This window comes from Marisediminicola sp. LYQ85 (assembly GCF_046600695.1).
GTDB lineage: Bacteria > Actinomycetota > Actinomycetes > Actinomycetales > Microbacteriaceae > Marisediminicola.
Window position 1 is genome coordinate 1,026,274 of record NZ_JBKIWO010000001.1, and the last position, 115,343, is coordinate 1,141,616.

General features: G+C 68.6%; 101 protein-coding genes, 3 tRNA genes and 1 other RNA gene (2 of these 105 only partly in view). 36 read left to right on the plus strand and 69 right to left on the minus strand.

What is annotated here, in order from left to right; all coding sequences use genetic code 11:
• The 3 genes from ACLHG5_RS04795 to ACLHG5_RS04805 all read right to left on the minus strand — a co-directional run.
• A protein-coding gene (locus ACLHG5_RS04795) for an RNA polymerase sigma factor (protein ID WP_411317995.1) crosses the window boundary here: on the minus strand, positions 1-113 show its start. 1,291 nt of this gene lie to the left of the window's left edge; only the first 113 of its 1,404 coding nucleotides appear in the window; the start codon lies at positions 111-113; its stop codon lies beyond the left edge, outside the window.
• A 238-nt stretch (positions 114-351) separates the two neighbouring features.
• Positions 352-1,674 carry an MFS transporter gene (locus tag ACLHG5_RS04800; protein WP_411315341.1) on the minus strand — a complete coding sequence of 441 codons (1,323 nt, stop codon included), beginning with the start codon at positions 1,672-1,674 and terminating at the stop codon, positions 352-354.
• Positions 1,671-2,597, minus strand: coding sequence for a proteasome assembly chaperone family protein (locus ACLHG5_RS04805; RefSeq protein WP_411315340.1), 927 nt, complete (start codon positions 2,595-2,597; stop codon positions 1,671-1,673). The genes ACLHG5_RS04800 and ACLHG5_RS04805 overlap by 4 nt, the downstream gene beginning before the upstream one ends.
• A 117-nt stretch (positions 2,598-2,714) precedes the next feature.
• Between ACLHG5_RS04805 and ACLHG5_RS04810 the strand changes: the two genes are divergently transcribed.
• The 5 genes from ACLHG5_RS04810 to lipA all read left to right on the plus strand — a co-directional run bounded on the left by ACLHG5_RS04810 (position 2,715) and on the right by lipA (position 9,050).
• Positions 2,715-4,238, plus strand: coding sequence for a leucyl aminopeptidase (locus ACLHG5_RS04810; protein WP_411317996.1), 1,524 nt, complete (start codon positions 2,715-2,717; stop codon positions 4,236-4,238).
• 93 nt (positions 4,239-4,331) lie between these two features.
• Entirely contained in the window at positions 4,332-5,705 is a 1,374-nt protein-coding gene (gene lpdA, locus ACLHG5_RS04815) for a dihydrolipoyl dehydrogenase (RefSeq protein ID WP_411317997.1), read from the plus strand.
• A 58-nt stretch (positions 5,706-5,763) separates the two neighbouring features.
• Positions 5,764-7,332, plus strand: a complete 1,569-nt coding sequence (sucB, locus tag ACLHG5_RS04820) for a 2-oxoglutarate dehydrogenase, E2 component, dihydrolipoamide succinyltransferase (protein ID WP_411315337.1) — start codon at positions 5,764-5,766, stop codon at positions 7,330-7,332.
• A 108-nt stretch (positions 7,333-7,440) separates the two neighbouring features.
• On the plus strand, positions 7,441-8,067 hold the full coding sequence (gene lipB / locus ACLHG5_RS04825; protein WP_411317998.1) for a lipoyl(octanoyl) transferase LipB: 627 nt from the start codon (positions 7,441-7,443) through the stop codon (positions 8,065-8,067).
• Positions 8,064-9,050 carry a lipoyl synthase gene (gene lipA / locus ACLHG5_RS04830; RefSeq protein ID WP_411317999.1) on the plus strand — a complete coding sequence of 329 codons (987 nt, stop codon included), beginning with the start codon at positions 8,064-8,066 and terminating at the stop codon, positions 9,048-9,050. Before lipB ends, lipA begins: the two co-directional genes overlap by 4 nt.
• A gap of 29 nt (positions 9,051-9,079) precedes the next feature.
• Here the strand turns inward: lipA and ACLHG5_RS04835 are convergent, their stop codons facing one another.
• On the minus strand, positions 9,080-10,540 hold the full coding sequence (locus ACLHG5_RS04835; RefSeq protein WP_411318000.1) for a protein kinase domain-containing protein: 1,461 nt from the start codon (positions 10,538-10,540) through the stop codon (positions 9,080-9,082).
• Between the two features lie 135 nt (positions 10,541-10,675).
• On the opposite strand from ACLHG5_RS04835, the gene ACLHG5_RS04840 reads away from it, so the two are divergent.
• Positions 10,676-11,389 (plus strand): DUF4191 domain-containing protein, encoded by a 714-nt coding sequence (locus ACLHG5_RS04840; RefSeq protein ID WP_411315333.1) that lies wholly within the window; start codon positions 10,676-10,678, stop codon positions 11,387-11,389.
• Positions 11,390-11,412: 23 nt separating this feature from the next.
• Here the strand turns inward: ACLHG5_RS04840 and ACLHG5_RS04845 are convergent, their stop codons facing one another.
• Positions 11,413-11,853 (minus strand): RDD family protein, encoded by a 441-nt coding sequence (locus tag ACLHG5_RS04845; protein ID WP_411315332.1) that lies wholly within the window; start codon positions 11,851-11,853, stop codon positions 11,413-11,415.
• Between the two features lie 137 nt (positions 11,854-11,990).
• Here ACLHG5_RS04845 and glnA point away from each other — a divergent pair, with 137 nt between their 5' ends.
• The gene (gene glnA / locus ACLHG5_RS04850; protein ID WP_411315331.1) at positions 11,991-13,415 is read left to right on the plus strand and encodes a type I glutamate--ammonia ligase; all 1,425 of its coding nucleotides are present in this window, start codon (positions 11,991-11,993) and stop codon (positions 13,413-13,415) included.
• Between the two features lie 75 nt (positions 13,416-13,490).
• Here the strand turns inward: glnA and ACLHG5_RS04855 are convergent, their stop codons facing one another.
• The 5 genes from ACLHG5_RS04855 to ACLHG5_RS04875 form a co-directional block, all read right to left on the minus strand.
• On the minus strand, positions 13,491-14,930 hold the full coding sequence (locus tag ACLHG5_RS04855) for a UDP-glucose dehydrogenase family protein (protein ID WP_411318001.1): 1,440 nt from the start codon (positions 14,928-14,930) through the stop codon (positions 13,491-13,493).
• A gap of 28 nt (positions 14,931-14,958) precedes the next feature.
• On the minus strand, positions 14,959-16,458 hold the full coding sequence (locus ACLHG5_RS04860) for a glycosyl hydrolase (RefSeq protein ID WP_411318002.1): 1,500 nt from the start codon (positions 16,456-16,458) through the stop codon (positions 14,959-14,961).
• Positions 16,445-17,989 (minus strand): glycosyltransferase, encoded by a 1,545-nt coding sequence (locus ACLHG5_RS04865; RefSeq protein ID WP_411316302.1) that lies wholly within the window; start codon positions 17,987-17,989, stop codon positions 16,445-16,447. The genes ACLHG5_RS04860 and ACLHG5_RS04865 overlap by 14 nt, the downstream gene beginning before the upstream one ends.
• A gap of 516 nt (positions 17,990-18,505) precedes the next feature.
• Positions 18,506-21,445, minus strand: a complete 2,940-nt coding sequence (locus ACLHG5_RS04870; RefSeq protein WP_411318003.1) for a bifunctional [glutamine synthetase] adenylyltransferase/[glutamine synthetase]-adenylyl-L-tyrosine phosphorylase — start codon at positions 21,443-21,445, stop codon at positions 18,506-18,508.
• 18 nt (positions 21,446-21,463) lie between these two features.
• Complete coding sequence (locus ACLHG5_RS04875) at positions 21,464-22,801, minus strand: glutamine synthetase family protein (protein WP_411315327.1); 1,338 nt, start codon at positions 22,799-22,801, stop codon at positions 21,464-21,466.
• Positions 22,802-22,885: 84 nt separating this feature from the next.
• Here ACLHG5_RS04875 and panB point away from each other — a divergent pair, with 84 nt between their 5' ends.
• On the plus strand, positions 22,886-23,701 hold the full coding sequence (panB, locus tag ACLHG5_RS04880) for a 3-methyl-2-oxobutanoate hydroxymethyltransferase (protein ID WP_411318004.1): 816 nt from the start codon (positions 22,886-22,888) through the stop codon (positions 23,699-23,701).
• A 61-nt stretch (positions 23,702-23,762) separates the two neighbouring features.
• On the opposite strand, the gene ACLHG5_RS04885 is transcribed toward panB, so the two are convergent.
• Positions 23,763-23,936 (minus strand): methionine aminopeptidase, encoded by a 174-nt coding sequence (locus ACLHG5_RS04885; RefSeq protein ID WP_411315325.1) that lies wholly within the window; start codon positions 23,934-23,936, stop codon positions 23,763-23,765.
• Positions 23,937-23,970: 34 nt separating this feature from the next.
• On the opposite strand from ACLHG5_RS04885, the gene map reads away from it, so the two are divergent.
• Positions 23,971-24,840, plus strand: a complete 870-nt coding sequence (map, locus tag ACLHG5_RS04890) for a type I methionyl aminopeptidase (RefSeq protein WP_411315324.1) — start codon at positions 23,971-23,973, stop codon at positions 24,838-24,840.
• Between the two features lie 13 nt (positions 24,841-24,853).
• On the opposite strand, the gene ACLHG5_RS04895 is transcribed toward map, so the two are convergent.
• Both ACLHG5_RS04895 and ACLHG5_RS04900 read right to left on the minus strand, forming a co-directional pair.
• Positions 24,854-25,552: a potassium channel family protein gene (locus tag ACLHG5_RS04895; protein WP_411318005.1), complete on the minus strand. Its 699-nt coding sequence runs from the start codon at positions 25,550-25,552 to the stop codon at positions 24,854-24,856.
• The gene (locus ACLHG5_RS04900; protein ID WP_411318006.1) at positions 25,545-26,912 is read right to left on the minus strand and encodes a TrkH family potassium uptake protein; all 1,368 of its coding nucleotides are present in this window, start codon (positions 26,910-26,912) and stop codon (positions 25,545-25,547) included. Before ACLHG5_RS04900 ends, ACLHG5_RS04895 begins: the two co-directional genes overlap by 8 nt.
• A gap of 66 nt (positions 26,913-26,978) precedes the next feature.
• On the opposite strand from ACLHG5_RS04900, the gene ppgK reads away from it, so the two are divergent.
• The gene (ppgK, locus tag ACLHG5_RS04905; protein WP_411315321.1) at positions 26,979-27,728 is read left to right on the plus strand and encodes a polyphosphate--glucose phosphotransferase; all 750 of its coding nucleotides are present in this window, start codon (positions 26,979-26,981) and stop codon (positions 27,726-27,728) included.
• A gap of 49 nt (positions 27,729-27,777) precedes the next feature.
• Here the strand turns inward: ppgK and rnpB are convergent.
• The 6 genes from rnpB to ACLHG5_RS04935 all read right to left on the minus strand — a co-directional run bounded on the left by rnpB (position 27,778) and on the right by ACLHG5_RS04935 (position 31,874).
• Positions 27,778-28,169: RNase P RNA component class A (gene rnpB, locus ACLHG5_RS04910), an RNA gene on the minus strand.
• Between the two features lie 26 nt (positions 28,170-28,195).
• A complete protein-coding gene (locus tag ACLHG5_RS04915) occupies positions 28,196-28,936 on the minus strand; it encodes a zinc ribbon domain-containing protein (protein ID WP_411318007.1) in 741 nt (246 codons plus the stop codon).
• A gap of 55 nt (positions 28,937-28,991) precedes the next feature.
• Complete coding sequence (locus ACLHG5_RS04920) at positions 28,992-29,810, minus strand: Nif3-like dinuclear metal center hexameric protein (RefSeq protein WP_411318008.1); 819 nt, start codon at positions 29,808-29,810, stop codon at positions 28,992-28,994.
• Positions 29,811-29,819: 9 nt separating this feature from the next.
• Positions 29,820-30,245, minus strand: a complete 426-nt coding sequence (locus tag ACLHG5_RS04925) for a DUF3618 domain-containing protein (protein WP_411318009.1) — start codon at positions 30,243-30,245, stop codon at positions 29,820-29,822.
• A 51-nt stretch (positions 30,246-30,296) separates the two neighbouring features.
• Positions 30,297-30,995 carry an SOS response-associated peptidase gene (locus tag ACLHG5_RS04930; RefSeq protein WP_411318010.1) on the minus strand — a complete coding sequence of 233 codons (699 nt, stop codon included), beginning with the start codon at positions 30,993-30,995 and terminating at the stop codon, positions 30,297-30,299.
• Between the two features lie 6 nt (positions 30,996-31,001).
• A complete protein-coding gene (locus tag ACLHG5_RS04935; protein ID WP_411318011.1) occupies positions 31,002-31,874 on the minus strand; it encodes a universal stress protein in 873 nt (290 codons plus the stop codon).
• Between the two features lie 148 nt (positions 31,875-32,022).
• Here ACLHG5_RS04935 and ACLHG5_RS04940 point away from each other — a divergent pair, with 148 nt between their 5' ends.
• Complete coding sequence (locus ACLHG5_RS04940; RefSeq protein WP_411318012.1) at positions 32,023-33,309, plus strand: endo-1,4-beta-xylanase; 1,287 nt, start codon at positions 32,023-32,025, stop codon at positions 33,307-33,309.
• Between the two features lie 12 nt (positions 33,310-33,321).
• On the opposite strand, the gene ACLHG5_RS04945 is transcribed toward ACLHG5_RS04940, so the two are convergent.
• A tRNA-Val gene (locus ACLHG5_RS04945) sits at positions 33,322-33,394 on the minus strand.
• A gap of 214 nt (positions 33,395-33,608) precedes the next feature.
• Here ACLHG5_RS04945 and aceE point away from each other — a divergent pair.
• The 7 genes from aceE to ACLHG5_RS04980 all read left to right on the plus strand — a co-directional run bounded on the left by aceE (position 33,609) and on the right by ACLHG5_RS04980 (position 42,445).
• Complete coding sequence (gene aceE / locus ACLHG5_RS04950; RefSeq protein WP_411315314.1) at positions 33,609-36,335, plus strand: pyruvate dehydrogenase (acetyl-transferring), homodimeric type; 2,727 nt, start codon at positions 33,609-33,611, stop codon at positions 36,333-36,335.
• Between the two features lie 22 nt (positions 36,336-36,357).
• The gene (locus ACLHG5_RS04955) at positions 36,358-37,572 is read left to right on the plus strand and encodes a PucR family transcriptional regulator (RefSeq protein ID WP_411315313.1); all 1,215 of its coding nucleotides are present in this window, start codon (positions 36,358-36,360) and stop codon (positions 37,570-37,572) included.
• Between the two features lie 102 nt (positions 37,573-37,674).
• Positions 37,675-38,595, plus strand: a complete 921-nt coding sequence (locus ACLHG5_RS04960) for an ACP S-malonyltransferase (protein ID WP_411318013.1) — start codon at positions 37,675-37,677, stop codon at positions 38,593-38,595.
• Positions 38,596-38,597: 2 nt separating this feature from the next.
• Complete coding sequence (locus tag ACLHG5_RS04965) at positions 38,598-39,596, plus strand: beta-ketoacyl-ACP synthase III (RefSeq protein ID WP_411318014.1); 999 nt, start codon at positions 38,598-38,600, stop codon at positions 39,594-39,596.
• A gap of 43 nt (positions 39,597-39,639) precedes the next feature.
• Positions 39,640-39,888, plus strand: coding sequence for an acyl carrier protein (locus tag ACLHG5_RS04970; RefSeq protein WP_411315310.1), 249 nt, complete (start codon positions 39,640-39,642; stop codon positions 39,886-39,888).
• A 95-nt stretch (positions 39,889-39,983) separates the two neighbouring features.
• Complete coding sequence (locus ACLHG5_RS04975; protein WP_411318015.1) at positions 39,984-41,222, plus strand: beta-ketoacyl-[acyl-carrier-protein] synthase family protein; 1,239 nt, start codon at positions 39,984-39,986, stop codon at positions 41,220-41,222.
• 17 nt (positions 41,223-41,239) lie between these two features.
• A complete protein-coding gene (locus ACLHG5_RS04980; protein WP_411318016.1) occupies positions 41,240-42,445 on the plus strand; it encodes a glycosyltransferase family 4 protein in 1,206 nt (401 codons plus the stop codon).
• Between the two features lie 55 nt (positions 42,446-42,500).
• Here ACLHG5_RS04980 and ACLHG5_RS04985 read toward each other — a convergent pair whose 3' ends face one another.
• A complete protein-coding gene (locus ACLHG5_RS04985) occupies positions 42,501-43,004 on the minus strand; it encodes a DUF3145 domain-containing protein (protein WP_411315307.1) in 504 nt (167 codons plus the stop codon).
• Between the two features lie 199 nt (positions 43,005-43,203).
• On the opposite strand from ACLHG5_RS04985, the gene ACLHG5_RS04990 reads away from it, so the two are divergent.
• On the plus strand, positions 43,204-43,785 hold the full coding sequence (locus ACLHG5_RS04990) for a PadR family transcriptional regulator (RefSeq protein ID WP_411318017.1): 582 nt from the start codon (positions 43,204-43,206) through the stop codon (positions 43,783-43,785).
• Positions 43,786-43,791: 6 nt separating this feature from the next.
• On the opposite strand, the gene ACLHG5_RS04995 is transcribed toward ACLHG5_RS04990, so the two are convergent.
• Positions 43,792-45,462, minus strand: coding sequence for a bifunctional 3'-5' exonuclease/DNA polymerase (locus tag ACLHG5_RS04995; RefSeq protein ID WP_411318018.1), 1,671 nt, complete (start codon positions 45,460-45,462; stop codon positions 43,792-43,794).
• A gap of 86 nt (positions 45,463-45,548) precedes the next feature.
• Positions 45,549-46,370 carry a DUF1684 domain-containing protein gene (locus tag ACLHG5_RS05000; RefSeq protein ID WP_411318019.1) on the minus strand — a complete coding sequence of 274 codons (822 nt, stop codon included), beginning with the start codon at positions 46,368-46,370 and terminating at the stop codon, positions 45,549-45,551.
• 175 nt (positions 46,371-46,545) lie between these two features.
• Between ACLHG5_RS05000 and ACLHG5_RS05005 the strand changes: the two genes are divergently transcribed.
• The 4 genes from ACLHG5_RS05005 to ACLHG5_RS05020 all read left to right on the plus strand — a co-directional run bounded on the left by ACLHG5_RS05005 (position 46,546) and on the right by ACLHG5_RS05020 (position 53,117).
• Positions 46,546-47,856: a hypothetical protein gene (locus ACLHG5_RS05005; RefSeq protein WP_411318020.1), complete on the plus strand. Its 1,311-nt coding sequence runs from the start codon at positions 46,546-46,548 to the stop codon at positions 47,854-47,856.
• A gap of 89 nt (positions 47,857-47,945) precedes the next feature.
• Complete coding sequence (locus ACLHG5_RS05010; protein ID WP_411318021.1) at positions 47,946-49,241, plus strand: chaplin family protein; 1,296 nt, start codon at positions 47,946-47,948, stop codon at positions 49,239-49,241.
• 183 nt (positions 49,242-49,424) lie between these two features.
• Positions 49,425-50,600: an alcohol dehydrogenase catalytic domain-containing protein gene (locus ACLHG5_RS05015; protein WP_411315301.1), complete on the plus strand. Its 1,176-nt coding sequence runs from the start codon at positions 49,425-49,427 to the stop codon at positions 50,598-50,600.
• Positions 50,601-50,690: 90 nt separating this feature from the next.
• Positions 50,691-53,117, plus strand: coding sequence for an ABC transporter (locus ACLHG5_RS05020; protein ID WP_411318022.1), 2,427 nt, complete (start codon positions 50,691-50,693; stop codon positions 53,115-53,117).
• Positions 53,118-53,138: 21 nt separating this feature from the next.
• Here the strand turns inward: ACLHG5_RS05020 and ACLHG5_RS05025 are convergent, their stop codons facing one another.
• The 4 genes from ACLHG5_RS05025 to ACLHG5_RS05040 form a co-directional block, all read right to left on the minus strand.
• Positions 53,139-53,879 (minus strand): hypothetical protein, encoded by a 741-nt coding sequence (locus tag ACLHG5_RS05025; protein ID WP_411318023.1) that lies wholly within the window; start codon positions 53,877-53,879, stop codon positions 53,139-53,141.
• 33 nt (positions 53,880-53,912) lie between these two features.
• A tRNA-Ile gene (locus ACLHG5_RS05030) sits at positions 53,913-53,986 on the minus strand.
• 19 nt (positions 53,987-54,005) lie between these two features.
• The gene (locus ACLHG5_RS05035) at positions 54,006-55,244 is read right to left on the minus strand and encodes a glycosyltransferase (protein ID WP_411315298.1); all 1,239 of its coding nucleotides are present in this window, start codon (positions 55,242-55,244) and stop codon (positions 54,006-54,008) included.
• Between the two features lie 74 nt (positions 55,245-55,318).
• Positions 55,319-56,236, minus strand: coding sequence for a DMT family transporter (locus tag ACLHG5_RS05040; protein ID WP_411318024.1), 918 nt, complete (start codon positions 56,234-56,236; stop codon positions 55,319-55,321).
• A gap of 40 nt (positions 56,237-56,276) precedes the next feature.
• On the opposite strand from ACLHG5_RS05040, the gene def reads away from it, so the two are divergent.
• Complete coding sequence (gene def / locus ACLHG5_RS05045) at positions 56,277-56,843, plus strand: peptide deformylase (protein ID WP_411318025.1); 567 nt, start codon at positions 56,277-56,279, stop codon at positions 56,841-56,843.
• 8 nt (positions 56,844-56,851) lie between these two features.
• On the opposite strand, the gene ACLHG5_RS05050 is transcribed toward def, so the two are convergent.
• From ACLHG5_RS05050 to dusB, 7 genes are all read right to left on the minus strand, one after another.
• Positions 56,852-57,733: a sensor histidine kinase gene (locus ACLHG5_RS05050; protein WP_411318026.1), complete on the minus strand. Its 882-nt coding sequence runs from the start codon at positions 57,731-57,733 to the stop codon at positions 56,852-56,854.
• Positions 57,734-57,787: 54 nt separating this feature from the next.
• A tRNA-Asn gene (locus ACLHG5_RS05055) sits at positions 57,788-57,860 on the minus strand.
• Between the two features lie 103 nt (positions 57,861-57,963).
• Complete coding sequence (locus ACLHG5_RS05060) at positions 57,964-58,974, minus strand: D-isomer specific 2-hydroxyacid dehydrogenase family protein (RefSeq protein ID WP_411318027.1); 1,011 nt, start codon at positions 58,972-58,974, stop codon at positions 57,964-57,966.
• A complete protein-coding gene (locus tag ACLHG5_RS05065; RefSeq protein WP_411318028.1) occupies positions 58,971-59,834 on the minus strand; it encodes an ATP-binding cassette domain-containing protein in 864 nt (287 codons plus the stop codon). Before ACLHG5_RS05065 ends, ACLHG5_RS05060 begins: the two co-directional genes overlap by 4 nt.
• Positions 59,835-59,954: 120 nt before the next feature.
• The gene (dnaG, locus tag ACLHG5_RS05070) at positions 59,955-61,967 is read right to left on the minus strand and encodes a DNA primase (RefSeq protein ID WP_411318029.1); all 2,013 of its coding nucleotides are present in this window, start codon (positions 61,965-61,967) and stop codon (positions 59,955-59,957) included.
• Between the two features lie 9 nt (positions 61,968-61,976).
• Complete coding sequence (locus tag ACLHG5_RS05075) at positions 61,977-63,296, minus strand: deoxyguanosinetriphosphate triphosphohydrolase (RefSeq protein WP_411318415.1); 1,320 nt, start codon at positions 63,294-63,296, stop codon at positions 61,977-61,979.
• On the minus strand, positions 63,289-64,503 hold the full coding sequence (dusB, locus tag ACLHG5_RS05080) for a tRNA dihydrouridine synthase DusB (RefSeq protein WP_411315231.1): 1,215 nt from the start codon (positions 64,501-64,503) through the stop codon (positions 63,289-63,291). Before dusB ends, ACLHG5_RS05075 begins: the two co-directional genes overlap by 8 nt.
• 191 nt (positions 64,504-64,694) lie before the next feature.
• Between dusB and ACLHG5_RS05085 the strand changes: the two genes are divergently transcribed.
• Positions 64,695-65,192 carry an aminoacyl-tRNA deacylase gene (locus tag ACLHG5_RS05085; RefSeq protein WP_411318030.1) on the plus strand — a complete coding sequence of 166 codons (498 nt, stop codon included), beginning with the start codon at positions 64,695-64,697 and terminating at the stop codon, positions 65,190-65,192.
• Positions 65,193-65,526: 334 nt separating this feature from the next.
• Here the strand turns inward: ACLHG5_RS05085 and ACLHG5_RS05090 are convergent, their stop codons facing one another.
• The 6 genes from ACLHG5_RS05090 to recO all read right to left on the minus strand — a co-directional run bounded on the left by ACLHG5_RS05090 (position 65,527) and on the right by recO (position 72,291).
• Complete coding sequence (locus ACLHG5_RS05090; RefSeq protein WP_411318031.1) at positions 65,527-66,270, minus strand: DsbA family protein; 744 nt, start codon at positions 66,268-66,270, stop codon at positions 65,527-65,529.
• Positions 66,271-66,465: 195 nt separating this feature from the next.
• Positions 66,466-67,461, minus strand: coding sequence for a hypothetical protein (locus tag ACLHG5_RS05095; protein ID WP_411318032.1), 996 nt, complete (start codon positions 67,459-67,461; stop codon positions 66,466-66,468).
• Between the two features lie 371 nt (positions 67,462-67,832).
• Positions 67,833-69,218 (minus strand): glycine--tRNA ligase, encoded by a 1,386-nt coding sequence (locus ACLHG5_RS05100; protein ID WP_411315227.1) that lies wholly within the window; start codon positions 69,216-69,218, stop codon positions 67,833-67,835.
• Positions 69,219-69,381: 163 nt separating this feature from the next.
• Complete coding sequence (locus ACLHG5_RS05105; protein WP_411318033.1) at positions 69,382-70,551, minus strand: aminotransferase class V-fold PLP-dependent enzyme; 1,170 nt, start codon at positions 70,549-70,551, stop codon at positions 69,382-69,384.
• A 100-nt stretch (positions 70,552-70,651) separates the two neighbouring features.
• The gene (locus tag ACLHG5_RS05110; RefSeq protein WP_411318034.1) at positions 70,652-71,449 is read right to left on the minus strand and encodes an isoprenyl transferase; all 798 of its coding nucleotides are present in this window, start codon (positions 71,447-71,449) and stop codon (positions 70,652-70,654) included.
• Complete coding sequence (gene recO / locus ACLHG5_RS05115; protein ID WP_411315225.1) at positions 71,446-72,291, minus strand: DNA repair protein RecO; 846 nt, start codon at positions 72,289-72,291, stop codon at positions 71,446-71,448. Before recO ends, ACLHG5_RS05110 begins: the two co-directional genes overlap by 4 nt.
• Positions 72,292-72,447: 156 nt before the next feature.
• Between recO and ACLHG5_RS05120 the strand changes: the two genes are divergently transcribed.
• Positions 72,448-73,128 carry a trimeric intracellular cation channel family protein gene (locus tag ACLHG5_RS05120; protein ID WP_411315224.1) on the plus strand — a complete coding sequence of 227 codons (681 nt, stop codon included), beginning with the start codon at positions 72,448-72,450 and terminating at the stop codon, positions 73,126-73,128.
• 424 nt (positions 73,129-73,552) lie between these two features.
• Here ACLHG5_RS05120 and leuA read toward each other — a convergent pair whose 3' ends face one another.
• From leuA to hrcA, 13 genes are all read right to left on the minus strand, one after another.
• A complete protein-coding gene (gene leuA, locus ACLHG5_RS05125; protein ID WP_411318035.1) occupies positions 73,553-75,313 on the minus strand; it encodes a 2-isopropylmalate synthase in 1,761 nt (586 codons plus the stop codon).
• Positions 75,314-75,456: 143 nt separating this feature from the next.
• Positions 75,457-76,833, minus strand: coding sequence for an FtsX-like permease family protein (locus tag ACLHG5_RS05130; protein WP_411318036.1), 1,377 nt, complete (start codon positions 76,831-76,833; stop codon positions 75,457-75,459).
• A complete protein-coding gene (locus ACLHG5_RS05135) occupies positions 76,830-77,591 on the minus strand; it encodes an ABC transporter ATP-binding protein (protein ID WP_411318037.1) in 762 nt (253 codons plus the stop codon). The genes ACLHG5_RS05130 and ACLHG5_RS05135 overlap by 4 nt, the downstream gene beginning before the upstream one ends.
• Positions 77,592-77,683: 92 nt before the next feature.
• Positions 77,684-78,352 (minus strand): response regulator, encoded by a 669-nt coding sequence (locus tag ACLHG5_RS05140; RefSeq protein WP_411315220.1) that lies wholly within the window; start codon positions 78,350-78,352, stop codon positions 77,684-77,686.
• The gene (locus ACLHG5_RS05145; protein ID WP_411318038.1) at positions 78,349-79,602 is read right to left on the minus strand and encodes a sensor histidine kinase; all 1,254 of its coding nucleotides are present in this window, start codon (positions 79,600-79,602) and stop codon (positions 78,349-78,351) included. Before ACLHG5_RS05145 ends, ACLHG5_RS05140 begins: the two co-directional genes overlap by 4 nt.
• Before the next feature lie 123 nt (positions 79,603-79,725).
• The gene (gene era / locus ACLHG5_RS05150) at positions 79,726-80,622 is read right to left on the minus strand and encodes a GTPase Era (RefSeq protein WP_411315218.1); all 897 of its coding nucleotides are present in this window, start codon (positions 80,620-80,622) and stop codon (positions 79,726-79,728) included.
• Entirely contained in the window at positions 80,609-81,943 is a 1,335-nt protein-coding gene (locus ACLHG5_RS05155) for a hemolysin family protein (RefSeq protein WP_411315217.1), read from the minus strand. Before ACLHG5_RS05155 ends, era begins: the two co-directional genes overlap by 14 nt.
• A 2-nt stretch (positions 81,944-81,945) precedes the next feature.
• Positions 81,946-82,410 carry an rRNA maturation RNase YbeY gene (gene ybeY / locus ACLHG5_RS05160; RefSeq protein ID WP_411315216.1) on the minus strand — a complete coding sequence of 155 codons (465 nt, stop codon included), beginning with the start codon at positions 82,408-82,410 and terminating at the stop codon, positions 81,946-81,948.
• Positions 82,410-83,456 (minus strand): PhoH family protein, encoded by a 1,047-nt coding sequence (locus ACLHG5_RS05165; RefSeq protein WP_411316297.1) that lies wholly within the window; start codon positions 83,454-83,456, stop codon positions 82,410-82,412. The genes ybeY and ACLHG5_RS05165 overlap by 1 nt, the downstream gene beginning before the upstream one ends.
• 133 nt (positions 83,457-83,589) lie before the next feature.
• Positions 83,590-83,946: a histidine triad nucleotide-binding protein gene (locus tag ACLHG5_RS05170; RefSeq protein ID WP_411318039.1), complete on the minus strand. Its 357-nt coding sequence runs from the start codon at positions 83,944-83,946 to the stop codon at positions 83,590-83,592.
• Between the two features lie 110 nt (positions 83,947-84,056).
• Positions 84,057-84,785, minus strand: a complete 729-nt coding sequence (locus ACLHG5_RS05175; RefSeq protein ID WP_411318040.1) for a 16S rRNA (uracil(1498)-N(3))-methyltransferase — start codon at positions 84,783-84,785, stop codon at positions 84,057-84,059.
• Positions 84,786-85,212: 427 nt separating this feature from the next.
• A complete protein-coding gene (dnaJ, locus tag ACLHG5_RS05180) occupies positions 85,213-86,322 on the minus strand; it encodes a molecular chaperone DnaJ (protein ID WP_411318041.1) in 1,110 nt (369 codons plus the stop codon).
• Positions 86,323-86,392: 70 nt separating this feature from the next.
• Complete coding sequence (hrcA, locus tag ACLHG5_RS05185) at positions 86,393-87,430, minus strand: heat-inducible transcriptional repressor HrcA (RefSeq protein ID WP_411315212.1); 1,038 nt, start codon at positions 87,428-87,430, stop codon at positions 86,393-86,395.
• A 201-nt stretch (positions 87,431-87,631) separates the two neighbouring features.
• Between hrcA and ACLHG5_RS05190 the strand changes: the two genes are divergently transcribed.
• Entirely contained in the window at positions 87,632-87,991 is a 360-nt protein-coding gene (locus tag ACLHG5_RS05190; RefSeq protein ID WP_411318042.1) for a DUF4870 domain-containing protein, read from the plus strand.
• Positions 87,992-88,027: 36 nt separating this feature from the next.
• On the plus strand, positions 88,028-88,405 hold the full coding sequence (locus ACLHG5_RS05195) for a DUF4870 domain-containing protein (RefSeq protein WP_411315210.1): 378 nt from the start codon (positions 88,028-88,030) through the stop codon (positions 88,403-88,405).
• 70 nt (positions 88,406-88,475) lie between these two features.
• On the opposite strand, the gene hemW is transcribed toward ACLHG5_RS05195, so the two are convergent.
• The 4 genes from hemW to ACLHG5_RS05215 all read right to left on the minus strand — a co-directional run bounded on the left by hemW (position 88,476) and on the right by ACLHG5_RS05215 (position 93,517).
• The gene (hemW, locus tag ACLHG5_RS05200) at positions 88,476-89,702 is read right to left on the minus strand and encodes a radical SAM family heme chaperone HemW (protein ID WP_411318043.1); all 1,227 of its coding nucleotides are present in this window, start codon (positions 89,700-89,702) and stop codon (positions 88,476-88,478) included.
• A 5-nt stretch (positions 89,703-89,707) separates the two neighbouring features.
• Positions 89,708-90,373, minus strand: a complete 666-nt coding sequence (locus tag ACLHG5_RS05205) for a DUF1990 family protein (RefSeq protein ID WP_411318044.1) — start codon at positions 90,371-90,373, stop codon at positions 89,708-89,710.
• 3 nt (positions 90,374-90,376) lie between these two features.
• Positions 90,377-92,224: a translation elongation factor 4 gene (lepA, locus tag ACLHG5_RS05210; protein WP_411318045.1), complete on the minus strand. Its 1,848-nt coding sequence runs from the start codon at positions 92,222-92,224 to the stop codon at positions 90,377-90,379.
• Between the two features lie 93 nt (positions 92,225-92,317).
• Positions 92,318-93,517, minus strand: a complete 1,200-nt coding sequence (locus ACLHG5_RS05215; protein ID WP_411318046.1) for a pyridoxal phosphate-dependent aminotransferase — start codon at positions 93,515-93,517, stop codon at positions 92,318-92,320.
• A 47-nt stretch (positions 93,518-93,564) separates the two neighbouring features.
• Here ACLHG5_RS05215 and ACLHG5_RS05220 point away from each other — a divergent pair, with 47 nt between their 5' ends.
• Positions 93,565-94,284 (plus strand): alpha/beta fold hydrolase, encoded by a 720-nt coding sequence (locus tag ACLHG5_RS05220; protein ID WP_411318047.1) that lies wholly within the window; start codon positions 93,565-93,567, stop codon positions 94,282-94,284.
• Positions 94,285-94,481: 197 nt separating this feature from the next.
• Positions 94,482-94,748 carry a 30S ribosomal protein S20 gene (rpsT, locus tag ACLHG5_RS05225; RefSeq protein ID WP_411315204.1) on the plus strand — a complete coding sequence of 89 codons (267 nt, stop codon included), beginning with the start codon at positions 94,482-94,484 and terminating at the stop codon, positions 94,746-94,748.
• 94 nt (positions 94,749-94,842) lie between these two features.
• Here the strand turns inward: rpsT and holA are convergent, their stop codons facing one another.
• From holA to leuS, 4 genes are all read right to left on the minus strand, one after another.
• Entirely contained in the window at positions 94,843-95,874 is a 1,032-nt protein-coding gene (holA, locus tag ACLHG5_RS05230) for a DNA polymerase III subunit delta (RefSeq protein ID WP_411315203.1), read from the minus strand.
• Between the two features lie 61 nt (positions 95,875-95,935).
• On the minus strand, positions 95,936-98,281 hold the full coding sequence (locus tag ACLHG5_RS05235; protein ID WP_411318048.1) for a ComEC/Rec2 family competence protein: 2,346 nt from the start codon (positions 98,279-98,281) through the stop codon (positions 95,936-95,938).
• Positions 98,278-98,946: a ComEA family DNA-binding protein gene (locus ACLHG5_RS05240; RefSeq protein WP_411318049.1), complete on the minus strand. Its 669-nt coding sequence runs from the start codon at positions 98,944-98,946 to the stop codon at positions 98,278-98,280. Before ACLHG5_RS05240 ends, ACLHG5_RS05235 begins: the two co-directional genes overlap by 4 nt.
• Positions 98,947-99,054: 108 nt before the next feature.
• Positions 99,055-101,619, minus strand: a complete 2,565-nt coding sequence (gene leuS / locus ACLHG5_RS05245; RefSeq protein WP_411315200.1) for a leucine--tRNA ligase — start codon at positions 101,617-101,619, stop codon at positions 99,055-99,057.
• Between the two features lie 110 nt (positions 101,620-101,729).
• On the opposite strand from leuS, the gene ACLHG5_RS05250 reads away from it, so the two are divergent.
• Both ACLHG5_RS05250 and ACLHG5_RS05255 read left to right on the plus strand, forming a co-directional pair.
• A complete protein-coding gene (locus ACLHG5_RS05250; RefSeq protein WP_411318050.1) occupies positions 101,730-102,572 on the plus strand; it encodes an aminotransferase class IV in 843 nt (280 codons plus the stop codon).
• The gene (locus ACLHG5_RS05255) at positions 102,569-103,228 is read left to right on the plus strand and encodes a DedA family protein (protein WP_411315198.1); all 660 of its coding nucleotides are present in this window, start codon (positions 102,569-102,571) and stop codon (positions 103,226-103,228) included. Before ACLHG5_RS05250 ends, ACLHG5_RS05255 begins: the two co-directional genes overlap by 4 nt.
• 34 nt (positions 103,229-103,262) lie before the next feature.
• Here ACLHG5_RS05255 and ACLHG5_RS05260 read toward each other — a convergent pair whose 3' ends face one another.
• The 5 genes from ACLHG5_RS05260 to ACLHG5_RS05280 form a co-directional block, all read right to left on the minus strand.
• A complete protein-coding gene (locus tag ACLHG5_RS05260) occupies positions 103,263-104,207 on the minus strand; it encodes a glycine betaine ABC transporter substrate-binding protein (RefSeq protein WP_411318051.1) in 945 nt (314 codons plus the stop codon).
• On the minus strand, positions 104,208-104,975 hold the full coding sequence (locus tag ACLHG5_RS05265; RefSeq protein ID WP_411315196.1) for an ABC transporter permease: 768 nt from the start codon (positions 104,973-104,975) through the stop codon (positions 104,208-104,210).
• Between the two features lie 8 nt (positions 104,976-104,983).
• Positions 104,984-105,733: an ABC transporter permease gene (locus ACLHG5_RS05270; protein WP_411318052.1), complete on the minus strand. Its 750-nt coding sequence runs from the start codon at positions 105,731-105,733 to the stop codon at positions 104,984-104,986.
• Positions 105,730-106,614 carry an ABC transporter ATP-binding protein gene (locus tag ACLHG5_RS05275; RefSeq protein WP_411316296.1) on the minus strand — a complete coding sequence of 295 codons (885 nt, stop codon included), beginning with the start codon at positions 106,612-106,614 and terminating at the stop codon, positions 105,730-105,732. The genes ACLHG5_RS05270 and ACLHG5_RS05275 overlap by 4 nt, the downstream gene beginning before the upstream one ends.
• A 195-nt stretch (positions 106,615-106,809) precedes the next feature.
• Entirely contained in the window at positions 106,810-107,454 is a 645-nt protein-coding gene (locus tag ACLHG5_RS05280; protein WP_411318053.1) for a TetR/AcrR family transcriptional regulator, read from the minus strand.
• A 154-nt stretch (positions 107,455-107,608) separates the two neighbouring features.
• Here ACLHG5_RS05280 and ACLHG5_RS05285 point away from each other — a divergent pair, with 154 nt between their 5' ends.
• Positions 107,609-108,655, plus strand: a complete 1,047-nt coding sequence (locus tag ACLHG5_RS05285) for an App1 family protein (RefSeq protein WP_411315193.1) — start codon at positions 107,609-107,611, stop codon at positions 108,653-108,655.
• Positions 108,656-108,701: 46 nt separating this feature from the next.
• On the opposite strand, the gene ACLHG5_RS05290 is transcribed toward ACLHG5_RS05285, so the two are convergent.
• Together ACLHG5_RS05290 and ACLHG5_RS05295 are read right to left on the minus strand one after the other, a co-directional pair.
• On the minus strand, positions 108,702-109,205 hold the full coding sequence (locus tag ACLHG5_RS05290; protein ID WP_411315192.1) for a DUF427 domain-containing protein: 504 nt from the start codon (positions 109,203-109,205) through the stop codon (positions 108,702-108,704).
• Positions 109,206-109,214: 9 nt separating this feature from the next.
• Entirely contained in the window at positions 109,215-110,651 is a 1,437-nt protein-coding gene (locus ACLHG5_RS05295) for a glucose-6-phosphate dehydrogenase (protein WP_411318054.1), read from the minus strand.
• 17 nt (positions 110,652-110,668) lie between these two features.
• On the opposite strand from ACLHG5_RS05295, the gene ACLHG5_RS05300 reads away from it, so the two are divergent.
• On the plus strand, positions 110,669-112,486 hold the full coding sequence (locus ACLHG5_RS05300) for a glycoside hydrolase family 15 protein (RefSeq protein ID WP_411318055.1): 1,818 nt from the start codon (positions 110,669-110,671) through the stop codon (positions 112,484-112,486).
• 19 nt (positions 112,487-112,505) lie between these two features.
• On the opposite strand, the gene ACLHG5_RS05305 is transcribed toward ACLHG5_RS05300, so the two are convergent.
• The gene (locus ACLHG5_RS05305; protein ID WP_411315189.1) at positions 112,506-113,543 is read right to left on the minus strand and encodes a zinc-binding dehydrogenase; all 1,038 of its coding nucleotides are present in this window, start codon (positions 113,541-113,543) and stop codon (positions 112,506-112,508) included.
• Positions 113,544-113,577: 34 nt separating this feature from the next.
• Between ACLHG5_RS05305 and ACLHG5_RS05310 the strand changes: the two genes are divergently transcribed.
• Together ACLHG5_RS05310 and ACLHG5_RS05315 are read left to right on the plus strand one after the other, a co-directional pair.
• Positions 113,578-114,669, plus strand: a complete 1,092-nt coding sequence (locus ACLHG5_RS05310) for an FUSC family protein (protein ID WP_411318056.1) — start codon at positions 113,578-113,580, stop codon at positions 114,667-114,669.
• A 1-nt stretch (position 114,670) separates the two neighbouring features.
• Positions 114,671-115,343, plus strand: the 5' portion of a protein-coding gene (locus ACLHG5_RS05315) for an alpha/beta fold hydrolase (protein WP_411315187.1). The gene runs 299 nt beyond the window's last position; only the first 673 of its 972 coding nucleotides appear in the window; it begins with the start codon at positions 114,671-114,673; its stop codon lies off the right edge, out of view.

The window sequence follows — 115,343 nt, forward strand, 5'->3', positions numbered from 1 at the left end:
GCCGTCTTCGCGGCTGCCGTCTTCTTCGGAGCGGCGACGTCGACGGTCTCGGCCGCGTCAGACGTCGCGGCGGTCTCGGTGGTGGGATCGGCGGTCTTGGTTCGGGTAGCCATTCGGATACCTTTCATTTCGATTCGGTGCCGTCAGTGCGGGTGCCATGCACCCGGAGAGCGAGTCAGTCGAGGGTGTCGGCCGAATTCGGGCAGAGCTAAGACCCATGTCAAGTTTCGGACGACGACTCGACCTATCGGCCGGTGCGCCCCGCAAACGAGAACGGGTCTTGAAGACAATTATTGCACGCTTTGCTGCGCTCCCTTGACATTTCGTCCACAGTCCACGTCGTCGACGGAGTCATTCCTCGCTCTTGCGTCTCCACCTCCGTGCGACGACGACCCACAGAGGTGCCACCTCGATGCCCTCGTCCTCGTGGAGCTGTCGGCGGGTGCGGCGGCGAACCCGGATCACGAAGACGAGCCCGGTCCCGATGACGAGGTACTGCACGAGGAAGGCGACGCGGAAGGCCTCCCACGTGAAGACGGGTTCGCCCCCGGACGCCGAGCCGAGCGCGTCGAGAACGACGCCGACGAGGAACATCATGATGAAGCTCGCCGTGAAGCCGCCGACGTTCACCACTCCGTTCGCGGACCCGAGGCTCCGCATGGGGTTGAAGGTGCGCGCGAAGTCGAATCCGATGAGGGAACCCGGTCCGCCCACCCCGAGGGTGATGAAGAGAACGACGATGAGCCAGAGCGGCGGTTGGCCCGGCCACGCGAGGGTCGCCGTCCACGCGATTCCGATTCCCACGACGATCGCGAGGACGAGGTTGGATCGGCGCAGCGGAAACCGTGCCGTGAGGATTCCGATGATCGGGCCCGACACGACACCCGCGGCGACGAAGAGCGTGAGCAGTGCCGATGCCGCAGCGCGGTCGTATCCGAGACCCGCCGTGAGCATCGGGAAGCCCCACAGCAGCACGAGCATGGTTCCCGGTGACTGCGTCACGAAGTGCGACCAGAAGCCCAACTGTGTTCCCGGGCGCGCGAGGGCCGCACGCAACACCGACATCGATTCCCGCCAGGAGCGCACGGGGTTCTCGTCGCGAGGCGTTCCGGGTGGCGCGTTCCTGACGACGACGACGACGAGGATGCCGGCGAGCAACGACAGAGACGCCGCCGCGACGAAACTCGGCTCCCACCCCGCCGACACGAGAAGGGCGGAGAGCGGGACGGCCGAAAGCACCTGCCCGAGCTGCCCGATGTTGCCGGTCCACTGGGACACCTGGGGCAGGATCCTGCCCTCGAACCACCCGGAGAGCAATCGGATGACCGAGATGAAGGTGAGCGCATCGCCGGCGCCGACGAGAACCCGCCCGAGGATCGCGAAACCGATGTCAGGAGCGAAAGCGAGCGTCGCTTGACCGGCCGCCATGAACACGGCGCCGCTGATGATGAGGAACCGCGCTCCGAGCCGATCGAGGATCACTCCCACCGGCACCTGGAGGGCGGCATAGACCACGAGCTGAACGACCGCGAGCGTCGACAGCACCGACGCCGAGACGCCGAACCGCTCGGCGGCATCGACTCCCGCTACTCCGAGCGACGTGCGCTGGAAGACGGCGACGATGTACGCCGAGACGGCGATGCCCCAGACGAACCAGGACCGCCGCGAATTCACGACCCCTGCTGGTCGTCCTCGCCCGTCCGGCGGATCGCGAGGAAGTTCTCGAGCTCGGCGGCGATCTCGTCTGCGGACGGCAGCTCGCCGTCTTCATCCGTCAGAGGCGACCGAAGCGGGTTGCCCTCCATGTAGGAGTCGTGGCGCTCTTCGAGCGTTCCGACGAGCCGCGCGAGTTCGACGTTCGTCTCGACCTGGGCGTCGATCTTGGCCACGAAGTCGCGGCCCTCCTCACGCAGTCGGTCGGTCGGGAACAGCAGTCCGGTCGCGGCGCTGATGCTTTCGAGGGCTTTCACGGCGGCATCCGGGTGCTCGGTGTCGGCGAGGTAGTGGGGCACGAGCAGAACGAATCCCGCAAGAGGGTGGTCGAGCTTCTGCAGACGGTATTCCACGAGGTGCAGTGCGTTCGACGGCACTTGCGTGTGCGGGCGCCACACCGACATCGAGTCGATGAGTTCGGTTCGGTTTCCGCTCACGGTCACGCCGATCGGCCGTGTGTGCGGCACCGGCATCGGGATCGAGTGCACCCACGTCGTGGTCTTGACCTTGAACCGGTCGATGAGCTGCAGAACGGATGCCGTGAACCGCTCCCACTGGAAATCCGGTTCGAAGCCCGTGAGCAGGAGGAACTGCTGTCCGATCTCGTCTGTCGCGATGTAGAGGGCGAGGGTCGCAGGTTCGTAGTCGGTGAGGTGGTCCTGGTCGAAGTACATCGTGGGGCGTCGGGCGCGGTAGTCGAGCAGAGCATCGGTGTCGAACGTCGCGACGATCCGGTGGTCGAGGGTGTCGAGCAGGTACTCGCTCAACTGGGTCACGGCCGAACCGGCGTCGGCGAATCCGGTGAGGCCCGCGACGAGGGGAAGACCCTCGGGGATGTCGGTGTCATCGGGGGTCAGGTCATACAAACCAGCAGGATCTCGCATCCGTCGATTCTACGGCCGACGACATTCGCCGCCCCTCGATCGGCGCCCGGCGACGTGGTGCCGACAGCGAACACGACGCCGCGCCGAGTGCCCGGGTGGCGCGGATAGCATGGCCGCATGACTGTGCCTGCGCTCAGCGCGACCGACCGTTCCCCCCTCGAAACCCCCGCAGACGTGCTCGTTCTCGGCGTGCTGCACACCGACGACGGCCCGCGCATCGTCGACTCCCCCGCCGGTCTCGACCGCCTCGCGGAGTCACTCGAGGGCATCGCGTTCCGGGGCTCGCGCGACGAGTTCCGGCGTGTGCCCTCGACGATCGACACGATCGGTTCGATCGCGCTCGTCGGCCTCGGCCGGACCGTCGACACGCACTCCCTCCGCTACGCGGCCGGTGTCGTCGGCCGCCACGTCCGCGGTGCCGCGAGTGTCGCGGTCGCGCTCCCGGTCTCCTCGGTCGTCGACGCGGAGGCGGTGCTCGAGGGCCTCGCCGTCGGCGCGTACGCGTACACGGTCTACAAGTCGGCGCCCGTCTCCTCCGACCCCGAGGGCGCCCCGGATGACGTCGCCCAGGCCGTGCCCGCCGCGTCGGGTTTCGCGGTCCACGCGACCGTTCCCGTCCCCGACGAGGCCGTCGACCGCGCCGCGACCATCGCGACCGCGGTCCACACGGTTCGGGATCTCGTCAACATGCCGCCGTCAGACCTCTTTCCCGACTCGTTCGCCGACGAGGCGCGGCGGCTCGCGACCGACCTGCCGCTCACCGTCGAGGTGCTCGACGAAGCCGACCTCGCCGCGGGCGGGTTCGGAGGGATCCTCGGGGTCGGCCAGGGGTCGACGCGTGGGCCCCGTCTCGTCAAGGTGAGCTACTCCCCCGACCTCGCACCGGCGCACCTCGCCCTCGTCGGCAAGGGCATCACGTTCGACTCGGGCGGACTGTCGCTCAAGCCCGCGGCATCGATGGTCGGGATGAAATACGACATGACGGGAGCGGCGACCGCCCTCGCCGTCATCGTCGCGGCCGCCGAGCTCGCTCTTCCCGTGCGCCTCACGGCGTGGCTGTGCCTCGCCGAGAACATGCCGTCCGGCTCGGCGATCCGTCCGAACGATGTGCTCCGCATCCGTGGCGGCAAGACCGTCGAGGTGCTCAACACCGACGCCGAGGGTCGACTCGTGCTCGCCGACGGTCTCGTCGCGGCGCTCGAGGAGCAGCCAGACGCCGTCATCGATATCGCGACCCTCACGGGTGCGGCAATCGTCGCGATGGGAAACCGCACGATCCCCGTCATGGGCGATTCCGACCTCGTGGGCCGCGTCGTCGCCGCGGGAGAGCGAGTCGACGAGACGATGTGGGCGATGCCGATCCCCGAGGAGCTCCGGCCTCTCCTCGACTCCGACGTGGCCGACATCGCCAACGCGAAGATCGGGAACACCGCGGGAGGAATGCTGCTCGCGGCGGCGTTCCTGCGCGAGTTCGCGCCGGCACCCACTCCGGAGGGCGGTTCGGGTGTTCCCTGGGCCCACATCGACATCGCGGGAGCGGCGAGCAACGCGGGTGCGGGTTACGGCTTCATCGGCAAGGGGCCGACGGGCGCGACCGTGCGCGCACTCATCGAACTGGCAGGGGAGTTTTCGCGAGGGTAGTAGGGTTTTTGTTGGCCTGAAAGAACAGCCCCGGCCTGCAGCCCAGAAGGCGAGCAGGCCTCCGCACGAGTCGTGAATACAAGGAGCCGCCGAATGTCCGAGAACGATTTCGACATTGTCATCCTCGGAGCGGGAAGCGGCGGATACGCAGCCGCGCTCCGCGCCACCCAGCTCGGCATGACGGTGGGACTCATCGAGAAGAACAAGCTCGGCGGGACCTGCCTCCACGTCGGGTGCATTCCGACGAAAGCGCTCCTGCACTCCGGCGAGGTCGCCGACGTCACGCGCGAGTCTGCGAAGTACGGCGTGAACGCCGACTTCCAGGGAGTCGACATCGCCGCGGTCACGAAGTACCGCGAGGACATCGTCACGAGCAAGTTCAAGGGACTCACGGGCCTCATCAAGCAGCGCGGCATCACCGTCATCGAGGGCGAGGGAAAGCTCACCTCCCCCACGACGGTGCAGGTCGGTGACCGCACCATCACGGGCAAGAACATCGTCCTCGCCTCGGGTTCGTACTCGCGCTCGCTCCCCGGCCTCGAGATCGGTGGACGGGTCATCACCTCCGAGCAGGCTCTCGAGCTCGACTTCATCCCCAAGAAGGTCGCGATCCTCGGCGGCGGGGTCATCGGTGTCGAGTTCGCGAGCGTCTGGAAGTCGTTCGGGGCCGACGTGTCGATCATCGAGGCGCTCCCCCACCTCGTGCCCAACGAAGACGAGTCGATCAGCAAGCAGTTCGAGCGCGCATACCGCAAGCGGGGAATCGAGTTCTCGCTCGGTGTGCGTTTCCAGGGCGTCGAGCAGAACGACCAGGGCGTCGTCGTGACGCTCGAAGACGGCAAGACCATCGAGGCGGACATCCTCCTCGTCGCGGTCGGACGCGGACCGTCGACGACGGGGCTCGGGTACGACGAGGTCGGCGTGACGATGGACCGCGGTTTCGTCATCACCGACGAGCGCCTCGCCACCAACATCCCCGGTGTCTACGCCGTCGGAGACATCGTGCCGGGTCTCCAGCTCGCGCACCGCGGCTTCCAGCACGGCATCTTCGTCGCCGAGGAGATCGCGGGCCTCAAGCCCGTCGTCATCGACGACGTCAATGTGCCGAAGGTCACCTACTCGCACCCCGAGGTCGCGTCGGTCGGCTACAGCGAGGCGAAGGCGAAAGAGAAGTTCGGCGACGACAAGGTCAGCACCTACGACTACAACCTCGCAGGCAACGGCAAGAGCCACATCATCGGCACCGCCGGATCGGTCAAGGTCGTGCGTGTCAACGACGGCCCCGTCGTCGGCGTGCACATGATCGGCGATCGCGTCGGCGAGCTCATCGGTGAAGCACAGCTCGCGGTCAACTGGGAGGCCTACCCCGAGGACATCGCGCCGCTCGTGCACGCGCACCCCACGCAAGACGAGGCGCTGGGCGAGGCCTTCCTCGCTCTCGCGGGCAAGCCGCTCCACGCCATCTGATCGATCCGGCACCCGCCGAACTAAGCTGACTGAACAATCTGTCTAAGGAGCACCACCCATGAGCGAATCCGTCAACCTCCCGGCACTCGGAGAGAGTGTCACCGAGGGCACGGTCACCCGCTGGCTGAAGAACGTCGGGGACACCGTCGAGGTAGACGAACCGCTCCTCGAGGTCTCGACCGACAAGGTCGACACCGAGATCCCGTCGCCCGTCGCGGGTGTCGTCGAGGAGATCCTCGTCGCCGAGGACGAGACCGTCGAGGTGGGAACCCCTCTCGTGCGCATTGGTGACGGTTCCGGCGGTGGCGACGCTCCCGCAGCGGATGCTCCGGCCGAGGCCGAGCCTGAGGCCGAGTCGAACGACTCCGCACCCGTCGAGGCGCAGGAGGGTTCGTCGAGCGACGACCCCGCCGTGTCGACCGACGACGCTCCCGTCGACGAGGTCCCCTCGACCGACGCCGAAGCCGCGCCCGCTTCGTCGGAGGACAACAGTGCCCCCGCTCCCGCCGAGGCAGCCGACCCCGCACCCGCGCAGAAGGATGAGCCGGCACCCGCCCCGGCCGCCGCAGCGGAGCCCGTGACTGCTCAGCCCGTCGCGTCGTCGTCGCCCGCTCCGGCCACCCCGGGAACGTCGGCAGAGGACGCGCCTGCGGCCTCCGCCCCGGCAGCCCAGCCCGCCGCGCCGGCGCCGGCAGCGCCCGCACCCGCGACGCCCGCGGGATCGAACGCCGGGTACGTCACTCCCCTCGTGCGCAAGCTCGCGAACGAACTCGGTGTCGACCTCGCGTCGGTCTCGGGAACCGGCGTCGGTGGCCGCATCCGCAAAGAAGACGTCGTCGCAGCGTCGACCCCGGCCGAGGCGCCTACGGCAGCTCCCGCCGCAGCGTCCGCAGCCCCGCTCGAGACCTCACCCCTGCGCGGCACCACCGTGCCGATGTCGCGGTTGCGCAAAGTCATCGCCGAGCGTGCCGTCGCCTCGATGGGCGCCTCCGCGCAGCTCACCTCGGTCGTCGAGGTCGATGTCACGAAGGTCGCGGCGTTCCGCGACCGCGTGAAGGGCTCGTTCCAAGAGAAGGCGGGCGTCAAGCTCTCGTTCCTCCCCTTCTTCGCCCTCGCCGCGTCAGAAGCGCTCAAAGCGTTCCCGGTCATCAATGCGACCATCGAAGACGGCTCGATCGTCTACCCGCCCCACGAGAACCTGAGCATCGCGGTCGACACCGAGCGCGGCCTTCTCACTCCGGTCATCCGCGACGCGTCGTCGTTGAGCCTCGCCGAGTTCGCCCAGCAGATCGCAGACCTCGCAACCCGCACGCGCGACAACAAGCTCAAGCCCGACGAGCTCGCGGGGGGCACATTCACGCTCACGAACACGGGATCGCGCGGCGCACTGTTCGACACCCCCATCGTGTTCCTGCCGCAATCGGCGATCCTCGGCACGGGAATCGTCGCGAAGAAGGCCGTGGTCGTGAGCCAGGACGGCACCGACGCCATTGCGATCCGCTCGATGGTCTACCTCGCGCTCTCCTACGACCACCGCATCGTCGACGGCGCCGACGCCGCCCGGTTCCTCGTCGCGGTCAAGAACCGCCTCGAGGCCGGCGACTTCGAGGGCAACCTCGGCGTCTGACCGTCGTCGGGGTGAGCCTCGACGCGAGATCGCTGGACATCTCGTCTGAATCCGCCCGCCGCTTCCCCAGCGGCGGGCGGATTTCTGTACTCCGTCTAGAATCGGAGTGTGGTCGACATCGTCGTCACGGGGCTAAGCGCCAACTCCGTGCCGTATCTCGACGCTCTCACGCTGCAGCGGACTATTCACGCCGATGTCGCCTCGGGGCGGGCGCCTGACACCGTCCTGCTCCTCGAGCACCCGGCGGTCTACACGGCGGGCAAGCGCACGCTCGACTCGGAGCGCCCCGCCGACGGGACACCCGTGATCGATGTCGACCGGGGCGGCAAGATCACCTGGCACGGACCGGGGCAACTCGTCGGATACCCGATCCTCCGCCTCCCCGACCCTCTCGACGTCGTGGCCTACGTGCGCCGACTCGAGGGTGTGCTCATCGAGGTCCTCGCCGAGCTCGGCGTCGCGGGCGATCGCGTCGACGGGCGCTCGGGTGTCTGGCTGCGAGGTCGCGACAAGATCGCGGCGATCGGCATCCGGGTCTCCGAGGGCGTGACCATGCACGGATTCAGCCTCAACTGTTCGAACACGTTCGAGGCGTACGACCGGATCGTCGCGTGCGGACTCGCCGACGCCGGTGTCACGAGCATCTCGCGCGAACTCGGGCGCACGGTGACCCCGACCGACCTCGTTCCCCTCATCTCCCACCGATTCTCCCGACTATTCGAGGTAGCCCGATGACCCACCATTCCGACGGCCGCAAACTCCTCCGACTCGAGGTGCGCAACGCCGAGACACCGATCGAGCGCAAGCCCGAGTGGATCAAGACGAAGGCCCGCATGGGCCCGGAGTACCTGCAGCTGCAGGCGCTTGTGAAGGATGAGAGCCTCCACACGGTGTGCCAGGAGGCCGCGTGCCCCAACATCTTCGAGTGCTGGGAGGACCGCGAGGCGACATTCCTCATCGGCGGTTCGCAGTGCACGCGACGCTGCGACTTCTGCCAGATCGACACGGGCAAGCCCGCGGACTACGACACCGACGAGCCGCGTCGGGTCGCCGAGTCGGTGCGCGCGATGAACCTGAGGTACGCGACCGTCACGGGGGTCGCACGAGACGACCTCCCCGACGAGGGGGCCTGGTTGCACGCTGAGACGGTGCGTCGCATTCATGCCGAGAACCCCGGAACGGGAGTCGAGATCCTCGCGACCGACTTCTCGGGCAACCCCGATCTGCTCGCGGTCGTCTTCGAATCGCGGCCCGAGGTGTTCGCCCACAACGTCGAGACGGTGCCGCGCATCTTCCGACGCATCCGGCCCGCGTTCGAGTACGGCAGGTCGCTCGGAGTGCTCACTCTCGCGAGAGACGCGGGGCTCATCACGAAGTCGAACCTCATCCTCGGAATGGGTGAGACGCGCGAAGAGGTGACCCAGGCGCTCCGTGACCTGCACGAGGCGGGAACCGACATCATCACGGTGACGCAGTACCTGCGCCCGACCCCACGACATCTCCCGGTCGCGCGGTGGGTGCGCCCCGAGGAGTTCGTGGAGATCAAAGCGGAGGCCGAGGAGATCGGATTCCTCGGGGTGCTCGCCGGTCCTCTCGTGCGATCGAGCTACCGGGCCGGCCGACTCTGGGCTCAGTCGATGGTGGCGAAGGGGCGGGACATCCCCGAGAACCTGCGACCCCTCGCCGACGCGGGGCTCGGATTCGCTCAAGCCGTGTGACTCGCGCTCGGCGCGTGTCGCCCGGCCTGTCACCCGACGATGATGTCGCGCAAGCGCCAACCCGCGGGCGTCTCGATGAGGTGCACGCTCACGTCGGCACTCCCCTCGGGCCAGGATCGGTCGGTCACGCTCACGAGAGCCGACGCGCCGGTTCGATCGACGAGTGACGGGTCGGCGTCGCTCAGGTCGGGCAGACCGGTCGCGACTCCCCCGCTGCGGCCGTCGCGCACGAGATGAGCGTCGGCGGCGGCGAGAGCCGACCCCGCGTGCACGACCCGTTCGACGCACGACAGCGAACCCTCGGCGAGACAGGACTCGCGCAGCACGAGAAGCGCTCGGGCGGCGGCGACCGGATCGTCACCGCCGATGGCGTCGGCTCCGCCTGCTGGCCCGCCTGCTGGCTCGCTCAGCCGCGCCGACGGCTCGGTGCCGCCCGACGGGGCGGGCGGCTCGGCACTGCCCGAGGGGCGACTCGACGGCCCGACGGCCGCGGGCCGCTCGGCCGCGTCGCTCGCCGATTCGACGGCGGGCAGCGCCGCGAAGCACACGGTCACGATCGTCGCGGCGGCGGCCCCGGCGATCCACACTCGCCGGCGCACCCGACCGAGCTCGAATCGCACGCGATCCCGTGCTGTCGCGATCTTCTCGAGGACAGTGGTCACGACCGGTTCGAGCCACTCGGGAACGTGCAGCGAACGGATGACGATGAGGGCGCGCTCCGCCGTCTCGCCCAGTTCGCGCGCGTCGTCGGCAAACTCGATTCCGGCAGCGACGAGCCGCGCGTGCGCCTCGATCGTGAACCGCACCGGGGTGGGGCTCGCGAGGTCGAAAAGGGCGCTCTCGAGGGCGTGTAGCGAGGTCGAGGGTGCCGCGGCATCCGTGGCTTCCCGCCACTGTGCGGCCGAAAGGGAGTCGGCGAGCGTGGAGCTCCGGATGACAGCTGCGACGAGGGTGTCGAGAGCCGCGAGGTCGGCGACGACTTCCGCCGAGTCGGCGAGTGCCGCTTCGGTCGGAGGGGTGGCGCCGTCGGTGATGACCGTCGACGCGGTGAACCCCGTCAGCACGGGGGCTCCCGACGCGTCGAAGAGCACGGAGGAGCACGCGAGCCCGCCGTGGCTGATGCCCCTCGAGTGCAGGTGGCGCACCGCCGAGACAACGGGAGCGCACAGCGTCACGACCTCCCCCGCGCTCAACGGCTCCCCCCGCTCGAACAGCCGGTGCAGAGGCGCGGGTCGGAGTCTCTGCAGAACGGCCACGGGGTGGACGCCCTCGTGTGATGCGAGGTCGAGCACGCGCACGACGTGGCGGTGGTCGACGCGCGTGAGCGTGTCGATCTCGCTCTCGACCCGTTCTGCCGGGGCTGTGGACCGATAGACCTTGAGTGCGACACCGTCGGGGTGAGCGCCGACCAGGGACGTGCCCAGGTAGACATCGGCGTCATCGCTCGCTCCGAGCAATCGGATGACGCGGAAGCCGGCGACGTTCTGCACTCGCACAGCGTGCTCTCGCGCGGGAGTGTCGGGAGCCCGCCGAGGACGCCCGTCGAGCGGCCCGTGTTCGCTGAGGGCGGGGAGGAGAGGTTCCTCGCGCCCTCGATACCCGGCTGCGGCAAGTATCCTGGTGCCATGGCACGCGACAAAGCACCGAAAGCACCGAAGCCCCCGAAGGAACCCGGTCGGCTGAAGCAGATGTACCAGGTCTTCAAGATGACCAAGCGGTACGACCCGAGCTCCGTGTGGTGGATGCTGCTGGCCTTCCTGCTCCCCATCGTCATCAGTGTCGTGCTCGCGCTGCTGCTCTCCGGCAACGTCTTCGGCAGCATCCTCTACGTCGTCGCGGGTGTCATGGCGGGAATGCTCGCGTTCCTCATCGTGTTGGGGCGCCGCGCCGAGCGCGCCGCCTACGGGCAGATCGAGGGCCAGCCGGGAGCTGTCGGCGCCGTGCTCAAGAGTTCACTGCGTCGCGGGTGGATCGCGAGCGAGATGCCCGTCACGGTCAGCCCCAAGACGCAGGATGCCGTCTACCGCGCGGTGGGGCGCGGGGGTGTCGTGCTCATCGGCGAGGGCCCCAAGTCGCGCACGACCAAGATGCTCGAAGACGAGCGCCGCAAGATCGCCCGTGTGCTCCCGAGTGTGCCGATCAACTTCGTGAACGTCGGACCGGACTCCGATTCCGTCGCCCTGCACAACATCCCGAGGCGACTCAACAAGTTCCCGCGCTCGCTCAACAAGGCGGAGATCTACGCCGTGAGCAACCGCGTGAGCTCGCTCGGCAAGAACGGCCTGCCGATTCCCAAGGGAGTCGACCCGATGCGGGTGCGCGCGGGCCGACCTCGCTGACTCGCTGTCGCTGCCGGTTCCCGTCAGCGACGGACGAGCACGGTTCCGGCGATCCTGTCGTGGAGTCCGCGCTGATTGCTGTCGAAGATGACGGCGGGGATGACGATCGCGAGGAGCAGCGACCTCACGACCGGTCGCCAGAAGCCGATCCACCCGCCGCTCATCGGCACGACCCTCATGCCGAGGAAGAGGTGGCCCGGTGCGCCCGCTGCCGTGATGAGGAACACGATCTGCAGCGCGACGAAGATCGCGGAGATCGAGAAGCCGTCGACTATCCCCTGGTCGTCTTGGAAGAACGACCAGGCGAGGAAGTAGGCGATCCCCCAGTCGATCGTGACTCCCGCGAGTCGGCGCCCGAGGCGCGCGATCGATCTCGGCCCCGATTCGGGGAGTCCGAGTCGTTCGCCCGGGTATCGTGGCCCGTCGTCCGGAGTTGCTGACGGTGTTGTTCCGGGCGCAGGCATGATCTGATTGTAGGTGGGACACGCGGACGTAACCTCGGCGAAACATTGGTGACACCGAAGTGAAATCGCCCGCCCCTAGCGTCATCTGAGGGTGCATCCCTGCACTCGTACCAACCACGCCCATAGGAGTTGTTCACATGTTCAGTGATTCTTCCGAGGTGCTCAAGTTCATCAAGGACACCGACGTCAAGTTCCTTGATATTCGTTTCACCGACCTCCCCGGTGTTCAGCAGCATTTCAACATTCCCGCATCGACTGTCGACGAGGAGTTCTTCTCCGTCGGGCAGCTGTTCGACGGTTCCTCCATCCGAGGGTTCGCGTCGATCCACGAATCCGACATGCAGCTCATCCCCGACGTGACGACGGCGTACGTCGACCCCTTCCGCGTCGAGCGCACGCTCATCATGGTCTTCGACATCTACAACCCGCGTAACGGCGAGATCTACCACCGCGACCCCCGCCAGGTCGCCAAGAAGGCCGAGAAGTACCTCGCCTCGACCGGCATCGCCGACACCGCGTTCTTCGCCCCCGAGGCCGAGTTCTACATCTTCGACGACGTGCGCTACGACGTGAAGCAGAACTCGAGCTTCTACTCGGTCGACTCCGACGAGGGTGCCTGGAACACGGGCCGCGTCGAAGAGGGCGGCAACCTCGGAAACAAGACGCCGTTCAAGGGCGGCTACTTCCCCGTGAGCCCCGTCGACAAGCAGGCCGACCTGCGTGACGACATCTCGCTCAAGCTCATCGACGCCGGCCTCATCCTCGAGCGCGCACACCACGAGGTGGGCTCGGGAGGACAAGCGGAGATCAACTACCGCTTCGACACGATGGTGCACGCGGCCGACGACATCCTCAAGTTCAAGTACATCGTCAAGAACACGGCGCAGGAGTGGGGCAAGACGGCCACGTTCATGCCGAAGCCCCTCTTCGGCGACAACGGGTCGGGCATGCACACCCACCAGTCGCTCTGGAACGACGGCGAGCCGCTGTTCTACGACGAGAGCGGCTACGGCGGGCTCAGCGACGTCGCGCGCTGGTACATCGGTGGTCTGCTCAAGCACGCTCCCGCGGTGCTCGCGTTCACGAACCCGACGCTCAACTCGTACCGCCGGCTCATCCCCGGTTTCGAGGCGCCCGTCAACCTCGTGTACTCGGCCGGCAACCGTTCGGCGTCGATCCGCATCCCCATCACGGGAACCAACCCGAAGGCGAAGCGCATCGAGTTCCGCGCTCCGGATGCGTCGGGCAACCCGTACCTCGCCTTCGCGGCACAGCTCATGGCGGGCATCGACGGCATCAAGAACCGCATCGAGCCGCACGAGCCCGTCGACAAGGACCTCTACGAGCTGCCCCCGGAGGAAGCCAAGAGCATCCCCCAGGTTCCCGGTTCACTCGCCGAGGCCCTCGACGCCCTCGAGGCCGACCACGACTTCTTGACCGCGGGCAACGTCTTCACGCCCGACCTCATCGAGAACTGGATCGCCTACAAGCGCGAGAAGGAGATCATCCCGGCCGCGCAGCGTCCGCACCCCTTCGAGTACGAGCTGTACTTCGGAGTCTGATCGGTTCGTTCGAACCACGAAGGCCGCGCCCCTCGGGGCGCGGCCTTCGTCGTTCCGGGGCTCAGCCGGCTTCCGTCAGCCCGCTACTGTCAGCAGTTCGCGACGGTCGATCGATGCACCGGTCTCCGAGGGGAACACGGATGCCGCGGGGGTCGTGCCGAGGCCCGACACCGTCCAGCCCGCTTCGCGCCAGGCCGCTGCGTCGATGCAATTGCGTGCGTCGATGATGACCGGCCGCGCGACGAGGTCGCGGAGCACAACCGGGTCGGCGTTCTGGAACTCGGTCCACTCGGTGAGGAGGAGCACCGCGTCGGAATCGGAGATCGCCTCGGCCGTCGACTCCGCGTATGTCAGGGTCGGGAACATCCGCTGCGCCGTGCCGGATGCCTCGGGATCGTAGACGACGACCTGGGCGCCGCGGAGGTGCAGGGCAGCGGCGACATTGAGGGCGGGCGAATCGCGCACATCGTCGGTGAGCGGCTTGAACGCCGCCCCGAGGATGCCGATGCGCCGGTTGAGCACCGAGCCGCCGCACGCGCTGATCGCCATGTCGATGACGCGCTGCCGCTGAGCCATGTTGATCTCGTCGACGTGCTGCAGGAGCGACGCCGCGCGCACGGCCCCGAGCTCGCTCGACCGGTGCATGAGGGCGCGGATGTCTTTCGGGAGGCACCCGCCCCCGAAGCCCAGTCCGGCACCGAGGAACTGGCGCCCGATGCGGACGTCGTGCCCGAGGGCGTCGGCCAGGACGGTGACGTCCGCCCCGGCCAACTCGCACACCTCGGCGATCGCGTTGATGAACGAGATCTTGGTCGCGAGGAAGGCGTTCGCGCTCACCTTCACGAGTTCGGCCGTCGGCAGATCGCACACGATCACCGGGGTGCCCGTCGCGATCGGCGCGGCGTACACGGTGCGCAAGAGGGCTTCGGCGTGCGCGCTCGTGCCACCCATGACGATTCGATCGGGAGTGAGCGTGTCGGCGACGGCCTTGCCCTCGCGCAGGAACTCGGGGTTCCAGACGAGCTCGGCACTCACTCCCGCGGGCACCTCGGCTTCGACGATCGCGCGGAGGCGGGCCCCCGTGCCGACGGGCACGGTCGACTTGCCGACGATGAGACCGTCGTGGGTGAGGCTCGCGGCGACCTGCCTCGTCGCATTCTCGACGTAGTCGAGATTGGCTGCGTTGCTGCCGCGCTGCTGCGGGGTCCCGACGCAGATGAAGTGCACGTCGGAGAGCGCGGTCGCCTCGGAGAGGTCGGTCGTGAATCGCAAGCGCCCGCTCGCGACGTGCTTCGTGATGAGCTCGGGCAGTCCGGGTTCGAAGAACGGAACCCTCCCCTCGCTCAGCGCGGCCGCTTTGGCGGGATCGTTGTCGACGCCGATGACCTCGAAGCCCATCTCGGCCATGGCTGCGGCATGGGTGGCGCCGAGATACCCGGTTCCCACGACGCTGATGCGGGGGCGGGGGGCGGTCGACGATTCGTCGGTCGTCGTGTCGCTCGTCTTGTCGGTCATGCTCGTCTCCCTGAGATGTAGGTCGTCATCAATCGGTGAATTTGTCTGTAGCGCGGGCGAAACCCTCGCGGAAGGCCGTGAGCGACTCGGGGCGGGAGTCCACGCGCCAGTCGTTGGTCGCGAGCTCACCCTGCACATACGTCGTCACGGCCAGGTTGAACCAGGCGACGCCGAGGATGTCGTCGTTCTCCGGCTTGACGAGGTTGTCGAACAGACTCGAGATCCAGTCAGCCTTGTGCCCTCCGACTTCGCTCGCGCCGATCTCGGCGAGGAAGATCGGTTTGTCCGACACCCGGCGCAACTCGCCGAGTGTCGCCGAGAACGTCTCGTCGAAGTCGTAGCCGTCCGGATTGTCGAACGGGGGGCGGAGGTAGGCCGACATCGCCACCCAGTCGACGTAGTCGTCGCCGGGGTAGAGCGAGTCGAGGTGCTCGCTGTCGCGGAGCGATGCTGGCAGCCGGTCGATGCGGTTGGGAGACCAGATCCAGAACACGAGATCGTTGGCGCCCTCGGCTTCGAAGATGTCGTGCACGTGCTGCCACGTCTTGACGTAGTCACCCGGGCGATTCCCGTTGATGGAATTGCCGCTGCTGTCCGACTCTGACCAGGGGTACCAGGTGCCGTTCATCTCGTGGTTGAGGCGGATCCCCATCGGGAGTCCCGTCGCCACGATGTCCTGCGCGTACTGTCGCAGATAGTCGTCGAATGCTCCCGGAACCCCGGCGTCAGGGTCTCCGAGAATTCTGGGGAGTGAGTACTCGGGCTCGATCGTGACGCTGTTCGGCGAGCCGATAGGTCGCGATTCCCACGTGAGGATCGGCAGACGGTCCTGCTCCCAGGCCCGGGTGACCGCGTTGGCGCGGAAGTCCTCATCCCATCCGCCGAAGTATCCGACGACGTCGGGTTCGGCCTCGATCCTGTCGGCCGCCCGGTCGAACGTCGCCCAGTTGAACGGCGCCTGCTCGGTGTACAGACCGAGGTAGGCCGAACTCGGGTCGACGAGGCGCGCTTTCGTGAGGTTGGTGAGGGGCGCGGTGGGGATCTGTGGCGAACCCGGAGTCGTGGGAGACGGCGTCGGAGTCGCGGGATCAGAGGGCGATGGCGATGGGGAGGGTGAGGGGTTCGCGAAGGGTGGCCGGGTCGAGGGGGGCGACTGACCCGACTCGGGGTCTGTCGACCTCGACCGTTCCATGGCGGCGATCAGTCCCTCTGCAGACCAGAGTTCCTGCTGAATCTCGTCGAAACGGTCTTCTGCCGCCGCGAGGTCTTCGTCGCTGCGCGCGAGATCCATGTTGAGCGTCGCGACCTCGGCGAGCAGTTCCTCGCGCTCCGACTCGAGGCGGTCGACGACACTGACACCGGAGATGGTCGCAGTGATGACGTCGGCGACCGGGTTCGACGGGGAGTTCCAGACGATGACACTCGTGGTCACGAGCCCCCCGACGAGGATGATGGCGCCGACCGTGGTGAGTCTCGCGCGCGTGCTCGTGGGCGCCCACCAGTGGGCTGCTTTCTCAGAAGTTGACAATGAGGATCGCCTCCAGTGCGAAGATCGTGAAGCCGATGACGTAGGGCCAGGCTGCTTTGGGGTTGAGTCGTCTGCGGGGTGCCGGCTGAGGTGCGGCGACGCGCGTCTGTGCGGCGCGTCGGGGTGACGCTTCGAGGAGGGCTCCCGCGTGCGGTGTCGACCGGCGATCGGAGAAGCCGAGATCGGTCAGGATGTCGTCGGCCGAGGTGTCGCCCGCCGGAGCATCGTCGACACTCCGGAGCGAGTCGCTCGCGTGCTCCGACACCGCGGAGTCGTTGGCGGCGCCTCCACCGTATGCACCGGCTCGCGTGCCCCAGCCGCTCGCGTGGCCCATGCGGAAGAAGCCGATGAGACGGATCGGCATGAGGAACGCCGTCGAGACGATGATGAAGATCGGCAAGCGGAAGAAGTCGGTGGGCTTCTCGGAGAGATGCCGCAATTGGCGGATCGCCATGCTCAGCACCGACGACACGATCATGAGGCCGAGCACGAGGAGCACTCCGCTACTGACGCCGTATTCGGTGAGGATGCCGCTGTAGAAGTTGTATCCCTGGCCTGTCGCCGCGCGGTAGACCCACCCGGCGATGACTCCCGCGAGGAGGAACGGCAAGACGATGTCCATGATGAAGAAGATTGCGAGCACGGGAGCGTGGCCGAGCATCCACGGCAGCATCCGGAGCGTGTTGTACTGGCTCCCCCGCGCCCACCGGAGTTGCTGCTTGTAGAGCTTCTTGAGCTGCAGGGGCGCGTCGGTGAACACGAGCGAGGTGTGCTGGTACACCGTGCGGAAGCCCTCCTTGAGTGTGAGGTTCGTCAGGGTGCGGTCGTCGCTCACCTCGAGGAAGACGCCCATGAAGCGCTCGGTCATGAAGCGGTCCATGACGCGCATCATGATCGATCTGCGGAAGGCGATGGTTCGCCCGGGAAGGCATCCGACCTGGCCGACGACGCTCTGAGCGGGCATCGAGTAGAGGGCCCGCGAGTTCTCGAGCCAATCGGCCCACCGGGTGATCCAGCTGCGCTCGGGCTCGAGGATGCGCTGTCTCGTCGTGACCCCGCCGACACTCGGGTCGGCGAACGGCCGCACGAGCTCACTCAGGGTGTCGTCGGTCCACACGGTGTCGGAGTCGACGAGCACGGTGATCTCGCCGTTCGAGAGCTCGGTGCCGATCATGACGGCGTTGCGCTTGCCGGGAATGGGCGTGTGCACCCAGCGCACGAGGGGGGCGAACTCGTCGCACACCTCTTGCAGGGTCGTATTGACGGCTCCGTTGATGACGACGATTATCTCGCCCGGTTTCTGCTCGACCATGCGCTGGATGACGTCTCGGAACAGGTCGACGGGCTCGTCGACCACGGGGACGATGACGCTCGTCGTGCCGGAGAACTCCCCGGTGAAGGGACGGTAGCGCGCCGAGAGGAACATCTTGAGCAGCCAGAGCGCCCAGATGAGAGCCGAGTACACCGCGAACATGTAGATCTCGGGGTGACCCTCGATCATGTGCCTGAGTTGGAGGATGAAGATGAACATGTGCCCCTCGGTGGTTGCGGTGGTGACCAATCCGCGACGCTGGGGAAGGTGCTCGTGCTGTGAGTCGAGTGATTATGAGCACGCCGACGAGCCCGGCGCAACGAGGCGGCCGACCGGTCTGTTCACCCCCGCACGAGGGTCATGACGAATGCTCGTTAAAACGGGGCTTCGCACGTCCACCCTTCAGTGGACAGCGGCCGAGTCGGCCGTTTGGGGGGCACGGACGGGCGAGGAGAACCGACTGCTCGAATAGACGGATGCGCGGCCTCTCCGACACGGATTGCCCGATGAGAGGTGCTATCGACCACCCGTGAGAGATCTGGTCACTGCCGCGGGATGCCCGGAGCGGCAGGCTCGCCGCCCGCGCCGGACCGCCGGGGCGATGAGCCGACCGGGGTACACGATTGATCGAACGGGGGACGGATTCCGGCCGTTCTCCGCGAGCCATGGAACGGCGAAAGTTCATCCGATAGAAACATCGGAACGGCCCACAGCTCGGCGCTCGAGCGGATCCGACTAGCCGTAGAAGCGCTTCTCGAACACGGCGCGAGCGAGTCGAGTCGTGCGCAGATAGTCGTCTTCGAGTGTCGAGGCCGACCCGGGGGGATACTCCATGAGCCGCGCGATGCCCTCGAGCTGCGGCCGGTCGACGGGAAGCACGTCGGTCGTCCGCACCATCCACAGGGTCATCGCCGACCGCGCTCTCGAGGCGAACAACCACGCGGCCTTGAGCTTCTCCGCTTCGGGCGGGGTCAGGAATCCCTCGGCCGTCGCGACCTCGAGGGCGTCGAGAGTGGATGTCGTGCGCAAAGCGGGGATCCGCACCGCGTGTTGCAGCTGGACGAGTTGCACGAGCCACTCGACGTCGCTCAGCGAGCCGCGCCCGAGCTTGAGGTGGCGAGCGGGGTCTGCCGCTTGGGGCAGCCGCTCGGACTCGACCCTGGCCTTGATGCGCTTGACCTCGCGCACATCGTGGTCGGCGATCTGCTCGGGGTAGCGCACGCCGTCGGCGAGGGTCTCGAAGTCCTGCAGGAGCGCATCGTCTCCGACCGCGCCGCGGGCCCGGAGGAGAGCCTGGGCCTCCCACGTGAGCGACCACCGCTCGTAGTACGAGCGATAGGACTCGAGCGAGCGCACGAGAGGCCCGTTCTTCCCCTCGGGGCGCAGATCCGTGTCGAGGTCGAGAGGCAACCGCAGGTCTTCGGTGAGAGCCGAGATGCGGGAGACGATCGTCGTGGCGGTCGACCTCGCGGCGTCGGGTGTCGCCGTCGTCGCGCGATAGACGTAGAGGATGTCGGCGTCTGACCCGAACCCGACTTCGCGGCCGCCGTAGCGCCCCATCGCGATGATGCCGAACTCGATGCCGTCGTCACTCGAGTGCACGAGCGCCAGGACGGCGGTGAGGAGCGTGGTCGTGACGTCGGACAGCGCTCTTCCGAGAGACTCGACGTCGATGAGGCCGAGGATGGCGGCGATCGCGAGCCTGAGCACTTCGCGCCGTCGCGCCGTGCGCAAGACCGCGGCGGCGGCCTCGGGATCGGTGTGACGCGCGATCGTGGCCCGCGCCTCCTCGAGGAGGGAATCGAGCGACCTCGGGGCGAGCTCGCCGTCGTTCTCGAACCACGCGGCGGCCTCGGGGATGCGCTCGAGGAGCACACCGATGTATCTGGCAGACGACAGCGCGATCGTGAGCCTCTCGGCGGCGCCCGACGAGTCGCGGAGCATGCGCAGAAACCAGTACGACTCCCCCAGGTCTTCGCTCAGCCGGCGGAATGCGAGCAGTCCGTAGTCGGGGTCTGCCCCGTCGGCGAACCACTGCAGCATGACCGGGAGAAGGTGTCGCTGGATCGCGGACCTCCTCGACACCCCGGCCGTGAGGGCCGCGATGTGCTTGAGCGCCCCCTTCGGGTCGGTGAAGCCGATGGCCGCGAGTCGCGCGGCCGCCTGGTCGCTGCTCAGCGAGATCTCGTCATCGCGGAGAGCCGCGACAGCGCTCAGCAGCGGGCGGTAGAACAAGCGCTCGTGCAGGGTCCGCACGGCGACCTTCGTCGTCGACCAGAGATCACGCAACTGGGTCGCGCTCGAGGCGAGACCCGTCGCCCTCGCGAGCGTGCGCATCGACTCGTCGTCGGCCGGCATGAGGTGCGTCCTGCGCAGCCGCGACAGCTGCAAGCGGTGTTCGAGGAGACGGAGGAACCGGTAGTCCCGCGAGAACTCGGCCGACTCAACTCGGCCGATGTACCCGCGATCTGCGAGAGCCGCGAGAGCGAGGAGGGTGCCCTGCTGCCTCACGGATTCGTCGGACTGACCGTGCACGAGCTCGAGCAGCTGAACGGTGAACTCGATGTCGCGCAGACCGCCGGGACCGAGTTTGAGCTGGTAGTCGAGTTCGGCAGCGGGGATGTTCGCGGTCACGCGCTCGCGCATCCTCTGCACCGACTCGACGAAGTTCGCCCTCGACGCGCTGCTCCACACGAGGGGGGCGACGACGCCGACGTAGCGGGCGCCGAGCTCGACGTCTCCCGCGAGAGGCCGAGCCTTGAGCAGTGCCTGGAACTCCCAGCTCTTCGCCCACCGCTCGTAATAGGCGCGATGCGAGTCGAGAGTGCGCACGATCGCGCCGTCTTTGCCCTCGGGGCGCAGATTGGCGTCGACCTCCCACAGTGGCGGTTCGATGCCGTAGTCGTGGATGACGCGCATGAGGTCCATCGAGAGCGCTGTCGCGACATCGATTGCGCGCGCGTTCGAGGTCTCCCCCGCGCCCTCGGCCACGAAGATGACGTCGACGTCGCTCACGTAGTTGAGCTCGCGGGCACCGGCCTTGCCCATGCCGATGACGGCAAACCGGGTGCCTTCGACGTCGTCGCGCGAGAATCGGCTCTCCGCTCGGGCGACCGCGAGAGCAGCCTCGAGTGCAGCCCCCGCGAGGTCGGCGAGGGCTTCCGACACCACCTCGACGGCGGCGAGGGGATCGGGGTGCAGGAGGTCCCACGCGGCGAGCCGCACGAGGTGGCGCCGATATCGCACCCGCAACGCGTTCCGGCCGGCATCACCGGCTGCTGCCGCGAATCCCCCGGTCTCGCCGACGACGTCGAGCAGGTCGGCTGTGTACTCCTCGGCCGAGAGCGGAACGCGATATGTCTCGGCGAGCTGGGTCACCTCGTCGATCTCGCGCTCGAAGAAGTCGGCGAAACCGGATGACGCACCGAGCACGGCGATGAGACGCCGTGTGCTCGTCTCGTCGTCGAGGAGCGCGTCGATGTGGCCCGGAGCCCTCTCGATGAGGCTCGTCAGCCGCGCGAGGGCGAGGTCGGGGTCGGCGCTCGACGCGAACATCCCGAGCAGGTGCTCGACCGTGCGACGGCGCTCGAGCGCACCGAGCGTCTCGTGGGCGAGCTGGAGATCGGTGAACCCGAGCCTCGCGAGGTCGGTGAGGGTGTTGCGATGCCGGGTCATCGGGTGACGCGCCCCCGGTCAGAGCATTTCGAGGTTGCTCTTCAACTCGAACGGCGTCACCTGCGCGCGATACTCGCGCCACTCCTGACGCTTGTTGAGGAGGACGTAGTTGAAGACCTGCTCGCCGAGGGTCTCGGCGACGAGCTCCGAGCCCTCCATGATCGAGACGGCGTGATCGAGGCTCGCGGGGAGCTGGTTGTAGCCGAGGGCGCGGCGTTCGGAGTCGGAGAGACTCCAGACGTTGTCTTCGGCCTCTGCCGGAAGCTCGTAGCCGTTCTCGATGCCCTTGAGCCCGGCGGCGAGCATGAGGGAGAAGGCCAGATAGGGGTTCGCCGCCGAATCGATCGCGCGGTACTCGACGCGGGCGCTCTGACCTTTGTTGGGCTTGTAGAGCGGAACCCGCACGAGCGCCGACCGGTTGTTGTGACCCCACGTGACGAAGCTCGGAGCCTCATCGCCTCCCCAGAGCCGCTTGTAGGAGTTGACGAACTGGTTGGTCACGGCGGTGATCTCGGGCGCGTGGCGGAGGAGCCCCGCGATGAACTGACGACCGATCGTGGAGAGCTGGTACTGCCCACCCGACTCGTAGAACGCGTTCGAGTCGCCCTCGAAGAGCGACATGTGGGTGTGCATGCCCGACCCGGGCTCGCCCGCGAGGGGCTTGGGCATGAACGTCGCGTAGACGCCCTGCTCGATCGCGACCTCTTTGATCACGGTGCGGAACGTCATGATGTTGTCGGCGGTCGTAAGCGCGTCGGCGTAGCGCAAGTCGATCTCGTTCTGGCCAGGACCCGCCTCGTGGTGGCTGAACTCCACCGAGATCCCGAGGTCTTCGAGCATGCGGACGGAGCGCCGACGGAAGTCGTGGGCCGTGCCGCCGGGAACGTTGTCGAAGTAGCCCGCGCGGTCGACGGGTTCGGGGCCCTCGGGCCCGTACTGCGAATTCTTGAGCAGGTAGAACTCGACCTCGGGGTGCGTGTAGAACGTGAACCCGCGGTCGGCAGCCTTGGCGAGAGTGCGCTTGAGCACGTTGCGCGGGTCGGCGACGGCCGGCTGGCCGTCGGGAGTCGTGATGTCGCAGAACATCCGCGCTGTCGGGTCGATCTCGCCTCGCCACGGGAGGATCTGGAACGTCGTGGGGTCGGGGTGCGCGAGGACGTCGGCTTCGTAGGAGCGCGTGAGGCCCTCGATCGCCGAGCCATCGAACCCGAGTCCCTCGGCGAAAGCTCCTTCGACCTCGGCGGGAGCGATCGCGACCGATTTGAGTGTTCCGACGACGTCGGTGAACCACAGGCGAACGAACTTGATGCCCCGTTCTTCGATAGTGCGAAGAACGAAGTCACGCTGCTTGTCCATGGGCTCCTCATCGGTGGTGCTGGCAGGGTCGCCCGCCCTCCCAGGCTAGCGGGTCGACTCCTCCCCCGCGCCTAGACTCGGGGGATGGCCGACGACATGCCCAAGAGGGTCCGCACGCGACATTTCGCCCGAGCGAAGCAGTCGGGGATCAAGATCACCGGACTGACGAGCTACGACCAGCTGACCGCATCCATCTTCGACGGGGCCGGTATCGACTTCCTGCTCGTCGGCGACTCGGCCGGCAACACGGTTTTCGGGTATGACACGACGCTCCCCGTGACGGTCGACCACCTCATCCCCCTCACTCGCGCCGTCGCCGGTGCGGTGAAGCGCGCGCTCGTGGTCGCGGACATGCCGTTCGGGTCGTACGAGATCGGGCCGGACGACGCGCTCCGCACGGCCTTCCGATTCATGAAGGAGGCCGGCGCCCACGCCGTCAAACTCGAGGGCGGTGTGCGCAGCGCCCCGCAGATCGAACGCATCGTCTCGGCGGGCATCCCCGTGATGGGCCACATCGGGTTCACCCCGCAGAGCGAGCACGGCCTCGGCGGACATATCATCCAGGGCCGCGGCGAGGGCGCGCAGGCCCTCGTCGACGACGCCCTCGCCGTACAACAGGCGGGCGCGTTCGCGGTCGTTCTCGAGATGGTGCCGTCGGCGATCGCCGAGCGCGTGACGGCGGCACTCGACATCCCGACCATCGGCATCGGCGCGGGCCCCCACGTCGACGGCCAGATTCTCGTGTGGACCGACTGGGCGGGGCTCACGACCGGGCGCATCCCGAAGTTCGTCAAGAAGTACGCCGACCTGCACTCGACACTGACGAGCGCGGCGACGGAGTACATCGCCGACATCGGTTCGGGAAGCTACCCGGCTCCCGAGCACGAGTACGGCGACTGACCCGCATCTCGGAGCTCGCATCGAGCCATCGGCGGGCCGAAGCGGCGGCGAGTGACGGCGGTCAGCGCTCGTTCTCGGCGTCCTCCTCGGCCCATGCCTTCGCTCGTGCGGCGACGATCTCGGGGGCGCGGGCCGCCTCGTCGCGCGAATCGAACGGGCCGTAACGTTCCGTCGCGATGGACTGCGGGCCCTCTTCGACCTCACCCGTGCTGCGGTTGTAGTACCACTCGGTCATGGTGTGCTCCCTTGCTCGACTTAGAATCGAGCCTATGCCTCGCGATTCCCACGGTCATCTGATCCCGGGGCGTATCGGGCCCCACCGCGCTGTGCCCTCATCGATCGAGCGGCCAGAATACGTCGGCAAGCTTGAACCCGCCGAGTTCACGGGATCGGATGTCTACGAGCCCGCCGCGATCGACCGCATCCGCGCCGCGGGCCTCATCGCCGCCGACGCGATCGCCCTCGTCGGAGAGAGCATCCGGCCCGGTGTCACGACCGACGAGCTCGACCGGATCGCCCACGACTTCGTCGTGTCGAAGGGGGCCTACCCCTCGACGCTCGACTACCGAGGCTTTCCGAAGTCGATCTGCAGCTCGATCAACGAGGTGGTGTGCCACGGCATCCCCGACGACACCGAGCTCGTCGACGGCGACATCGTCAACATCGACATCACCGCGTTCCTCGACGGTGTGCACGGCGACACCAACCGCACCTTCGTCGTCGGCACGCCTCACCCGGCAGTGGCCGACCTCGTGACGCGCACCGAGGAGGCTCTGCGTCGCGGCATCAAGGCTGTCGCGCCCGGGCGTCAGGTCAACGTGATCGGTCGCGCCATCGAGTCGTACGCCAAGCGTTTCGGCTACGGGGTGGTGCGCGACTTCACGGGGCACGGCGTCGGGACCGCGTTCCACTCCGGGCTCATCATCCCGCACTACGACACCGACGACTTCTCGACCGTCATGGAGCCCGGGATGGTCTTCACTATCGAACCGATGCTCACGCTCGGGTCGATCGAGTGGGATCTGTGGCGAGACGACTGGACGGTGACGACGCGGGACAAGAGCATGACAGCACAGTTCGAGCACACGCTCGTGGTGACCGAGCGTGGCGCCGAGGTGCTGACACTCCCCACGGCGTGAGCCGCGGCATCCGTCAGCGCAACTGACCGAAAGCCTCGACCTTGGCCATGTTGCCCGCGATGAGGATGACGTCGCCGTCGGCGAGCACGGTGTCGAGCGTCGTGTAGCTCCATCCCGCACCGGGGCGGAAGAACGCGGTGACGGTGACCCCGTAGACACCTCGGACCTTCGACTGCCCGAGCGGCACGCCGATGAGGTCTTGCGGCGGAGCCATCTTGACGAGGGCGAAGTCGTCACCGACCTCGAGGTAGTCCTGCATGGCTCCGCGCACGAGGTGGGCGACGCGCCTGCCCATGTCTTTCTCCGGGTAGATCACGTGCCCGATGCCGAGCTGCTCGAGGATGGCACCGTGCTGATCGCTCACGGCCTTGGCCCAGATGTTGGGGATCTCGAGTTTGAGCAGAAGTGAAGCGGTCAGGATACTCGCCGTCACGTCGCCGCCGATCGCCAGCACGACGCGGTCGAAATCGGGCACCGAGAGTTGCCGCAGGGTCGCCTCCTTCGTCGAGTCGGCACGCACCACGTGGGTGAGGAGCCCGTTGTGGTTCTGCACGATCTCCTCGTTGCCGTCGATGCCGAGGACCTCGGTGCCGTTGGCCATGAGTTCGACCGCGAGCGAGCTGCCGAACCGGCCGAGCCCGATGACGACGACCGAGTCGGCTTCGGCGATGCGGTTCGGCTGTTCGTGGCCGAAGAGCGAGAACTTAGCCAAGGATGGGCCTCTCTTTAGGGAACTCGTATGGCACGGGGCGCTCCCGGAGCGCGAGAGCGGATGCGAGCGTGATGGGGCCGAGCCGGCCGATGAACATGAGCAGGATGAGGATGATCTGTCCGGCGATCGGCAATTGCGCGGTGATACCTGTCGAGAGGCCCACGGTCGCGAAGGCCGAGACGACCTCGAAGAGGAGTCTGTCCATCGAGATGTCGCTCATGAGCATGAGGGCGACGGTCGAGATCGTGACGACCCCGACGGCGAGGAGGATGATCGTGATCGCCTGGCGGTGCACCGCGCGGGAGAGTCGCTTGCCGAAGACGTTGACGGCGACTTCGCCGCGGATCTCGGTCACGAGAATGAAGAACAGCACCGCGAACGTCGTGATCTTGATGCCCCCGGCTGTGCCGGCCGGGCCCCCGCCGATGAACATGAGCACGTCGGTGCCGAGCCAGCTCGCGGGGTCCATCATGCTCGTGTCGATGCTGTTGAACCCGGCGGTGCGCGCTTGAACCGATTGCGTGAAACCCGCGAGCAGTTTGGCCGGCCACGTGAGTGCGCCGAGGGTCGCGGGGTTGTTCCACTCGACGGCGGTCAGGTAGACCGTGCCCGAGACCAGGAGGGTGATCGTGCCGACCACGACGATGCGCGTGTTCATCGACCACGAGATCGGGGAGGTGAAGTGTTTGCGCAACTGCATGATGACCGGGAATCCGAGCCCACCGAGGATCGTGGCGGCACAGATCGGCAGGCAGATGAAGGGGTCGTCGACGAACGGGATGAGGCTGTTGCTGAACAGCGCGAACCCCGCGTTGTTGAACGACGACACCGAGTGGAACACTCCGAGCCAGATGGCGCGAGCGAGCGGCTCTTCGTAGCCGAGAGCGAATCGTGCGGCGAGGAGCACGGCGACGACGAGTTCGACGACGAGTGAGATGCGCACGACCCCGAGCACGAGTCCCTTGACGTCGGACAGACCCATGCTCTTGATCTCGGCTGCCGCGGTGAGCTTGGAACGCAGAGACATCTTGCGCACGACCGCGAGCCCGATGACCGAGGCGAACGTCATGATGCCGAACCCGCCGATCTGGATGAGCAGGAGGATGACGATCTGGCCGAAGAGCGACCAGTATTCGGGGGTGTCGACGATGATGAGCCCCGTGACGCACACGGCCGACGTCGCGGTGAAGAGAGCCTCGAAGAACGACGCTCCCCCGGGCCCGAGCCTCGCGTTCGGGAGCATGAGCACGGCCGTGCCGATGAGGATGGTGCCGGCGAACCCGGCTACGACGATCTGCGCCGGGTGAAGTCGTGAACCCCGGCGGACGACTCCGCCGACGCGACGAGACCCTTGCTGCACGACATCACTGTACGCGCCGCGGAGCGCGCGGCGAGGCCGCGGGCCCACGGCGATTAGATTGGACGGATGACGACGACAGCAGTGGGCATCGACATCGGCGGAACCGGCATCAAGGGTGCGGTGGTCGACGCGAAGTCCGGCGAGTTGTTGACCGACCGTATCAAGGTGCCGACTCCCGAGGGCGGCGAGCCCGACGCGATCGTCGAGACGGTCGTGCAGCTCGTCGACAAGCTCGGCGGACTCGAGAAGGACACCCCCGTCGGCGTGTGCTTCCCCGCGGCGATCGTCGGCGGCGTGACGATGTCGGCGGCGAACGTCTCGAACTCGTGGATCGGGCTCGAGGCGGAGCGGTTGTTCGAGCGGGCGCTCTCTCGCGACATCCACTTCATCAACGACGCCGACGCCGCGGGTGTCGCCGAACAGAAGTTCGGAGCGGCGAAGAAGGTCAAGGGTCTCGTCATCCTCACGACTCTCGGCACGGGCATCGGCACGGCTCTCGTGCACCGCGGCCACCTCGTGCCGAACGCCGAGCTCGGACACCTCGAGATCGACGGCATCGACTGGGAGACCCGCGCCGCCTACTCGGCGAAGGAGCGCGAAGACCTCTCGTGGGCGGACTGGGCTGCCCGACTGCAGCGCTACTACGAGCGGCTCGAGGCGTATCTCTACCCCGAGCTCTTCATCGTCGGCGGCGGAGTGTCGAAGCACGCCGAGAAGTTCCTGCCTCTGCTGCGGCTCCGAACACCCATCGTTCCCGCGGAACTGCGCAATAATGCGGGCATCATGGGGGCGGCCGCGCTCGCTGCCGGCAAATAGGCCGCGAGGACCGGCGAGCCGACGTCGAGGAGATCATCGGGCGAGAAGGCGAATGGGCCGACTGTTACGCCGGGTTCTGTCCCCGCCCCGACCAATCGGTCGATGCGGGTGACGGCCATCTATCTCGGAGCTACGTTGCCGCAGCTCTCTAGCGGTCTACCCGAAGACTCGGCGAGCAGCCTCGGCGTCTTCTGTATGACCTTGCTCCGGGCGAGGTTTACCTAGCCGACCCGATCACGCGGGCCGCTGGTGGTCTCTTACACCACCGTTTCACCCTTACCTCGGCACGGATGCCGCGGCGGTCTGCTTTCTGTTGCACTTTCTCGCGGGTTACCCCGGGTGGGTGTTACCCACCGCCCTGCTCTGTGGAGCCCGGACGTTCCTCGGCACCGGTTTGCCCTCGAGAGGGAATCGCGGCGACGCGACCGTCTTGTCGGCCCATTCGCAGAGTCAGCCTAGCGCGCGGCTCACAAGCCCGATTCGCCCGTGCGCACGAGGATGGCCTGGCTGTCGGGGCAGATGAGCACGGCGTCGGGGGCTGCGGCACGCACTTCGGCGAGCTCGTTCTCGAGCAAGCGCACACCGCTCGCGCCCGAGACGCCGCCCTGCAGGTGCGACGCGCCGAAGCCGTAGCGGGAGCGCTGACGCTCGTAGAGGGCCATGAGGTCGGCAGGCAATCTCTGCACGAGGGTGGAGCGATTGGCCTGCGCGTGCTGCTGCTCGGACTCGAGGGCCGCGAGGGCGGCGTCGCGCTCCGACGTGACCGTCGTCACTCTCGAGAGAACGTCGGCGTGCTCGGCCGTCGTGAGTTCGAGGGACTTCTCGAGCTGTTCGACCCTCTCCATGACCTGCAGCTCGATGTCTTCGAGTTCTCCACGGCGACGCTCGAGCCCCTCGATCTCGTGTTCGAGCCCGGCGACGTCTTTGACCGACGACGACGTCGCGAGGCGCTCCCGGTCTCGCGTGATCCTCGCGGCGACGACGGTCACGTCGGATTCGATGCGGGCGAGCTCGGTGCGTGCATCCTCGAGGTTTCCGGCTTCGCTCCCCCGCTGCTGCCGCAGTGTCTCGGCGTCGGCCGCGAGTCGTGCCAGTTCGGCGATCTCGGGGAGGTTCTTCGCTCGGTGTCCGAGCTGCTGCAGTTTCGTGTCGATCGCTTGCACGGTCAACAGCTGCGCTTGGTCGTCGGGGCTCGCGGTGAGGGCCATGGTGTCTCGTTCTTTCGCTAGGGGGTCGAGGGGGCGTGCGCCGAAGGCTGTGCGGCTATTGCACGACGACGAAGTCCCACGGGTCGGTGCGGATGTCGCTCACGGTCACTTCGAGCTCGGGGAGGGCCTCGCGCAGTTCGCGAGCCGCGGACAGGAGCCACAACCACTCGCTCGCCCAGTGCGAGATGTCGATGAGGGCGGGGCCACCGGACAGCAGCGCGGTCTCGACGAACTCGGACGCCGGGTGGTGCCGCAGGTCGGAGGTGATGTAGACGTCCGACGACAGCACATCAGGGTTGCTCAGGAGCGAGTCTCCGGCACCCCCGCACAGGCTCACGGTCTCGACGGCGCGATCGAAAGAGCCTGCCACGCGCACACCCGACGCCGTCGCGGGAAGGATGTCGGCGAGCCGACGCGCGAGCGCGCCCAGTGTGAGGGGGGTCTCGAGCCTGCCGACCCGGCCGAGCCCGCGACTGGCCGGTTCCCCGGCGACGAGGGGGCGGGCGTCGAGGAGCCCGAGGAGCGCGGCGAGCGTCGCCGAGGTGCCGGTCTCGACGACATCCGCGTTCGTGTGGGCCGCGACGACGGCGCACTCCGCCCGGATGAGTCGACTGAGCAACGCACCCTTGTAGGTGTCGCTTGCGACGGTCGTGACGCCGCGGAGCAGGAGGGGATGGTGCACGAGGAGGAGGTCGGCACCCGCATCGATGGCTTCGTCGACGGTCGCGGCGGTCGCGTCGACCGCGAGGTGCACGGTCGAGACCGGCGAGTCGGCGTCACCCGTGACGAGGCCCGGATTGTCCCAGGATTCCGCGCCGGAGAGGGGCCAGAGCGACTCGATGACGGCGTTGACGGAAGCGACGGTCGAGGGCATCCGGCGAGTCTATCGAGGGCGCGCGGAGGTCGTGTCCGACGAGGACGGTCGTCGCGCCGCGACGGTGGCGATGCCCGTGACGATCGCGAGCCCGGCCGCCGCGATGCTCGTCGCGATCGCGCGGGCCTGACGCTCCCCTCGCCACTCGGGCGGGATCGACGCGGCGACGCGGTCACGGGCGTCCCGTGCGCGCGCGGGCACGTCGAGGTCGTACTTGACCTTGGCGACCGTTGCGACGAGTTCGGCGCGCGTGACCTCCACCGAGCGGCGGATGTCCTCCGGGGTGCGCGTGTCTTTCTGCTTCGGTTCGGGCTCGGAGGCCTCTGCCCCGTCGAGCTCGCGGGCCTTCTTGAGGGATCGCTGTCTCGCGACACTCCGCGCGACCGTCGTCACGAGTCCGGTCACCGAGAGACGGTCTTTCTTGCGCTTTGCCATGGGTCCATTCTCCGGGGTCGTGGCGCCCTCTCGCGCCGGGTCGATCGGGGTTCAGAGGGGATTGATGAGCGAAGGGTCGTTGCCGCTGCCGAGCGGCGCGATCCGCCGGATCTCGAGCTCGTCGAGAGTGTCTGCCGACGCCTCGACGACTCCGTCGACGAAGGGCTGGTCTCCGACGATCGTCGGGTCGAGCCAGTCGTCCCAGAGCTCGCGATCGAGCACGACCGGGGTGCGGTCGTGGATGTCGGCGAGCGCGCCGGTCGCCGCGGTCGTGAGGATCGTGGCCGTGAGAACCCAGCGAGCGGGGTCGTCGTCTGCTCGCGAGCGGTCCCGCCACCACGCGTAGAGGCCCGCGAACGCGAGCGGGCCGCTGGGGGCGGAGATGTAGTGGGGAGTCTTGACGGTTCCGACCGTCTTCCACTCGTAGTAGCCCGACGCGGGGAGGATCGCGCGCCGCGCCACCACCGAGGGAGCGAACACGCGCTTCTCGGCGACGGTCTCCGAGCGCGCGTTGAAGGTCGGGTACGGCAGCTTGAGGCTGTCGGAGAACGACGGGACGAGAGACCAGCGCGCGCCCTCGAGGCGCCGTGTCGGCATCCCCCCGTCGGCGAGCGACTCGACGACGATGGGAACGCGGTCGGTCGGTCGCACATTCCACGACGGCTCAGGCAGGTCGTTCCCCTCGATTTCGATCTCGAAGAGCCCGAGAAGGTCGCGGTGCTCTCCCGCGACGACGAATCGACCGCACACGGTGACTCAGCTCTCCGCAGACGCGTCGAGCGCGACATCGTCGGGGTGGGAGACGATCGCGACCGGGCACGGGAGACTGATGAGCAGGTCGTGTCCGACCGAGCCGAGGATGAGTCCCGGGAGCATGCCGCGCCGGTGGGTGCCGACGACGAGGAGGTCAGCTCCCCGCGCGGCGCCGGTGAGGACGGCGGCCGCGGGTCCTTCCCTCGTGACCGCCGACACCCCGACGTTCGGTCGATGCTCCGTGATCTTCGCGACCGCGCGGTCGATCACCTCGCTCTCGGCGGCCTCGAACCCCGTGATGACGTCGGTGCCGGTACCGGCGAACTCCGCCGCCACGAGGGGCGGGATGTGCCACGCGTGCACGGCGTGGAGCGTGCAACCGAGACGCTCGGCTTCGGCCGCGGCGAACTCGAGAGCGACATCCGACGTGTCGTCGTCGTCGACGCCGACCACCACGTGCCCGCCGCTCGGTGTCCAATCGGCGGGGATGACGATCACGGGGCAGTGCGCGCCCACCGCGACCTGTTGGCGCAGTGTTCCGGAGAAGTAGCCGGTCGACTCGCGGGTTCCGATGACGAAGAGGTCGACCCCCGCCGACGCGAGGATGAGCTGGTGTCGCGTCGACCCGCGACGGAGCGTCGTTTGCACTTTCGTGCCCGGAGAGTTCTCGCTCACGAGCGCCGCGGCGGTCGCGAGCATCCGCTCGTAGGCCGGGATCTCTCGCTCCTCGGTGAACGACGACGTCCACGGGCCCGTCTCGACCACGGTCGTGATCTCGAGCGACATCGGCACCTCGTGGGAGCGGGCGATCACCCACTCGAGGGCGGCCCGACTGCCCGGACCGCCGTTGACCGCGGCGACGACTTTCTCGACCATGATGTGCTCCCGCTCGTTCTCTCGGCGACGTTCCCCTCCGAGACTGTCACGTCCGCGGTCCGCGCGTCACCTCCGCCGCACGGCCGGACATCGCCTAGCGTCGTGGTGTCGCCGACGGCGGCGAACTCCACCTCGACGAGGAGGCCCCGTGGCTGCATCCTTCCCCCCTTTCGACGACTCCGTCCGGCATCGCGTCGTCGACGCGACCGTCACCGTCGTCTCCCCCGACGGCACACCGCTCGCCGACACGGATGTCGTCGTCGAGCAGTCGGGCCACGCGTTCGCCTTCGGCAACATCGGGTTCGATTTCATCCCGCTCGCGAACGGCGAAACCGAGCCCGTGCCCGGCCGCGTGATCGACGCCGACATCGCTCTTCTCCCGAGGCTCGCCGACCTGTGGCTCGACGTGTTCAACACCGCGACGCTGCCGTTCTACTGGGGCCGTTTCGAGCCCGACCGCGGAAAGCCCGACACCGCGAGGCTCCTCGCGACGGCGCAGTGGTTCGCCGACCGCGGTGTCGCGCTCAAGGGGCACCCTCTCGTGTGGCACACCGTGACGGCTCCCTGGTTGCTCGAGCTCGAACCCGACGAGATCGAGCGAGTGCAGCGCGAGCGCATCCGTCGTGAGGTCGGCGATTTCCGCGGTCTCGTCGACACGTGGGACGCCATCAACGAGGTCGTGATCATGCCCGTCTTCGAGGCTGAGGACAACGGCATCACGAAGCTCGCGAAGCACCTGGGCCGCATCCCGATGATCCGCCTGGCATTCGAGGAGGCGCGGGCGGCGAACCCCTCGGTGACGCTCCTGCTCAACGATTTCGATCTCTCGGAGCGCTACGAGGACCTCCTCGACGAGGTGCTCGGCGCCGGCATCCAGATCGACGCGATCGGCCTCCAGACGCACATGCACCAGGGCTACTGGGGCGAAGACACGATGCTCGCGACCGTCGACAAATTCGCTCGCTTCGGGCTCCCGTTGCACATGACCGAGTCGACGATCCTCTCGGGCGACCTCATGCCTCCCGAGATCGTCGACCTCAACGACTACCAGGTCGACCACTGGCCCTCCACTCCGGAGGGTGAGGAGCGCCAGGCCGACGAGATCGTGCGCCACTACCGCTCACTCATGACGCACCCCGCGGTCGAGGCGATCACCTACTGGGGCTTGAGCGACAGCGGGTCGTGGCTCGGCGCTCCCGTCGGCTTCGTGCGGGCGGACGGCTCGACGAAGCCCTCGTACGACGCCCTCCGCTCGCTCGTCAAGGAGGAGTGGTGGATGCCGCAGACGACCCTGCGAACGGATGCCGACGGTCGCGTCCCCGTGCGCGGTTTCGCCGGCGACTATCGGGTGAGCGCGCGCGGCGCCGAGACGACGGTGCCGCTCTCCGGCGGTGTGGACGCGAGGGTGACGGCGACGCTCGGGCGCGCATCGTGACCCGCGTGAGAGTGGGCCCTACCGGGCTCGAACCGATGACATCCACGGTGTAAACGTGGCGCTCTACCAACTGAGCTAAAGGCCCGTGACTGCGGCGGCGGAGCGCTGCGGTGACGTTGGCGAAACAATACCAGTCGGGGCAACGCCCCTCGCGACAGACCGCTGACAGCGGAACGGGGATGGCGCTCAGACTCGTGCAACTAGAATCGACGAGGCTTTGACGCGCGACCGGACAATCCCGGCGGTCGTCGAAGTGCTCCAACAATCACGAAGAACACGCGAACAGAGCGAGGTCAAGGGTGACGGTCAACGACCAGGATCCGTATTCGGTCAACAACATCGATTCCGATCCGGAAGAGACTGCCGAGTGGCAGGAATCCTTGGACGCCCTCGTGGCGGTTCAGGGGCACGAGCGCGGACGCGAGATCATGCTGTCGCTGCTCAAGCGGTCGAAGGAGCTGCACCTCGGTGTTCCGATGGTGCCGACGACCGACTACCTCAACACGATCGCGGCCGACGACGAGCCCGACTTCCCCGGTGACGAGGATGTCGAACGGCGCTACCGCGCGTGGATCCGCTGGAACGCGGCGATCACGGTGCACCGCGCGCAGCGCCCCGGCATCGGTGTCGGTGGCCACATCTCGACGTACGCGTCGTCTGCCGCCCTCTACGAGGTCGGCCACAACCACTTCTTCCGCGGCCAGCACCACGCCGGCGGTGGAGACCAGATTTTCTACCAGGGTCACGCCTCCCCCGGCATGTACGCCCGCGCGTTCCTCGAGGGACGCCTGAGCACCGACCAGCTCGACGGCTTCCGCCAGGAGAAGTCGCACGACGCCGGTGGGCTGTCGTCGTACCCGCACCCGCGCCTCATGAAGGACTTCTGGCAGTTTCCGACGGTGTCGATGGGTCTCGGCCCGATCAACGCGATCTACCAGGCGCAGTCGAACAAGTACCTCACCGACCGCGGCATCGCCGACGCGAGCGACCAGCAGGTCTGGGCGTTCCTCGGCGACGGCGAGATGGACGAGGTCGAGAGCCGCGGTGCGCTCCAGCTCGCGGCGAACGACAGTCTCGACAACCTCAACTTCGTCATCAACTGCAACCTCCAGCGCCTCGACGGCCCGGTTCGCGGTAACGGCAAGATCATCCAGGAGCTCGAGAGCTTCTTCCGCGGCGCCGGCTGGAACGTCATCAAGGTCATCTGGGGCCGCGAGTGGGACGACCTGCTCGCTCGCGACAGCGAGGGTGCACTGCGCGACCTCATGAACCGCACCCCCGATGGCGACTACCAGACCTACAAGGCCGAGAGCGGCGCCTACGTGCGCGAGAACTTCTTCGGTCGTGACCCGCGCGCGCTCGAGCTCGTCAAGGACTACTCCGACGACGACGTGTGGAACCTCAAGCGCGGAGGACACGACTACCGCAAGGTCTACGCGGCGTTCAAGGCCGCCCAGGAGCACAAGGGCCAGCCGACCGTGATCCTCGCGAAGACGGTCAAGGGGTACGGCCTCGGACCGTCGTTCGAGGGACGCAACGCGACCCACCAGATGAAGAAGCTCACTCTCGACAACCTCAAGCAGTTCCGCGACGAGATGCGCATCCCCATCACCGACGCGAAGCTCGAAGAAGACCCGTACCTGCCTCCGTACTACCACCCGGGCAACGACGACGAAGCGATCCAGTACCTCCACGAGCGCCGCCAGGCCCTCGGTGGCTACGTGCCGGAGCGACGCTCGAAGTACACGCAGGTCAACCTCCCCGAGCACTCGACGTACGACGTCGTCAAGAAGGGTTCCGGCAAGCAGGAGATCGCCACGACGATGGCGTTCGCCCGACTGCTCAAAGACCTGCTGCGATCGAAGGACTTCGGACACCGCATCGTGCCGATCATCCCCGACGAGGCGCGCACCTTCGGTATGGACGCGTACTTCCCGACGTCGAAGATCTACAACCCGCAGGGACAGCAGTACACCTCGGTCGACCGTCAGCAGTTGCTCGCCTACAAGGAGAGCCCGCAGGGTCAGATCCTCCACGTGGGCATCAACGAGGCGGGCGCCTTCGCGGCGTTCACCGCGGCCGGCACGTCGTACTCGACCCACGGCGAAGCGCTCGTGCCCGTCTACGTCTTCTACTCGATGTTCGGCTTCCAGCGCACGGGCGACGCCATGTGGGCTGCGGGCGATCAGATGGCGCGCGGGTTCATCATCGGCGCGACCGCGGGCCGCACAACCCTCACGGGTGAAGGCCTGCAGCACGCCGACGGGCACTCTCTCGTGCTCGCCGCGACGAACCCCGCGGTCGTCTCGTACGACCCCGCATACGGCTACGAAATCGGCCACATCATGAAGGCCGGGCTCGAGCGGATGTACGGCGGCGAGCACGCCGATCCGAACGTCATGTACTACCTCACGGTGTACAACGAGCCGATCGTGCAGCCGGCGGAACCCGAGAACCTCGATGTCGAAGGCGTGCTCGGCGGCATCTACCGCCTCAAGACGTCCGACCGCGAGGGCACGAAGGCCCAGTTGCTCGCATCCGGTGTCGCCGTTCCGTGGGCTCTCGAGGCGCAGCAGCTGCTCGCCGACGACTGGGGCATCTCGGCGGATGTCTGGTCGGTCACCTCGTGGACCGAGCTGCGTCGCGACGGCATCGCCGCCAACGAGCACAACTTCTTGAACCCCGACGAGGAGAAGCACGTTCCGTTCGTCACGCGCAAGCTCGCCGACGCGCACGGTCCGTTCGTCGCCGTGACGGACTTCATGCACGCCGTTCCCGACATGATCCGCGAGTTCGTTCCGGGTGACTACGCGACGCTCGGAGCCGACAACTTCGGCTTCTCCGACACGCGTGCCGCCGCCCGGCGCTATTTCAAGATCGACGGTCCGTCGCTCGTCGTCCGCACCCTCGAGTCGCTCGTCGCCCGCGGCGAGATGGACCCGAGCGTGCCGCAGCAGGCGATCGACAAGTACCGCCTCCACGATGTGAAGGCGGGCACGTCGGGTAACACCGGCGGCGAGAGCTGACACCCGACCGAGGTCTCGGCGCGTGACGACGGCGAAGAAGGCTCCCTCCAAGGAGCAGACACTCGCGTGGCTCAAGACGATCTCGGGTGAGCTCGCGAGCGCGACACTCAAACGACTCGACGACACGCTTCCCTGGTATGGCGACATGCCGCCGGGGAGGCGGTCGGCGGTCGGGCTCGTGGCGCAAGCCGGTATCACGTCGTTCATCCACTGGTTCGACGACCCCACGTCGACCCCGTGGATCGCCGCGGACGTCTTCGGCGCCGCGCCACGCGAGCTGCTGCGGTCGGTGAGCCTCACCCAGACCCTGCAGCTCATCAAAGTCACGGTCGAGGTCGTCGAAGACCGGATCAAGGCGAGGGACGAGTCGCTTCGCGAGGCGATCCTTCTCTACTCACGGGAGATCGCCTTCGCCGCCGCGGACGTCTACGCCCGGGCGGCCGAAGCGCGGGGCCTGTGGGATGCGCGGCTCGAAGCGCTCGTCGTCGACTCGATCCTCTCGGGCGAATACGACGACGAGTTGCCGTCGAGGATCGCCGCCCTCGGGTGGCACGGCCACGGCGAGGTCTCGGTGCTCGTCGGCACGGCACCGGTCATGCTCGACGTCGACATGCTGAGGCGGACCGCGCGTCACCTCGACGCCGACGTGCTCATCGGAGTGCAGGGCAACAGGCTCGTTCTCGTGATCGGCCGAGCACACCCGACCCCCGGCGAGGGGGAAGTGTCGACCGAGACGCCCCTCGTGCCCTTCGTCGACATCGCGAAAGCGCTCGAGCCCGGCTTCGGCGAAGGTCACCTCGTGCTCGGCCACGAGGTGTCGAGCCTCGTCGACGCGTCCCGCAGCGCCAAGGCTGCTCTTGCGGGGTTCGCCGTCGCCCGGTCGTGGCGCAACGCACCGCGACCCGCCCTCGCCGACGACTTGCTGCCCGAACGGGCACTCGCGGGCGACGCGCTCGCGCGGTCGACCCTCATCAACAAGATCTACCGGCCCCTGCAGGCACACTCGACCGAACTGCTCGCGACGCTGTGGTGCTATCTCGACAATGGTCGCTCGCTGGAAGCGACGGCGCGCGAGATGTTCGTGCACCCGAACACGGTGCGCTATCGCCTCAAGCGTGTCTCGGAGGTGATCGGGTGGGATGCCACCGGCGCGCGCGAGTCGCTCATCCTGCAAGCCGCACTCATCCTGGGCTCCATAGCGGAACCCGACACCGCACCGCGACGGCGTCGCCGGTGACCGTGTCGATGCGGGCTCCGCTGCGGATTCAGACAACGCTTCTCGAGGTTTCTGGTGGAGTCGCTACAGGCCTCGAGCGACGATCCTTGCGAGGATAGTCGGATGATCGTCGTTCTCTGCCCCGGCCAAGGCTCGCAGACCCCCGGGTTTCTGAGCCCCTGGCTCACCGAAACCGTCTTCCGTGATCAGCTCGAGGGGATGTCCGACGCGATCGGGGTCGACCTCGTGGCCCATGGCACGGTGTCCGACGCCGACACCATCCGCGACACGGCAGTCGCTCAGCCCCTCATCGTCGCGGCGGGGCTGCTCGCCTCAAGCGTCCTCCTCGCCGACGGACGGCGCGAGCGCGTGTCGGGTGCCGCCGGTCACTCGGTCGGAGAAGTGACCGCTGCGGCCGTGTCGGGTGTGCTCAGCCTCACCGATGCCATGACGCTCGTGCACACCCGTGGCACGGCCATGGCCGACGCGGCCGCTGTCACGTCGACCGGCATGAGCGCGGTCGTCGGAGCAGACGAAGGCGAGTTGCTCGCCGCGCTCGACCGCCACGGGCTCCACCCCGCCAACTTCAATGGCGGGGGCCAGATCGTGGTCGCGGGCGCGACCGACGCCCTCGAGGCGTTGCGCTCCGAGCCGCCCACGGGAGCGCGAGTGATTCCCCTGCAGGTCGCAGGAGCGTTCCACACCGACTACATGCGCCCTGCGGTCGACCGACTCGCCGCCGTCGCGTCGACGCTCGACGCTCATGATCCGATCATGACCCTCTGGTCGAACAGCGACGGGTCCGCCGTCTCGAGTGGAGCTCGCTTCGTCGACCTCCTCGTCGGTCAGGTGAGCTCGCCCGTGCGGTGGGACCGCACCATGGAATCGCTCTCGGCGGCGGGCGTGACCGGGCTCATCGAACTCGCCCCGGCCGGCGCGCTCACGGGACTCGCGAAGCGCGGTCTGCGCGGAGTCCCCGCGGTCGCGGTCAAGACGCCGGACGATCTCCCCGCAGCATTCGACCTCATCGACAGGAACTCGTGATCATGGCGACTCTCACCCAGTCCTCCGGGGCGCAATTCACCCGTATCTACAGCTACGGCGCCGCGCGCGGCGACGTCGTCGTCGACAACGCGGCCCTCATCGGCCCGATCGATTCGAGCGACGAGTGGATCCAGCAGCGCACCGGGATCATCACGCGCACGCGTGCCTCGGCAGAGGTGAGCGCGACCGACCTCGCGACCGAGGCGGCCCTCGAAGCGATCGAGAAATCGGGTGTCGACGCGAGCGCGATCGACCTCGTCATCGTCGCGACCATCAGCAACGTGCGACAGACCCCGTCGATGGCCGCGGTCGTGGCCGATCGGGTCGGGGCGAACCCGGCCGCGGCGTACGACGCGAATGCCGCGTGCGCCGGGTTCAGCTACGCCGTGACGCAAGCGGACGCGCTCATCCGCTCCGGTGCGGCACACAATGCGCTCGTCATCGGTGCCGAGAAGCTCTCCGACATCGTCGATCCGACCGACAGGTCGATCTCGTTCCTGCTCGCGGACGGCGCGGGAGCCGTCGTCATCGGCCCGAGCGACAGCCCGGGGATCGCGGCGCCCGTGTGGGGGTCCGACGGTTCGAAAGCGGACGCCGTCGGCATGAACGCGACGCTCACCGAGTTCCGAGACGGGGAGGCCGAGTGGCCGACCCTGCGCCAAGAGGGTCAGACGGTCTTCCGCTGGGCGGTCTGGGACATGGCGAAAGTCGCTGCCCGCGCGCTCGAGGCTGCGGGGATCACCGCCGACGACCTCGCCGCGTTCATCCCCCACCAGGCGAACATGCGCATCATCGACGAGTTCGCCAAGCAGCTCGGCCTGCCCGAGAGCGTCATGATCGCGCGCGACATCGCGACGACCGGAAACACCTCGGCCGCGTCGATCCCCCTCGCGACCCACCGGCTCCTCGACGAACACCCCGAGCTCAGCGGCGGCCTCGCCCTGCAGATCGGTTTCGGCGCCGGCCTCGTCTTCGGCGCCCAGGTGATCGTTCTTCCCTAGACTTGACCCCGGTCACACGACACCCCACCAAGGAGATAACACAATGGCACTGTCCACCGAAGAAGTTCTGTCCGGCCTCGCCGAGCTCATCAACGACGAAACCGGCATTGCGACGGACTCGGTCGAACTCGACAAGTCGTTCACCGACGACCTCGACATCGACTCGATCTCGATGATGACCATTGTCGTCAACGCCGAAGAGAAGTTCGACGTCAAGATCCCCGACGAAGAGGTCAAGAACCTCAAGACCGTCGGCGATGCCGTGACGTTCATCACCAACGCCCAGGGCTGACACCTCCGCGCACAGGACCACCGCCTGTGTGGCCGGGGAGGGAACATCCGCTCACCTCGGCCGCACGAGCACAGCACCACCGAAGGAAACCAGACATGAGCCCCAAGAAGATCGTCGTCACCGGCCTCGGCACGACCTCCCCCCTCGGTGGCTCGGTCGCCGACACTTGGACCGCCCTTCTCGCGGGTGAGTCGGGTGCACGCCCGCTCGAGCAGGAGTGGGTGTCGAAGTACGACCTCCCCATCACCTTCGCGGCGCAAGCGAAGGTGCCGGCCGCCGACATCCTGACGCGGCAGGAGACCAAGAGGCTCGATCCCGGCAGCCAGTTCGCCGTGATCGCGGCTCGCGAGGCGTGGGCCGACGCGGGGGCCCCGGATGTCGACCCCGCGCGCATCGCCGTCGACTATGCGACCGGTATCGGTGGCATCTGGACTCTCGTCGACGCGTGGGACACCCTGCGTGAGCGCGGCGCCCGCCGTGTTCTGCCCATGACGGTCCCCATGCTCATGCCCAACGGGCCAGCCGCAGCCATCAGCATGAGCCTGTCGGCTCGCGGTGGGGCACGCACCGTCGTGTCGGCGTGCGCCTCGAGCACCGAGTCGATCGCCAACGCCTACGCGCACCTGCAGGCCGGGCTCGCCGACGTCGTCATCGCGGGTGGAACGGAGGCGGCCATTCATCCGCTTCCGATCGCCTCGTTCGCGGCTATGCAGGCCCTGTCGAAGCGCAACGACTCCCCTGCGACCGCGTCACGCCCCTACGACGTCGACCGCGACGGCTTCGTGCTCGGCGAGGGTGCCGGAGCGATCGTGCTCGAGACCGAGGAGCACGCGCTCGCTCGAGGGGCACGCATCTACGCCGAGCTCGCGGGTGGATCGGTGACGAGCGACTCTTACCACATCACCGCTCCCGACCCCGAGGGTTCGGGCGCCGCCCGGGCGATGCTCGCGGCGCTCGATCAAGCGGATGCCTCGATCACCGACGTTCTCCACGTCAACGCGCACGCAACGAGCACCCCCGTCGGCGACATCGCCGAATACAACGCGATGAAGAGGGTCTTCGGAGACCACCTCGACTCCGTCGCAGTCTCCGCGACCAAGGGAGCGACGGGCCACCTCCTCGGGGGAACCGGCGCCCTCGAAGCCATCTTCACTATCCTCGCGCTCCACCACCGCACGGCTCCGCCGACGATCAACCTCGACAACCAGGATCCCGAGATCCCGCTCGACGTCGTGACGACGCCACGCGACCTCGGCGCCGACCCCATCCTCGCGATCAGCAACTCGTTCGGTTTCGGCGGGCACAACGCGGTAGCGGCGTTCCGCAGCGTGTGACGCCCGCTCCCACGGCGATGAGGATCGCCATCGTCTGCGACTACTTCCTCGACTTCGTCGGCGGGGCGCAGACGTCGATGCGCCAGCAGGAGCTCGCGCTCACCGCGGCGGGCCACGAGGTCGTCATGATCTCGGCGTCGAGGTTCTCCCGGCCGCGGGTGAGCCACGCGCTCCACGAGGTGAGGCTCGCTCCGGTCGCGACACTCCCGGGTCTCGAACTCCCCGTCATCGTCAACAGCTCGCGGACGCGAGCGACCCTGCGCGCCGCCTTTCGCGAGCGCGCTGTCGACGTCGTGCACGTGCAGACCGAGTTCGGTCTCGCCCACGCAGCCGTCGACGTCGCGCGGGAGCTCGGGATCCCGGTCGTCCACACGGTGCACACGTTCTACTGGGCGAGCGACGGTCCCTGGTGGCACCGGCTCGTCGAGCCGCTGCTCCGGCGGTCGCTCGAGCGCATCACTCGAGCAGAGATCCCGGCGTCCGCGCTGTCCCCGCGCCCGATCGACAACCTCCTGAGAAACCTCACCCTCGGGATGGCGCGTCGAGTCGACGCGGTGATCTCGCCGTCGGCACACCAGGCGCGAGACCTCGCGGATGCGCGCGTCGAGACCGCGATCGACGTCGTGCCGAACCCGATCACTTCACCCACCACCCCCGTGGATGCGCTCGGAGCAGATCGTGAACCGCGCTTTCTCTGGGTCGCGCGATGCGAACCGATCAAGAGGCCGTTGCCGTTCGCCGAAGCAGCCGTGCGCGCCCTCGAGATCACGGGGGGCGGCTTCAGCGTGGACTTCGTCGGAGACGGAAGCGACCGCGCCGCGCTCGAGAAGCTCGTCGAGGGTCACCCGCTCGTGCACGTGCACGGAGCACTCGACCACGAGAGGGTGCTCGAGCTCATGAACACCACGTCGATCGTCGTGCTCACGTCGGTCGGGTTCGACAATCAGCCGATGACCATCGCGGAGGCCGTGAGCCGACAGCGAGGCATCCTCTACTGCGACCCGAAGTTGCGCGAGGGGCTGCTGCACGCGGGACACCTCGCGCCGTCACCGGATGTCGCGGGGCTCACGGCCGCGATCGTCGACCTCGTGCAGACCCCGGGCCTCATCGAGCAACTCTCCCGCGGGGCAGCGCAAGACGGTGAGCAGTTCCTGCCCGAGAGCTATGCGGAGTCCTTCGCATCTCTCGCGACCCGGGTGCGGAACGGCCACCGTCCGGTCTGACGACGTGCGGTGATCCGGGCGCCTCGATCCGGTCCGACGGGAGAAAGGGTGAGCCTCAGCCGACCTTGTGCAGCCAGACCACCTGGCTCGAGTCGCTCGCGTGACGGAAGGCCTCGAGTTCGTCGTCCCAGGCCTGGCCGAGGGCGAGTCGCAGCTCCCTGTGCAGTTCGAGCGCATTCGAGCCGGCGATCTCCATCGCGTAGCGGACGCGATCCTCGGGGATGACGACGTTGCCGACCGTGTCGGTCTGCGCGAAGAAGATGCCCAGGTCGGGCGTGTGCAGCCAGCGGCCACCGTCGGAACCGAAGCCGGCGTCTTCCGTCACCTCGAAGCGCAAGTGCTCCCAGCCGCGGAGGGCCGACGCGAGGACCGCCCCGGTGCCCGGCGCACCCTCCCAGTAGAACTCCGCGCGAAGGGCACCCTTGAGCACGGGCTGATCGGTCCACTCGAAGTTGACGGCTCGATCAAGAGCGCGACCGGCAGCCCACTCGATGTGGGGTGCGAGCGCGCGAGGAGCAGAGTGCACGAAAAGCACTCCACGAGCAGTTGCAGCAGCCACGATGACTCCGTTCGGTTAGGTGCGACTTCCCCATCGACCTGGTGAACGAATCTCGGTGCATTATTCAATTGAGACGGCGTGCCGTCGGTCTCATTATGAGGGATGGTCCCGGCGAATCACAACACTGTGATTAGGCCGGGAAATCGGCACCACCCGGAGGCGTTCTATACTGAGTATAGATTTGACAGTGGGGAGCACAGTGTCGGTTCGAGACGGGCTCCTCGCGATCCTCACCCTCGGTCCAGCGTACGGACTGCAGTTGCACGCCGAACTCGCCGCGCGGAGCCCGCACCGCGGAACCGTGAATCCCGGCCAGATCTACGCGACACTCGAACGCTTGGGCCGAGCCGGACTCATCGAGTCGGGCGGTCGCACGCACGACGGGCTGCCTCTGCATCGGCTCACCCCCGAGGGGCGTTCGACTGCCGACCGGTGGCTCCGCACTCCCCTCGCGGGCGGAGTGCCCGAGTGGTCGGAGATGCTCGATCAGATTCTCGTGGGCGCGACGGTCGACCCTGTCGCCACGGAGCGACTCACTCGCGACTACCGGGTGCGTTGGTCGGCCGAGCTCGACGCCGCGCGCGAGGACGCGGTCGACAGTGGTCGCGAGACGACGATCGCCGGCTGGGCATCCGACGCGCGGGCGGCGCACGCCCGGGCCGCGCTCGAGTGGCTCGCGGCCGTCTCCGATCGGCTCCCGGCGGGCACGACCGCGCGAGCGCTCTCGACGGTCAAGCCTCGCCGGGGGCGCCGGCCGCACGACGAGCCGGGCGCGTCCTAGCGCCGATCACTTCGCCTTCGCATAATCGTCGACGGCGGCGACGGTCACGGGGAACGTCACCGGAAGATCGCCGAACAGCAACCGCCCGGCATCCGCCGCAGCCTCGCGGATAGCCCGTTCGACCTCGTCAGCGAGGTCGCGAGGGCAGTGCACGACGACCTCGTCGTGCAGGAAGAACGCGAGGTGAGGTTCGCGCTCGAGGTCGGTGTCGCCCCCGAGGGCTCGCAGACGGGTTCTCAGACCCGCCATCCAGCACAGCGCCCATTCGGCCGCGGTGCCCTGAACGACGAAGTTGCGCGTGAACCGGCCCCACGCTTTGGCGCGGGAACGTGCTCGCTCGGCATCCGCCGGTGTCGCGGTCTCGTCGTAGCCGACACCGTCACCGGGCGGGGACGTGCGGCCCAAGTGCGTCGACACGACCTCCCCGCGCTCACCGGCCCTCGCCGCGGCTTCGACGAAGCCGATCGCGCGCGGGTATCGCTCCGCGAGCCTCGGCAGGAGGCGCCCGGCATCGCCCGAGGTTGCGCCGTACATCGCCCCGAGCATCGCGACCTTCGCGTGTTCCCGCGACGCCACGGCACCGCTCGCGACGATCCCCGCGTAGAGGTCGCCGCTCGATCCGGCCTCGACCATCCCGCGGTCCGACGCGAGCGCCGCGAGAATCCGCGGCTCGAGTTGCGCCGCATCCGCGACCACGAGGGTCCACCCCGGGTCGGCCACGACGGCGCTGCGCACCGCCTTCGGCAATTGCAACGCTCCCCCGCCGCCCTTGCTCGACCACCGGCCCGTCACGACACCACCGGGAACATACTCGGGGTGGAAGCGCCCGTCGACGACGTTGGTGTCGAGCCAGGCCCACCCGCTCGCCGTCCACAGCCGAGCGAGCCTCTTGTACTCGAGGATGGGCCCGATGGCGGGGTGGGTGAGCTTCTCGAGCTCCCACGATCTCGTCGACCCCGCGGTGATACCGACACGACCGAGTGCGGCGAGGAGGTCGACGGGGGAATCGACGTTGAGGCCGGGAGCATCCAGGGCCGCGCGCACGTCGGCAGCGACAGCGTGCATGGCGCTCGGGCGATCGCCCTCGCGCGCGGGGCGGGATCCCAGGTTCTCGACGAGCAGCCGATCGTGCACCTCGACACTCCACGGCAGTCCCACGTGGTGGATCTCGGCCGCAACGAGGGCCCCAGCCGATTCCGCGGCGAGGAGCAGCCCGAGTCTCGCGGGCTCGGAAGACGTCGCGACGGCGTCGCGCTGGCGCAGAAACTCCTCGAGGGTGTCGAGTTCTCCGCGCTGAGAGGCACCGCGCCGCGGCACGTGCTCGAGGTCGTCGAGTGCGAAGAGGCCCTCGGCGGCCACAGGGATGTCGCGCACGGTTTCATCCCAGACGCCCTCGGGTGCCGTCGCGACGGGCGACGACGAGGTCAGTCGGGAGCGACGGATGATCGCGTGCGAGAGCCGCACGTCGACGCAGCGCTCGACGCGCACACCCGCCCTCAGGAGCGGCGGGTACCACACGGCCGTATCGGACCAGACCCAGCGCGGACGGTCGGGTGCGAGGCGCCGCACCTCCGCCGGCAGATCGTCGACGGCGCGCGCGGCACCGCGCACCGCACCGGTGTCGTCGAGCTCCTGGATCGTCGTCTCGCCGCCCTGGCGTGTGAGAACGGCGTACATGCTCTCATTCTCGTCGCCACCACCGACCCCGGGCACCACTGCCCTCGGCCACCGCCGGCCCCGAGCACCGGGGCCTCGACCGTGGACTAGTGGAGGAGAGCCCCCGCGGTGTTGAGCACGTTCTTCTCGCCCGCTTCGATCGGCACCGAGAATCGATTCTGCTTCGGCGGAAGCGGGCAGTTGAAGTTGTAGCTGAAGGCGCACGGCGGCAGGTATGCACGGTTGAAGTCGAGAGTGATCGACCCGTCGGGTGAGGGCGCGACCATGAGAAAGCGCCCGACGCTGTAGGTCGAGTCACCGTTGGTCGAGTCGGCGAAGACGAGCAGGAGCGCGCGACCCTCTTTGAACGCGGCGAGGTTGTAGTCGACGCCGTCCTTCGTGAAACGGATCTCGCCTGGCACGACCTTGTCGCGAGGCTTGCCCTCGTCTTTCAGATGCTCGATGCCGACGGTGGATCCCCCCTCGATCTCGATCCACGACGCCGTGATCACCCACTCGGGGTTGTAGGGGAACGCGTCGATCGAGCCGAAGTCGCGAATGCCCTCCGAGGCCGCATCCCACACGCGGAGCGCATAGGCACCGTCCTCGCCGGCGATGACGAAACCCGTGACGGTGTCACTGAAGACGATCTCGCCGGGCGACACCGAGTCTTTGCCCGCCACGACGGCCTCACCGTCGACGAGTGCGCCGTCGACGCGGATGCCGTCGCTCGCGTTCGCGACGACGCGGAGACCCGATTCGCCGGCCGGGAGCGGCGACCAGACGCCGGGCACTCCGTAGACGGGCTGCTGGGCGTCGACCCACTGCGTGTTCACGAGGGCGAGATTGCCTTTCGGCTGCACGACGGACTCCTCGCGGCGACGGCGGTAGAGCGCGAGCTGGTCTTCGGGAGACGTTGTTTCGGTCATGGGTCCATCCTTCTCGGTTTCGTCGTGGTCAACGACCACGGACACGCTTTTATTGCCGATGCGCCGGGCCGAGCCCTCGCGTCATCACCGGGGTACATCTTCGCGAGCTGCTAGACATCCGGAAAATGTCGTGATTATCGTTGAAGCAGGCACACATTACCGGGGGGTGATAGCAGTGGCCGGATCGATGGGGTACTCGATCTCCAGGCTCCTGCGCGTGTGCCTGTTGGCGACGCTCGTCGCCCTCGGATGGATCGCATTCGGGTCGACCCTCTCCGCTTCGGCGGCCGAGGGCGACGAACGCTCGTTGATCGGGGGCCACGCCTCCGTCGTGGACGACACCGTGAGCGGCACGGTGGCCGGCACCGTCGGTTCGGTCGGCGCACCCGTGAAGACCGTGACCGAGACCGTGGATCGCACGGTGGACCGGACCGTCCACGCGGTCGTCACGAAGGTCGCTCCGCCGGCTCCCGCACCCGCCGCCCCGCCGGCGCCTACCGCTCCCGTGCCTGTCCCTCCTGCACCCGTCGCGTCCGCACCCGTGGTTGCGGCCCCCACTGCTCCCGCCCCGGTGCACGCCGAGCCCGCACCCGCTCGACCCGCGGTAACCGAGTCGGCTGCGACCGGCGGGGAGCCGGCGGGGGTCGTCTCGCCCATCGTGGCGGAGGTCACGGATGCTGTAGACGTCGCTGGAGACGTCGCCGGGGACGTCGTCGCTGAAGACGTACTCTCCGCTGGCCTCGTCGGATCGACCGGCGACGCGGTCACAGGGCTGCCGCTCGTGGCGCCGACCCAACTCGACACCGTCGTCTCTCCGCTCACCGGAGCCGTCGACTGGGCGCTCGGGTCGACCGGGAGGATCGTCGACGGCACGGTCGGGGCTACGCTCGACGCCACTCTCCCGGGGCTCGACTCCCTCGGCGTCGGTGTGGATGCGGCGATCGAGCCGATCGTGCGCCCCATCGTCGACAGCGTCGTCGATCCTGTTGTCGGCCCCATCGTCGGTCCCGTCGTCGACCCGGTCTTCGGATCACCACCGTCTGCGCCACCGCTATCCCCGGTCGTGGCCAGAAATCCTCCGCCCGTGAGTGACAGCTCCGGAGGATCGGTGAACGCCGCCGCCTTCGAGGCGGGCGCGCCCGCGCGCGGAGAACCCGTGTCGTCCCGGGAACGCGCGGATACGCTCGGGGCCGGCTCGCCCGGATCACCCGTCACGGCGGCCCACACGAGGTCCGAGACATCCGTCGTCGTCTACACCGACCGGGTCGTCGTAAACCCTGTCGGCACCGTCGGGCACGACGTTCCCGGGGCACCGACCGGCGGTGCCTCGACGACGTCCGCGGCGTCCGTGAACGCGACTGCGACCGTGATCGGAGCTCTCGACCCCTTCGCTGTCGAAACCCACCTTCTCTCGAGTGCGGCGACGGCGTCGGACGACGCCGTTCCCGCCTCGCTCTCGCCCGACCCCGGTTCCTCGCCTGATTGATGGGGGTTCTCGTCACCATTCGGTGGCAGATGAACCCCGGCGCCTCCACTCCGGACGGCGCACCATCACTCATACGAAGGATCAGGACAATGAAGAATGCAGTGACTAAAGGGCTCTATTGCGCCCTCTTCGTCGGAGGTCTCTCCCTGCTGGGAGCGACCGCGGCCAACGCCGCCGACACGTCGGGAGAAGACGGGATCCTCTCCGGAACCCAGGTAGACGCCGCCATCTCGGCTCCCTTGTCGATCGTCGGCTCGGCCGTGAGCGTGATCGGCGACGCCACATCCGAGACCCCGGCACCGGCAGCTTCCGAGCCCGCCGTGACTCCCGCACCCGCGGGGGCCACCACGTCCGGCGAAGACGGCGTCGGCTCCGGCACCCAGGTGGTCGCGGATGTGGTCGCGCCCGTCGAGGCGACAGGCAACGCGATCAGTGTCGTCGGCGACGCCACCTCGAGTGCGGCGCCAGCGGCGACCCCGGCACCCGTGGAGGCACCCGCCTCCGCACCGGTGACGGACGGTGCGGATTCGGTGCTCGGCGGAACCCAGGCCGTGACGAGCATCGACATCCCGCTCGAGGCGAGCGGCAATGCCGTCAGTGTGCTCGGCGACGCGACGTCCACGCGCAGCGCGGACGCCGGCGGGGTTCCGGCGGAGGCCCCCGCTGCGGAGGACGCGACAGCGGGAGGCACGACCGATGGGAGCGACAGCATCGCCGGGGGCACCCAGGTGATCCCCGACGTGTCTGCTCCGATCGATCTCGGTGGCAACGCGATCACGGTCATCGGTGACGCGAGCTCGACCTCGGGTTCGGCGACCGCGCCGGGCACGGATGGCGGAGCTACTGACGGCGGCACCGCGACGGGCACGACCGACGGAAGCGACAGCATCGCGGGGGGAACGCAGATCGTTCCGAGCATCGACCTTCCGATCACCCTCGGTGGCAATGCCGTGACGATCATCGGCGACAGCTCGACGGTGCCGGTCACCCCGGGAAGCCCCACCGACCCGATCGACCCCACGGACCCCACGGTTCCGACGGACCCCACGGACCCCACGGACCCGACGGTTCCGACGGACCCGACGGTTCCGACCGACCCGATCACCCCGCCCGGTGACTCGATCGACACGGTCGACGGGAGCGGTGACAGCAGTGTCGCCGGGATCTCGACGACCGCCCGGGCCGACGGTTCGATCGCGACGACGTCGTCCGCGGCATCCGTGGCGTCCGCCTCGGCGGCAGCAGGAGCCGAGACTCTCGCCGTCACCGGTGGGAGCGCCGGAGGATCGCTCGCCGGTCTCGCGCTCGCGCTCGTGCTCGCGGGGGCGGTGAGCCTCCTCGCCCACCGCCGCTGGACGGCGGCGATCGGTCGACGCGCGATCTGAGAGCACGCGACAGCGCGACCGAACATCCGGTCGGGTGACGAGCGGATGCCGCGGGGTCGTGCCCGCGGCATCCGTCCCGTCGCGCAATCCCCCCGAGCCCGCGCGGGCACGGCGAGCCCCGCAGGTCTCACCCGTGAGCGCAACCCCCTGCCACTAAGCCGTGGTCGCGCGTAGACAGGGACGATGAAAGCTCTCACCTGGCAATCGACCAACACCGTGCAGGTCGACGAGGTCACCGACCCGTTCATCCAGCACCCCAAAGACGTCATCATCAAGGTCACCTCGACGGCGATCTGCGGGTCCGACCTGCACCTCTACGGCGTTCTCGGCCCGTTCCTGAACAAGGGCGACATCCTCGGTCACGAGCCGATGGGTGTCGTCGTCGAGGTGGGCAGCGAGGTCTCGAAGCTCGCCGTCGGCGACCGCGTCGTCATCCCCTTCGTCATCGCGTGCGGTCACTGCTTCATGTGCAAGCGCGGCCTCACCACGCAGTGTGAGACCACCCAGAACCGCGACACCGAGACCGGCGCCTCGCTCTACGGTTTCACCGAGCTCTACGGCTCCGTTCCCGGGGGTCAAGCCGAGTTCCTGCGTGTTCCGCTCGCCGACTTCAACGCTGTGAAGGTGCAGTCCGACCTCCCGGACGACCGCTACCTCTTCTTGAGCGACATCCTCCCCACCGCGTGGCAGGGCGTTCAGTACGCCAACCTCCAGCCCGGCAACACGCTCGGTGTGATGGGTCTCGGGCCCGTCGGTCAGTTCGTGAGCCGCATCGGCGCCTACCTCGGGCACCGCGTCATCGCGGTCGACCCCGTTCCCGAGCGCCGCGCCATGGCCGAGCGCCACGGTGTCGAGACGATGGACCTCACCGACGAGACACTCGCCCAGCTGCGCGACCTCACCGATGGTCGCGGACCCGACTCGGTCGTCGACGCCGTCGGTCTCGAGGCGCACGGCAACCACGCGGCATCCTTCGCCCAGAAAGCCGTCGGCCTGTTGCCCGATGCGATCGCCAAGAAGGCCATGGACACCGCGGGAATCGATCGCCTCTCGGCCCTCATGATGTCGATCGAGGCTGTGAGCCGCGGCGGAACCGTGTCGATGAGCGGTGTCTACGCCGGAACGGCAGACCCCATGCCGCTCAAGACGATGTTCGACAAGCAGCTCACGATGAAGATGGGTCAGTGCAACGTGCACGACTGGATCGACACGCTCCTGCCGATCGTCGAGAACCCCGACGACCCGCTGGGTGTCGAAGACCTCGTGACGCACCATGTCGGCCTCGACGAGGCACCCGGGATGTACGACACGTTCCGCGACAAGGAAGACGGCTGCATCAAGGTCGTCATCACCCCGTAGTCACGACCGAGACGGGAGGGCGGTCGGGCGAGAGCCCGGCCGCCCTTCTTCGTCAGGAGACCAGATCACATGGCGGATAGCATCGGTCGGATGTCCGAGTCCCGAACGCCAGCCCGCCCAGCCGAGCCGAGCGGCTTCATCAGCGTCCGCGGCGCGCGGGAGAACAACCTGCGCGACGTCGACGTCGACGTTCCTCGCGACAGTATCGTGGCCTTCACGGGCGTCTCCGGTTCGGGCAAGTCGTCGCTCGCCTTCGGCACGATCTTCGCTGAGGCGCAGCGCCGGTTTCTCGAATCGGTCGCCCCGTATGCGCGCCGTCTCATCGCCCAGGGGTCGAAGCCGCACGTCGACTCCATCACCGGGCTGCCTCCCGCGGTCGCGCTGCAGCAGCGCCGCGGAGCACCGAGTTCGCGATCGACCGTCGGCACTCTCACGACCCTGTCGAACTCGCTCCGGATGCTCTTCTCCCGCGCCGGGCACTATCCCGCCGGGGCTCCCCGTCTGGAGTCCGACTCGTTCTCGCCCAACACGGTCACCGGAGCGTGCCCGCGGTGCCACGGGCTCGGGGTCGCCCACGAGGTGACCGAGGCGTCCGCGGTGCGCGACGACTCGCTCTCGATCCGCGACGGGGCCATCACCGCGTGGCCCGGTGCGTGGCAGGGCAAGAATCTGCGCGACGTCACCGCCGTTCTCGGCTACGACATCGACATCCCGTGGCGTGACCTGTCGCGTCGCGACCGCGACTGGCTCCTCTTCACCGAAGAGCAACCGGTCGTCGAGGTGCAACCCCAGCGCGATCGCGTCGCGAAGCCCTACAAGGGGCGGTTCTGGAGCGCTCGGCAGTTCGTGATGCACACTCTCGCGGATTCGAAGAGCGAAACCCAGCGAGACAAGATGCTGCAGTACGTCGACTCCGGAAGGTGCTCGCTGTGCGACGGTCGCGGGTTGACCCGCGCGGCGCTCGACGTCACGGTCGCCGGTCGCACCATCGCCGAGATGAACGGGTTGCCCCTCGGCGGACTCGCCGACGCGCTTCGCCCCATCGCGGGGCTCGAGAACGCCACAGCCGCGACGTCGCGTGCGTCGTCGGGCGAAGGCACGGAGGTCGCGGTCACGATCAGTCGCGATCTGCTCGCGCGCGTCGACGTGCTCACGGGGCTCGGGCTCGGATACCTGAGTCTCGACCGCGCGACGCCGACCCTCTCCCCCGGCGAGATGCAGAGACTCCGCATCGCAACACAGTTGCGGTCGGGTCTCTTCGGAGTCGTCTACGTGCTCGACGAGCCGAGCGCCGGACTGCACCCCGCCGACACCGAGCCCCTCATCGAGGTGCTCGAGGGGTTGCGCGCGAGTGGCAACAGCGTGTTCGTCGTCGAACACAACATGGACATCGTGCGCCACGCCGACTGGATCGTCGACGTCGGCCCCGGCGCGGGAGCCGGTGGAGGAGACGTGCTCTACAGCGGGCCGGTGGACGGACTCGGCTCGGTCGAGGCATCCGTCACCCGGCGATTCGTGAACGCGGCGATCTCCGAGAGCAGCAGAGCGCGGCGCGACCCCGCCGCGTGGCTCGAGCTGCGAGACGTCTCCCGGCACAACCTCGACCGTCTCGACGTCGATGTGCCTCTCGGCGTGCTCACGGCCGTGACCGGAGTGTCGGGCTCGGGCAAGTCGACACTCGTCGGGAGGGTTCTCGCGGAACGCGCCGCGGAACACCCTCTCGTCACACGCGTGGTGCAAGTCGACCAGAAGGCGATCGGACGAACCCCGCGATCGAACCTCGCGACCTACACGGGACTCTTCGATGCCGTGCGAGCGACCTTCGCCGACACCGACGAGGCGCGGGCCCGCGGGTGGACCGCCGGGCGGTTCTCGTTCAACGTCGTGGGCGGTCGCTGCGACGTCTGCCAGGGTGAGGGTTCGGTGTCTGTCGAGCTCCTCTTCCTCCCGGGCAGTTGGTCACCGTGCCCGGAGTGCGGGGGATCCCGCTACACCGCCGAGACGCTCGAGGTCACGTGGAACGGGGCATCCATCGCGGATGTCCTCGCGATGACCGTCGACGAGGCCGCGACCTTCCTCACCGCCGTGCCGGCCGCATCACGCGGTCTCACGACACTGCAGCAGGTCGGGCTCGGATATCTCCGGCTCGGCCAACCCGCACCGCAACTGTCGGGCGGCGAGGCGCAGCGCATCAAGCTCGCGACCGAGCTGCAGCGGGCTCGCTCGGGGCACACGCTCTACCTCCTCGACGAGCCCACGACGGGACTCCACCCCGCCGACGTCGAGCTGCTCGTCGAACAGCTCGCGACGCTCGTCGACGCGGGCAACACGGTCGTGCTCGTCGAACACTCGATGGCGGTCGTCGCTCACGCCGACCACGTGATCGACATGGGGCCGGCGGGGGGCGACGGGGGCGGTCGAGTCGTTGCCGCCGGCACTCCAGCAGACGTCGCGGCCACGACCGGGAGTCGCACGGCGCCCTACCTCCGCGCCCACCTCAAGTCAGACTCCCGCTAGTTCGGCCCCGGCTAGCCTGCCTCAGAGCGGCGCGAGCACCGTGAGCCACGCGAAGAGCGACACCGCGGCGAACGACGTCACCGCGAAAGCGCTGTCGGCGCCGGGTCGGGCGCCGACCGCCGCGCGCTTCGCTTCACGCCACTGCAGGGTCCACGTCACGAGAACCGCCGCGAGCATCGCGAGCGTGACGACTCGGAGCCCGAGGCTCGGTTCCTGGCCGACGAGGCCCGCCCCGATCTGGTGGAACGCGATGATGCCCCACGGCACGATGCCGACCATCGTGCCGAACGAGAACGGCCACAGGCTCGCGCGGAGAGCTCGATCCTGGAGACAGGCGAAGAGCGCGACGGCACTCGAGAGAGCGTAGATCGCGACGAGTGCGCCGATATCGCTGATGCCGTTGAGCTGCGCAACGAGGAACACGAGGATCGGCCACACGAAGGCCGCCTCCCCCCAGCGATACCCGTGAGTGCCGTGGTCGGCAGCGGATGCGCGCCAGCGCCGCAGCGCGGGGACCGCTGCGCCGAGCCGCACGATCGCGACGAGACCGAGCAGAACGACGGATGCGGCGGGCACGTCGATCGTCGCGACCGCGAGTGCACCGTCGGCGCCGCCATCCGCATCCCCGGCCCCGGGCAGGCGCGCGACGACGGGGCGCCGGAGCTCGGGCGCACCCGCCGACACGACGGCGACGACGATCGCCTGCGCGAGAGCGAGAGCGCCGAGACTGACCTCGAGGCCCGTCGCGCTGCGCTTCGCCATGATCACTCCGCTCGGTTCCGGGAGACGGTTCGGTGGGGCGGACGGGACTTGAACCCGTGACCGACGGATTATGAGTCCGCTGCTCTAACCAGCTGAGCTACCGCCCCGTGCGGCGCGACCGCCGACTCAGGCCGGGTTGTCGAGCGACACTTCGGTGACCGGATCGGTCACCTTTTCCCCACGATACAGGCTCTCGAAAGTGGCGAGAGTGCGACCGATGTCGTGCGGATCGATGTAGGCGAGGCTCGTGCGCTTGAGTCGCTGGAGCTCGGCGTCGGGGGCGGTGAGCACCCTTGTGAGCTTGGCCGCGAGGTCGTCGACGTCTCCCGGAGTGAAGAGGTAGCCGTTCTCGTCGTCGTGCACGAGGTGCGGGAGGGCCATCGCGTCGGCCGCGACGACGGGCAGGGCCGATGCCATCGCTTCGAGAGTCGCGATGCTCTGGAGCTCGGCGATCGAGGGCATGGCGAAGACGGTGGCACGGCCGTAGGCCTCGAGCAGTTCCTCGTCGGTCACGTAGCCCGTGAAAGTGACTCGAGAGCGGATGCCGAGACCGTTGGCCAGTTGCTGGAGCGGTGCGAGGAGGTCTCCCCCGCCGACGATGTCGAGCTTGACGTCGAGCGCCGGGTCGAGTTTGGCGACAGCCTTGAGCAGAACGTCGATGCTCTTCTCGCCGGTGACCCGGCCGACGAAGAGGATGCGATTCTCGGCGCGTCGCTCGAAGGTCGGAGTGTATTTCGTGGCGTCGATTCCGCAGGAGATCGCGTGCACGTTGGGGATCCCCGTCGCCTCCTCGAGGAACTTCGCCGCTTTGCGCGTCGGGCTCGTGACCGATTCGGCGAGGCGGAACGTTTTGGCCGCATCGGCCCACGCGAGGGAGATCGCGGTCTTGTGCAGGAACCCGGGCAGAAGGGTGTGGTCGATCATGTTCTCGGGCATGAAATGGTTCGTGCCGACGATGCGGATGCCCCGCTTGACCGCTTGGCGCGCGAGACCGCGACCCACGACGATGTGCGACTGGAAGTGAACGACATCGGGTTTGACCTCGTCGAGCACGCGAGCCGCGTTGCGCTGCATCGTCCACGGGAGGGCGTAGCGGAGCCAGTCGTGCGGATACCAGCGCCACGACCGCAGACGGTGGACGGTGAACGAGCCGCCGTCGTGACTCTCGACCCCCGTGCCGTGCTTGCGGCTCGGGGCCGGGGCGATGACATGGACGTCGTGGCCTCGGCCGACGAGGCCCGCGGCCAGTCGCGATGCGAAATTCGCCGCACCGTTGACGTCAGGGGGAAAGGTGTCTGCGCCGATGAGGATGCGCAGCGGTCTACCGCGGTTCTCGTCAGTAGAGCCGGGGAGCGGATCGGGCAAAGTCTTCGATGTCCTTGAAGTGTCGTCGAACAGGGAGTGAACGCCGAGCGGCGCGGGCTCGGGTGTCTGCCAGCCTAGCGGCGGGCCTGGGGGTGGTGTTTCGCGAGCTCGAAGACACCGTAGATGGCGATGGCTCCGGCGACGATGAAGGCGATGACCGCGAAGAGCGGCGCGCCGTCTGCCTCGCCGAGCACGACGATTCCGATGGCGACCGCCACGAGGGGGTCGATGACCGTGAGGCCCGCGATCACGAGGTCGGGCGGCCCCGATGCGTAGGCGGTCTGCACGAAGTAGGCCCCGAGCGCCGTACCGGCGAGGAGGGCCACGATGCACACGAGCGTGAGGGCGTCGAAGTTGTCCGACACGAAGCGGTTGATCACGACCTTGGCGAGCGTCGCGACGAAGCCGTAGAGCACACCCGCGGCGATGATGTAGATGATCGCCCGGATTCTCGACCTCAAGAACGCGAACAGGACCGCGGCGATCGCGAGCACGACGGCGAGCACGACGAGCACGGTGATGAGTTGCGCATCGGTGATGGGCCGCTCCCGGGCGACGAACGCCGCGAACGTCACGAAGACGGCGACACCCCCGACACACAGCGCGATCGAGCGCACGGTCAACCTGTCGAGCTTCACCTTGCTGACCCGCGCGTTGACGAGAGCCGTGATCACGAGGGCGACCGCGCCGAGCGGTTGAACGACGATGAGCGGCGCGAGGTAGAGCGCGATGAGCTGAAGCGTCACCGCGAGACCGAGCATCGCGGTGCCGATGATCCACGACGGGCGGGTGACGAGGGCGCGCAACTGGGTGAGGCTCAGCCCGCTCGAGGCACCCCCGAGCTGCGCTTCGACCTTGCCGACGCCCCGGTGCTGAAACTGGGCACCGAGTGCGAGGAAGACGGCCCCGCACAGGGCGACGGGGATACCGAGTCCCTGCATCGGGGTAAGGGTCAGCACCTCACCGGTCAGGTCACTCAGGTCGAACACCACGCGACGACCCTACTGGCTGGCTCACCGATAATCTTGACGAATGGCCGTCCTCCCGATTCTCATCACGGGAGACCCCGTTCTCCATTCGCGCGCGAACGACGTCACGGTTTTCGACGCCGAGCTGCGCCGCCTCGTCGCCGACATGTTCGAGACGATGGATGTCGCCCCGGGCGTCGGTCTCGCCGCCCCGCAGGTCGGTCGAGACATCCGCGTGTTCGTCTACGGGTGGACAGACGACGACGGCACGGAGTGGCGCGGCACGGCGGTCAACCCCGAACTCTGGATCACGCCGAGCGTTCCCGCCGAACCGGACGAAGACGACGACTCCGAGGGGTGCCTCTCGGTGCCCGGCGAACGGTTTCCGCTGCAGAGGTCTCCGCGCGCCATCCTGCGCGCTTTCGATGTCGACGGTGCCCCGTTCGAGATCGAGGCCGACGGATGGCTCGCCCGCATCTTCCAGCACGAATACGACCATCTCGACGGCGTGCTCTACGTCGACAGGCTCGAGCAGCGTTTCGCGAAGCCCGCCGCGAAAGCGATCCGCAAGTCGGGATGGGGTGAGCCCGGGCTCTCCTGGCTCCCCGGTGAAGACGCCCTCGACGCGTAGCTCGGCGGCTATGCCCGCGGCGCCGGACCGTCGTGACGGAGCCGAGGGAAGATCGCCGAGACCGAGAACCCGACACCCGGCACCGGGTAGGCACTGAACACACCGTCGAACGCGGTCGCGCGCTCGCGCATCTCGGTGACGCCCGGACCCGACACGACCTCGGTCAGGGCTGCAGCGTCGTCGTCGATCGAATAGCGCCGTCGTTGCGACACCGAGTAGGGGTCGAGCCCGTCGCGCCGGGCCGCCGAGTGGACGCCGTCGTCGTCGACGAGCAGCTGCACGCCCTCGGCCGTCCAGGTGACGGTCACCGACACCGCGGTGCCCGCTCCCCCGTGGGTGAGGGCGTTCGAAAGCGCCTCCTCGAGAATGCGGCAGACGGCGGCATCCGCCCCCGACCGCAACGGGAACGACTCGCCCGATTCGACGAACGTGATGTCGAGGCCCGCGTGCCTCATCGAATCGATGAGGTCGGCCATCGACGTGACCGTCGGGCGCTCCGGCTGCGCATCCGGCCCGGAGATGGCCACGATGCGGCGGAGGTCGCTGAGCGACGACGACGCCTCGTCGACGATCTGGCCGAGGGCCCGCACCGCGGCCCCGTCGTCGGCAGCCGCGCTGTAGCGTGCTCCGTCGGCAGTGCGCACGATCGACGCCACCGAGTGCACCGCCACCTCGTGCAGTTCGAGCACGATGCGCGACCTCGCGCTGTGCTCGGCCACGACCGTTCGCAGCCGCGCGAGTTCGGCGTCTTGCTCGTCGAGCTCACGTGAGAGCAGTCGCGCGTTGCGCAGGGAGAGAGCCCAGGCGACCGCGAGAGCGAGAGCCACGACGGCGAGACCGCCCGCAACCGAGGCGACGAGCGTCGAGTTCTCAGCGGCCCACTGGTTCATGTCGTCTCCTGATGACGAAGGCCGCAGGGGGTGGAGCCCCGTGCGGCCTTCGAGCTCCCCGACTTGGACTCGAACCAAGAACCTGCCGGTTAACAGCCGGCTGCTCTGCCAATTGAGCTATCGAGGAATGCTGAAACAGCTTGATTACCTTACCAAAGGTGCGACGGTCGCCAAATCGAGCCGTCGCGCCCCCGGGATCGCGCGGAATCCGCGCCCCGTCGCTCGGGGTCTCAGTACCCGGCGGTCGTGTCGACGATGCCGATGAAACGACCGTCGTCGAGAAACGCCTCCGTGTTGGCCGTGATGCGCTCCGCGAGCAGCGGGGCGGTCATGTCGGGGGTGTCGGCACTGTGCGGCGTGATGATGAGGTTGGGGGCGTTCCACAGCCGGTGGCCGTCGGGGAGCGGTTCCGGGTCGGTCACGTCGATGCCAGCACCCGCGATCGTGCCGCGCTCGAGGGCGTCGGCGAGAGCGTCGGTGTCGACGAGGCCGCCACGGGCGATATTGACGAGCACCGCGTCATCCTTCATGAGGTCGAACTGCTCGGCTCCGAACAAGTGTCGCGTGCCCTCCGTGAGAGCCGCGGCGATCACGACGACGTCGGCGCGCGGCAGAACCGTGTGCAAGCGGTCGGCGGTGATGGTGCGGTCGGCACCCTCGAGGTGGTCGCTGCTGCGGCGCACGACCGTGACGGTCGCGCCGAAGGGTTCGAGCAGCCTCAGGAACTCGATCGCGATGCCGCCGGCGCCCACGACGACCACCGAGAGTCCGTAGAGCGATCGCCCCTCGGGGATCGTCGACCACGAGGTGGCCCGCACCCGGGTGGGGAAGACCCGCAGCAGACCGAGGGTCAACGCGAGAGCGTGCTCCGCGACCGGTTGGGCGTACGCCCCCTTCGCGCTCGTCCACAGCGGGAGGTCGGTGCCCGCGAAGGGTCGCAAGACCTCGGCGAAACCGTCGACTCCGGCCCACGGCAGCTGCACCCACTCGATCTGCGGGTAGCGCGCGAGGATGTCGGTGAGATCCTGGGCGCCCGAGAGCGACAACCACACGACGCCGCGGGTCTCGGCGGAGAGCTCGGCGACCTCACCGCCGCCGGCCTCGACGGCGTCGACGAAGACCGGATTCGCGCGAGGGAGCACGGCGATCGGCCCGGGGGTCGGTCGTGAGGCATCCGGCACCACGTCGGCGTCGCGGGCGGTCACCGAGCGGTGTTGGGGAGGGTTCGAGGGCATCGTCATCTTTCGTCGTTCGCGTCGTCGAGCGTGTCGTCGGCCTGTCCGACGGCCCGCGGCACCGGAGTGTCCGCTCTCGTGTCGATGAACTCGCGCGCGAGGGCTTTCACGTAGGGGTGGTCGGGGGTCGCCGCGAGAGCTTCGGGCGAACCGATGCCGATGACGACACCGTCGTGCATCACGGCGATGCGTTCGGCGACCTCGGTGATCACGCTCAAGTCACTGCTGACGACGATCGCCGAGAATCCGCGCTCCGCTTGCAACTCGGGGATGACCGCGAGCACGTCGTGACGCACCATGATGTCGACCCCGCGAATGGGCTCGTCGGCGACGAGGAGTCCGGGTTCGAGGATGAGGGCGCGTGCGAGGGCGACCCGCTGTCGCTGCCCGCTGCTGAGCTCGAACGGGCGGCGCTCGAGGATCGACAGCGGCAGGTGCACCGCGTCGATGAGCGTCGCGGCCGCTTGACCTGCCTCGCGAGCGTCGAAGCGGCGGTCGCGGAGGAAGATGGGCTCGGCCACGTTCTCGGCGATCGTGAGACTCGAGTTGAGCCGCTGCGCCCCGTCTTGCGCGAGATAACCGATGCGCAGGGTCAGCTCGCGACGGGCGCGACCGCCGATGCCGCGGAGCTCGGTGTCGAAGACCGACAACCCTCCCCCGCAGATGCGCGGGGACGCCTCATCGTTGCTGCCGCGGTCGGCGAGCCCGGCGATCGTCGCCGCGAGCGTCGACTTTCCCGACCCCGACTCCCCGACGACACCGAGCACCTCGCCGTAGCCGAGGTCGAAACTGACGCCTTTGACCGCGAGATGGCGTGCCGACGCCGTGCTCGAGCGGTACTCGATGGAGAGGTCGCGTGACGACACGACGGTCCCGTAACCCTGACGCCCTCGTCCACCGATCCGCACGCGCACATCCCCTCATCACCCCGCAGTCCCCTTGACCCGGGCGGGGCACCGAACCCGTTCACGCTACCCCGAGACGCGTCACTCTTCTCGCAGGATGCGGCGATCGCGCTCGATCTGTACGAGCTCCTGCTGCAACTCGCGCGACTTGGCCGGCTCGGCGATCCCGTCGACACGCTGGAGTCGCCCGAGGACCTCCGCTTTGCGACGCTTGAGGTCACGGTCGATGAGAGCCGATGCGACGCTCGAACTGTACGCCGGCAGTTCGGCGGTGTCCTTGATGGGAATGGGTGCGACGCCGAGCTCTTTCACGAGACTCGAGAAGGGCGGAGGGGTCGCCTCGATCACGCGGTCGAGCCAATCGCGAGCGGCCCAGTGATCGAGGCTCGAGACGATCCCGTCACGCACCATGGCGAGCGACCCGTTGGCGTACGGCACCCGCATGGCGCGTTCCGCGAGAGACCGGTCGACCGACTCCGGGTGCTGCAGGATCGCCATGAGAGCGTCGCGTTCGAGCCTCGTGCCGAGGTCTCCCGGGAGGTCGGAGATCGACATCCCCCGTTCAGCCGCGTCGGGATCGGACGCGAAGCCCGAGTCCGAGTCGAGGGGTCGCGAGTCGCCCGGCCTCGAGTCGCGCGCGCCTGCATCGCCGGGCCGCGAGTCGCCGTACCGCCCCGGCGCGCCGCTTCGAGCGCGATCCGGTTCGCGAGTGTCGCGCGAGGCTCCCGTACCCGAGGTAGACCGCCCGGCGTCGTCGCCCGCGGCCCTCGCCGCGCGCACGGCGCGCCCCACCTCGTCGGGATCCATCCCGAGCCAGCGCGCGAGAGTGCGCACGTAGCCGATGCTGAGCGCCTGGTCACGGATTCCGCCGATCACCGGGGCGCTCGCCCTCAGCGCGGCGACGCGACCCTCGACGGTGTCGAGATCGTGCGCGTCGAGAACCCGACGCACCATGAACTCGAACATGGGCTTCTTCGAGAGAATGAGTCGTCTCACGGCGTCGTCGCCGCGAGCGAGTCGCAGGTCGCACGGGTCGAGCCCGTCCGGTGCCACGGCCACGAAAGTCTGAGCGGCGAACCGCTGCTCCTCGGAGAACGCGCGTGACGCGGCCTTCTGGCCGGCGTCATCCGGATCGAACGTGAACACCACTTCGCCGAGCCCTCGGGTGTCGGCGTTCGCGACGTCGCCGAGCACGCGGCGCACGACCTTGATGTGGTCGACGCCGAACGACGTTCCACACGTCGCGACGGCCGTCGTGACGCCCGCGAGGTGACACGCCATGACATCGGTGTACCCCTCGACGACGACGACCTGCTTGCCGCGCGAGATGTCACGCTTGGCGAGATCGAGGCCGTAGAGCACCGACGACTTGTGGTAGACCGGCGTCTCCGGAGTGTTGAGGTACTTGGGCCCCTGATCGTCGTCGAGGAGCTTGCGCGCGCCGAACCCGAGAGTCTGGCCGGTGACGTCGCGGATGGGCCACACGAGCCTCCCCCGGAACCGGTCGTACGCGCCCCGATCACCCTGGCTCAGCAGACCGGCGGTCACGAGTTCGGTCTCCGAGAAGCCGAGCGACTTCAAGTGGGTGCCGAGCGCCGAGAACGACTTCGGAGCGAAGCCGACCCCGAACCTCTGGGCCGCAGACGGATCGAAGCCCCGCTCGCCGAGAAACCGCCGCCCCGGTTCGGCCTCGGGCGCCCCGAGCTGAGCGACGAAGAAGTCGGCGGCCGCCTGATTGGCCGCGAGGATGCGCGCGCGGTTGCCGTGATCGGCATTCGCCTGGCCCCCGTCTTCGTAGTGCAGCTCGAGCCCGATCTTCGCCGCCATGCGCTCGACGGCCTCCGAGAACGACATGTGGTCCATGCGCTGGAGAAACGTGAAGACGTCGCCATCCTCGCCGCACCCGAAGCAGTGGTAGCGGCCCACCTGCGGTCGCACGTGAAAACTCGGGCTGCGCTCGTCGTGGAACGGGCACAGGCCCTTGAGCGACCCGACTCCGGCACCCTTGAGGGTGACGTAATCCCCCACGACGTCGGCGATGTTGACCCTCGCTCGAACCTCGTCGATATCGTTTCGTCTGATCAGACCGGGCACGCGACGAGTCTACTTTCGCGTCGACGACGGGGCCGGGGCGCCCGCCGCGCCGCCCGCCGCATCGAGGGCGTCGTCGCCCCCGCGAACGACACGCTTGTGCCACGTCCACGCCGACTGATCGGTGAGCGACGCCACCTGGTCGACGACGGCACGACGGCGCGCGACATCCGAGTCCGCGGCCTCGAAATCAGCCGCGAACCCGTCGTCGAGCAGCGACGGCCCGCCCTGCCACAGAGCGTCGGCGAGCTCGGCGAGAACCTCGCGCTGCAGCGAGTAGAGCGGACGCCTCGTGTTGTGCGACATCACGAAAGTCGCGACGATGCCCTTGAGGACGGCGATCTCGGCCTGCACCTCGCGGGGAACGACGACGCTCGCGCCGAACCTGATGATGCGATCGGCGTGCGGGGCCGCCTCGAGGGTCGCCGCAGTGGCGGCGCCAGCGAAACGACCGATGAGCGTGCTCGTGAGATTCTTGAGCTTCGCGTGGGCGAACCTGCTGCCGTCCCACGAGTCGATCCAGACATCGAGCGAATCGAGGCGGTCGAACGCCGCGATGAGCTCGTCGTGCGAGAGTTCACCGCCAATCCAGTCGAACATCGAGTCGACGAGGTCGTCGTGGTCGACGCGCGCGCCGAGGGCCGCGACATCGATGAACCCGCCGACGATCGCATCCTCGAAGTCGTGCACCGAGTAGGCGATGTCGTCGGAGAGATCCATGACCTGCGCTTCGATGCACAAGCGGCGGTCGGGGGCGCCGTCGCGCAACCAGTCGAAGGCGTCGAGATCGTTCGCGTAGAAACCGAACTTCGCGCGCCCGCTCGGGTCGCTCACCGAACCGCTCGCGGGCCACGGATACTTGCAGCTCGCGTCGAGACTCGCGCGCGTGAGATTGAGACCGAACGAGCGGCCGTCGGGCCCGAAGACCTTCGGCTCGATGCGCGTGAGAAGGCGGAGCGTCTGCGCGTTGCCCTCGAAACCGCCGATGTCGGCCGACCAGTCGTTGAGCGCACGCTCGCCGTTGTGACCGAACGGCGGGTGGCCGAGGTCGTGCGCGAGACACGCGGTGTCGACGACATCCGGGTCGAGGCCGAGGCTCGTCGCGAGTTCACGGCCGACCTGGGCGACCTCGAGGGAGTGGGTCAGGCGGTTGCGGGCGAAGTCGAGGCCGGCAGCGGGACTGAGCACCTGGGTCTTCGCCGCGAGACGCCGCAACGCACTCGAGTGGAGGAGGCGAGCGCGATCCCTCGCGAAATCGCTGCGCCTACTCGAGTGCTCCTCGGGAAACCAGCGTGCCGTATCGAAATCGGTGTACCCGCCGCGCTCAACCACCACTGTTCGACACCTCCCCCGCGATCATCTCGTCGCGGTGTGCCGCATCGAGCTCGCGACTCTCGAGCCAGCGGTCGGGAAACGACGGCTTCTTCGGAGACCCGGCCCGACCGCGCGGCCCCTCCGCGGCCTCGCCGGGGTAGGGCTGGTCGGCGTCGAGCTGGCCGAGGAGGTCGTCCATCTGCTGCAGGTTGTCGACGAGCGCGAGGCTCGAGCGGAGATCACTGCCCACGGGATATCCCTTGAAGTACCAGGCCACGTGCTTGCGGATGTCACGGCACGCCCACTGCTCGTCACCGCCGAGGAACTCCATGAGCAACTCGGTGTGCCTGCGGAGCGCCGCGCCGACCTCGCCGAGCGAGGGGTGCGCGGTGTCGTAGCGGGGTGGGGCTGTGCTCATGCTCGGGCTGGTGCTCGGGCTGGACTGTGCTGCGGCACGGGACTCGAAGGCGCGCACGAGGTCGCCGAAGAGCCACGGTCGGCCGAGGCATCCGCGGCCCACGACGACGCCGTCGCAGCCCGTCTCGTCCATCATGCGCAGCGCGTCTTCGCCCGACCAGATGTCGCCGTTGCCGAGAACCGGCACGCTCGAGATCGTCTCTTTGAGCTTCGTGATGGCCGACCAGTCGGCGGTGCCGCTGTAGTAGTCGGCGGCGGTTCGCGCATGCAGCGCGATGCTCGCGACCCCGGCGCCCTCGGCGGTGCGGCCGGCCTCGAGATAGGTGAGGTGGTCGTCGTCGATGCCCTTGCGCATCTTGACCGTGACCGGGATGTCGCCTGCAGCCCGCACGGCGCCCTCGACGATGTCGCGGAAGAGGTCGCGCTTCCACGGGAGGGCCGCACCGCCGCCCTTGCGCATGACCTTCGGCACGGGGCACCCGAAATTCAGATCGATGTGGTCGGCGCGGTCCTCAGCGGCGAGCATCGTCACCGCCTCGATGACCGTCTTCGGATCGACGCCGTAGAGCTGGATGCTGCGGGTCGACTCGGATTCGTGGTGCTGGATGAGGCGCATGCTGGTGGGGGTGCGCTCGACGAGGGCGCGGCTCGTGATCATCTCGCTCACATAGAGGCCCGCACCGAACTCGCGGCAGAGTCTGCGGAACGCGGTATTGGTGATCCCGGCCATCGGAGCGAGCACCACGGGCACATCGAGTTCGATGGGGCCGATGCGCAACGCAGGCGGGGCGGGGGCGAGAGTCGTCACGGAGCGATTCTTTCAGACGGAGGTGGGAGCGGCCGACGGTGCGCCCGGGGTGTGGGGGGCGAGTCGGAGGCGGGCGTTCTGCGGTGACGTGATGTGCGGAGGTCGTGGTGCGGGGTGTCGTGTGCTGTGCCACACCGGCATCCGCCCGGGAGCCCCGTGCGGCAGACTGGCATCCCCACGGAAGGATCGACATGACCGACACGACCGACGGACGAGCAAGGGTCGTCGCCGACGCCGAGGCGAGAGGCGTGAAGCTCGAGATCGTGGCGAGGCCGCCGGCCGAGAGCCTCGACGAGGCAGCCCGTCAGCTCGGCGTCGAGCCGCACTCGATCGTCAAAACGCTCGTCGTCAAGAGGCACGACGGCGACTACCTCTTCGCGCTCGTTCCCGGAGACCGGCAGATCTCGTGGCCCAAGCTCCGTGCCGTCGTCGGTGTCAACAAGCTGCGGATGCCGGAGCCCACCCTCGCCCTGGAGGCGACCGGCTTCGAGCGAGGCACCATCACGGTGTTCGGAAGCACGACCGCGTGGCCCGTCTACGCCGACGCGAGCATCGTCGGCGAGCGCATCGGGGTGGGTGCCGGCGATCACGACCACCAGGCGTTCGTCGAGGCCGACGACGTCATCGCGGCGTACGGCGCGACGGTCGCCGACATCACCGAACCGCTGAGCGCGCGCGGGGGGTCGTAGGAGCGAGAGTGTGCCCGCCGGTGCGTGAGTGAGTGCCGAGGGACGAGTGGTGTCCCTGTCGCTCGTCGCTGTGTCCGGCACCCACAGCGCGAGCCGATGCCCCGTCAGATGTCGCCATCGTCGAGACGTCGGACGACGATCGCGGTAGCGAGCAGCAGATCGCCCGTGATCGCGGGGGCACCCCCCGAGGGTGCCGCTGGCACTGCGTGAGTCGAGTTCGCGTCGCCGTTCACCACGCTGTCGGTGCTGCTGTCGTCCGGCGACACGAGGCACGCGTCACCCTCACAGGCCGCGGCGTCGGCACGCCCCACCATGAAGAGAGGACCCGTGGTCGTCATCGCGCGCCGTCCGTCGCCGAAGCTGCGCCCGCGGCATCCGTGTGCGCACCATCCGTCACCGCGACGGCATGGTCCGCGGCGTCGTCGACGGCGCGCTCGAGGACTTGCGCGAACGCCTGAGGATCTTGAGCGCCCGAGACCCCGTACTTTCCGTCGATGACGAAGAAGGGCACCCCGGTGATGCCGTACCCCTGGGCGACCGCGACGTCGGCCTTCACCGCGGCCGTGAACGTGCCCGCCTCGAGGGCGGTGCGCGCGTCGGTCGCGTCGAGTCCGACCTCGGCGGCGAGCTCGACCAGGTCGTCGACCCGGCCGACATGGCGGCCCTCCACGAAGTAGGCGCTCAGGAGGCGCTCCTTCATCTCCAGCTGCTTGTCGTGCGCCTTCGCGAAGTGCAGCAGCTCGTGCGCCTTGATGGTGTTCGTCTGCTTGACCGACTCGTAGCGGTAGTCGAGGCCCACACTCGCGGCGATCGACGTGACGTTGTCGAGCATCTGCTCGACCTGAGCCAGCGGCAGGCCCTTGCGCTCACTGAGATAGTCGACCGGCGAGCCGTCGAAGTCGACGGGGGTGTCGGGGGCGAGCTCGAACGAGTGATATTCGACGACGACGTCGGGTCCGGCATCCGCCCCTCGCTCGCTCGTGAACCGGGCGAGTCCCGCCTCGAATTTGCGCTTGCCGATGTAGCACCAGGGGCACTGCACGTCTGACCAGATGTCGACCTTGATGGTGTGAGTCACCCGGTGGTCAACGGCCGGCGGCGCGAAGCTATTCCCGGGCCCGCCGCACGTCGCTGCGCCTCATACGGCGCCACCCCACCTCGCGTCACCTCGCACCCGTGTTGCTTCACGTCGCCCCACCCCATGTCGCCTCACGTCACCCCACGTCACCCCCCCCCTTGTTGCTTCGCGTCACCCCACCCGTGTTGCCTCGCGTCACCCCACCCCTGCCTCCCCGGGTTGCAAATTCAGGAGCCCGGCGCGCGGAGGCCCCGTAGTCCTGCGCGATCGCGGGCCAGGACGTCGCCGGGCGACGCGCGCTCCTGAGTTCTCGACGGGAGAGGGTGCCGAGACGCCCCTCGCCGAGAGCGCGCAGAGCACCGCCGCGACGACGACGTCCCACTCGCCGAAGACCATTCGCGCGCTCGGCCGCAGCGCGTGCCGCTGGCTGAGGGTGATCGTCAGATCCTTGCGGCGGTCACGTTCGAAGCGATCCCAGTGCCACCGTTCGCCGTCGACTTCGAGAGCGATCTCACCGTCGACGACGAGATCGATCGGCTCCCCCGTGCCGAGCAGCACCTGCGACTGAACCAGGTGCCCCGCGGCACGGAGTCGAGTGCGGGCCAGGCTTTCGGGCAAGCTGTCGCAGCGGTCGTCGACCCAATCGGCGATCCAGCGCACCGATCCGGGCAGCCGCAGAATGAGTGTCTCGAAGTCGACGCGGTCGAGTACCGCCGTGCACAGGGCCCAGTCGAGACACGCAACCGCGACCTCCAGCGGTTCGTCGAGCACGACTCTCTCGAGGGCGTCGAGCACGGGCACGTGACACGCGTCACCTCTGTCACCGGCGTGATCGCTCCAGTGGACGACGACGCCCGCCCGCACCGACGGCGCAAGACGCCGGAACCTGTTGTGCTGCGACCGCAGTCGAGCAGCGTTCGGCGGCGCCGCGACATGCAGAACGGGGGCCGCGGTGACCCAGCCGCCCCGCTCGGCGATGGACGACACACCCGTGAGACGCCCGCCGACCCGAACCGCGCGGAGCCGGGCATCCGTCTCGGGAAGCGTCGAGTACCAGCCGTTGCGTGCTCGCACGACGTCGCCTGCGCGAACCGCCCTGGTGAGGTCGCGGTCACGGAAACCCCGTTTCACGAGTTGCTGCTTCTGCGCCATTCCGCCGAGCTCGATGACGGTGTCCGCCAGATCATTCATGCGACGACTGTGCCGCGGGGGCCAGCGGACCGCTGCGGCGTGCCAGGAATGGAGGCTCAGGTCAGCCGAGCTGCACCTGTGCAGGAGCGCCCATCCCGGCTCCCGGTTGCGAATTCAGGAGATCGGCGCGCGTCAGCGGGGCGGCGGCCGATGACGTGTCTGCGGCTCGAGCCGGTGCGCGCAGTACTCCTGAATTCGCAACAGGGGTGAGCGGCGGAGCGTGCAGTACTCCTGAGTTGGCAACAGGGGTGAGCGGCGGAGCGTGCCGCGCAGAATCGCGAGCGCGGAGGCTCGAGCGCACGCGCCTTGGCCGCCACCGGCACCGCTGCCGCGCTGCGTCGCCCCCGCTTAACGCGCAGCGCCGCCCCGCCTTACGCGCCGACGAGCTGTTCGGCGAGGTAGCCGCGCAAGCGGTCGAGCGACACGCGCTCCTGAGCCATGCTGTCGCGCTCGCGCACGGTCACCGCGTTGTCGTCGAGGGTGTCGAAGTCGATGGTGACGCAGAACGGCGTGCCGATCTCGTCTTGCCTGCGATAGCGTCGGCCGATCGCGCCGGCGTCGTCGAAGTCGATGTTCCAGAGCTTGCGCAGGTCGGCCGCGAGCTCACGGGCCACCGGCGACAGACGCTCGTTGCGCGACAGCGGCAGCACGGCGACCTTCACGGGCGCGAGGCGGCGGTCCAATCTGAGCACCGTGCGCTTGTCGACGCCCCCCTTCGTGTTGGGAGCCTCGTCTTCGGTGTACGCGTCGATGAGGAATGCCATGAGGGCGCGCGTGAGCCCGAACGCGGGCTCGATTACATACGGGATCCAGCGCTCGTTCTTGGCCTGGTCGAAGTACGAGAGGTCGGTTCCGGATGCCGCGGAGTGCGTCTTGAGGTCGAAATCGGTGCGGTTCGCGATTCCCATGAGCTCACCCCACTGGCTGCCCTGGAACCCGAAGCGGTACTCGAGGTCGACCGTGCGGGTCGAGTAGTGCGAGAGCTTCTCGGGCGCGTGCTCGTCGAGGCGGATGTTCGCGGGGTCGATGCCGAGGTCGGTGAACCACGCGAGGCACGCGTCGATCCAGTACTGGTGCCATTCGGCGTCGGTTCCGGGCTCGACGAAGAACTCCATCTCCATCTGCTCGAATTCGCGCGTGCGGAAGATGAAGTTTCCGGGGGTGATCTCGTTGCGGAAGCTCTTGCCGATCTGCGCGATTCCGAACGGCGGCTTCTGGCGCGAGGTGGCGAGCACGTTGGCGAAGTTCACGAAGATGCCCTGCGCGGTTTCGGGCCGGAGGTAGGCCATGCCCTCCTCGTTGTCGACGGGGCCGAGAAACGTCTTGAGGAGTCCCGAGAAGTTCTGCGGTTCGGTCCAGGAGCCGGGCTGGCCGGTGTCGGGGTCGCGGATGTCGGCGAGACCGTTGACCGGAGGGTGCCCGTGCTTCTCCTCGTAGGCCTCGAGGAGGTGGTCGGCGCGGTAGCGCTTGTGCGTGTGGAGGGATTCGACGAGCGGGTCGCTGAAGACCTCGACGTGACCGGACGCCTCCCACACCTGCCGGGGCAGGATGACCGAGGAGTCGAGCCCCACGATGTCGTCGCGCCCCTGCACCATGAACTGCCACCACTGGCGTTTGATGTTCTCTTTGAGCGCGACTCCGAGGGGCCCGTAGTCCCATGCGGAGCGTGACCCCCCGTAGATCTCCCCCGCTTGGAACACGAATCCGCGGCGTTTCGCGAGGTTGATGACGGGGTCGAGGGGGGAGGCGTTGGCCACAGGAACTCCAGTTGTCCAGCCGCGCTGGGTGCGCGGTCGAGCGGGTCGGCGGAAAAGTCCAGCCTAGCGAGCGCGCCGGGCGTCTCGGCTCGCGCCGGGGTGGGCGATATCGCCGAGCGTCTGCGACTGCGACAGCGACAGCGACTGCGGCCCGGCCCGGCCTCTATGCGGGCGGAAGCGGCGCCCGCAGCTCGGCGGACGACCCCGCCGACCCCGCCGACGTCGACAGCGCTCGCGCGAGAGCCTCGACGTCGGACTCGTCGTTCCACAGGTGGAACGCGAGCCGCACGCGCCCCGCCCTGCCCGACGCCCGGATGCCCGCCGCCGCGAGTATCGCGAGGGCCGAACCGTCGGGGTCGGCCATCGTGACGATCGCCTGGTGCTGTCGAGGGATCCCGAGCGCATCGCACGTGAGGTCGCCGAGCCGGGACGTGTAAGCCCACACTTCCGCGATGTCGAGGTCGGCGAACATCCGGATGGCCGGTTCCGCCCCCACCCACACGGGCCACGCGGGTGACACGTCGAACGCTCGGGCGTCGGCGGCGAGGGTCATCGTGGGTCCGTAACACGATCGCCAGACGTCGTCGCCCGCGTACCAGCCGGCGTGCACCGGCACGAGGCGCGATTGCAGCTCGGCCGTGAGCGTGAGGAACGCTGCGCCGCGCGGTGCGCACAACCACTTGTAGGAGTGGCACACGGTCGCGTCGAAGAGCGACGCGTCGACGGGGTGCACGCCCGCCGACTGGGTCGTGTCGCACAGCGTGACGACGTCGTGCTCGGCTGCCGCGGCAACGATCGCGGGGATGTCGGCGACCGCACCCGTCGACGACTGGATGTGCGAGAACGCGACGAGCCACGTGTCGTCGGTGAGCGACTCGGCGAGGTCGGCGATCGCGACGTGCCTGACCCGCACTCCGGGCCTCTGCATGAAGGGGAACACGATCGAGCTGAAGTCGCCGTCGACGCACACGACCTCGGCACCCTCGGGAACCGCCTGAGCGAGGATGCTCGCGAGCACCGAGGTCTGCGAGCCGATCGCGACGCGGTCCGCGCCGATGCCCACGAGCCGCGCGTAGTGGGCACGCGTGCGTTCGACGATGTCGCCGTACCGCGCCGCGTCGTGCATCGCGGCGCCCCACAGGTCGAGGTCGGCACGCAAGGCGTCCACGGTGTCACTCGACGGGATGCCCATCGAGGCTGCGGCGAGGTAGCCAGGCGACGCCGTGAACGATGCGCGTGCGGCACGGAGTTCTCGCGACCACGAGGGAGTCTGTTCGAACGGCCCGGAGGTCGCAGAGGGTCGACGGCTTGTGGCCGCGGGGGGCTCTGTCATCCCCCCATTGTGGCGCGCGACGGCAGCCGGCGAAACCTGTGCGGCGCACGCCCCCGCGTTGTCAGCCCGTCGCACCCCAACCCGTGAGCGGCGCCCGCCCCTACGCCGTCGGCGCGTCGATCGCCCCGCCGAACCGCCGGTTGCGCGACGCGTAGACGCCGACCGCCTCCCACAACTGTTTGCGCGTGAAATCGGGCCACAGCGTGTCGAGGAACACCATTTCGGCGTAGGCGCTCTGCCACAGCATGAAGTTGCTCGTGCGCTGCTCCCCCGAGCTCCTCACGAACAGGTCGACGTCGGGAAGCTCGGGTGCATACAGCGCCTTCTGGATCGTCTTCTCGCTGATGCCCGAGGGCGACATCCTGCCGGCCGCGACCTCCGTCGCGATCGCGCGCACGGCATCCGCTATCTCGGTGCGTCCCCCGTAGTTGACGCACATCGTGAGGGTCAGGGTCGAATTGTTCTCGGTGAGCTTCTCGGCGAACTCGAGCTCGGAGATCACCGAGCGCCACAGCCGCGGCTTGCGCCCCGCCCAGCGGATGCGCACACCCCAGTCGTTGAGCTGGTCTCGGCGACGGTGCAGCACCGACCTGTTGAAGCCCATGAGGAACTTGACCTCGGCGGGCGAGCGCTTCCAGTTCTCGGTCGAGAACGCGTAGACGCTCAAGTGGGTGACGCCGATCTGCAGTGCTCCGGCCACGACGTCGAGGAGCGACGCCTCCCCCGCCTTGTGGCCCTCCACCCGCGTGAGTCCCTTGCCGTTGGCCCAGCGGCCGTTGCCGTCCATCACGATCGCGACGTGCTTCGGCACCGCGGCTCGCGGCAGCTCGGGCGGGTAGATGCCTGTCCAGTCGACGGGGCGGAAGTCGACGGCATCCTTGTGGGTCTTCGCGGTCACGGGCGGATCCTCGCTGCAGTGTCTTCGACGGTCGGGGACGGTTCGATGGATGCGGGCACCTCGCCGGTCGCGAACAGGGCGCCAATCGGCTGCCGCGAGTCCGGCGCGCGCGAATCGGGCTCGCGGTCCACGTGTTGCAGTGACCGCAGGCTGCGCTCGAGATGGAACTGGGTGTACGCCGCGACGACACCGCTCGCCATCGACCGGGTGCCCTCGGACGCGGCATCCACGGTCGGCCAGTCCCCCGTGAGGAGGGCGGAGAGGAGGCCGATCGTCGCGGTGTCGAGCCGGGGGGCGCCGGGCGGCGCGACCTCGTCGGCGACGACCCCACCGAGCTGCACGACGAACGCCGAGTGCGGCCCCGGCACGCCCGTCATGGCGCAGTCGTTGAAGCTCGGCGCCCAACCGGCGACGCTCAGCGCTCGCAACAGGTAGGAGTCGAGCGTCGAGCCCGCGCCGTGCTCGCGGCGCGACAGCGATCGCAGAGCGCCGACCAAAAGGAGGTACTGCTGCAGGCTTCCGTCGTCTTCGGTGACCTTGTCAGCCGTCTCGACCATCACGCTCGCGGCGGTGTAGCTCGCATAGTCGCCGATGATGTCGGCGCCGTACGACCCGAGCGACACGGCCTGGGTGATGATGTCGAGGCTGCGGCCCTCGAAGAGCTGCACGTCGGCGACCATGAACGGCTCGAGGCGCGCCCCGAACTTCGAGGCGGTGCGGCGCACGCCCTTCGCGACCGCCCGGATCTTGCCGTGCTCGCGACTGAGCATCGTGACGATGCGGTCGGCTTCGCCCAGCTTGTGGGTTCGCAGCACGACGGCTTCATCACGGTAGAGGGGCACCAGACGATTATCGGCGCTCGAGCCGGGAGGGCCGCATCCGCCCCGCCGTGGCGGCGGAGGGTCGGGGTGCGCGTGTCTGCGACCGGGTTTCGCTCGGTTGCGTCGGGCCGCATGCATCCGCTGGTCTCCGTCGCCTCTCGTGGTACGAATGGACTCGTGATCCCCGACCAGTTCGTCATCCCGCTGTGGGCGGACCTCCTGGCCATCGGCATCGGGGCACTGCAAGGCGCTGTCGTCGCGGCGCAGTTCCGCGACCGGCGCCTCGACCTCCTCGGGGTCGCCATCATCGGCATCGCAACGGGGTTCGGGGGCGGGCTCATCCGAGACGTGCTCCTCGCCGAAGTGCCCGTCGCCCTCGAATCGAACTGGTACCTCGTCGTCGCGACGGGCGCAGCCCTCTTCGGGATGTTGCTCGAGCGCATCTTCGAACGGCTCAACAAGGTGATCACCGTGCTCGACGCCCTCACGATCGGCATCTTCTGCGCGATCGGCACGACCAAAGCGCTCGCCTTCGGCCTGCCGGAAGTCCCCGCCGTGTTCGTCGGCACCCTCGCGGCGGTTGGCGGGTCGATCCTGCGCGACCTACTGCTCAACATGCCCATCGCGCTCATGCACGTCGGGTCGCTCTACGCGGTCGCTGCCGTCGGCGGTTCGGCGACCCTCGTCGTGCTGCTCGAGTTCGGCGTGCCCGTCGCGATCTCCGCGGCCATCTGTGTCGGGGTGACCTTCGGCATCCGCGTGCTGTCGGTGCTGTTCGGGTGGAGCCTGCCCGAGCAGCGGCGCATCGAGCGCTTGCCGCGCATCCGCCGCATCCGCGGCTTGCGGCGCCCGCGCTAGACGCCCGTCGGCCGCCGCGGTTGCCTGCCGCCCCGTCGCCCCCATCGCCCCGTCGCCCCCATCGCCCCATCGACCCCCGTCGCACCGTGGGAAATTCAGGAGAAGCCTGGCGCACCGCGGCGGCGCACCTCTGTCAGCGACCGAATGGCGCCCATCTCCTGATTTTCCACCGGGGCGAGCGGATGGGGCCACCGACGTGCGGTTGGGCGCCAACGCTCCGCGTCTGCCACTGCCAGCGACACTGCCAGCGACACTGCCAAGCGCCACCGCGATCGGCTCACCCCGTTGAGAATTCAGGAGTCGCGCGCACCGGCGCGCGCGCACCCACGAGCGGCACGGGTGTCTCATACGCGAGGTGCCGCGAACTCCTGAATTTGCAACAAAGGGTGCCGGCCGAGGCGAGTGGGGGTGAGGCGAGGGCGGGCTACGCCGTAACGAGCTCGCGGTCGTCCGCGGGCGTGCGCACGGCACGGTTCACCGCGGAGACGATCGCCTTGAGAGACGCGCTCGCGATGTCGGCGTCGATCCCGACCCCCCAGAGGCGGATGTCTCCGACGGCACACTCGACGTACGACGCAGCGAGGGCGTCCCCACCCGAACTGAGCGCGTGCTCGACGTAGTCGTAGACCTTGACGTCGACACCCTGCTCGGCGAGCACGCGCACGAACGCGTCGATCGGCCCGTTGCCGGTCGCGGTCGTCGCCAGGGTGTCGTCGCCGACCCGCATCTGCGTCTCGAGGGTGACGACTCCGGACATGTCGCTCGTCGTGCCGGTGCGGGTGAGTTCGAATCGCCCCCACTTCTCGTCGGCGTCGTCGGAGGGCAGGTATTCGTCTCGGAAGATCGCCCAGATCTGGTCGCTCGTGACTTCGCCACCCTCGGCGTCGGTCTTGGCCTGCACGACACCGCTGAACTCGATCTGCAGTTTGCGCGGGAGGTCGAGCGCGTGGTCGGTCTTGAGCAGGTAGGCGACGCCGCCCTTGCCCGATTGGGAGTTGACGCGGATGACGGCCTCGTAGCTGCGCCCGAGATCTTTGGGGTCGACGGGCAGGTACGGCACCGCCCACTCGAGCTCATCGACCGTGACGCCGCGACGCTCGGCCTCGACGGCCATGGCCTCGAAGCCCTTCTTGATGGCGTCCTGGTGTGAGCCGCTGAACGCCGTGTAGACGAGGTCGCCCGCCCACGGGCTGCGTTCGGGCACGGGCAACTGGTTGCAGTACTCGGCGGTGCGCTTGACCTCGTCGAGGTCGGAGAAGTCGATCTGCGGGTCGATTCCCTGCGTGAAGAGGTTGATGCCGAGGGCGATGAGGTCGACGTTGCCCGTGCGCTCGCCGTTTCCGAAGAGGCACCCCTCGATGCGGTCGGCGCCCGCGAGATAGCCGAGCTCGGCGGCGGCGACGGCCGTGCCGCGGTCGTTGTGTGGATGCAGGCTGAGCAGCACGTTCTCGCGGTGGGCGAGGCGCCGCGACATCCACTCGATCGAGTCCGCGTAGACGTTGGGGGTCGCCATCTCGACGGTCGCGGGGAGGTTGATGATGACCTTGCGCTCGGGGGTGGGTTCGAAGACCTCGATCACCTGGTTGCACACGTCGAGGGCGAACTCGAGTTCGGTGCCGGTGTAGCTCTCGGGCGAGTACTCGTAGAAGACCTCGGTGCCGGGGATGCTCGCTTCCGCGGCCCTGCACAGCCGCGCGCCCTCGAGCGCGATGTCGATGATCCCCTGCTTGTCGGTGCGGAAGACGACGTCGCGCTGCAGCACACTCGTCGAGTTGTAGAGGTGCACGATCGCCCGTTTCGCGCCCGCGATCGATTCGTATGTGCGGTTGATGAGCGATTCGCGGGCTTGCGTGAGCACCTGGATCGTCACGTCGTCGGGGATGAGGTCGCCCTCGATGAGGCTCCGCACGAAGTCGAAGTCGGTCTGGCTGGCGCTCGGAAATCCGACCTCGATCTCCTTGTAGCCCATGCGCACGAGCAGGTCGAACATGACCCTCTTGCGCTCGGGGCTCATCGGGTCGATGAGGGCCTGGTTTCCGTCGCGGAGGTCGACGGCGCACCAGCGGGGCGCTTCGGTGATGCGCTTCGACGGCCAGGTGCGATCGGGCAGATCGACGGGGAGCATCTCGTGGTACGGGCGGTACTTGTGGATCGGCATCGTCGACGCCGTCTGCGTGTTCTTCATGGGCTCTCTACCTCTTCGCTCGATTGGGTCAGCCGACGACGGACTCCGCGACGAGGTGGGCCTGGGCTAGGACTCGTCGCGGCAGCTAAGGAGAAGCAGACCGAACAACACGGTCACACGATACCACCGCGACGAGTCGGAGATCACAGCGTCTGCAGGGCCCGCACCGGCGAGACGCTCGTCGCCCGACGGGAGGGGGCGAGCGAGGCGACGACGGCGAGCACAGCCGCTCCCCCGACGATTCCGACGACGACCTGCCACGGCACGCTCGGCGCGACCAGTTCGCTGCCGAAGATGGAGCCGAGCAGCGACTGTGCGCCCGCCCAACCGTAGAGAACCCCGAGCCCGAGCCCGAGGCCCACGGAGGCGATGACCATCTGCGCGGACTCGGCCACGATCATCCGACGCACCTGGCGGGAGGTGAAACCGAGGGCGCGAAGCAACCCGAGCTCCCGAGTGCGCTGCAGTACCCCGAGCGACAGGTTGTTGACGAGGCCGACCGCCGCGATCACGGCCGAGAAACCGATGAGCGCGGAGAGCACCCCGAAGGTCACCCCGAGAACCTGGTTCGCTTCGGCCAGCTGGTCAGCGTCCAGGCCGGTATCGTCGAGGATCATCTGCTGGTACGACGCCGCGGCGACCGTGAAGGTCATGACGAGGGTCACGCCGATGACGAGCCCGATCGTGGCCCGCGTGCTTCGGGCCGGGTAGCGCAAAGCGTTGAGCGCGGCGAGTCTGCCCGCCGCCCCGCGGCCGAACAGCGCACCGACCGCTTTGAGCACGAGCGGCATGACGACGTGAGCACCGAGGATGATCCCGGTGAACGACCCGACGCCCCCGAAGAACGCGATGAACATGCCCAGCGGCGAGACGAGACCGACGACGACCCCCACGACGAGCAGGACGACACCTGACGCGATGAGGAGGAGCGCGATGACGTTTCGCCCCGTGCGGCGGCGGTTCTCACTGAAGTCCGGTTCGCCGGCACTCGCGGTCGCCTGGATCGGCGTCACGCTGAGCACCTTGCGCGAACCGACGAGGGATGCCGACCACGTGGTGACGACGACGGCCACGACGGGCAGGATCACGAGCGGGTCGATGAGGCGGTACGCGATGTCGGGGAGGTCGCCGGTGCTCACGAAGTACCTCGCGGCCCCGTTCGTGGTGACGAGGGCGAGCACGGCGCCGATGAGCGATCCGACGGCACCGACCACGAGACCCTCGCGGCCGATGGATGCGCGCAACTGGCGGGTGCTCGCACCGACGAGCCTCATGAGCGCGATCGTGCGAACCCGACCCGCCACGATGGTGCCGAAGGTGTTCGCCGTGACGACGGCTCCCGTGTACATCGCGAGCAGGATGAACACGCCCGCGACGGTCACGAGTGCCAACTGGATGGCGCCGTCGCCCATCGGGCCGACGACGTCGGTGATGAGACCCGTGGCCTGGATGAGGGAGACGCCGAAGAAGGAGCTCAGGGCCGAGACGACGATGGATGAGGTGTGCTCGCGCGGATTCACGATGCACCCTCGAGGCTGAGCATGAGGCTGCTGATCTCGTCGGGGGTGGACCGACCGAGCTCTTCGACGACGCGGCCGTCGGCGAGGATGACGATGCGGTCGGCGTAGCTCGCGGCGACCGGGTCGTGGGTGACCATCGCGATGCTCTGCCCGTAGGTCGAGCTCGCGGTGCGCAGGAGGGTGAGCACCTCGCGCCCCGTGCGGGAGTCGAGGTTTCCTGTCGGCTCGTCGGCGAAGACGAGGTCGGGGCGCATGCCGAGCGCCCGGGCGATCGCGACCCGTTGCTGCTGGCCGCCCGAGAGTTCGTGCGGGCGGTGCGAGAGTCGCTCGCGCAACCCGAGCGATTCGATCAGCTGGTCGATCCAGGCTCGCTCGTCGCCCGTCGGTCGGCGGCCGTCGAGTTCGAACGGCAGCAGGATGTTGCCTTCGACGTCGAGCGTCGGCACGAGGTTGAACGCCTGGAAGACGAACCCGATTCGGCGACGCCGCAAGACGGTGAGCTCGGAGTCGTTCATGCTCGTGATCTCGGTGTCTCCGACCCAGACGCGACCGGTCGTCGGGCTGTCGAGGCCCGCCGAGATGTGCATGAGGGTGGATTTGCCCGACCCGCTCGGGCCCATGATGGCGGTGAACTCGCCCGCGGTGATGCCGAGCGAGACGCCTTCGAGGGCCGTGACGAGGTTGGATCCGGATCCGTAGGACTTGGTGAGGTTCTCGACTCGGGCGACGAGCCCGTTGTCGGTGCGGTTGTGTGTCATGTCTTCGACGCTACGGAGGCCGCGGCGGTGGCGGATCGGGCGGGAGGTGCGCCTCGATACACCGGGAGGATGATCGCGCGTCGTCCGCTCGGTTATCCGACGAGCGAGTGTTCGAAGGCGAAGACGACGAGCTGCACGCGGTCGCGAAGGCCGAGCTTCGAGAGGATGCGGCTGATGTGCGTCTTGACGGTCGCCTCGCTCAGGAATTCGGCGCGCGCGATCTCGGCGTTGCTGAGCCCGCGGGCGGCGTGCGCGAAGATGCCTTTCTCGCGCTCGGTGAGTGATCGGAACGACGCGGGCTCGCTCGGCTTGGCGGAGCGCCCGTCGAAGTGCTCGAAGAGTTCGCGAGTGGCGGATGCCGCGATCACGGCGCTGCCCGCGTGCACCGTGCGGATCGCCGCGAGGAGGAACTCGGGGTCGGCGTCTTTGAGCACGAAACCGCTCGCCCCGGCGCGGATGGCACGCGTCGCCGCCTCGTCGAGGTCGAAGGTCGTGAGCACGATGATGCGCGGAGGACGCGCGCCCCGCGACTCGGCCGCCGCCACGATGCGCGCGGTCGCCTCGATGCCGTCGAGCACTGGCATCCGGATGTCCATGAGCACGACATCGGGCGAGTGCTCCTCGACGATCGCGACGCCCTCGAGGCCGTTGCTCGCTTCGCCGACGAAGTCGAGGTCGGGCTGGCTCGACACGACCATGCGGATTCCGGCACGGAAAAGGGCCTGGTCGTCGACGAGGGCGACGCGGATGGCGGGGGTCATGGGGTCTCCGGAGTTCGCGGGGTGGTCAGCGCCGTCGGCGCGGTCGATCGTGTCGTGGAGGGAGAGGTCACCGTCGACCCCGTGTCGAGGTGCGACGCCTGCACGGGGATGATCGCGGCGACGGTGAACCGGGCGTCGTCGTGCGTCACCTCGAGGTCGCCGCCCGCGAGGGCGGCGCGCTCCCGCATGCCCGCGAGTCCGTGCCCGAGGTCGAGCGCGTGCACGAGGGGCTCCCGCAGCGCGCTCACGATCGTGAGGCGCACGGAGTCGGGCGTCCACTCGAACGTGAGGCGGGCCGCCGTCGACGTGTCGGCGTGCCGGAGGGCGTTCGTGAGGGCCTCCTGCACGATGCGGTAGACCGCGAGTTGGGCGCCCGTGCTCATGACGTGCTGCTCCCCCGTCGACGAGACCTCGACATCGAGCCCCGACGAGCGCACCTGGGCGATGAGTCGGTCGAGGTCGTCGAGCACGGGCTGCGGGCCCGCCTGCTGGTCGTCACGCAATTGCCCGAGCAGCACGCGCACGTCGGCGAGGGCCTCGCGCGCCGTCGTCGAGATCGCGGTGAGCGAGGAGTCGACCGCGGCGGGATCGGCATGCCGCGCGTATCGTGCCCCGTCGGCCTGAGCGATCACGACGGCGAGAGAGTGGGCCACGACGTCGTGCATGTCTCTCGCGATGCGCGTGCGCTCCTGCTCGACGACGACATCGACGCGAGCCCGCGCGCGCTCCAGCTCGGCGACGGCACGAGCGAGGGTGTTCGCGCGAGACTGCGAGAAGGTCTTCGACAGCAGCCCGGCACCCCACGCGACGAGGAAGAGCGCGAGGAACGCGACGAAGATGAACGCGATCGGCACGAGGATGGGGAACGTCGGGTCGAGAGTCTGATCGGAGAGCCCGAGACGCATGGCCGTGTAGACCGCCACGGTGGCCGCGCCGACGAACGTCGACGCGAAACCGAGCCACTTCGTGACCCGGTTGCCGTGAGCCGACGTCGCGTAGAGCACGATGAGGATCGCGAGATTGGCCACCTCGGGAAAGCCGCCCGCGAGCATCTGCGCGATCGCCGCGACCCAGGCGAGGCCGAGGGCGAGACCGGCGTTGAGCCGCCAGAAGAACAGCGGCACGATCATGCCGATGAGCACGAAGGGCGACTGGTAGACGAGCGAGTACGGCACGACCATGATGACGAACGCGACCGCTGGTGCCACGAGATCGAACACCAGCTGCCCGCGGGTGAGTGAGCGGAACATCCGACTACCGTACGGCCGAGACGGCACGTGGAGGCCGCTCGAGCCCCTCGAGACGACTTGCGGCGGGCGGAATCATCCCCGCGATGTAGAGGGCGTCAGCCGTGTGCCCCGAGCGTCGCTCGATCAGAAGCCGAGACGGCCGAGCTGCTTCGGGTCGCGCTGCCACTCCTTGGCGACCTTCACCCGCAGCGAGAGGAAGACCTGCTTGCCGACGAGGGGCTCGATCTGCGCCCGGGCCCGCGCACCGACATCGGCGAGCCTCGAACCCTGGTGGCCGATGATGATGCCCTTCTGGCTGTCGCGCTCGACGAAGAGGTTCGCGAAGATCTCGACGAGGTCTTTGTCGTCGCGTTCGATCATGTCGTCGATCGTCACGGCGATCGAGTGCGGCAGCTCGTCGGACACCCCCTCGAGCACGGCCTCGCGGATGAGCTCGGCGATGCGGTCGACCACGGCCTCCTCGGTCACGGTCTCCGCGGGGTAGAGGGCCTGCGACTTCGGCAGAAGGGCGATGAGCTCGGTCGCGAGGGTGTCGAGTTGGATGCTGTCGACCGCCGAGACCGGGATGATCGCGTCCCACTCGCGCAGACCCGACACCGCGAGGAGCTGCTCCGCGACGGCGGGCCTCGAGGTCGAATCGATCTTCGTGACGATCGCGACCTTCTTGGCGCGCGGAAACGACTCGAGCTGCTCGTTGATGAAGCGGTCGCCGGGGCCGATCTTCTCGTCGGCGGGAACGCAGAACCCGATGACGTCGACGTCGCCGAGGGTCTCCTGCACGATCGCGTTGAGTCGCTCGCCCAGGAGCGTGCGCGGGCGGTGCATCCCGGGGGTGTCGACGAGGATGAGCTGGCCGCCCTCCGCGTGCGCGATGCCCCGGATCGCGCGGCGCGTCGTCTGCGGCTTCGAACTCGTGATGGCGACCTTCTCGCCGACGAGAGCGTTGGTGAGCGTGGACTTGCCCACGTTGGGGCGCCCCACGAACGTGACGAAGCCCGCCCGGAAGTCAGTGTCGGTCATCGTGTTCCCCGTTCGTGGAGTGTGAAGTGGATGTCTGCAGCGAGCCGAACGCCGCCTGGGCGTCGTGGAGGGCCGGATCGCGCTCGACGACGACAGTGCTCAAGCGCTTGCGGCGCCCCTCGGTGCGGTCGGCGATGAGCACGAGACCCGAGACATCCGCTCGCGAACCCGGGAGGGGAAGGCGACCGAGCGCTTTCGTCAGGAGCCCGCCGACCGAATCGACGTCGTCGTCGTCGAGCTCGATCTGGAACAGTTCGCCGAGCTCGTCGACCGGAAGCCGCGCGCTCACACGATACCGGCCGGGCTCGAGCTCCTCGATCTCGACGACCTCGCGGTCGTACTCGTCGGAGATGTCGCCCACGAGCTCCTCGATGAGGTCCTCCATCGTCACGAGCCCCGCGATGCCGCCGTACTCGTCGACGACCATCGCGAGGTGGTTCGACTCGAGCTGCATCTGACGCAGCATGTCGTCGGCCTTCTTCGACTCGGGCACGAAGACAGCCGGGCGGGCGAGCGCCGTCACGAGGGTCGCATCCATCTCGGTGGGCTTCTCGTAGCCGAGGCGCGCGACATCCCGCAGGTAGAGGATTCCGAGCACGTCGTCGATGTCGGTGCCGATCACGGGCATGCGCGAGTTGCCCTTCGCGAGGAAGAGCGCCATGGCGGTGCTGATCGTCTCGTCGGAATCGATCGTGACCATGTCGGTGCGCGGGATCATGACCGCGCGCACGACCGTGTCGCTGAACTCGAAGATCGAGTGGATGAGCTCGCGGTCCTCCTCCTCGAGCACATCGAGTTCGGTCGCCTCGTCGACCATGCTCAAGAGCTGTTCCTCCGACGAGAACGAGGTCGTCTTGGGTCGGCCGGGGGTGACCCTGTTGCCGAGCGCGACGAGGGCGGCCGCGACCGGACCGAGCAGCAGCCGGAAGAACCTCACGAGCGGAGCGGCGAACGTCAACAGGGCTCGCGAGTGCTCCCGCCCGACGCTGCGCGGACTCGAACCCACGAGCACGAACGAGACGATCGTCATGACGAGCGCCGACCACAGCAGGGCGAGCCACGGCTCGTCGAAGAGCGAGGCGAGCACGAGCGTCACGAGAACCGCCGCGGTCGTCTCGGCGACGACACGCATGAAGTTGATCGCGTTGACGTGGGCGCTCACGTCGCCGGCGATCGCCGTGAGCGAGCGCGTCGTCCGCGACGTCGACGCGAGATCGAGCAGATCGGAGCGCGACGTCACCGACAGAGCGGAGTCGACAGCGGCGAGAAGGCCACCGAGGCCCACGAGGAGTATCGCCGCGATGATGAAGAGGGTGTCCACGCTCAGCCGTTTCGGGACTCGGTGTCAGCGAAGGCGGCGAGGATCTCGCGCTGCAGGCCGAACATCTCCTTCTCCTCGTCGGGCTCGGCGTGATCGAAGCCGAGCAAGTGCAAGACGCCGTGGGTCGTCAAGAGCAGCAACTCGTCGAGAACGGAGTGCCCCGCCGTCTCCGCTTGCGCCGCGGCAACGGTCGGGCACAGCACGATGTCGCCGAGCAATCCCGCGGGCGTCGGCGAATCATCCGTGCCGGGACGCAACTCGTCCATCGGAAAGCTCAAGACATCCGTCGGTCCCGGCTCGTCCATCCACTGGATGTGCAACTGCTCCATCGCCGCCTCGTCGACGAGCACGATCGCGAGCTCGGCGTCGCGGTGCACGTGGAGTGACTCGAGCGCGAACGCCGCGACCTGCTGGAGGGCGGACTCGTCGACCTCGATCGCCGACTCGTTGTTGACCTCGATCGACATCAGCCGCGCCATCCCCTCGGACGACGGTCGCTCGCCGGCGGACGGCGATCGCGCGAACCCGGTTGCGTCGCGCCCCGACGCTCGGCACGGTTGGCGAACTCGGCCGCTTGCTCGCGCTCGAACTTCTGAGCCTGACGCTCGGCGTCGTACTTCGTGTAGGCATCGACGATGCGGCCCACGAGGTTGTGCCTCACGACGTCTTCGCTCGTCATGCGGGCGAAATGGATGTCGTCGATGTCGTCGAGAACGCGCGTGACGAGTTGCAGCCCGCTGGCACCGTTCGGGAGGTCGACCTGTGTGATGTCGCCCGTCACAACGATGCGCGAACCGTGCCCGAGCCGCGTGAGGAACATCTTCATCTGCTCGGGGGTCGTGTTCTGGGCCTCGTCGAGCACGATGAACGAGTTGTTGAGCGTGCGTCCGCGCATGTAGGCGAGGGGCGCGACCTCGATCGTTCCCGCCGCGAGCAGCTTGGGCACGATCTCGGGGTCCATCATCTCGTTGAGCGCGTCGTAGAGGGGGCGCAGATAGGGGTCGATCTTGTCGGTGAGCGACCCCGGAAGGTAGCCGAGCCGCTCCCCCGCCTCGACGGCCGGACGCGTGAGGATGATGCGCTCGACCTCCTTGCGCTGCAGCGCCTGCACGGCCTTCGCCATCGCGAGGTAGGTCTTCCCGGTGCCCGCGGGCCCGATGCCGAAGACGATCGTGTGCTCGTCGATCGAATCGACGTACGCCTTCTGCCCGAGAGTCTTGGGGCGGATGCTCTTGCCCCTGCTCGTGAGGATCGCTTGGCTCAGCACCTCGGCGGGGCTCGACGACGCGTCATCCCGGAGCATTCTCGCCGACGTCTCGACCTCGGGCTCACCCAGGTCGTGACCGCCACGCACCATCACGATGAGCTCATCGACGAGGCGGACTGCCGCGGCGACGGCATCAGGAGGCCCGGACAGGGTGATCTCGTTGCCACGCACGAGCACCTCGACGCCCGGATGCTGTTGCTCGACGGTCTTGAGGAGGCGGTCCTGCGGGCCGAGGAGGCGCACCATGGCGACCCCGTCGACGAGGATGCGCTCGGAGATCGGTTCGGTGCGCGCCGAATCTGTGCTCGCGGGGTTCGGGCGGGGTGGGTTCGTGCTGGCCGGGGTCGTTCCTGCCGGGTTCTGGCGGTCCGGAGACTGCTCACTGCGTGCCAAGGGTGCCTTCCTCGAGAGCCCCGCTGAGAACGTGGGCGTGAACATGGAACACGGTCTGCCCGCTGGCCGGACCGGTGTTGAAGACGAGACGGAACTGGCCGTCGGAGAGATCCTCGGCGATCGAGCGAGCAACGTCGACCATGTGGGCGAGAAGCTCGGGGTCACCCGCGGCGAGCCCGACGACATCGGTGAACGCCTCGGTCTTCGGGGTGACCACGACGTGGACGGGCGCTTGCGGTGCGATGTCGTGGAACGCGATGACGCGATCGTCTTCGAAGACGATGTCTGCGGGGATCTCGCGCGCCACGATGCGGCTGAAGATCGAAGGCGACTCGGGAGGCATGGTCACAGCTTAAACGCTGCCGCCGACGACGAAACCGCTGTTCTCCAGCGGCGCAACGTGTGCGGTGCGGTGCGGAGCGGGGCGGCACGAGGTAGCGCGGGCGGAACCGCTCACCACCGACCGAGGGCGACACTCAACACCGCGATCGCCGCGGGCCCCGCGGTGCTCGTGCGCAAGACGGTGTCGCCGAGCCGCACCACCTCAGCACCCGCCGCAACGAGGGAGTCGAGTTCACCCTGCGCCACACCACCCTCGGGGCCGACCACGACGACGACGTCTCGGCCGTCCGACTCGATGGCGCTCAGCGGGGTCGACGCCGTCGGGTCGAGAACGAGAAGGCGTGCGGAGTCGGCGAGCCGAGCGAGCTGCTTCGTCGACACGACGGGCGAGACCTCGGGCAACCACGGCCGGACAGACTGCTTCGTCGCCTCGCGCACGATCGCGGTCCAGCGGTCGTGACCCTTGCGGACCTTGGCGCCCTCCCACTTGACGATCGACCGCTGAGCCGCCCACGGAACCACACCGTCGACACCGAGCTCTGTCGCCGCCTGCACGGCGGCCTCGTCACGGTCGCCCTTCGCGAGGGCTTGGGCGAGCCACAGTGCGGGGCTCGCCGCGGGGTGTTCGACGACCGTCACGACCTCGACCACGAGCTGGGTGTGTTCGGCGACGGCCACGAGCCCCGTCACGACGAGCCCCGAGCCGTTTCCGACGACGAGCGACTCCCCCACCGACACGCGACTCACCGTCACCGCGTGACGCGCTTCGGGGCCGTCGATCGTGACGCGATCGCCCGTTCGGGCCTCGACGAGATCGTCGCTCAAGTAGAAGTGCGCCATCCGACCAGCTTCGCAGATCGCGGCGCGTGCGCCCGTCGCCCGTCGCCCCCATCGCCCCCATCCCCACCCTCTCCGTCGGAAATTCAGGAGGTGGGTGCCCGCCCGCACGCCACGTCGCCCACACCGCGCGTCAGTCACGAGCGCCGCGCGGGCATCTCCTGAATTTGCGACGGATCGTGCGCAATACCGACGGATCGTGCGCGTGGCATCCGTAGTCGAGTGCAGGCGACGAGGCGCTCTCTCGACACCCCGTGATGGAAATTCAGGAGACCGCTGTCAAGCCCAGCACCGTGACGCCGCGGTGGCGAGCGGAACACCGGCCACGGGCGGCCGTCTCCTGAATTTGCGACGGGAACGGGAGGTGGCGGATGACGGGAGCGGAGCCCGCCCGGGAGCGGAGCCCGCCCGAGGGCGGGCTCCGCGTGCGTCAGATGTTGAGGAAGCGGTCGCGGAGCTTCTCGAAGAGGCCCTGCTGGAACTGCGACAGGCTCGGAGCGTGCGCCTTGCGAGCCTTCGCGAGCTGTTTGACGAGGTCCTGCTCCTTGTGACTGAGCTTCGTGGGGGTCATGACCTGCACGCCGATCTTCAGATCGCCCCGGCCGCCGCCGCGCAAGCGCGTGATGCCGCGATCCTTGACCGTGATGACCTCGGCGCTCTGCGTGCCGGGCTTGATGTCGACGGTCACGTCGCCGTCGAGAGTCTTCAGCGTCGTCGTCGTTCCGAGGATCGCGTCGGTCATCTGCACCTCGAGGGTCGCGAGGAGGTCGTCACCGTTGCGGCTGTAGATGTCGTGGTGCCGAACCTTGATCTCGAGGTAGAGGTCGCCGTTGGGGCCGCCGGCGGGCCCGACCTCACCCTGGGAGGGCATCTGCAGGCGGAGTCCGGTGTCGACACCGGCCGGGATGTCGACGGGGATGCTGCGACGCGCGCGCACGCGCCCCTGGCCCGAGCAGGTCGGGCACGGGTTGGGGATGACGGTGCCGTATCCGCGGCAGGTGCCGCACGGGCTCGAGGTCATGACGTTGCCGAGCAGGCTGCGCACGGCGCGCTGGATCTGGCCGGTCCCGCGGCAGATGTCGCACGTCTGGGGCTGGGTGCCGGGGGCGCAACACGTGCCGTTGCACGTCTCGCAGAGCACGGCCGTGTCGACCTCGAGGTCGCGCTGAGTTCCGAAGACGATCTCTTCGAGGTCCACCTCGACGCGGATGAGTGCGTCCTGACCCCGCTCGCTCCTGCTGCGCGGCCCCGAACGGCCCCCACCGGCACCTCCGCCACCGAAGAAGGACTCGAAGATGTCGCCGAATCCGCCGAAGTTCTGCCCGCCGAAGCCGGCCTGCGGGCCGAGGTCGTACTGCTGGCGCTGCTGCGGGTCGGAGAGCACGTCGTAGGCGTGGGTCACCGACTTGAACTTCTCGGATGCGTCGGCGCCGGGGTTCACGTCGGGGTGCAGTTCGCGCGCGAGCCTGCGATACGCCTTCTTGATCTCCTCGGGGGTCGCCTCGCGAGAGACTCCGAGCGTTTCGTAATGGTCAGCCACGTGGTTTCCTTCTGATTGCTATCGATCGCGTCGCACTCGTCGCACCCCACCGCACGGCGGTGGACGACGGTCAGCGCGCGTCAGGGTGGTCGTCGCCGAGCAAGCGCGACAGGTATCGGGCGACCGCGCGGATCGCGGCCATGTTGTTGGAGTAGTCCATGCGGGTGGGGCCGAGCACGCCGAGCCTCGCGAGGTCGGTTCCCGTCCCGGCGTAGCCGCTCGTGAGCACCGAGGTCTCACCGAGGCCGAAGGAGGCGTTCTCGCGACCGATGCTGATCGAGAAGCCGTTCTCGTCGGGGGCCATCTCGCCGAAGAGGCGCAGGAGCGTCACTTGCTCCTCGATGGCTTCGAGCACGGGGTAGATGCTCCCGGAGAAGTCCTCTTCGGTGCGGGCGAGGTTCGCGGCGCCCGCCATGAGCAGTCGCTCGTGCCGGTTGGCCGCGACCTGCTCGATGAGGGTCGCCGTCACCCGCCCGACGACGCCCGCGCGCTCGGGAGCGAACTGGTCGTCGAACGCTTCGAGGCGCACGGCCGCTTCGGCGAGGCCGAGCCCGCCGAGGCTCGAGTTGAGCTTGGCTCGGAGCTCGCCGAGGAACGCCTCGTCGACCCCCTCTGCGACGTCGACGACGCGTTGCTCGACGCGACCGGAGTCGGTGATGAGCACCGTCATGACGCGAGTCGAGCTCAGCGGAACGAGTTCGAGGTGACGAACTCGCGACGTGCCGAGCGTCGGGTACTGCACGAGCGCGACCTGGTTGGTGAGTTGCGAGAGCAGGCGCACGGTTCGCGCGAGAGTCTCGTCGAGGTCGGCCGATTGCCCGAGGAATGTCTCGATGGCTTGGCGCTGAGCGGCGGTGAGCGGGCGCAGGTCGGCGAGCTGGTCGACGAAGACGCGGTAGCCCTTGTCGGTCGGGATGCGTCCCGACGACGTGTGGGGCGCGGTGATGAGCTCTTCCTCCTCGAGGAGGGCCATGTCGTTGCGGATGGTCGCGGCCGACACCCCGAAGGCGTGGCGCTCGACGATGGACCGGGAGCCGACGGGCTCGCGCGACTCGACGTAGTCCTGCACGATGACCCGGAGAACTTCGAGGCTGCGGTCGGACGCCATGTGCTCTCCCCTTCTCCCGACTGGCACTCACTGCAAAGGACTGCCAATTGTATCGCGACCTGCCGGGCGGGAGCGTTGCACGCAGGCTTTCCGCAGCACTACCGTATGACGTAGTCCATGGCGGGACCCGCCTGTTGGCGCGGGACCGCATGGCCGCACGCCGATCGCGGCGAGCGGTCCCTCCGCCTCGAAAGGCCCACCGTGTCGAATCCCTCACCGCAGCCGCAGCCTTCGGCTCCGCTGAGCGCCGCCGACGACAGGCAGTGGGGGTCTCTCGCGCACATCCTGGGCATTCTCGGCATCGTGCCAGCCCTCGTCATCTGGCTCATCTTCAAGGATCGCGGTTCCTTCACCGACACCGAGGGCAAAGAGGCTCTGAACTTCCAGATCACACTCCTCGCCGCCGATCTGCTGGGCTACATCCTGGTCTTCGTCGGCATCGGGTTCATCATCCTGCCGGTCGTCTTCGTGGCCCGCATCGTGTTCTCGATCATCGCCTTCCTCAAGGCCAAAGACGGACACAACTACCGCTATCCGTTCGCCGTCCGTCTCATCAAATAACAGCTTCTCACCACACCAACCGCACTCGGAGGAACCATGAGCGACAACTATCCGCCCAACGCCAACCCCTACTCGTCGGCTCCGCAGCCGATGAGCCCGGCAGACGAGAAGCTCTGGGCCACGCTCACGCACGTCGGAGGGATCTTCTTCAGCTTCCTCCCCGCGCTCATCGTCTACCTCGTGCTCAAGGACCGCGGCCCGTTCGTGCGCCAGCACAGCGCCACGGCGCTCAACTTCCAGCTCACGATGCTCATCGCGTCGTTCATCGGTGGCATCCTGACCGTCATCGTCGTCGGGCTCTTCGTGCTCCTCGCCGTGGCCGTCGTCGTCATCGTCTTCAGCATCATCGCGGCGATCGCGGCGAACAAGGGTGAGGCATACGCCTACCCGCTGACGATCCCGTTCCTCAAGTAGCCCGCGAGCTGCACCCGAACGAAGGCCCCGCCGCGAGGTGGGGCCTTCGTGCTGTCGTCGGGAGGCGCGCTCAGTCGTCGAGCAGGGCGCGCACGACGGCGTCGGCGAGCAGACGGCCACGCAGCGTCAAGACGACGGTGCCGCGCAGGGCGGCCGCCGGGTCGACGAGGCCGTCGGCGATGAGGGAGGCGACGGATGTGCGCCCCCGCGGCTCGAGCGACGAGATGGGCGTGCCGTCCCGCAAGCGCGAGGTCAGCAGAACCCGCTCGACGAATCGCGTGCGATCGTCGAGGGTCTCCCGCCCGGCCGCGGGTGATTCGCCGCGGCCGATCCGCTCGGCGTACGCGGCCGGGTGTTTGACGTTCCACCAGCGCACGCCGCCGATGTGACTGTGCGCTCCGGGGCCGACGCCCCACCAGTCCTCGCCGGTCCAGTAGGCGAGATTGTGGTGCGAGCGCTGAGCGGGAGTCATCGCCCAGTTGCTCACCTCGTACCACTGATATCCCGCGTCGGCGAGCATCCGGTCGGCGAGCTCGTAGAAGTCGGCCTGCAGGTCGTCGTCGGGGGCCTCGACTTCGCCGCGCCGGATCCGACGCGCGAGGGCCGTGCCGTCTTCGATGATGAGGGCGTATGCCGAGATGTGGTCGGGCTTCTGGGCGATCGCGTGCTCGAGTGAGCGTCGCCAGTCGTCGAGGGTCTCCCCCGGTGTGCCGTAGATGAGGTCGAGACTCACGTCGAGCCCAGCCCGCCTCGCCGCGTCGACGACGAGCGGAACCCGGTCGGGATCGTGGGTGCGATCCAGGGTCGCGAGCACGTGTGGCACGGCGGACTGCATGCCGAACGACACGCGCGTGAAGCCGGCCCGGGCGAGGGCTTCGAGGTAGTCGGCGTCGACCGAGTCGGGGTTCGCTTCGGTCGTCACCTCGGCGTCGGGCGCCAGACCCCACGTGTCGCGCACGGCGTCGAGCATCGCCACGAGGTCGCTCGCGGGCAGCATCGTCGGGGTCCCGCCGCCGAAGAAGACCGTCGACGCGCGACGCTCGGCCGCTCCGGACTGGTTAAGCAGGCGACCGGCGGCCTCGACCTCGGCGATCGCCTGGCCCGCGAAGTCGACGCGCTTCGCCCCGCGGAGTTCGTCGGAGGTGTAGGTGTTGAAGTCGCAGTAGCCACACCTCACGCGACAGAAGGGCACGTGGAGGTAGACGCCGAACGCTCGATCGGCCGAGCCCTCGGCGACGGAGCGCGGGAGAGCGCCGTCGAGCGGGGCGGGGTCGGCGAGAGGGAGGGCGCTCGGCATCCGCGTCAGTCGGTCGGCCCGGCGAGCACCCGCAGGTAGCGACGGGTGTAGAGGGCTTGCGCGATGCGGAGCGGAATGAAGAGGGCGCGCCAGTACCACGTGCTCGGCCGTGAGAACGCGGAGATCGCGAGCCAGACCGACCCGTCGTCGCCGCGTTCGACGATGAACGCCTCTTCGCCGCTCTCGGGGTGGCCCGCGAGCGTGCCGTAGGCGAAGCCGACACGGTCGGGCTCGTTGACGACGTAGACGACCCTCACGTTGGCGGTCACGGGGATCAGGAGGAAGCGGATGGTGAGCGTCGCCGTGTCACCGGGGACGAGATACGAGGCGCCGTCGGCGTTGAACGTGTCTTCGTCGGCCTCGGCGACGGTCGCCGACACCGTGGGGATGCCCGCCGTGTCGAACCCCACGGGAGTGTATGTCGCATCCGTGACGGCAGCGGGAGCGTCGGAGACTTCGACCCGGAACCCGGAGAGCCGCTGGATGCCCCACGTCATCGTCTGAGCGGATGCCCACGCGAACCTGTTGTCGCCGTGGCCGATGCGCTGGCGCTTCACGATCGATCGGAAACCCGCGGGTGGGAACACCGCGAGATCGGGCGCCTTGGTGCCGCCGATTGCGCCGTAGGTCACCGGTCGACGCCAGAGCGGAACCGCTTCGGACTCGGTCACGCGCTACTTCGCTTTTTTCTCGACGTCGCCCGAGAGTGCGGCGATGAAGGCCTCCTGCGGAACCTCGACGCGGCCGACCATCTTCATGCGCTTCTTGCCCTCCTTCTGCTTCTCGAGCAGTTTGCGCTTGCGGGTGATGTCGCCGCCGTAGCACTTGGCGAGCACGTCTTTGCGCATCGCGCGGATGCTCTCGCGCGCGATGATGCGCGCACCGATCGCCGCCTGGATCGGAACCTCGAACTGCTGACGCGGGATGAGCTCGCGGAGCCGACCGGTCATGAGCACGCCGTACGCGTAGGCCTTGTCGCGATGCACGATCGCGCTGAAGGCGTCGACCTGCTCGCCCTGGAGGAGGATGTCGACCTTGACGAGGTCGGACTCCTGGTCGCCGATGGGCTCGTAGTCGAGCGAGGCGTAGCCCGCCGTCTTGGATTTCAGGTTGTCGAAGAAGTCGAAGACGATCTCGGCGAGCGGCATCGTGTAGCGGATCTCGACGCGGTCCTCACCGAGGTACTCCATGCCGAGGAGGTTGCCTCGCCTGCTCTGGCACAGCTCCATGATGACGCCGACGTAGTCCTTGGGGGCGAGGATCGCCGCCTTGACCATGGGCTCGCTCACCGACGCGATCTTGCCGCCGGGGAACTCGCTCGGGTTCGTGACCGTCACCGTCTTCTTGTCGTCGGTCGTGACCTCGTAGATCACCGACGGCGCCGTCGCGATGAGGTCGAGACCGAATTCGCGCTCGAGGCGCTCGGTGACGATCTCGAGGTGCAGGAGACCGAGGAATCCGCAGCGGAACCCGAATCCGAGGGCCACGGAGGTCTCGGGCTCGTAGACGAGCGCGGCGTCGGAGAGCTTGAGCTTGTCGAGGGCTTCACGCAGCACCGGGTAGTCGGAGCCGTCGATCGGGTAGAGCCCCGAGAAGACCATCGGGAGGGGCTCGGTGTAGCCGGGGAGCGCGTCGGTCGCGGGCTTCTGCGCCGTCGTCACCGTGTCGCCGACCTTCGACTGGCGCACGTCTTTCACGCCCGTGATGAGGTAGCCGACCTCGCCGACCCCCAGACCCTGGCTCGGCGTCGGCTCAGGCGAGCTGACGCCGATCTCGAGGATCTCGTGAGTCGCGCGCGTCGACATCATCTGGATCTTCTCGCGCGGCGAGAGGTGGCCGTCGATCATGCGCACGTAGGTGACGACGCCGCGGTAGGAGTCGTAGACGGAGTCGAAGATCATCGCGCGGGCCGCGGCATCCGGGTCACCGACCGGTGCCGGGATCAACGCCGTCACGCGATCGAGGAGGGCCTCGACCCCCATTCCGGTCTTGCCACTCACGCGCAAGACGTCGTCGGGCGAGCCGCCGATGAGGCTTGCGAGCTCGGCGGCGTACTTCTCGGGCTCAGCCGCGGGGAGGTCGATCTTGTTGAGCACGGGGATGATCGTGAGGTCGTTCTCGAGCGCGAGGTAGAGGTTCGCGAGAGTCTGCGCCTCGATGCCCTGAGCCGCGTCGACGAGCAGGATGGCTCCCTCGCACGCGGCGAGGCTCCGAGAGACCTCGTAGGTGAAGTCGACGTGACCGGGGGTGTCGATCATGTTGAGCGCGTAGGTCTGATCGCCGAGCTGCCACGGCATCCGCACTGCCTGGCTCTTGATCGTGATGCCGCGCTCGCGCTCGATGTCCATGCGGTCGAGGTATTGCGCGCGCATGTTGCGATCGCTCACGACCCCGGTCATCGACAGCATCCGGTCGGCGAGCGTCGACTTGCCGTGGTCGATGTGCGCGATGATGCAGAAGTTGCGGATGAAAGCGGGGTCGGTCGCCGCAGGCTGCAGGGCCTTCTTCGCTATGGGAGACACACGTTCCTCTGGTGGTGCGGGCAAACTGGACATTCGATTGTCCCATCATCCCCGCGCGCACCCGACCAGGGGCGGATGTCTGCGGTCAGCGGGTCAGACCGCTCCCCCGATGTCGCCGCGTGGCGGTGTCCGGTCGGTCGCGATCGAGCGTGCTCCCGGAGCCGGAAGCCGCCCGAGCGCTTCGACGACATCGGCGGGGTCGGCCGCGAGGCACACGCGGATCCAGCCCTCCCCCGATCGGCCGAACGCGCTCCCGGGGGCGACGGCCACACGGTCGCGCAGCAGAAACCTCTCGGCCCACCCCGCGACGTCACCGTCGGTCGCGTGCTGCATGTCGATCCAGAGGTAGAAGGCGCCGGTCGGCCGCAAGTAGGCGAAGCCGCGCTCGTCGAGAAGAGCGCACGCCGCCTCGAGGTTCGCCCGGTAGTGCTCTTTCGAGTCGGCGACGTGCTGGTGGTCGCCGAGAAGTGCCGCGATGGCCGCGAGTTGCGCCGGCGCCGTGACGCACGACACCGTGGCCTCCTGCACCGTGCGCATCGTCGACGCGAGCCCGGGAGGGGTCACGAGGTAGCCCACCCTGAGTCCCGTCACGGCGTAGGTCTTCGAGAGCGAGAACACCGAGAAGACGCGGTCGTCGGTGTCGAGACTCGCGATGCTCGTGTGCTCGGCGCCGTAGGTGAAGTACTCGTAGACCTCGTCGCTCAAGACCCACAGGTCGTGCGCGCGAGCGAACTGGAGCAGAGCGGTCAGTTGCGCGGCGTCGAGCACCGACCCGAGTGGGTTGCTCGGGCTGTTGACGACGATCGCTCTCGTGCGCGGCGACACGAGCCGCTCGAGCTCGTCGACGTCGGGAGCGAAATCGTTGGCGGCGAGGAGCGAGTACGGCACGGGGACCGCCTCGAGCATGCGCGCGCTCATGGTGAACGTCGTGTAGCCGGGGTCGGGCACGAGGATCTCGTCTCCCGCATCGAGCATGAGGCCCATCGCCTGGTGCAGGGCCTGGGTCGCACCGACGGTGACCCAGACCTGCTCGAGGTCGACCTCGATGCCGTTCTCCCGAGCGAGCTTCTCGACGATCGCCGCGCGCAGCGGGAGCATCCCGCCGTTGGGGGTGTAGTTCGTCACGTCGTCGACGAACGCGGCGGCACCCGCCGCGAGGATGTGCGGGGCCACGGCTCGATCGGGTTCGCCGACCCCGAGCGAGATGACGTCGTCGAGTTCGACGGCGAGCTCGTAGATGCGGCGGATGCCCGAGGGGGGCACCGAGGAGATGTGGGATGCGAGCGACGGCATGCTGTCACGCTAGCGCTCCCCCCAGGCGAGCCGAATACGATCGCCGGATGCGAGCCACCGTGATCTTCGTGCACGGCTTGCGCACGTCGGCCACGATGTGGCGGCACCAGCTCGCCGAACTCGAGGCCGCGGGCATCCCCGCTGTCGCCCTCGACCTCCCCGGGCACGGGTCGCGCCGCGGCGAGAGGTTCACGATGCGCGGTGCGCTCGACGCGATCGGCGAGGCCGTCGACGCCGCTCCGGGCCCCCCGCCCTACCTCGTCGGGTTCTCGCTCGGTGGCTACCTCGCGATCGAGTACCTCGCTCGAGACGCGCGACCGCAGCGCGTGAGCGGCCTGCTCGCCGCGAGTTGCGGAACCACGCCGACGCCTCTCGTCATCGGCGCGTGGCGGGTGCTCGCGAAGATGATCCGTAGGCTGCCCGATCAGGGTCTCGCTCTCAACAACCTCATGGTCCGCCGTTTCGTGCCGGAACCGGGGGCGACCGACGTCATCGCGGGAGGCGTCGCCCTCGATGTCATGGACGACGTGCTGCGCGATCTCGTGCACCTCGACCCGGTCGCCGCGCTGCCGGGGATCGCCGCGCCGATCCTCTTCGTGAACGGCAGGCTCGACCACGTGCGATGGCACGCCGCGCGCTACCTCCGCGCCGCCCGCACCGCGCGGCTCGTGACGGTGCCGAAGGCGACGCACATGGTGTCGGTCACGCACCCGGACCGGTTCACGCGAGAACTGCTCGACGAATACCGCCGGGTCGCCGCTCCGTAGCGGCGATCGCAGGTGCGACTCGCCCCGCGTCGATTGCCGGATGTCTTCACCAACTGGTAATGTCACTGGTTGGCTTGCGCGCACCATTCGACTCGGGTGACACCCGGACCGGTGGAAGTGCGAAATGCAGCCGGACCCCGGTGTTCCAGGCCGTTCCGGGTGCCTGACAACTATTCGATACAACAGAAGGTAATCACGTGGCAAACATCAAGTCGCAGATCAAGCGCATCGGCACCAACAAGAAGTCGCAGGAGCGCAACAAGGCGGTGAAGAGCGAGGTCAAGACGGCCGTTCGTCTGACCCGCGAGGCGATCGCCACCGGTGACGCCGCCAAGGCCACCGCCGCTCTCGTCGTCGCCTCGAAGAAGCTCGACAAGGCTGCGAGCAAGGGTGTTCTGCACAAGAACCAGGCCGCGAACCGCAAGTCGGCCATCGCCAAGAAGGTCGCGTCGCTCTCCGCGTAACCCCTCAGGCCTTCCGGCCGCAGAGAGAAGGCCCCGTCATCGACGGGGCCTTCTCTCGTTGCCTCGGCCTCCGGGCGGCTCGGGAACGAAACCGTCAGTGCCGCGGGTCGACACCGCGCGAACTCATGAGCGCGACCATGACCTCGAGGGCGAAGACGGGGTCCCGCCCACCACCCTTGACGGCGGCATCCGTTTCGGCGAGGGCCGTGATGCAGCGGCCGAGACCGGTGTCGTCCCAGCCCTGGAGGTCGCGCCTCGCGCGATCCACTTGCCACGGCGCCATGCCGAACTGCGAGGCGATCTGGCCCGACCCCCCGCGTCTGCCCGAGACCTTGGCCATCGCGCGCAGCTTCATCGCGAACGCCGCGACGATCGGAACGGGGTCGGCCCCCGACGCGATCGCGTGCCGCAGCAACACGAGGGCCTCGCCGTGGCGACCGGCGATCGCCGCGTCGGCCACGGCGAAGGCCGATGTCTCCTGGTGCCCCGAGTAGTAGGTGCTCACGGTCTGTTCCGTGATCTCGTCGCTCGCGTCGGCGAGGAGCTGACGGCACGCGGAGGCGAGCTCGGCGAGGTCGCCTGAGAACGCCGACACGAGAGCGCGCACCGCACCCGTCGTGATGCGCCTGCCCGCCGCCGCGAACTCACCCGCCACGAACTGGGCCTTCTCCTGGTCGCCCTTGAGTTCGGTGCACACGATCTCGACGCCGCCTCCGAGCCCTCCGCGGATGGCGTCGAGGAGCTTCTTGCCCCGCACCCCGCCCGCGTGCCTCAACACGAGGTAGGTGTCGGGCGCCGGGTCGGCGAGGTACGAGAGGGCGTCGACGATGAACGCGTCGGAACACTTCTCGACCCCCGTGACGCGGATGAATCGGGGCTCGCCGAAGAGCGACGGACTCGCGAGGGTGATGAGCTCGCCCGAGCCGTAGCCGTCGGCCTCGATGTCGTGGAGTTCGATCGTGGGGTCTTCGCTGCGCAACAGGTCGCGCAGACTGCGGATGGCACTGTCGGCGAGGTACCCCTCGGTGCCCGAGACGAGCACGACGGGCGCGGGACGGATGCGTGTCCAGTCGAGCTGCGGGATCGCGGCGGCACTCTTGGCTGTCTTCGCGGTCTTCGCGGCCACGCGTCTCCTCGGGTGTCGTCGGGTGTCGTCGGGTGGGTTCAGGTCAGCGACGCCCCCAACCCTAATCCGCATCGCCGACATCGTCCGAGCCGCTCGCGCGCTCGCTCCACACCGTGAGACGCCCGTCGCGCTGCTTGGTCACGAGCACGAGTCCGTGCCGATCCGTGCGCGCGACCGTGCCGCCGGTGCTCTCGACGATGTCGAGGGAACGCCTGCTGGGATGCCCGTAGTCGTTCTCGCCGACCCCGATAAGTGCGAGGGCGGCGGCGAGAGTGTCGTAGAGCTCGGCGCTCTGGTCGCTCGAGCCGTGGTGCGCCACCTTGACGACGTCGACGGGCGTGATCGCGTTGGCGCCCAGGAGCCTCCGCTGCGACTCTTCGCCGAGATCGCCGAGGAAGAGAGCGCTCGCACACGTAGCACAATCGCCGTTCCAGTGGATCACGAGACTCGCGTCGTTGCCCGCGGGTGTCTGCGCTCGCGAGGGGGGCCACAGCACACCCCAGGTCTGCTCCCCCAGAGTGCCCGTCTGCCCCGCACGGACCTCGTCGACGTCGGCTCCACCTCTCCGGAGGTCGAGGAGAAGCGCTTCGGCGTCGTCGTCGGGAGGACCCGTGAGCACGCGGGCTGCACGGCCGATGACCGCGGGCACCCCGCCCACGTGGTCGAGGTCGAAGTGCGTCAGCACGAGGAGGTCGATCGTATCGATCCCGAGATCCCCGAGGCACGCGTCGAGGAGGAGCGGGTCGGCACCGGTGTCGATGAGGGCGACCTCGCCCCCGTTGCGCACGACCATGGCGTCGCCCTGACCGACGTCGCACGCCGCGATCGTCCAGTCGTGAGGGCGATCGACGTGCTCGAGCACGCGCGAGGTCACGCCCGATGTCGAACCGACGACGACGCACACCGAGAGAACCGCCACGCCGGCGAAGCGGATCCGACGACGCTCCGACCGCAGCGCGAGAACGCCGAGGAGCCCGACGAGCGTGACGCCCGCGAGGGCGAGTGCGCCCGTGGGTCCCGGCGTCCACTCGACGGTCGCGAACGGTGACGCGGCGACCGACGTCGCGACCGCCGCGATCCACGCCGCGGGCACCCAGGCGATCCACGCGAGTCCCGTCGCGACCACGGGGATGACGGGCTCGAGAAGACACGCCGCGAGCCCGACGATGGTCGCGACGGGGGCCGCGGGAGCGGCGAGCACGTTGGCGAGGACGCCGAGCACGGGAATGGACGGTTCGAGGAGGATGAGCACGGGCTGACACGCGAGTTGAGCCGCGATGGGCACGGCGAGCACGACGGCGAGCGCGCGCGGCATGACGGTCGAGAGCACGTCGCTCACGGGCGCCGCGACGACGAGAAGACCGGCCGTGGCGAGCACCGACAGTACGAACCCGAAGTCGCGGGCGAGCCACGGATCGAGGGTGAGCAGCACGATCACCGCGACCGCGAGCACCGGCAGGCCCCGCGAGGCCCGACCGGAGGTGATGCCGAGGAGCACGGTCACGGCCATGACCGACGCGCGGAGCACGCTGGGTTCCGGCGTGACGAGAATGACGAAACCTCCGAGCGCCACGACCGCGAGCGCGATCCGCGCGAGCATCGGAGCGCGCGCGGCCCCGGCGATCGCCATGACGAGCCCGACGACGATCGCGCAGTTCGCCCCGGAGACCGCCGTGAGGTGGCTCAGCGAGCTGGATTTCATCGCGTCGTCGAGGGTGTCGTCGACGGCCGAGGTGTCGCCGATCGAGAGGCCGGGGAGGAGCGCACCCCCGTCTCCCGGGAGAGCGATCGCGAGATCGTGGAAACCCGCCCGCAGTGCGCTCGTCGCCGCGAGCATCCCCTCCGGTCGCGTGAGCACCCGGGACTCCCCCGGCGCGAACACGACGAACGGCGTCGCGTCGGCGGGGTCGGTCGACATGAGCGTGCCCTGGACCTCGAGGGTCGAGCCGAGCGCGACGCGGTCGCCCCCGTCGGTGCCCGGCGCGACCACGCCCCCGACGATCCGCACGGGCACCCGCACGATCGTCGACTCCGCTCCGATGTCTGCTCGCGTGGCCGTGGCGAGCCACGAGGTGCTCGCGCCGACGAGCTCTTCTTCCGAGGTCACGACGAGCGACACGAAGCGGCCCTCTCGAGCGGCGGCCTCGAGCGGTTCGGGCGACCGGTGCGGGGCGGTCGCGACAGCGCTCGTGACGATGAGACCCGTGGCGGCCGCAGCGAGGGTGACGACAGCCAGGACTCCGCGCCGTCGGCCCGAGCGGAGTATCAGGACGGTCGCGGCACCGGCACCGGCGGCCCCGAACGCGACGACCGCCACGACCGCGAGGGCAGACGGGGCGCCGATGCTCACGGCCGTCGTGACCCACGCGACCGCCGCGGGCACCGCGAGTCGGGCATCCCCTCTCATATCGTCACGAGTGGCTCGAGGTCGGCGAAGGTCTTCTCGCCGATTCCGCTCACACTCAGGAGATCTTCGACCGACTCGAACCTGCCGTTGGTCTCCCGCCACTCGAGGATGCTCGCCGCCGTCGCCGGTCCGACACCCGGGAGAGTGTCGAGGGCCGCGGCGTCCGCCGTGTTCAGATTGACGAGAGCGTCGCCCCCGCCCGAACCGATGCCCGCGGGAGGAGAGCCTCCCGGGCCTGCGACGGGCGGGTCGTCGCCCACCGCGGGAATGACGATCTGTTCGCCGTCGGACACGAGTCGCGCGAGGTTGACACCCGCCCGGTCGGCATCGTCGGTGAACCCTCCGGCAGCGGCGACGACATCGACGGCACGAGCCCCGGACGGGAGCTCGTAGAGGCCGGGGTCGCTCACGGCCCCGAGGATGTGCACGAAGAGCGCACTCGGGGTGCCGTCGGAGCCCGTGGTGTCTCCCGACGGCGACCCGTCGGCATCCACCGCGTCCGATGGAGCCTGACCCGGCTCGATGACCGTCGTGCTGCCCCGGTGGCCGAGGGAGAACACGATGACCGCTGTCACCGCCGCGACGAGCACGAGCACGACCACGGCACCGACGGTCGTGCGCACGCGCGACCGGGGCGCCGCGACGAGTCGGGCGGCCGAGGACATGTCGGAACGCTAGACCGGCGTGCGCCCCGGCACGCCCGCGAGTGCGACGCGGTGACTCACGCGGGCAGGATGTCGCTGGGGAGGGGCGGCTCGAGGCCGCCCCCCGGGTCAGCGGGTAACGATGTTGACGAGGCGCGGGGCGCGCACGACGACCGTGACGATCTCCCGCTCCCCTACCGCTCGCGTCACCCCGGCTGACGCGCGAGCGAGCTCCTCGAGCTCGTCCTTGCCGATCTTGGGGGTCACCTCGACGCGGTCGCGCACCTTGCCGTCGACCTGGAAGACGGCCGTCACGGCCTCCTCCACGAGCAGCACGGGGTTGGCCTTGCGCCAGCCGTAGTGCGAGACCGATGCGGGGTAGCCGAGCTTCTCCCACATCTCCTCCGCCGTGTACGGCGCGAAGAGGCTGAGTGCGAGAGCGACCGTCTCCGTCGCTTCCCGAACGGCGGGGTCGCCCGCGCCGGCCCCGGAGTCCACGACCTTGCGCGTGACGTTCACGAGCTCCATGAGGCGAGCGACGACGACGTTGAACTTGAACGACTCGACGAGCCCCGGCGCGTCGGCGAGGAACCGGTGGGTCGCACGACGCAACGCGACGTCGCCCTTCTTCCAGTCGACGTCGGGCGCGCTCGTCACATCATCGGCGAGACGCCAGGCCCGGGCGAGGAACTTCGCGGCCCCGGCGGGAGAGACGCTCTCCCAGTCGATGTCGTCTTCGGGAGGGCCCGCGAAGACCATCGTGAGCCGGATGGCGTCGACGCCGTACTTCTCGATCTCGCCGCCGAGGCTCACCCCGCCCTTGCTCTTCGACATCTTCGAGCCGCCCGAGAGCACCATGCCCTGGTTGAGCAGCGAGCTGAAGGGTTCGGTGAAGCTCACGTATCCGAGGTCGAAGAGCACCTTGGTGATGAAGCGCGCGTAGAGCAAGTGCAGGATCGCGTGTTCCACTCCCCCGACGTACTGGTCGACGGGAGCCCACTTGTCGGCCTCCCTGGGGTCGAACGCCATGGAGCCGTCCTTCGGGTTCAAGAACCTCAGGAAATACCACGAACTGTCGACGAAGGTGTCCATGGTGTCGGGGTCGCGGAGGGCCTTCTCCCCCGTGACCGGATGCTCGACCTCGACCCACCCTGTGGCCGCTCCGAGGGGCGACGATCCCTTCGGCTTGAGGTCGAGACCCTCCGTCGGCGGAAGCACGACGGGCAACTGGTCTTCGGGAACGGGAACCAGCTCGCCGTCGGCACCGTGGATGATCGGGATGGGGGTGCCCCAGTAGCGCTGGCGCGAGATGAGCCAGTCGCGCAAGCGGTAGTTCTTCGCGGCGCGCCCCGTTCCGGCGGCGGTGAGCTGCTCGGTGACCCGGCGGATCGCGTTCGACTTGCTGAGCCCGTCGAGGGGCCCGGAGTTGATCATCCGTCCCTCGCCGACGAGCGCGACTCCCGTGCTCGCGGGGTCGAGTGCCGGCTGGTCGTCCGGCCAGACCGGCACACCCTCGTCGTCGAGCGGGATGACGGGGATGGCACCCGTGACGGGCGCGTTCGTGTCGAGCACGACGCGCACCGGGAGCCCGAACTTACGGGCGAAGTCGAGGTCGCGCTGATCGTGCGCGGGCACGGCCATGATGGCGCCGTGGCCGTAGTCACTCAGCACGTAGTCGGCGGCCCAGATGGGGATGCGCTCGCCGTTGAGGGGGTTGATCGCGAACCGACCGAGCGACACACCGGTCTTCTCGCGCGTGGCGTCTTGACGATCGATCTCGCTCGTCTTCTGCACCGCGGTGAGGTACTCGGCGAAAGCGTGTCTGATCTCCGGTGTCGCGTCGCGCACGAGTTCGGCGGCGAGGTCGGAGTCCGGAGCGACGACCATGAAGGTCACCCCGTGGAGGGTGTCGGGCCTCGTCGTGAAGACCGTGAGCTTCTCCTCCCGGTTCTCGATCACGAAGTCGACGTCGGCTCCCGCCGAACGACCGATCCAGTTGCGCTGCATCGTGATGACCTTCGCGGGCCACGACCCCTCGAGCTGGTTGAGGTCGTCGAGCAGACGGTCGGCGTAGTCGGTGATCTTGAAGTACCACTGCGTGAGCTTCTTCTTCTCGACCACGGCGCCCGAGCGGTCGGAGGTTCCGTCGGCGAGCACCTGCTCGTTCGCGAGCACGGTCTGGTCCACCGGGTCCCAGTTGACCCAGCTCTCCTTGCGGTAGGCGAGGCCCTTCTCGTAGAGCTTGAGGAACAGCCACTGGTTCCACTTGTAGTACTCGGGATCGCTCGTCGCGATCTCCCTGTCCCAGTCGACGGATGTCGCGTAGCGGCGCATCGAGGCCTTCTGCTCGGCGATGTTCGCATACGTCCACTCGCGGGGGTCGACTCCGCGCTTGATGGCGGCGTTCTCGGCGGGCAGTCCGAAGGAGTCCCATCCGACCGGGTGCAGCACGTTGAACCCCTGCTGGCGCCAGTAGCGCGCGACGACATCTGCGAGGGCGTAGGCCTCGCCGTGCCCCATGTGGAGGTCTCCCGAGGGGTAGGAGAACATGTCCATGATGTATTTGCGCGGGCGCTTGTCGTCGGGATCGTCGGTTGCGAACGGCCGGAGCTCTTCCCACCGAGCGAGCCACTTCTCCTGCAGGGCCGCGATGTCGTAGCCGCCCTGCTCGTCGTGCGTCTGGTCGTGTGCCATGAGTGTTTCCTTCGGTGCAAGGGGGTGTGGGCGACGCTGCGCCCGGTCAAGGCTACTAAACGCGCGGCAGCGCGTTTTCTCGTGCCCGCGAGCCGCTCTACCCTATGTTCATGGTCGCCGATCGTGATGTCGCACGCCGAACCTTCTCGTGGTCGTCCGGAGAGCTCGTCGAGCAGGCAGACGACGCCCCCGACACGCCCGCCGCCGCGTGGCCCGTGGTGGCCGCGGACTCGTGGCTCGTGTCCGACGGCGCCGTCGCGGCGATCGCCGTGCACCGCGCTCGGTTCGACGCCGCGGTCGCGGCCGCGACAGGGCCCGGCGCCGGCCCTGACCTCGACCTCGACCTCGACGCGTTCTGGGGCGCGGTCATCGACCGTGTGCCCCTCGAGGGCGACTGGTTTCCCCGGGTCGAGCTGCGCGATACGGGAGGCGGCCTGCTCGCACGATTCATTCTGCGACCGGCGCCCGATCGCGCGCTCTCCGTCACGGTCGCGACATATCTCGGGCACGACCCGCGATCGACACCGACGGTCAAGGGCCCCGATCTCGAGGCTCTCGCGGCCGCGCGCGACGCGGGCAGGGCGCGCGGCGCCGAGGAGATCGTGCTGCTCTCTCCCGAGGGCCTCGTCGTCGAGGGCGGGTACTCGTCTCTCCTGTGGTGGCGCGGTGACACCCTGTGCGTCCCTCCCGCCGATCTCGAGCGCATCCCGAGCGTGACCGAGGCGTCGATCCTCGCCCTCGCGGCCGCCCTCGGGGTCGAGGTCATCCACGACCCGGCGACCCCCGCCGATCTCGACGGGCTCGAGATCTGGGCCGTCAACGCGCTGCACGGCATCCGCATCGTCGCGAGCTGGGTCGATGGACCCTCTCCCGCCGAGCTACCCGGGCGACTCGCGCTGTGGCGGGCGAGACTCGGCAGGTTGTCACGTCCGATCGGTACGGTGGCGGCGTGAATGACCTCCTCGGCACGATCCTCGATTTCGTGCAAGACGTCGATCCGGTGCTCCGCACTCTCCTCGCGGGCATCGGCATCATGCTCGAGACATCCGTGCTCATCGGCCTCGTCGTTCCGGGAGATTCGATCGTCATCGTCTCGGCGACGGCCGTCGACGGTGTGCTCGAGTACTTCGCCCTCCTCATCGCCGTCGTCGTCGGGGCCCTGTGCGGTGAGAGCATCGGTTTCGCCCTCGGGAGGTACTTCGGGCCGCGCATCCGCGCGAGCTGGCTGGGGGCTCGCATCGGCGAGAAGAACTGGGTGCGGGCCGAGAACTACCTCGGGCGACGAGGAGGCATCGCTGTCTTCATCTCGCGATTCCTGCCTGTGCTCCACTCGCTCATCCCGCTCACCGTCGGCATGAGCACGATGCGCTATCGCGTCTTCATGGCGTGGACCATCCCCGCGTGCATCCTGTGGTCCGCCGCGTACGTGTCCGTCGGAGCGGCCGCCGGGGGCACGTATCGCGAGCTCGCCGACAGCCTGCACGGGGCGGCCTACATCTTCGTCGGCATCCTCATCGCGTTCACCCTCGTGGTCGTCGTCGTCAAGAAGGTGCTCGAACGCCGCGAGGAGCGACACATGCTCGTCAACGACGAGGGGCCCGGTCGATAGTCGACCGAGCCCCTCGCGTGTTCTCATCCGATCGTCAGATGAGACCCTTCTCGTCGAGCCAGTCCGCCGCCGCGACCGACGGGGATGCCTGCTCGTCACCCTCGACCCGGTCGCGCAGCGCGATGAGGTCGTCGGTGGTGAGCTCGGCGGAGATGCCGTTGAGCACCTCGGCGAGTTCGTCGCTGTAGACGCTCGAGGCGAGGAGCGGAACGACGTTCTGCGCCGCGATGAGGTTCTCGGGGTCGTCGAGCACGACGAGGTCCTCGGTGACGATCGCCGGAGACGTCGTGTAGATGTCCGCGACCTGAACCGTGCCGTCGACGAGCGCACGAACGGTGTCGGGTCCGCCGAAGTCCTCGATCGGGAGGAAGGTCACGTCGCCGGAGTCGGTGCCGACGCCGTAGACGTCGCGGAGTCCGGGGATCCCGTAGCCGAGGTCACCGAACTGCGGGTTGGCGCCGAGCGTGAACGGCACGAGCTCCGAGAGGTCGCCGATCGATTCGAGACCGAATTCGTCGGCGGTCTCCGAGGTGACGACGTAGGCGTCTTTGTCTTCGGCTTCGGCCGACTCGAGGATCTGGAGGTCGTCTTCGGCGATCGCGTCGACGAGCGCGGCATCGACGTCTTCGGTCGTGCGCTCCTCGAACTCGGTGTCGTAGTACGCGAGCAGGTTGCCGTTGTACTCCGGGATGAGGTTGATCGACCCGTCCTGGAGGGCGGGGATCGTCTGCTGGCGGGGCCCGATGTTGAACGAGGTCTCGACCTCGTATCCCTCGGCCACGAGTGCCTGAGCGTAGATCTCACCGAGGATCTCACTCTCGGGGAAGGCGAACGATCCGACGACGATCGTGTCGCCGCTCGCGACATCGTCGGACGGGGCCGTGGGGTCGGCGCTGGAACACCCTGCGAGAGCGACGGTCGCCCCTGCCACGATCGCAACGAGCGCGACTCGGCCCTTCTTGTGTGCTGTGAACATCATTCATTTCCCTTCGTCGGTGGGCGAACCCACCTGCGCGAGCTGTCCGGTTGACTGCTCACGAAGTCTGCGTTTCTCTTCTCGCTTGTTCGGCGTGACACCGCGCGTAGCTGTCGCCCGCTGCAGCGCGGCGAAGACGGCGTCGAGCACGAGGGCGAGCGCGATCACGAGGATCGCACCGCCGAGGATGCGGTCGTAGTCGTTGAGCCCGATGCCGTTGGAGATGATGCGGCCGAGCCCCCCGAGCCCCGCGTAGGAGGCGATCGTCGCGGTGGCGACGACCTGCAACACCGCAGAGCGGATGCCGCCCACGATGAGCGGGAGCGCGAGGGGGATCTCGACCTGCACGAGGATCTGCAGCTCGGTCATCCCATTGGCTCGGGCGGCGTCGATCGTCTGGCGGTCGACCGCTTCGAGCCCCGAGTACGCCCCGGCGAGCACCGAGGGGATGGCGAGGATGACGAACGCGAGGATCGAGCCGAGGAACGCTCCCACGGTGAACGACAGGAAGCCGCCGAGGAACATCGTCACGACGATGAGGACACCGAGCGCGGGGAGCGCCCGCGCGGCGCCGGTGACCGCGATCACGAACTGCCGCCCGCGACCGGTGTGCCCGATGTAGAAGCCGAGAGGGAGCGCGATGAGCGCGGCGATCGGCACCGAGATCGCGGTGTACGCCAGGTGCTCCAGGATGCGGTCGCCGATGGGGAAGGGGCTCTGCCCGCCCGGCGCCCAGTTCGCCGGGTCGAACAACCACTGCAGGGCGCTCATGATGAGATTCATCGGTCGTCACCCCCCGAGTCACGCGCGGACGCCGAACCGGCGGCGGACGAACCGACGGGCGTGGGCGCCCGGGTGTCGGGGGCGACGACCGCGTCACCCGTCGCCGCAGCGATCTCCTTGCGGTTCCACGGGAGCAGCGCGCGCCCGACGAGCACGAGGATCACGTCGAAGACGATCGCGATGAGCGCTGTCATGACGATCCCGACGACGACCTCCTCGATGATGTCTCTCTGCCGACCGTTGAGGAACAGGTATCCGAGGTTGCGCGAACCGATGATGCTCCCCACCGACACGAGGGCGATCGTCGAGACCGAGACGACCCGGATGCCCGCGAGCAGCACGGGTCCGGCGAGGGGCAACTCGACGCGCCAGAATCGTGCCGCGGTGGAGAACCCCATCGCGCTCGCGGCGTCGACGGTCGCAGGGTTGACGGAGGCGAGCGCGTCGGCCGCGGATCGCACCATGACGGCGACGCCGTAGATCGTCAGGGCGACGATGATGTTCGTCTCGTCGAGCACCCGGGTTCCGATGATGACCGGGAGGGCCACGAAGAGCGGCAGCGACGGGATCGTGTAGAGCAGGCTTCCGCTCGTGATGACGATCGAGCGCAGTGTCGCGTTGCGGTTCGCAAGCCATCCGAGGGGAATCGCGAGCACGAAGCTCAGCACGATCGGGATGACCGCGAGTCGGATGTGCGTCAGGGTCACCTCGAGGATCAGGTCGATGTTCGACAGCGCCCAGTTCACGACGCGTCCGCACCCTGCGCATTAGCACCCGGCGCCGTTCGGCCGGCCTTCGCCTCGGGGTTCGGCGCGAGGATACCCGCCGGTCTGCCGTCGCGGTCCACGACGAGGGTGGTGCCGTTGTCTCCCACACGCTCCTGCAGGTGGAGCTCGCGCTTGCCCTTGTCCGCCCCGATGAAGCTCGCGACGAAATCGTCTGCGGGGTTCGCGAGGATCTCGCCGGGCGAGCCCGCTTGCGCGATGACCCCGCCCTTCTTGAGGATGACGACCTGGTCGGCGAGCGTGAATGCCTCGTCGATGTCGTGTGTCACGAAGACGACCGTCTTGCCGAGTTCGCGCTGCAGCCTGTTGAGCTCGACCTGCAGGTCGGCACGCACGATCGGGTCGACCGCGCCGAAGGGCTCGTCCATGAGCAGGATGTTCGGGTCGCTCGCAAGCGCCCGCGCGACACCCACGCGCTGTTGCTGACCGCCGGAGAGCTGCCGCGGATACTTCGTCGCGAGCGAGCGGTCGAGGCCGACCTTGTCGAGCAGGTCGAGCGCTTCGGCTCGCGCCCGGGCTTTCGGAACGCCGTTGAGCACGGGGACCGTCGCGACGTTGTCGACGACCCGGCGGTGAGGCAGGAGCCCCGCGGCCTGGAGGACATACCCGATGCTGCGTCGCAATCCGACCTTGGGCGTCTGGGAGATGTCCACGCCGTCGATGAGGATCTGCCCCGACGTCGGTTCGATCATCCGGTTGATCATGCGGAGGATCGTCGTCTTGCCGCAGCCGGACGATCCCACGAAGACCGTGGCCTTGTGCGACGGGATCACGAGGGAGAAGTCATCTACCGCGACCGTTCCGTCAGCGAACTGCTTTGTCACCGAGCGGAACTCGATCATAGGTGGGCTCATTCCTCGTGGGTTGTCACGAATCGACACGTGCCGGAGGAACAACATAACCACTTCGAGCGAGAGACCGGCAAACGACGCGAGCCTCTCGCAGCGATCTGTGATGTTTCGCAGGCTCCCGCGGCGAGGGGGTTCGCGAATCGGCCAGCGGACGCCGACGAGTCGGCATCCGGCCCCGAGGGGGGCTCAGGCTGCCGGGAACCGCGACAGCAGATAGTCGCGTGGAGCCGATCTCGCGGCGGCGACGAAGACGTCGTCTCCCTCGCCGTCGAACGCGAATGCCCGAGCGACGAGCGCGTCGCAGATCTCGATCGCGACCTCGAGCGCCGGCTCGATGTCACTCGACTCGAGTGCGGATTCGGAGCGGAGGATGTCTGCGACGCGCGACGCGATCACGGCGTTCGCCGCGACCTCCGTCTCTCGAGGGCGGAGGTCGAGGACATCGCCGAATCGCAGCGAGCGGAACCCCGGTTCGACACGGCTCTGATCGATCCAGAACTCGACGAGCGCGTCGACCGCCGCCGTCCACGATCGCCGCGCGCCCGCCTCGATCGCGGGCACGCCGTCGGACTCGAAACGCTCCATCGCTCGGGCCGCGAGTGCGTGGAGCACCGCGATGCGCTCGGGGAAATACCGGTAGACGGTTCCGATGGAGGAACCGGCGCGCTCGGCGATCATGGCCGTCGTGAGCCTCTCGTACCCCGACTCGGCGATGACCGCGGCGGCCGCGTCGAGCAGCGAGGTCAGTCGGGCATTGCTGCGCGCTTGCACGGGGGCGTTGCGCAACAGAGGCACGCTCGACGGGGTTTCGGAGCGGGTTGCAGTCGACACGGCGACTCCTTTGTTCGGGGAGCAGAATTGCTTGCGCAATACGTGTGGATGATACCGCTTCGAACTGCGTGAGACCCTCATCGGCGCCCTCTCGGCGGCCCCGTCCCGCCCCGTGCCGCCTGAATACGGGGGTGGCGCGTGAAAGACTGGCCGCATGGCGAAAACTCGACAGGGCGTGCCCACTGCGGCGGCCGCGGCGGAGCCCATCATCCACTTCGCCGCACGCATGGAGGACTCCTTCCACGACTTCCGCGAGAAGCGGGCGCGCCGTCGCGGCCTCGAGCCGACGGTCATCCCTTACACGGGGTATGGAGCGCCCGGGTGGGTGCGCGTGCTCGGTCGCGTTCTGCTCACGACCCGGTCGGTCAAGAACGGCGGTTACGCGAGCATCCGCGGCTGGCGCAGCTTCACGAGCGTGCCCGTGACGGATGTCGACGTGGTCGTGACGATCGACGGCACGGAGCACGCCGTGGTCGCCGACCGCGGCGGCGTGATCGACGCGCGCATCGAGGTCGAGCTCGCGCCGGGCTGGCACACCGCGCAGATCACGTGCGAGGGCTCCGACCCTGTCGACGCTCCCGTGTTCGTCGTGGACACGAGCGTCGACTTCGGCATCATCTCCGACATCGACGACACCGTGATGGTCACCGCCCTCCCCCGCCCGTTCCTCGCCGCGTGGAACACCTTCGTCGTCAACGAGCACGCGCGCAGACCCGTCGCGGGAATGGCCGTGCTCTACGAGCGCCTCACGCGCGAGCATCGCGGCGCTGCGGCGATCTACCTCTCGACGGGCGCGTGGAACGTCGCCCCGACCCTCACGCGCTTTCTCTCGCGCAACCTCTACCCCGCGGGTCCCCTGCTCCTGACGGACTGGGGGCCGACCCACGACCGCTGGTTCCGGAGCGGCACCGACCACAAGAGGTCGACCCTCGAGCGACTCGCCCATGAGTTTCCGAGCATGAAGTGGCTTCTCATCGGCGACGACGGCCAGCACGACGAGACGACCTACGGCAACTTCCTGGAGAGTCATCCCGAGAACGTCAAGGCCGTGTGCATCCGGCAGCTCTCGACGAGCGAGGCCGTGCTCGCCGGTGGGCGGTCGAGGGCGGAGGCCCGCACCGTCGAGGGTCACGCGCCGTGGTTCTTCGCCCCCGACGGCGCGGGGCTCGCCGAGCAGCTGGAGAAGGCCGGAATCCTCTAGCGCGCGGGCGACGTCACGGCGCATCTCCGGCGGCGAGGGTCGCGCGTCACCAGCCGAGCGTTCCGGGCGCCCCCTTGAACGGGCCGACGACGGTCGAGGTGATCCAGCCGCCGTAGAAGTCGCCGTCTTGCGCGGTGACCGTCTCGTCTCCGACGGTGCAGCGGTCCATCCGGCCGGGATAGACGGCGATGGTCCCGGCGAGCGAGGTGAACGCGGGGGTCGGCGTCGGGTAGGTCCACGCGGCGCTCTCCGCGACGACGTCTCCTCCGCGCACGCTCAGGTAGCGCGCGCGCCCCTTGAACTCGCACCACGAACTCCCCGGGGCGGGTTCGAGGCTCCCCGCAGCGAAGTCGTCCTCCGGAATGTAGAAGACGGGCGGATGACTCGTCTCGAGCACGCGCTGAGCGCGAGTGGTGTCGGCCACGAGAACACCGCCGAGGGTGATGGTCACGCGATCGTCGACCGCTTCGACTCGCGGAGGCCGCGGGTAATCCCACACCGATTCCTGGCCGGGTCCGGGTTCGGTCCGCACGATGCGCTCTCGTCTCATGCCGCGAGGTTATGCCTGTCGGCGGCGATCCCCCTGGGAGTCCGCGTCGGAACGGCGATAGGGAGCGAGGGCGAAACCGTCGTTCCAGACCTCGGGTCCTTTGGACCCCGCGGCGTAGTCGTCGAGGGCGACCGAGCCCGAACGCCAAGCGGCGAGCACGGGTTCGACGATGCGCCAGCACTCCTCGACCGCATCCGAGCGCACGGAGAGTGTCGGATCTCCCGACAGGATGCCCGCGAGCACCTCTCCATAGGGTCCGAGGTCTCCCGCGCCGAACTCCGTCGCGAGACTCACGCTGTCGAGACTGAACGGATCACCCTCGCCGTTGATGCTGATGTCGAGCTCGACGCGATCGGGCGTGAGCGCGATGCGCAAGCGCTCGGGCCCGGCTTTGCCCTCGAACCCATACGGCAGGTGCGGGACCTCCTTGAAGGTCACGATGATCTCTTTGCGCATGTCGTCGAGAGCTTTGCCGGAGCGGATCACGAAGGGCACCCCCGCCCACCGCCAGTTGTCGATCGCCACGACGATCTCCGCGAGGGTCTCGGTCTCGTTCGCGGGTTCGACGCCGTCCTCGGTCTCGTATGCCGGGAGGTCTCTGCCGTCGATCGTGCCCGCGGTGTACCGCGCGCGGCGAGAGGACGCGACGGCGTCGTCGTCCCAGACGCGCGTCGCCCGCAGGGCCTGCGCCATCGCCCCGCGCAGGTCGTCGGCGTAGACGCTCGACGGCGGCTCGATGGTCGCGAGAGCGAGCACGAGCAGCAGGTGGCTCTGAATCATGTCGACGAGGGCGCCTGCCTTGTCGTAGTAGCCCGCCCGGCCCTCGAGGGCGAGGGTCTCGTCGAAGACGATCTCGACCCGCTCGATGTGCTGGCTGCGCCACAGCGGCTCGAAGATGCGGTTGGCGAACCGCAAGCCGAGCAGGTTGAGCACGGTCGACTTACCGAGGAAGTGGTCGACGCGGTGGATGCGGCTCTCGGGAACGAGCTTGGCGAGCTGCGCGTTGAGCTGCTTGGCGCTCTCGAGGTCGGTTCCGAAGGGCTTCTCGAGAGCGAACACGGTGTCATCGGGAAGCGACACGCCCTCGAGCGCCGCGCACGACGCGATCGTCACGGCGGGCGGGAGCGCGAAATAGAGGGCGGGCACGCCCACACACTGCTCGAGCAGGGCGGCGAGGGCGGCGGCATCCGTCACGTCCGTCTGCACATAGACGGTCGACTCGAGGGCGGCATCGACGAGGTCGCCGCTCGCACCGCTCGCCGCGAACGACGCGCTCACGCGCTCCTTCCACGCCTCGGGGCTCATCTCGTCGAGTCCGGCGCCGACGAGCTGCACGGGCAGACCGCGAGCGCTCGCGAGGTATTGCGCCACGCCCGGGAGGAGGAGGCGCGCTGTGAGGTCTCCCCCGGCGCCGAGGATGACGAACGAGCGTGTGGGAGATTCCATCCGACAACGCTAACTGGTTGGATGAGCGGATGCCTTCCCCGATCGAGGACTACGCGCTCATCGGCGATTGCCGCACCGCGGCTCTCATCGCTCGCGACGGCAGCATCGACTGGTTGTGCCTCCCGAGGTTCGACTCGGCGTCGACCTTCGGGGCTCTCCTCGGCGACGACACGCACGGTCGGTGGTTGCTCGCACCCGCGGGCGTCGTCGTCGAGACCTCGCGGCACTACCTCGATGACACCTTCGTGCTCGTGACGCGCTGGGTCACCGCGACGGGCGAGGCCGAAGTGACCGAGTTCATGCCGCGAGGCGACCACCACACCGACGTCGTGAGGCGCGTGCGGGGTGTGCGCGGAAGCGTCGAGTTCACGCACGAACTCTCCGTGCGATTCGACTACGCCGCCGCGCTCCCGTGGATGCGGCAGACCACCTCCGGGCACGGTCGACACGCGCTCGTCGCGATCGCCGGCCCCGACGCTCTGTGCGTGCGGGGCGGTCCGCGGCTGCACGCAAACGGTGACAGCCACCGCGCATCGTTCACGGTCACCGAGGGTGAAGTCGTCGATCTCGAGCTGCGGTGGTTCGCCTCGCACCGGGAGACCCCCGGGCCTCTCGACGTCGACACCGCCCTCGACGCGACCGTCGCGTGGTGGCGCGAGTGGGCGGCCCGGTGCTCCCCGACTCCCGGCTACCGCGACGAGGTGCACCGATCGCTGCTCGTCTTGCGTGCGCTCAGCCACTCCGACACGGGCGGCATCGTCGCGGCCGTCACGACGAGCCTCCCCGAGCAGTTCGGCGGATCACGCAACTGGGACTACCGCTACGTGTGGTTGCGCGATGCGGCGCTCACCCTCCACGTGCTCCTCGACCACGGGTTCACCGACGAGGCCCAATCGTGGCGGGGATGGTTGCTGCGGGCGATCGCGGGCGACCCCGAAGACGTGCAGATCATGTACGGCATCGCGGGCGAGCGTCGCCTCACCGAGCGCGAAATCGACTCCCTCCCCGGGTACGACGGAGCGAGCCCCGTGCGCGTCGGTAACGACGCCTTCGAGCAGTATCAGGCCGATGTGTTCGGTGAGGTCATGATCGCCCTGCGCGAAGCACGCAGGGTCGGCATCGAGGAGACGCGCTTCTCCTGGCCTCTGCAGCGTGCGCTCATGACGGTCGTGGAGGCGAACTGGCAGCGCCCCGACAACGGCATCTGGGAGGTGCGGGGGCCGCTGCGCCACTTCACCCACTCGCGCGTCATGCTGTGGGCCGCGGTCGATTGCGCGATAGAAGCGGTCGACGTGCACGGGCTCGACGGGCCGGTGGACCGGTGGCGACGATTGCGATCGGCGATCCGCGACGAGATCGAGGCCCACGGATTTGACGCGGAGCGCGGAACCTACACGCAGTACTACGGGAGCACCGGTGTCGACGCCTCCCTGTTGCAGCTCGCGCAAGTCGGGTACCTCGAGGCGACGGACCCGCGGATGCTCGGCACCGTCGCCGCGATCGAGAGCGAGCTCATGACCGAGGGCGTGCTCGCGCGCTACAGCACCGACGGAGGCGTCGACGGCCTCGAGGGCGGTGAGCATCCGTTTCTCTGCTGTTCGTTCTGGCTCGTCGAGCAGTACGCGCGAAGTGGACGCGTCGACGACGCCCGAACGCTCATGGAGCGCTTGCTCTCGTTCGCCAACGATGTCGGCCTCTTGAGCGAAGAGTACGACGTCGGCGCGGGCCGGCAGGCGGGCAACACCCCTCAGGCGCTCACCCACCTCACGCTCGTGCGGGCGGCCGACGCGATCGCCGCCGCGGCCGCGGGGATCCCCGCCGTCACGCACGGCTGACCCGAGACGCCGCGGGCGCTCACGTGCGCACGAGGGCCTTGACCGCGGTCCGCTCGTCCATGGCGCGGTACCCCGCCGCGATGTCGTCGAGGCTCACGGTCAGGTCGAAGATCGCCGAGACGTCGAGAGAGCCGGCGAGCACGTCGGGCATGAGCTGCCGGATGTAGCGCGCGACGGGTGCCGGGCTGCCCTTGACCCCGATGCCCGCACGGAAGAGCCGGGAGACCCCGAGGTCGCGGACGCCGTGGGGCACTCCCACGAACCCGACGTCACCGCCCTTGCGCACGGCTCCGAGGGCCGTGCCGAACGCGTCGTCGGTGCCGACGCACTCGAGCACGCTGTCGGCGCCGAGATCACCCGTGAGGTCCCGCACGCGCGCGACCGCCGCGCCACCGCGGGCCGCGACGACGTCGGTCGCACCGAAGTCACGCCCGACGGCTGCGCGATCCGCTCTCGTGCTCACGAGGATGATGCGCCCGGCACCGAGCCGCCGGCTCGCCGCGACGCCGCACAGCCCGACCGCACCGTCACCGACGACGACGACCGTCGAGCCCGGCTCGACGCGCGCACACAGAGCGGCGTGGTGGCCCGTGCTCAAAACGTCGGTGAGAGGCAGGAGGGCCGTGAGCATCGAATCGGTGAGACCGTCGTCGGGGACGGCGAAGCAATTGACGTCGGCGAACGGAACCCGGATCTTCTCGCCCTGCCCGCCGTCGTAGCCGCCGCGCCCCCACGCGACGGCGTTGCGGCACGCGACCGGGAAGCCCGCGAGACACTCGGGGCACGTGCCGTCACTCGCCGCGAAGGGCAGGAGCACGATGTCGCCGACCGCGACCGATCGCACGTCGCGGCCGACGGCCTCCACGACGCCCATGCTCTCGTGTCCGATCCGCGAGCCGCGGATGACGTCGTTGATGCCGCGATAGTTCCACAGATCGCTCCCGCAGACGCTGCTGCGCGTGATGCGCACGACCGCGTCCCGCGTGTTCGACAGCTGGGGGTCGGGGACCTCCGCGACGCGGATGTCGAACGGAGCGTGGAGGATCGCTGCCTTCATCCGCTCACCCTACCCGCGGGCTTAGCCTGAGGGGATGCGCTCCCTCGCCCTCTTCCGCCAGGCGACGAGGGGACCGCTTCTCCAGGTGCTCAAGACCTCGGTCGCCGCTGTTCTCGCGTGGATCGTCGCGAGCCTCGCGCTCGGTGAGCCGCTCCCGATCTTCGCCGCCATCGCGGCTCTCCTCGTCGTGCAACCGAGTGTCAACCAGTCTCTCGCCAAGGGGGTCGAGCGCAGCATCGGCGTCGTGCTGGGAGTGCTCCTCGCGGCGCTCGCCGGTGCCGTCTTCGGTGCCGCGACGTGGGTCATCCTCTTCGTCATCGCGGCGTCGCTGCTCATCGCGTGGGCCCTGAAACTGACGCCCGGTTCATCGAACCAGATTCCGATCAGTGCGATGCTCGTGCTCGCCCTCGGCTCGCAGACCCCCGGTTACGCCGTCGAGCGCATCGTGGAGACCATCATCGGGGCGACGCTGGGGCTCGTCGTCAACGCACTCATCGTGCCGCCCGTGCGCGTGGCCCCCGCGCGGCTCGCGGTCGAAAGGCTCACCTCCGCCCTCGCGCGGGCGTTCGACGACCTCGCCGGGTCCCTCCTCCGGGCGCAGTCGCGCTCGGACCTCGACGCGCAGCTCGAGCGGGCGCGGGCCCTCCGCGACCTGCTCGAGACGGCGCGCACCGCGCTCGACGACGCCGACGAGTCCCTCGCGCTCAATCCCCGCGCCGCCCGGCATCGCGAGTCGATCGCGCGCGACCGGCGCCTCACCGAACGGATGTCGCCGCTCGTGACCCGCGTGATCCTCATGACGCGCGCGGTGCACGACACATTCACCCCGCGAGACCACTCCGACCCGGTGCTCGAACGCATCGCGACCGAGCTCGAGCGCGTGGCCCACGACGTCGAGCTCGTCGCCCGACGCGACGGCGCGACGGGACCCCGCATCACGCGCACCGGTCGCGGAGAACCCGCCCCCGACGGCGCGTCGGCGACTCCCGGCCCCGCCGACATCCCGGCCCTCACGGCACCTCTCGTCGTGACGAGCCCCGACCCGGAGAACTGGATCCTCATCGGGTCGCTCATGGAAGACCTGCGGCGCGTGCGCGAGGAGATCATCGGAGCCGAGGATCGCTGACGTGTGGAACGGCCACGCCGGCGACGGTCGATCCCGGAGCGGCACTGACCCTGTCACCGAGCCCTACGCCGAGTGGGACCTCGACATCGACCCTCGCGCGTTCGATCTCGTCGCGTCGACGGTCGTGAGCGAGCTCGGGTCATGCGTGGCCCGACATCACGCGACCCGCACGGGTGAGCACGCGACGATCTTCCTGCACGGCGCCGCGGGCACGTGGACCACGTGGACGCCGCTCCTGCGTGCGGCGGCCGCCGAGGGTGTCGCCGTCGCCGATCCCGTGCTCGTCGACCTCCCCGGGTGGGGCGACGCCGAGCTCACGCGAGACGAGAGCGTCGTGAGCATCACGGCGGTCGCCGCCCTCGTCGCGCAGGCCGCGCGGTCCCTCGGCTACACCTCGTGGACCGTCATCGGCCACTCCCTCGGTGGACTCGTCGCGATGCAACTTGCGGCGCGATCGCCGCACGAGACCGCGGGCGTCGGCATGATCTCCGGCACGACCTTCGCGGTCATCCGCAGCGTGGAGCACCCCGTGCGCCACTTCCGCGACGTGCCCGCCTTCACGATGCTCCTCGGGGTCATGAGATCGCTCGCACGATTCGGCGTCGTCGGTCGGCGCCTCGTCGTGCTCGTCGGGCGCACGGGCCTCCTCCGCGTGATCTTCGCTCCCCTGTTCC

What these genes read in the sequence shown, in the direction of transcription:
- ppgK (WP_411315321.1), top strand. Translation starts at nt 26,979, where the DNA reads ATGACGACGACAGCAGTGGGCATCGACATCGGCGGAACCGGCATCAAG.
- ACLHG5_RS04935 (WP_411318011.1), bottom strand. Translation starts at nt 31,874, where the DNA reads ATGGTCGAGAAAGTCGTCGCCGCGGTCAACGGCGGTCCGGGCAGTCGG.
- ACLHG5_RS05025 (WP_411318023.1), bottom strand. Translation starts at nt 53,879, where the DNA reads ATGGCGAAGCGCAGCGCGACGGGCCTCGAGGTCAGTCTCGGCGCTCTC.
- ACLHG5_RS05085 (WP_411318030.1), top strand. Translation starts at nt 64,695, where the DNA reads ATGACCGACACGACCGACGGACGAGCAAGGGTCGTCGCCGACGCCGAG.
- ACLHG5_RS05305 (WP_411315189.1), bottom strand. Translation starts at nt 113,543, where the DNA reads ATGAAGGCAGCGATCCTCCACGCTCCGTTCGACATCCGCGTCGCGGAG.
- ACLHG5_RS05015 (WP_411315301.1), top strand. Translation starts at nt 49,425, where the DNA reads ATGAAAGCTCTCACCTGGCAATCGACCAACACCGTGCAGGTCGACGAG.
- map (WP_411315324.1), top strand. Translation starts at nt 23,971, where the DNA reads ATGCCTCGCGATTCCCACGGTCATCTGATCCCGGGGCGTATCGGGCCC.
- ACLHG5_RS04920 (WP_411318008.1), bottom strand. Translation starts at nt 29,810, where the DNA reads ATGCCCTCGACCGTCGCTTCCGTCAACGCCGTCATCGAGTCGCTCTGG.
- ACLHG5_RS04965 (WP_411318014.1), top strand. Translation starts at nt 38,598, where the DNA reads ATGGCGACTCTCACCCAGTCCTCCGGGGCGCAATTCACCCGTATCTAC.
- lpdA (WP_411317997.1), top strand. Translation starts at nt 4,332, where the DNA reads ATGTCCGAGAACGATTTCGACATTGTCATCCTCGGAGCGGGAAGCGGC.
- lipA (WP_411317999.1), top strand. Translation starts at nt 8,064, where the DNA reads ATGACCCACCATTCCGACGGCCGCAAACTCCTCCGACTCGAGGTGCGC.
- ACLHG5_RS04805 (WP_411315340.1), bottom strand. Translation starts at nt 2,597, where the DNA reads ATGCGAGATCCTGCTGGTTTGTATGACCTGACCCCCGATGACACCGAC.
- ACLHG5_RS04845 (WP_411315332.1), bottom strand. Translation starts at nt 11,853, where the DNA reads ATGCCTGCGCCCGGAACAACACCGTCAGCAACTCCGGACGACGGGCCA.
- ACLHG5_RS05135 (WP_411318037.1), bottom strand. Translation starts at nt 77,591, where the DNA reads ATGACACACAACCGCACCGACAACGGGCTCGTCGCCCGAGTCGAGAAC.
- ACLHG5_RS05215 (WP_411318046.1), bottom strand. Translation starts at nt 93,517, where the DNA reads ATGCCGTCGCTCGCATCCCACATCTCCTCGGTGCCCCCCTCGGGCATC.
- ACLHG5_RS05285 (WP_411315193.1), top strand. Translation starts at nt 107,609, where the DNA reads ATGGCGAAAACTCGACAGGGCGTGCCCACTGCGGCGGCCGCGGCGGAG.
- ACLHG5_RS04810 (WP_411317996.1), top strand. Translation starts at nt 2,715, where the DNA reads ATGACTGTGCCTGCGCTCAGCGCGACCGACCGTTCCCCCCTCGAAACC.
- ACLHG5_RS05240 (WP_411318049.1), bottom strand. Translation starts at nt 98,946, where the DNA reads ATGTCCTCGGCCGCCCGACTCGTCGCGGCGCCCCGGTCGCGCGTGCGC.
- def (WP_411318025.1), top strand. Translation starts at nt 56,277, where the DNA reads ATGGCCGTCCTCCCGATTCTCATCACGGGAGACCCCGTTCTCCATTCG.
- ACLHG5_RS05000 (WP_411318019.1), bottom strand. Translation starts at nt 46,370, where the DNA reads ATGACCGAAACAACGTCTCCCGAAGACCAGCTCGCGCTCTACCGCCGT.
- ACLHG5_RS04865 (WP_411316302.1), bottom strand. Translation starts at nt 17,989, where the DNA reads ATGTTCATCTTCATCCTCCAACTCAGGCACATGATCGAGGGTCACCCC.
- ACLHG5_RS04975 (WP_411318015.1), top strand. Translation starts at nt 39,984, where the DNA reads ATGAGCCCCAAGAAGATCGTCGTCACCGGCCTCGGCACGACCTCCCCC.
- ybeY (WP_411315216.1), bottom strand. Translation starts at nt 82,410, where the DNA reads ATGTCGATCGAGGTCAACAACGAGTCGGCGATCGAGGTCGACGAGTCC.
- ACLHG5_RS05145 (WP_411318038.1), bottom strand. Translation starts at nt 79,602, where the DNA reads ATGTTCCGCTCACTCACCCGCGGGCAGCTGGTGTTCGATCTCGTGGCA.
- ACLHG5_RS04970 (WP_411315310.1), top strand. Translation starts at nt 39,640, where the DNA reads ATGGCACTGTCCACCGAAGAAGTTCTGTCCGGCCTCGCCGAGCTCATC.
- ACLHG5_RS05095 (WP_411318032.1), bottom strand. Translation starts at nt 67,461, where the DNA reads ATGAATGATCTGGCGGACACCGTCATCGAGCTCGGCGGAATGGCGCAG.
- ACLHG5_RS04915 (WP_411318007.1), bottom strand. Translation starts at nt 28,936, where the DNA reads ATGGCCCTCACCGCGAGCCCCGACGACCAAGCGCAGCTGTTGACCGTG.
- ACLHG5_RS04840 (WP_411315333.1), top strand. Translation starts at nt 10,676, where the DNA reads ATGGCACGCGACAAAGCACCGAAAGCACCGAAGCCCCCGAAGGAACCC.
- ACLHG5_RS04995 (WP_411318018.1), bottom strand. Translation starts at nt 45,462, where the DNA reads ATGTACGCCGTTCTCACACGCCAGGGCGGCGAGACGACGATCCAGGAG.
- sucB (WP_411315337.1), top strand. Translation starts at nt 5,764, where the DNA reads ATGAGCGAATCCGTCAACCTCCCGGCACTCGGAGAGAGTGTCACCGAG.
- ACLHG5_RS05260 (WP_411318051.1), bottom strand. Translation starts at nt 104,207, where the DNA reads ATGATGTTCACAGCACACAAGAAGGGCCGAGTCGCGCTCGTTGCGATC.
- ACLHG5_RS05290 (WP_411315192.1), bottom strand. Translation starts at nt 109,205, where the DNA reads ATGAGACGAGAGCGCATCGTGCGGACCGAACCCGGACCCGGCCAGGAA.
- ACLHG5_RS05310 (WP_411318056.1), top strand. Translation starts at nt 113,578, where the DNA reads ATGCGCTCCCTCGCCCTCTTCCGCCAGGCGACGAGGGGACCGCTTCTC.
- ACLHG5_RS05175 (WP_411318040.1), bottom strand. Translation starts at nt 84,785, where the DNA reads ATGGCGCACTTCTACTTGAGCGACGATCTCGTCGAGGCCCGAACGGGC.
- ACLHG5_RS05250 (WP_411318050.1), top strand. Translation starts at nt 101,730, where the DNA reads ATGGTCGCCGATCGTGATGTCGCACGCCGAACCTTCTCGTGGTCGTCC.
- ACLHG5_RS05220 (WP_411318047.1), top strand. Translation starts at nt 93,565, where the DNA reads ATGCGAGCCACCGTGATCTTCGTGCACGGCTTGCGCACGTCGGCCACG.
- ACLHG5_RS05060 (WP_411318027.1), bottom strand. Translation starts at nt 58,974, where the DNA reads ATGACGATGCCCTCGAACCCTCCCCAACACCGCTCGGTGACCGCCCGC.
- ACLHG5_RS05265 (WP_411315196.1), bottom strand. Translation starts at nt 104,975, where the DNA reads ATGAGCGCCCTGCAGTGGTTGTTCGACCCGGCGAACTGGGCGCCGGGC.
- ACLHG5_RS05295 (WP_411318054.1), bottom strand. Translation starts at nt 110,651, where the DNA reads ATGGAATCTCCCACACGCTCGTTCGTCATCCTCGGCGCCGGGGGAGAC.
- ACLHG5_RS05195 (WP_411315210.1), top strand. Translation starts at nt 88,028, where the DNA reads ATGAGCGACAACTATCCGCCCAACGCCAACCCCTACTCGTCGGCTCCG.
- ACLHG5_RS04855 (WP_411318001.1), bottom strand. Translation starts at nt 14,930, where the DNA reads ATGACCGACAAGACGAGCGACACGACGACCGACGAATCGTCGACCGCC.
- ACLHG5_RS05050 (WP_411318026.1), bottom strand. Translation starts at nt 57,733, where the DNA reads ATGAACCAGTGGGCCGCTGAGAACTCGACGCTCGTCGCCTCGGTTGCG.
- ACLHG5_RS05140 (WP_411315220.1), bottom strand. Translation starts at nt 78,352, where the DNA reads ATGACCCCCGCCATCCGCGTCGCCCTCGTCGACGACCAGGCCCTTTTC.
- ACLHG5_RS04925 (WP_411318009.1), bottom strand. Translation starts at nt 30,245, where the DNA reads ATGGCAAAGCGCAAGAAAGACCGTCTCTCGGTGACCGGACTCGTGACG.
- ACLHG5_RS05105 (WP_411318033.1), bottom strand. Translation starts at nt 70,551, where the DNA reads ATGACAGAGCCCCCCGCGGCCACAAGCCGTCGACCCTCTGCGACCTCC.
- panB (WP_411318004.1), top strand. Translation starts at nt 22,886, where the DNA reads ATGGCCGACGACATGCCCAAGAGGGTCCGCACGCGACATTTCGCCCGA.
- ACLHG5_RS04885 (WP_411315325.1), bottom strand. Translation starts at nt 23,936, where the DNA reads ATGACCGAGTGGTACTACAACCGCAGCACGGGTGAGGTCGAAGAGGGC.
- ACLHG5_RS05165 (WP_411316297.1), bottom strand. Translation starts at nt 83,456, where the DNA reads ATGGTGCGCCTCCTCGGCCCGCAGGACCGCCTCCTCAAGACCGTCGAG.
- ACLHG5_RS05010 (WP_411318021.1), top strand. Translation starts at nt 47,946, where the DNA reads ATGAAGAATGCAGTGACTAAAGGGCTCTATTGCGCCCTCTTCGTCGGA.
- glnA (WP_411315331.1), top strand. Translation starts at nt 11,991, where the DNA reads ATGTTCAGTGATTCTTCCGAGGTGCTCAAGTTCATCAAGGACACCGAC.
- ACLHG5_RS05235 (WP_411318048.1), bottom strand. Translation starts at nt 98,281, where the DNA reads ATGAGAGGGGATGCCCGACTCGCGGTGCCCGCGGCGGTCGCGTGGGTC.
- ACLHG5_RS04960 (WP_411318013.1), top strand. Translation starts at nt 37,675, where the DNA reads ATGATCGTCGTTCTCTGCCCCGGCCAAGGCTCGCAGACCCCCGGGTTT.
- leuS (WP_411315200.1), bottom strand. Translation starts at nt 101,619, where the DNA reads ATGGCACACGACCAGACGCACGACGAGCAGGGCGGCTACGACATCGCG.
- era (WP_411315218.1), bottom strand. Translation starts at nt 80,622, where the DNA reads ATGACCGACACTGACTTCCGGGCGGGCTTCGTCACGTTCGTGGGGCGC.
- ACLHG5_RS05020 (WP_411318022.1), top strand. Translation starts at nt 50,691, where the DNA reads ATGTCCGAGTCCCGAACGCCAGCCCGCCCAGCCGAGCCGAGCGGCTTC.
- ACLHG5_RS04870 (WP_411318003.1), bottom strand. Translation starts at nt 21,445, where the DNA reads ATGACCCGGCATCGCAACACCCTCACCGACCTCGCGAGGCTCGGGTTC.
- ACLHG5_RS05170 (WP_411318039.1), bottom strand. Translation starts at nt 83,946, where the DNA reads ATGCCTCCCGAGTCGCCTTCGATCTTCAGCCGCATCGTGGCGCGCGAG.
- hrcA (WP_411315212.1), bottom strand. Translation starts at nt 87,430, where the DNA reads ATGGCGTCCGACCGCAGCCTCGAAGTTCTCCGGGTCATCGTGCAGGAC.
- ACLHG5_RS04980 (WP_411318016.1), top strand. Translation starts at nt 41,240, where the DNA reads ATGAGGATCGCCATCGTCTGCGACTACTTCCTCGACTTCGTCGGCGGG.
- ACLHG5_RS04875 (WP_411315327.1), bottom strand. Translation starts at nt 22,801, where the DNA reads ATGGACAAGCAGCGTGACTTCGTTCTTCGCACTATCGAAGAACGGGGC.
- leuA (WP_411318035.1), bottom strand. Translation starts at nt 75,313, where the DNA reads ATGAAGAACACGCAGACGGCGTCGACGATGCCGATCCACAAGTACCGC.
- hemW (WP_411318043.1), bottom strand. Translation starts at nt 89,702, where the DNA reads ATGCCGAGCGCCCTCCCTCTCGCCGACCCCGCCCCGCTCGACGGCGCT.
- ACLHG5_RS05275 (WP_411316296.1), bottom strand. Translation starts at nt 106,614, where the DNA reads ATGATCGAGTTCCGCTCGGTGACAAAGCAGTTCGCTGACGGAACGGTC.